The 115,343-nt window shown below is 66.5% G+C and carries 95 protein-coding genes, 4 pseudogenes and 1 riboswitch (1 of these 100 running past the window's edge); of the genes and pseudogenes, 45 read left to right on the top strand and 54 right to left on the bottom strand.

All coding sequences use genetic code 11. From position 1 onward, the window contains the following. Positions 1-737: the 5' portion of a DeoR/GlpR family DNA-binding transcription regulator gene (locus tag BM394_RS18125; protein ID WP_092980045.1), read on the bottom strand. 58 nt of this gene lie to the left of the window's left edge; only the first 737 of its 795 coding nucleotides appear in the window; it begins with the start codon at positions 735-737; the stop codon falls past the left edge of the window. A gap of 188 nt (positions 738-925) precedes the next feature. On the opposite strand from BM394_RS18125, the gene fdxA reads away from it, so the two are divergent. From fdxA to BM394_RS18105, 4 genes are all read left to right on the top strand, one after another. After that, positions 926-1,249: a ferredoxin gene (gene fdxA, locus BM394_RS18120; RefSeq protein ID WP_092980043.1), complete on the top strand. Its 324-nt coding sequence runs from the start codon at positions 926-928 to the stop codon at positions 1,247-1,249. 97 nt (positions 1,250-1,346) lie between these two features. Next, positions 1,347-3,917 carry a WS/DGAT domain-containing protein gene (locus BM394_RS18115; protein WP_245780276.1) on the top strand — a complete coding sequence of 857 codons (2,571 nt, stop codon included), beginning with the start codon at positions 1,347-1,349 and terminating at the stop codon, positions 3,915-3,917. Beyond that, positions 3,914-4,837: a DMT family transporter gene (locus tag BM394_RS18110; RefSeq protein WP_092928484.1), complete on the top strand. Its 924-nt coding sequence runs from the start codon at positions 3,914-3,916 to the stop codon at positions 4,835-4,837. The genes BM394_RS18115 and BM394_RS18110 overlap by 4 nt, the downstream gene beginning before the upstream one ends. Positions 4,838-4,925: 88 nt before the next feature. Then, positions 4,926-5,678, top strand: coding sequence for an SDR family NAD(P)-dependent oxidoreductase (locus BM394_RS18105; protein WP_092980040.1), 753 nt, complete (start codon positions 4,926-4,928; stop codon positions 5,676-5,678). Positions 5,679-5,768: 90 nt separating this feature from the next. On the opposite strand, the gene BM394_RS18100 is transcribed toward BM394_RS18105, so the two are convergent. The 10 genes and pseudogenes from BM394_RS18100 to BM394_RS18060 all read right to left on the bottom strand — a co-directional run bounded on the left by BM394_RS18100 (position 5,769) and on the right by BM394_RS18060 (position 16,335). Continuing rightward, positions 5,769-6,476, bottom strand: a complete 708-nt coding sequence (locus tag BM394_RS18100; RefSeq protein ID WP_245780275.1) for a VC0807 family protein — start codon at positions 6,474-6,476, stop codon at positions 5,769-5,771. Positions 6,477-6,654: 178 nt separating this feature from the next. After that, a complete protein-coding gene (gene hpnH, locus BM394_RS18095; RefSeq protein WP_092980037.1) occupies positions 6,655-7,656 on the bottom strand; it encodes an adenosyl-hopene transferase HpnH in 1,002 nt (333 codons plus the stop codon). A gap of 17 nt (positions 7,657-7,673) precedes the next feature. Next, positions 7,674-8,285: a phosphorylase family protein gene (locus BM394_RS18090; protein ID WP_139235259.1), complete on the bottom strand. Its 612-nt coding sequence runs from the start codon at positions 8,283-8,285 to the stop codon at positions 7,674-7,676. Between the two features lie 9 nt (positions 8,286-8,294). Further along, complete coding sequence (gene shc / locus BM394_RS18085; protein ID WP_092980176.1) at positions 8,295-10,199, bottom strand: squalene--hopene cyclase; 1,905 nt, start codon at positions 10,197-10,199, stop codon at positions 8,295-8,297. Between the two features lie 125 nt (positions 10,200-10,324). Continuing rightward, a complete protein-coding gene (locus BM394_RS18080) occupies positions 10,325-11,335 on the bottom strand; it encodes a polyprenyl synthetase family protein (protein ID WP_092980029.1) in 1,011 nt (336 codons plus the stop codon). Between the two features lie 3 nt (positions 11,336-11,338). Then, positions 11,339-12,694: a hydroxysqualene dehydroxylase HpnE gene (gene hpnE / locus BM394_RS18075; RefSeq protein ID WP_092980026.1), complete on the bottom strand. Its 1,356-nt coding sequence runs from the start codon at positions 12,692-12,694 to the stop codon at positions 11,339-11,341. After that, the gene (hpnD, locus tag BM394_RS23790) at positions 12,691-13,575 is read right to left on the bottom strand and encodes a presqualene diphosphate synthase HpnD (RefSeq protein ID WP_342752744.1); all 885 of its coding nucleotides are present in this window, start codon (positions 13,573-13,575) and stop codon (positions 12,691-12,693) included. The genes hpnE and hpnD overlap by 4 nt, the downstream gene beginning before the upstream one ends. A gap of 54 nt (positions 13,576-13,629) precedes the next feature. After that, positions 13,630-14,403, bottom strand: a pseudogene (locus BM394_RS23785) (squalene/phytoene synthase family protein); the annotation flags it as partial. A gap of 240 nt (positions 14,404-14,643) precedes the next feature. Beyond that, on the bottom strand, positions 14,644-15,462 hold the full coding sequence (locus BM394_RS18065) for a PRC-barrel domain-containing protein (RefSeq protein WP_092980172.1): 819 nt from the start codon (positions 15,460-15,462) through the stop codon (positions 14,644-14,646). 33 nt (positions 15,463-15,495) lie between these two features. Continuing rightward, positions 15,496-16,335 carry a mechanosensitive ion channel family protein gene (locus tag BM394_RS18060; protein WP_092980024.1) on the bottom strand — a complete coding sequence of 280 codons (840 nt, stop codon included), beginning with the start codon at positions 16,333-16,335 and terminating at the stop codon, positions 15,496-15,498. Between the two features lie 193 nt (positions 16,336-16,528). Between BM394_RS18060 and BM394_RS18055 the strand changes: the two genes are divergently transcribed. From BM394_RS18055 to BM394_RS18040, 4 genes are all read left to right on the top strand, one after another. Next, entirely contained in the window at positions 16,529-18,364 is a 1,836-nt protein-coding gene (locus BM394_RS18055; protein ID WP_092980170.1) for a transketolase, read from the top strand. Between the two features lie 84 nt (positions 18,365-18,448). Next, the gene (locus tag BM394_RS18050; RefSeq protein WP_092980022.1) at positions 18,449-20,908 is read left to right on the top strand and encodes a Tex family protein; all 2,460 of its coding nucleotides are present in this window, start codon (positions 18,449-18,451) and stop codon (positions 20,906-20,908) included. 241 nt (positions 20,909-21,149) lie between these two features. Next, complete coding sequence (locus BM394_RS18045; protein ID WP_092980020.1) at positions 21,150-21,707, top strand: hypothetical protein; 558 nt, start codon at positions 21,150-21,152, stop codon at positions 21,705-21,707. Between the two features lie 304 nt (positions 21,708-22,011). Then, positions 22,012-23,931 carry an ABC transporter ATP-binding protein gene (locus BM394_RS18040; RefSeq protein WP_092980017.1) on the top strand — a complete coding sequence of 640 codons (1,920 nt, stop codon included), beginning with the start codon at positions 22,012-22,014 and terminating at the stop codon, positions 23,929-23,931. Between the two features lie 74 nt (positions 23,932-24,005). Here BM394_RS18040 and BM394_RS18035 read toward each other — a convergent pair whose 3' ends face one another. The 9 genes from BM394_RS18035 to cysC form a co-directional block, all read right to left on the bottom strand. After that, positions 24,006-24,809: an IclR family transcriptional regulator domain-containing protein gene (locus tag BM394_RS18035; protein ID WP_092928494.1), complete on the bottom strand. Its 804-nt coding sequence runs from the start codon at positions 24,807-24,809 to the stop codon at positions 24,006-24,008. 22 nt (positions 24,810-24,831) lie between these two features. Further along, the gene (gene pcaDC, locus BM394_RS18030) at positions 24,832-26,010 is read right to left on the bottom strand and encodes a bifunctional 3-oxoadipate enol-lactonase/4-carboxymuconolactone decarboxylase PcaDC (RefSeq protein WP_092980168.1); all 1,179 of its coding nucleotides are present in this window, start codon (positions 26,008-26,010) and stop codon (positions 24,832-24,834) included. Continuing rightward, positions 25,994-27,385, bottom strand: a complete 1,392-nt coding sequence (pcaB, locus tag BM394_RS18025; RefSeq protein ID WP_092980015.1) for a 3-carboxy-cis,cis-muconate cycloisomerase — start codon at positions 27,383-27,385, stop codon at positions 25,994-25,996. The genes pcaDC and pcaB overlap by 17 nt, the downstream gene beginning before the upstream one ends. Continuing rightward, entirely contained in the window at positions 27,357-27,953 is a 597-nt protein-coding gene (gene pcaG, locus BM394_RS18020; protein ID WP_092980013.1) for a protocatechuate 3,4-dioxygenase subunit alpha, read from the bottom strand. The genes pcaB and pcaG overlap by 29 nt, the downstream gene beginning before the upstream one ends. Next, on the bottom strand, positions 27,943-28,698 hold the full coding sequence (pcaH, locus tag BM394_RS18015) for a protocatechuate 3,4-dioxygenase subunit beta (RefSeq protein ID WP_092980009.1): 756 nt from the start codon (positions 28,696-28,698) through the stop codon (positions 27,943-27,945). The genes pcaG and pcaH overlap by 11 nt, the downstream gene beginning before the upstream one ends. Before the next feature lie 23 nt (positions 28,699-28,721). After that, positions 28,722-29,903, bottom strand: a complete 1,182-nt coding sequence (locus BM394_RS18010; protein ID WP_092980005.1) for a thiolase family protein — start codon at positions 29,901-29,903, stop codon at positions 28,722-28,724. Further along, complete coding sequence (locus tag BM394_RS18005) at positions 29,900-30,700, bottom strand: CoA-transferase subunit beta (protein ID WP_092980003.1); 801 nt, start codon at positions 30,698-30,700, stop codon at positions 29,900-29,902. Before BM394_RS18005 ends, BM394_RS18010 begins: the two co-directional genes overlap by 4 nt. Next, a complete protein-coding gene (locus tag BM394_RS18000; RefSeq protein WP_092980001.1) occupies positions 30,697-31,518 on the bottom strand; it encodes a CoA transferase subunit A in 822 nt (273 codons plus the stop codon). The genes BM394_RS18005 and BM394_RS18000 overlap by 4 nt, the downstream gene beginning before the upstream one ends. A 233-nt stretch (positions 31,519-31,751) precedes the next feature. Beyond that, entirely contained in the window at positions 31,752-32,324 is a 573-nt protein-coding gene (cysC, locus tag BM394_RS17995) for an adenylyl-sulfate kinase (RefSeq protein WP_092979999.1), read from the bottom strand. A gap of 89 nt (positions 32,325-32,413) precedes the next feature. Here cysC and BM394_RS17990 point away from each other — a divergent pair, with 89 nt between their 5' ends. Next, positions 32,414-33,634: a hypothetical protein gene (locus BM394_RS17990; protein WP_092979997.1), complete on the top strand. Its 1,221-nt coding sequence runs from the start codon at positions 32,414-32,416 to the stop codon at positions 33,632-33,634. Between the two features lie 54 nt (positions 33,635-33,688). On the opposite strand, the gene BM394_RS17985 is transcribed toward BM394_RS17990, so the two are convergent. The 3 genes from BM394_RS17985 to wrbA form a co-directional block, all read right to left on the bottom strand. After that, positions 33,689-34,312, bottom strand: coding sequence for an alpha/beta hydrolase (locus BM394_RS17985; RefSeq protein WP_092979995.1), 624 nt, complete (start codon positions 34,310-34,312; stop codon positions 33,689-33,691). Continuing rightward, positions 34,309-35,277: a ring-cleaving dioxygenase gene (locus tag BM394_RS17980; RefSeq protein ID WP_092979993.1), complete on the bottom strand. Its 969-nt coding sequence runs from the start codon at positions 35,275-35,277 to the stop codon at positions 34,309-34,311. Before BM394_RS17980 ends, BM394_RS17985 begins: the two co-directional genes overlap by 4 nt. Before the next feature lie 120 nt (positions 35,278-35,397). Continuing rightward, positions 35,398-36,012 (bottom strand): NAD(P)H:quinone oxidoreductase, encoded by a 615-nt coding sequence (gene wrbA / locus BM394_RS17975; protein ID WP_092979991.1) that lies wholly within the window; start codon positions 36,010-36,012, stop codon positions 35,398-35,400. A gap of 170 nt (positions 36,013-36,182) precedes the next feature. Between wrbA and BM394_RS17970 the strand changes: the two genes are divergently transcribed. Then, positions 36,183-36,677, top strand: a complete 495-nt coding sequence (locus BM394_RS17970) for a MarR family winged helix-turn-helix transcriptional regulator (protein WP_207227237.1) — start codon at positions 36,183-36,185, stop codon at positions 36,675-36,677. Positions 36,678-36,851: 174 nt separating this feature from the next. On the opposite strand, the pseudogene BM394_RS23555 reads toward BM394_RS17970, so the two are convergent. Both BM394_RS23555 and BM394_RS17960 read right to left on the bottom strand, forming a co-directional pair. Continuing rightward, positions 36,852-37,274, bottom strand: a pseudogene (locus BM394_RS23555) (NlpC/P60 family protein); the annotation flags it as partial. A 623-nt stretch (positions 37,275-37,897) separates the two neighbouring features. After that, a complete protein-coding gene (locus tag BM394_RS17960; protein WP_342752743.1) occupies positions 37,898-38,731 on the bottom strand; it encodes an SIR2 family NAD-dependent protein deacylase in 834 nt (277 codons plus the stop codon). 247 nt (positions 38,732-38,978) lie between these two features. On the opposite strand from BM394_RS17960, the gene BM394_RS17955 reads away from it, so the two are divergent. The 5 genes from BM394_RS17955 to BM394_RS17935 are packed head-to-tail and all read left to right on the top strand — an operon-like array spanning position 38,979 to position 46,141. Then, positions 38,979-41,072 carry a molybdopterin oxidoreductase family protein gene (locus BM394_RS17955; RefSeq protein ID WP_092979987.1) on the top strand — a complete coding sequence of 698 codons (2,094 nt, stop codon included), beginning with the start codon at positions 38,979-38,981 and terminating at the stop codon, positions 41,070-41,072. Continuing rightward, complete coding sequence (locus tag BM394_RS17950) at positions 41,069-42,526, top strand: FAD-dependent oxidoreductase (protein ID WP_092979985.1); 1,458 nt, start codon at positions 41,069-41,071, stop codon at positions 42,524-42,526. The genes BM394_RS17955 and BM394_RS17950 overlap by 4 nt, the downstream gene beginning before the upstream one ends. Beyond that, positions 42,523-45,066, top strand: a complete 2,544-nt coding sequence (nirB, locus tag BM394_RS17945; RefSeq protein ID WP_217643576.1) for a nitrite reductase large subunit NirB — start codon at positions 42,523-42,525, stop codon at positions 45,064-45,066. Before BM394_RS17950 ends, nirB begins: the two co-directional genes overlap by 4 nt. Next, a complete protein-coding gene (gene nirD, locus BM394_RS17940; RefSeq protein WP_092979978.1) occupies positions 45,063-45,386 on the top strand; it encodes a nitrite reductase small subunit NirD in 324 nt (107 codons plus the stop codon). The genes nirB and nirD overlap by 4 nt, the downstream gene beginning before the upstream one ends. Continuing rightward, on the top strand, positions 45,383-46,141 hold the full coding sequence (locus BM394_RS17935) for a sirohydrochlorin chelatase (RefSeq protein WP_175530163.1): 759 nt from the start codon (positions 45,383-45,385) through the stop codon (positions 46,139-46,141). The genes nirD and BM394_RS17935 overlap by 4 nt, the downstream gene beginning before the upstream one ends. Before the next feature lie 334 nt (positions 46,142-46,475). Here BM394_RS17935 and BM394_RS17930 read toward each other — a convergent pair whose 3' ends face one another. From BM394_RS17930 to BM394_RS17915, 4 genes are all read right to left on the bottom strand, one after another. Beyond that, on the bottom strand, positions 46,476-47,429 hold the full coding sequence (locus BM394_RS17930) for an EamA family transporter (RefSeq protein WP_092979976.1): 954 nt from the start codon (positions 47,427-47,429) through the stop codon (positions 46,476-46,478). Positions 47,430-47,466: 37 nt separating this feature from the next. Next, complete coding sequence (locus BM394_RS17925) at positions 47,467-48,213, bottom strand: SAM-dependent methyltransferase (protein ID WP_092979974.1); 747 nt, start codon at positions 48,211-48,213, stop codon at positions 47,467-47,469. Positions 48,214-48,387: 174 nt separating this feature from the next. Next, the gene (locus BM394_RS17920; protein WP_092979972.1) at positions 48,388-48,771 is read right to left on the bottom strand and encodes a hypothetical protein; all 384 of its coding nucleotides are present in this window, start codon (positions 48,769-48,771) and stop codon (positions 48,388-48,390) included. Positions 48,772-49,048: 277 nt separating this feature from the next. Then, complete coding sequence (locus BM394_RS17915; RefSeq protein ID WP_092928570.1) at positions 49,049-50,182, bottom strand: glutathione-independent formaldehyde dehydrogenase; 1,134 nt, start codon at positions 50,180-50,182, stop codon at positions 49,049-49,051. Positions 50,183-50,473: 291 nt separating this feature from the next. Between BM394_RS17915 and BM394_RS23550 the strand changes: the two genes are divergently transcribed. The 4 genes from BM394_RS23550 (at position 50,474) to BM394_RS17900 (ending at position 54,404) form a co-directional block, all read left to right on the top strand. Beyond that, complete coding sequence (locus BM394_RS23550; protein ID WP_281246456.1) at positions 50,474-50,602, top strand: hypothetical protein; 129 nt, start codon at positions 50,474-50,476, stop codon at positions 50,600-50,602. 275 nt (positions 50,603-50,877) lie between these two features. Further along, on the top strand, positions 50,878-53,685 hold the full coding sequence (gene acnA, locus BM394_RS17910) for an aconitate hydratase AcnA (RefSeq protein ID WP_092980160.1): 2,808 nt from the start codon (positions 50,878-50,880) through the stop codon (positions 53,683-53,685). 204 nt (positions 53,686-53,889) lie between these two features. Next, complete coding sequence (locus tag BM394_RS17905; RefSeq protein ID WP_092631697.1) at positions 53,890-54,111, top strand: HC3 family zinc finger protein; 222 nt, start codon at positions 53,890-53,892, stop codon at positions 54,109-54,111. Beyond that, complete coding sequence (locus tag BM394_RS17900; RefSeq protein ID WP_092979970.1) at positions 54,108-54,404, top strand: hypothetical protein; 297 nt, start codon at positions 54,108-54,110, stop codon at positions 54,402-54,404. The genes BM394_RS17905 and BM394_RS17900 overlap by 4 nt, the downstream gene beginning before the upstream one ends. A 51-nt stretch (positions 54,405-54,455) precedes the next feature. On the opposite strand, the gene egtD is transcribed toward BM394_RS17900, so the two are convergent. From egtD to egtA, 4 genes are read right to left on the bottom strand one after another with little or no spacing between them, the layout of a single operon-like run. Continuing rightward, on the bottom strand, positions 54,456-55,427 hold the full coding sequence (egtD, locus tag BM394_RS17895) for an L-histidine N(alpha)-methyltransferase (protein ID WP_092979968.1): 972 nt from the start codon (positions 55,425-55,427) through the stop codon (positions 54,456-54,458). Positions 55,428-55,431: 4 nt separating this feature from the next. Continuing rightward, positions 55,432-56,256, bottom strand: a complete 825-nt coding sequence (gene egtC, locus BM394_RS17890) for an ergothioneine biosynthesis protein EgtC (protein ID WP_092979966.1) — start codon at positions 56,254-56,256, stop codon at positions 55,432-55,434. A gap of 12 nt (positions 56,257-56,268) precedes the next feature. Then, positions 56,269-57,615: an ergothioneine biosynthesis protein EgtB gene (gene egtB / locus BM394_RS17885; RefSeq protein WP_092979964.1), complete on the bottom strand. Its 1,347-nt coding sequence runs from the start codon at positions 57,613-57,615 to the stop codon at positions 56,269-56,271. Continuing rightward, positions 57,587-58,885: an ergothioneine biosynthesis glutamate--cysteine ligase EgtA gene (gene egtA / locus BM394_RS17880; RefSeq protein WP_139235258.1), complete on the bottom strand. Its 1,299-nt coding sequence runs from the start codon at positions 58,883-58,885 to the stop codon at positions 57,587-57,589. The genes egtB and egtA overlap by 29 nt, the downstream gene beginning before the upstream one ends. Positions 58,886-59,074: 189 nt before the next feature. Between egtA and BM394_RS17875 the strand changes: the two genes are divergently transcribed. From BM394_RS17875 to BM394_RS17865, 3 genes are all read left to right on the top strand, one after another. Next, positions 59,075-59,671, top strand: coding sequence for a TetR/AcrR family transcriptional regulator (locus BM394_RS17875; RefSeq protein WP_092979962.1), 597 nt, complete (start codon positions 59,075-59,077; stop codon positions 59,669-59,671). A gap of 138 nt (positions 59,672-59,809) precedes the next feature. Further along, the gene (locus tag BM394_RS17870; RefSeq protein WP_092979960.1) at positions 59,810-61,921 is read left to right on the top strand and encodes an FUSC family protein; all 2,112 of its coding nucleotides are present in this window, start codon (positions 59,810-59,812) and stop codon (positions 61,919-61,921) included. Between the two features lie 70 nt (positions 61,922-61,991). After that, positions 61,992-63,059, top strand: a complete 1,068-nt coding sequence (locus BM394_RS17865; RefSeq protein WP_092980158.1) for a DUF3616 domain-containing protein — start codon at positions 61,992-61,994, stop codon at positions 63,057-63,059. A 163-nt stretch (positions 63,060-63,222) separates the two neighbouring features. Here BM394_RS17865 and BM394_RS17860 read toward each other — a convergent pair whose 3' ends face one another. Next, the gene (locus tag BM394_RS17860) at positions 63,223-64,698 is read right to left on the bottom strand and encodes a peptide MFS transporter (protein ID WP_281246455.1); all 1,476 of its coding nucleotides are present in this window, start codon (positions 64,696-64,698) and stop codon (positions 63,223-63,225) included. A 445-nt stretch (positions 64,699-65,143) separates the two neighbouring features. Here BM394_RS17860 and BM394_RS17855 point away from each other — a divergent pair, with 445 nt between their 5' ends. The 3 genes from BM394_RS17855 (at position 65,144) to BM394_RS17845 (ending at position 68,416) form a co-directional block, all read left to right on the top strand. Further along, positions 65,144-65,704, top strand: a complete 561-nt coding sequence (locus BM394_RS17855) for a TIGR03086 family metal-binding protein (protein ID WP_092979954.1) — start codon at positions 65,144-65,146, stop codon at positions 65,702-65,704. A gap of 307 nt (positions 65,705-66,011) precedes the next feature. After that, positions 66,012-67,379, top strand: coding sequence for a hemolysin family protein (locus tag BM394_RS17850; RefSeq protein WP_092980156.1), 1,368 nt, complete (start codon positions 66,012-66,014; stop codon positions 67,377-67,379). Then, complete coding sequence (locus tag BM394_RS17845) at positions 67,376-68,416, top strand: hemolysin family protein (protein WP_092979952.1); 1,041 nt, start codon at positions 67,376-67,378, stop codon at positions 68,414-68,416. The genes BM394_RS17850 and BM394_RS17845 overlap by 4 nt, the downstream gene beginning before the upstream one ends. A 1,317-nt stretch (positions 68,417-69,733) precedes the next feature. Here BM394_RS17845 and BM394_RS23780 read toward each other — a convergent pair. After that, positions 69,734-69,880 (bottom strand): annotated as a pseudogene (locus tag BM394_RS23780) (helix-turn-helix domain-containing protein); the annotation flags it as partial. Between the two features lie 156 nt (positions 69,881-70,036). Here BM394_RS23780 and BM394_RS17835 point away from each other — a divergent pair. Together BM394_RS17835 and BM394_RS23775 are read left to right on the top strand one after the other, a co-directional pair. After that, positions 70,037-70,285 (top strand): hypothetical protein, encoded by a 249-nt coding sequence (locus BM394_RS17835; protein WP_092979948.1) that lies wholly within the window; start codon positions 70,037-70,039, stop codon positions 70,283-70,285. A gap of 500 nt (positions 70,286-70,785) precedes the next feature. Then, a pseudogene (locus tag BM394_RS23775) lies at positions 70,786-70,932 on the top strand (3-methyladenine DNA glycosylase); the annotation flags it as partial. Between the two features lie 385 nt (positions 70,933-71,317). Here the strand turns inward: BM394_RS23775 and BM394_RS17825 are convergent. Both BM394_RS17825 and BM394_RS17820 read right to left on the bottom strand, forming a co-directional pair. Continuing rightward, positions 71,318-71,500: a DUF397 domain-containing protein gene (locus BM394_RS17825; RefSeq protein ID WP_092979944.1), complete on the bottom strand. Its 183-nt coding sequence runs from the start codon at positions 71,498-71,500 to the stop codon at positions 71,318-71,320. Then, positions 71,497-72,336 (bottom strand): helix-turn-helix domain-containing protein, encoded by an 840-nt coding sequence (locus BM394_RS17820; protein WP_092979942.1) that lies wholly within the window; start codon positions 72,334-72,336, stop codon positions 71,497-71,499. Before BM394_RS17820 ends, BM394_RS17825 begins: the two co-directional genes overlap by 4 nt. A gap of 142 nt (positions 72,337-72,478) precedes the next feature. Here BM394_RS17820 and BM394_RS22900 point away from each other — a divergent pair, with 142 nt between their 5' ends. The 7 genes from BM394_RS22900 to BM394_RS17790 all read left to right on the top strand — a co-directional run bounded on the left by BM394_RS22900 (position 72,479) and on the right by BM394_RS17790 (position 78,036). Further along, positions 72,479-73,030, top strand: coding sequence for a hypothetical protein (locus BM394_RS22900; protein WP_175530161.1), 552 nt, complete (start codon positions 72,479-72,481; stop codon positions 73,028-73,030). Positions 73,031-73,179: 149 nt separating this feature from the next. Next, positions 73,180-73,515, top strand: coding sequence for a hypothetical protein (locus tag BM394_RS22525; RefSeq protein WP_139235257.1), 336 nt, complete (start codon positions 73,180-73,182; stop codon positions 73,513-73,515). 252 nt (positions 73,516-73,767) lie between these two features. After that, complete coding sequence (locus tag BM394_RS17810; RefSeq protein ID WP_092979939.1) at positions 73,768-74,091, top strand: hypothetical protein; 324 nt, start codon at positions 73,768-73,770, stop codon at positions 74,089-74,091. A 227-nt stretch (positions 74,092-74,318) separates the two neighbouring features. Next, positions 74,319-75,062 carry a cytidylate kinase family protein gene (locus BM394_RS22520; protein WP_139235256.1) on the top strand — a complete coding sequence of 248 codons (744 nt, stop codon included), beginning with the start codon at positions 74,319-74,321 and terminating at the stop codon, positions 75,060-75,062. Beyond that, complete coding sequence (locus BM394_RS17800; RefSeq protein WP_092979931.1) at positions 75,059-76,369, top strand: B12-binding domain-containing radical SAM protein; 1,311 nt, start codon at positions 75,059-75,061, stop codon at positions 76,367-76,369. The genes BM394_RS22520 and BM394_RS17800 overlap by 4 nt, the downstream gene beginning before the upstream one ends. Positions 76,370-76,416: 47 nt before the next feature. Then, positions 76,417-77,607 carry a DNA glycosylase AlkZ-like family protein gene (locus BM394_RS17795; RefSeq protein ID WP_092979929.1) on the top strand — a complete coding sequence of 397 codons (1,191 nt, stop codon included), beginning with the start codon at positions 76,417-76,419 and terminating at the stop codon, positions 77,605-77,607. A gap of 72 nt (positions 77,608-77,679) precedes the next feature. After that, positions 77,680-78,036: a MazG nucleotide pyrophosphohydrolase domain-containing protein gene (locus BM394_RS17790; protein ID WP_092980154.1), complete on the top strand. Its 357-nt coding sequence runs from the start codon at positions 77,680-77,682 to the stop codon at positions 78,034-78,036. A gap of 67 nt (positions 78,037-78,103) precedes the next feature. On the opposite strand, the gene BM394_RS24010 is transcribed toward BM394_RS17790, so the two are convergent. Next, complete coding sequence (locus BM394_RS24010; RefSeq protein ID WP_483860535.1) at positions 78,104-78,295, bottom strand: phosphatase domain-containing protein; 192 nt, start codon at positions 78,293-78,295, stop codon at positions 78,104-78,106. A gap of 266 nt (positions 78,296-78,561) precedes the next feature. Between BM394_RS24010 and BM394_RS23770 the strand changes: the two genes are divergently transcribed. Beyond that, positions 78,562-78,780, top strand: a complete 219-nt coding sequence (locus tag BM394_RS23770) for a tyrosine-type recombinase/integrase (RefSeq protein WP_342752737.1) — start codon at positions 78,562-78,564, stop codon at positions 78,778-78,780. 146 nt (positions 78,781-78,926) lie between these two features. Continuing rightward, the gene (locus BM394_RS17780; protein ID WP_245780269.1) at positions 78,927-79,739 is read left to right on the top strand and encodes a 3-methyladenine DNA glycosylase; all 813 of its coding nucleotides are present in this window, start codon (positions 78,927-78,929) and stop codon (positions 79,737-79,739) included. Positions 79,740-79,781: 42 nt separating this feature from the next. Here BM394_RS17780 and BM394_RS17775 read toward each other — a convergent pair whose 3' ends face one another. The 6 genes from BM394_RS17775 to clsA all read right to left on the bottom strand — a co-directional run bounded on the left by BM394_RS17775 (position 79,782) and on the right by clsA (position 86,499). Next, on the bottom strand, positions 79,782-80,066 hold the full coding sequence (locus BM394_RS17775) for a HesB/YadR/YfhF-family protein (protein WP_092979924.1): 285 nt from the start codon (positions 80,064-80,066) through the stop codon (positions 79,782-79,784). 73 nt (positions 80,067-80,139) lie between these two features. Beyond that, positions 80,140-83,034, bottom strand: coding sequence for an aminomethyl-transferring glycine dehydrogenase (gene gcvP / locus BM394_RS17770; protein WP_092979923.1), 2,895 nt, complete (start codon positions 83,032-83,034; stop codon positions 80,140-80,142). A gap of 180 nt (positions 83,035-83,214) precedes the next feature. After that, positions 83,215-83,314: riboswitch (glycine riboswitch) on the bottom strand. A 146-nt stretch (positions 83,315-83,460) separates the two neighbouring features. Beyond that, positions 83,461-84,027: a MerR family transcriptional regulator gene (locus tag BM394_RS17765; protein WP_092979921.1), complete on the bottom strand. Its 567-nt coding sequence runs from the start codon at positions 84,025-84,027 to the stop codon at positions 83,461-83,463. Positions 84,028-84,329: 302 nt separating this feature from the next. Beyond that, positions 84,330-84,806, bottom strand: coding sequence for a bifunctional nuclease family protein (locus BM394_RS17760; RefSeq protein WP_026152307.1), 477 nt, complete (start codon positions 84,804-84,806; stop codon positions 84,330-84,332). 347 nt (positions 84,807-85,153) lie between these two features. Further along, complete coding sequence (gene garA, locus BM394_RS17755) at positions 85,154-85,618, bottom strand: glycogen accumulation regulator GarA (protein ID WP_092631654.1); 465 nt, start codon at positions 85,616-85,618, stop codon at positions 85,154-85,156. 206 nt (positions 85,619-85,824) lie between these two features. Then, complete coding sequence (clsA, locus tag BM394_RS17750) at positions 85,825-86,499, bottom strand: cardiolipin synthase ClsA (RefSeq protein ID WP_092928533.1); 675 nt, start codon at positions 86,497-86,499, stop codon at positions 85,825-85,827. Between the two features lie 1,561 nt (positions 86,500-88,060). Here clsA and BM394_RS17735 point away from each other — a divergent pair. Further along, the gene (locus tag BM394_RS17735; protein ID WP_092980148.1) at positions 88,061-89,734 is read left to right on the top strand and encodes a high affinity choline transporter 1; all 1,674 of its coding nucleotides are present in this window, start codon (positions 88,061-88,063) and stop codon (positions 89,732-89,734) included. A 186-nt stretch (positions 89,735-89,920) separates the two neighbouring features. Continuing rightward, positions 89,921-91,564, top strand: a complete 1,644-nt coding sequence (locus BM394_RS17730) for a beta-N-acetylhexosaminidase (RefSeq protein ID WP_092979913.1) — start codon at positions 89,921-89,923, stop codon at positions 91,562-91,564. A 140-nt stretch (positions 91,565-91,704) separates the two neighbouring features. On the opposite strand, the gene BM394_RS17725 is transcribed toward BM394_RS17730, so the two are convergent. From BM394_RS17725 to BM394_RS17715, 3 genes are all read right to left on the bottom strand, one after another. Further along, entirely contained in the window at positions 91,705-93,177 is a 1,473-nt protein-coding gene (locus tag BM394_RS17725) for an acyl-CoA synthetase (RefSeq protein WP_092979910.1), read from the bottom strand. A 203-nt stretch (positions 93,178-93,380) separates the two neighbouring features. Further along, entirely contained in the window at positions 93,381-94,832 is a 1,452-nt protein-coding gene (locus BM394_RS17720; protein WP_217643572.1) for an MFS transporter, read from the bottom strand. 131 nt (positions 94,833-94,963) lie between these two features. Then, positions 94,964-95,527, bottom strand: a complete 564-nt coding sequence (locus BM394_RS17715; protein WP_245780267.1) for a BCCT family transporter — start codon at positions 95,525-95,527, stop codon at positions 94,964-94,966. Positions 95,528-95,602: 75 nt separating this feature from the next. On the opposite strand from BM394_RS17715, the gene BM394_RS17710 reads away from it, so the two are divergent. Further along, positions 95,603-96,379 carry an enoyl-CoA hydratase-related protein gene (locus BM394_RS17710; RefSeq protein ID WP_092979905.1) on the top strand — a complete coding sequence of 259 codons (777 nt, stop codon included), beginning with the start codon at positions 95,603-95,605 and terminating at the stop codon, positions 96,377-96,379. Between the two features lie 154 nt (positions 96,380-96,533). Continuing rightward, positions 96,534-96,716: a hypothetical protein gene (locus tag BM394_RS17705; RefSeq protein ID WP_092979903.1), complete on the top strand. Its 183-nt coding sequence runs from the start codon at positions 96,534-96,536 to the stop codon at positions 96,714-96,716. Between the two features lie 105 nt (positions 96,717-96,821). Here BM394_RS17705 and BM394_RS17700 read toward each other — a convergent pair whose 3' ends face one another. After that, positions 96,822-97,757: an NAD-dependent epimerase/dehydratase family protein gene (locus tag BM394_RS17700; RefSeq protein ID WP_092979901.1), complete on the bottom strand. Its 936-nt coding sequence runs from the start codon at positions 97,755-97,757 to the stop codon at positions 96,822-96,824. A gap of 317 nt (positions 97,758-98,074) precedes the next feature. On the opposite strand from BM394_RS17700, the gene BM394_RS17695 reads away from it, so the two are divergent. From BM394_RS17695 to BM394_RS17675, 5 genes are all read left to right on the top strand, one after another. Beyond that, the gene (locus tag BM394_RS17695; RefSeq protein ID WP_092979899.1) at positions 98,075-98,950 is read left to right on the top strand and encodes a hypothetical protein; all 876 of its coding nucleotides are present in this window, start codon (positions 98,075-98,077) and stop codon (positions 98,948-98,950) included. Next, complete coding sequence (locus BM394_RS17690) at positions 98,947-100,572, top strand: amidohydrolase (RefSeq protein WP_092979897.1); 1,626 nt, start codon at positions 98,947-98,949, stop codon at positions 100,570-100,572. Before BM394_RS17695 ends, BM394_RS17690 begins: the two co-directional genes overlap by 4 nt. 495 nt (positions 100,573-101,067) lie before the next feature. Continuing rightward, on the top strand, positions 101,068-102,546 hold the full coding sequence (locus BM394_RS17685) for an aldehyde dehydrogenase family protein (protein ID WP_342752742.1): 1,479 nt from the start codon (positions 101,068-101,070) through the stop codon (positions 102,544-102,546). Positions 102,547-102,657: 111 nt separating this feature from the next. Beyond that, entirely contained in the window at positions 102,658-103,575 is a 918-nt protein-coding gene (locus BM394_RS17680) for a LysR family transcriptional regulator (RefSeq protein WP_092979895.1), read from the top strand. 58 nt (positions 103,576-103,633) lie between these two features. After that, entirely contained in the window at positions 103,634-105,853 is a 2,220-nt protein-coding gene (locus tag BM394_RS17675; protein WP_092980140.1) for a thiamine pyrophosphate-dependent enzyme, read from the top strand. Positions 105,854-106,040: 187 nt separating this feature from the next. On the opposite strand, the gene BM394_RS17670 is transcribed toward BM394_RS17675, so the two are convergent. The 6 genes from BM394_RS17670 to BM394_RS17645 form a co-directional block, all read right to left on the bottom strand. After that, the gene (locus tag BM394_RS17670) at positions 106,041-107,390 is read right to left on the bottom strand and encodes an alkaline phosphatase PhoX (RefSeq protein ID WP_092979891.1); all 1,350 of its coding nucleotides are present in this window, start codon (positions 107,388-107,390) and stop codon (positions 106,041-106,043) included. 268 nt (positions 107,391-107,658) lie between these two features. After that, complete coding sequence (locus BM394_RS17665; protein WP_092979888.1) at positions 107,659-108,552, bottom strand: methylenetetrahydrofolate reductase; 894 nt, start codon at positions 108,550-108,552, stop codon at positions 107,659-107,661. A gap of 162 nt (positions 108,553-108,714) precedes the next feature. After that, positions 108,715-110,178 carry an adenosylhomocysteinase gene (gene ahcY / locus BM394_RS17660; protein ID WP_092979885.1) on the bottom strand — a complete coding sequence of 488 codons (1,464 nt, stop codon included), beginning with the start codon at positions 110,176-110,178 and terminating at the stop codon, positions 108,715-108,717. A 61-nt stretch (positions 110,179-110,239) separates the two neighbouring features. Beyond that, entirely contained in the window at positions 110,240-113,845 is a 3,606-nt protein-coding gene (gene metH, locus BM394_RS17655) for a methionine synthase (protein WP_092979883.1), read from the bottom strand. Positions 113,846-113,866: 21 nt separating this feature from the next. Then, the gene (locus BM394_RS17650) at positions 113,867-114,841 is read right to left on the bottom strand and encodes a carbohydrate kinase family protein (protein ID WP_092979878.1); all 975 of its coding nucleotides are present in this window, start codon (positions 114,839-114,841) and stop codon (positions 113,867-113,869) included. Positions 114,842-114,987: 146 nt separating this feature from the next. Continuing rightward, on the bottom strand, positions 114,988-115,343 hold a 356-nt coding region (locus BM394_RS17645; RefSeq protein ID WP_175530159.1), incomplete at its 5' end, for a methionine adenosyltransferase domain-containing protein.

Below are 115,343 nucleotides of genomic sequence, written 5' to 3'. Positions count from 1 at the left end.
AGTTCGGGGTCGACCCCGTCGTCGACGACGAGCTTGTCGTAGTCCCCAAGCGGAGCCATGCGGTGCAGCGCCTTGCGCGGCATCTTGCTCGAATCCATCAGCAACACGCTGGTGGCCGCCGCGTCGAGCATGGCTCGTTTGACCTGCACCAGCTCGTGCTCCTGGTGGAAGGTCATCGTCGCGTTCATCGCCGAGGTGGACACGAAAGCCATGTCCACCGACAACGCTCCCACCGCCTCGATACAGGGCAGCCCCAGAAAGGAATCGTGGGTGGCCGAGTAGTTGCCACCGAGACAGATCAGGTGCACATCGGGCAACGACTTGAGCTCCTGGATTACGGGCAGGTAGTTGGTGGCGACCGTGAGCGGCCCCACGCCCCCCAACAGTCCGGCCAGCGTCAGTGCGGTGGTGGAGTCGTCGAGCAGGATGGAGGCACCGGGTTCGACCAGCCGCAGCGCCGTCCTCGCGATCGCGTCCTTGAGTTCCCGGTTGGCTCCCATCCGGTACTCCGAACTGCCCTCGAAGACGGTGGAGGGTTGTGCGGAGACCCCACCGTGAAACTTGCGCAGCAGCCCACGCCTGGCCAGTTCGTCGAGATCACGGTGCACGGTCATCAGACTCACGCCCACGAGATCGGCGAGTTCGGCCGCGCTCGCGGAACCACGTTCCAGCACGTAGTCGACGATCTGCTGCTGACGCTGCTCCCGCGAACGCGCCCCTTTGGATGTCCTGCTCATTCCTCACGCTCACTCGAGGGCACCGCGAAGGTTGTTCGACCGCGGAGGTGCCCGGGATCCCGCCCCGAACAACGTATCAATCGCTACCACCGATCCCGGTGGTCGATCTCCGATCTGCATCGAACACGCCATCACTGGGTACGTCCAGCGGGCGAAATCACTTCCCCTCTGCCCCGGGAGATCTCCTCGTGACCTACGTAATTACTCAGCCGTGCGTGGACGTACTCGACAGGTCCTGCATCGACGAATGTCCGGTGGACTGCATCTACGAGGGAGAGCGGATGCTCTACATCCATCCCGACGAGTGCATCGACTGCGCAGCGTGCGAGCCGGTGTGCCCGGTGGAAGCCATCTACTACGAGGACGACGTGCCGGACGAATGGGCCGAATACACCACGTTCAACACCGAGTTCTTCGAGATTACCGGCCTCGGTTCCCCCGGCGGAGCCGCCAAGGTCGGCAGAGCGGGACGCGACGTGACGTCCGTGGCGGAATTACCGCCGCGGGACTGATCCGTTGCCGGACGGAGCGGTGAAACTTTCGCGACTCACTGCGACCGCCTGATCGCCAAACGTGTCCGAGGGCGATACGGTCTTGCGGAGAAGGACGGTGCGTGCTTCCGGCGAGCCGACCAGCGACAGCGCCGTTGCCCCGCTACGAGACACCGAGAGCACGGAAGGACTTTGGCCGGTGACCTCCCATCACCCGAACGGTCGCTCCCCGGAACGAATACTGCTGGTCAGTGCCGATATCGGTGAGGGGCACAACGCGACGGCCCGGGCCATCGAGGAAGCGGCGCGACGGCTCTGGCCCGAATGCGAAACGGCACGTCTGGACACGTTGCGGATGATGGGTCCGGGAGTCGGACCACTGTTCCGATGGATCTACGTCCGCAACGTGGAATCCACCCCGTGGTTGTACGACCTGTTCTACGACGCGCTGTGGCGGTGGCACTGGTTCGCCACCGCTTCTCGACGTTTCGTGGGAGCTTGGGTCGGACCACCGCTTCGCCGTCGAATCCGACGGTGGGAACCGGATCTGGTGATCTCGACCTACCCGATGGCCACTGCCGGGCTGGATCGGCTGCGTCGCCGTGGCGAGCTGGAAAAACCGGTTTCGGCCGTGGTTTCGGACTTCTGCCCGCACCCGTTCTGGGTGTACCCGGAGATCGACCTGCACTACGTGATGAGCGAAGCCAGCCTGCGAGCGCTCCACCGTGCGCAGCCCGACGCCACGGCGGCAGTGAGCGTACCTCCCGTTTCCGCGGCGTTCCGTCCTCGCGACAGGGAGGAGGCCCGGCGGTCACTGGGCATGCCGACCGAGGGTTTTCAGGTCCTGATCGCGTGCGGCTCGCTGTCGTTCGGTTCGGTGGAACGCGCCGTGGACACGGCGCTGGCCGAATCCCGCGTCGACCGGGTGATCGTGGCGTGTGGCCGTAACGAGCAGCTGCGCGCGCGACTGGCGGAACGCGACACCACAGAGCGGAGCTTGTTGGCGCTGGGCTGGTGCGACGACATGCCGGGGTTGACGGCCGCGGCGGATGTGGTGATCTCCAACGCTGGAGGTGCCACCGCGTTGGAGACGATGGCCTGTGGCCGCACGGTGATCATGTTCGAACCGATCGCCGGACACGGTCGAGCCAACGCGGAACTCATGGCACGAGCGGGTCTGGCGGAACTGTGCCCGACCTCCGACTCGCTGGCGGCGACGCTGCACGAACTCACCGCCAGCCCCGAACGACTACGACGCGACGAACAGCGTGCCCTGGGACAGGCGACCGCGGGGGAGTTCACCGAGCAGGTGGCCGCACTCGCCGAACTGCCCAGGCACCGCGGCGCGCGACGGTTGCGCTCCTCCGACCGGTTCTTCGTGCACGCGGCGGACGCGGTGGTACCCCAGCAGACCGGCGCCGTGCTGCGCCTGCGAGAGGCGCCCGAGGAGAGAACCGCCGAACAGTGGGCCGGGCACCTCGCCGAGCTGATCGAACGACGTGCCCGAGCACTACCGATGCTGCGCAACACCCTGGTCCAACGAGGCGCTCGCGGCCCGCGGTGGCACACCGTTCGGCGTATCGAGCCGTGGCAACATCTGGATCATCGCACCTCCCCGGAACGCGACGAGGTGGTGCGGGAGTTCTTCACCGCCGCGGTACCCACGGATCGCCCTCCCTGGCAACTGAGGGTGCTGCGCACGGACACCGAAACGTTGATCCTCGCGAAGTTGCACCACGCGCTGGGTGACGGCATCGCGGTCACGAACACCCTGGTGCGCTTGCTGCGTGACAGCGCCGACGATCGGGAGCGGGATTCACCGCCTCCGCGCAACGAGCGAAGGGCCACGGCGTCCGCCGCGATCCGTTCCCTCGTCACTTCCCGGGGGCGCACGGCACTGACCGTGGCGCGGGGGATGTGGAAGCTGGCCACGGCGGGACCGGCGCCGCTGAGCCCGTTGGACGGGGACAGCACCTCCGGCCGGGTGTTCGACACCGCGGAGCTGCCCACCGGCGAAGTACGCGCACAGGCACGCGCCCGCGGCATCCCCAGCAGTGTGCTGCTGATCGGTTTGACCGCCGAGGCGCTGCACCGCACGCTCGCCGAACGAACCGGCACCGGTCCGGGACAGCACATGCGGGTGATGGTGCCGCGTACCACGCGTTCACCTCGGGACACACCGACGGCGGAGATGTTCGGGAACCACACGGTAGCGGTCTCGGTGGACCTCCCGGTGGGTCCCATGGACGCGGAACAGCGCCTGCGTGAAGTGGCGGAACGGCTGAACGCGGGACAGCACGACGGGCAACCGGCGGCGGCGGGCATCGCCATGGCGGCGTTGGGGATGCTTCCCACTCCGCTGCACCGGCCGCTGGTGCGGACTATCTACCAGCGTCGATTCTTCAACGCGCTGGTATCCGCCATGCCGGGTTCGCGCCGCCCGCCACGGGTCTGGGGGGCGTTGGTGGCCGAGGTGCTGCCGATCCTTCCGCTCGCTCCCGGCGTCGGAACGGCGATGGGGCTGATCAGCTGGGGCGATACGGTGGGTGTGGGGATCACCGCCGACGCTCGGCTGGAGTGGCTGCCCTCCCGGCTGTGCGAGCAGCTGCGCTCCTGCTTCCGGCAGTTGCGAGCCCGGACCGAATCCACCCCACGGCCGGGGACCACCCGTGAGGAAGCACAACGTTGACCGCGACGGGGGCCTGGTTCACGATAGCGGTTCCGGCGGCGCTGGTCGGCGCCGCGAGTTTCGGCATGGCCAGCGCGGTACAGCAGCGGGCCACCAAACAGGTGCCAAGTATCCGGACTCTCAACCCACGCCTGTTGCTGGAGTTGGTACGCAAGCCGATATGGCTGGCCAGTGTCGGCACGGTCATCGTGGGCCTGTCCCTGCAGGTAGTGGCGCTGGCCTACGGCCCCTTGATGTTGGTCCAGCCGCTGCTGGTGACCAGCGTGCTGTTCGCCGCCCTGCACGCGGCCTGGCTGGCGCACCGCAAGCTGGACCGGATCGTCGTACTGGGCGCACTCGGGTGCATGAGTGGCCTCGCCGCTTTCCTGCTGCTGGCGCGTCCGGTGGGCGGCGACGAGACCATAGAGCCACAGGCGATCCCGCTCGCGGTACTGCTCGGAGTGATCACGGTGGTGTGTCTGTTGGCCGCTTCGCGTTTCCCCGGCGAGATCCGGGTGATCGCGCTGGCGTTGGCGACCGGGGTGATCTACGGGGTGACCGCGGGGCTGATGAAGGTGGTGGCGAGTCAATTCCGCGCGGGTGGCTTCGTCGAACCGTTCCAGCACTGGGTGCTCTACGCGGTGTGCCTCGTCGGCCCGTGTGGTTTCCTGTTGAGCCAGAATGCCTTTCAACAGGGAAAACTGATCTCCCCCGCTCTCGCGGTGATCACCACCGTGGACCCGCTGGTGGGGGTGGCGATCGGAATCGGCTGGTTCGGCGAGGAGGTGGTCTCCACTCCGGCGGTGTTGGGGGGCCAGGCAGTGGCCGCCGTGGCGATCGTCGGCGGAATCGTGTTGCTCACGCATCGGGGTGAGTCGCTGCGGAGGGAAATCGAGAACAACGACTCCCTCGGTGATGGTGGAACAGTGACCTGGGGGTAGCCACTCCCCCGACCGAGGACGATACCCGCGGGATCGGTTCTCTCTCACCCACGGGGATGGGGTTGCCGAAGGAAAGGCAGGTGAACGAATGCGGTTCGGTCTCGACGGGCGAACGGTGCTGCTGACCGGTGGATCCTCCGGGATCGGCGCGGCCACCGCGAGGTCGCTGGCGCGGCGGGGGTGCGAACTGATCCTGGTCGGTCGCCACGAACGCGGGCTGCGGCACGTCGCGGAGATGACCGGAGCTCGGACTGTGACGGCCGATCTCACCCGGTCCGAAGAACTCCCCCGGGTCGCCGACGTGGCGGCCGGGGCGGACATCCTGATCAACAACGCCGGAATCGGTTGGGCCGGGGAGTTCACCACCATGCCGAGCGAGCACGTCCACCGATTGCTCGCCGTGAATCTGGCGGCGCCGCTGGAGCTGACCCGCCTGCTGTTGCCCGACATGCGGCAGCGTGGCGGTGGACACGTCGTTTTCGTCTCGTCGATCGCCGCCGTAGGAGTGCGCGACGAGGCCGTCTACTCGGCGACCAAGGCGGGACTACGTGCCTTCGCGACCGGGTTGCGACACGAGATCGACGATACCGGCATCGGAGTCACGACCGTACTGCCCGGCGCGGTACGCACTCCGTTCTTCCGGCGACGCGGCAGGGCCTACGAACGCGGGTTTCCCCGGCAGGTCTCGGCCGAGCTGGTGGCTTCCCGGATCGTGAGAGCGATCGAACAGGGCAGCCGGGAGAGTTTCGTACCCCGCTGGCTGGGCGCGGCGTCCCGGCTGCAGGGGGGCATGCCCGGCACCTTCAACCGGCTCAACGGACTTTTCGGTCGTGACCACTGACCGATCGTGCGCTCCCGGTCCCCACAACAGCGAGAGTTCGGTCGGTCCCAGTGGCAGGAGTGCTGTTGTGGGGTTCGGAGCATGCCAAGATCAACGCGCACCGCTACCGAGCGGGTTCCAGATCGGCCGTAGCACGTTGGACAACAGACCGGGAGTCCCGTTCCCGATCCGCAGCCGGATTCCGTGGCCACGCAGCTCCCTACGGAACCACAACAACGAGACGAGAGCGGCCGAAGCCACGAGTCCGTAGGACCCGATGGTGCTCACCAGCAGGAACTGCCCCACCGTGTGCTCGGCGAGCATCCAGAGCGCGGCGACCCCGTTGGCGATGAACACGGCGGCCCACAGCAACGACACTCGGCGGAAGAACCGTCGCAGTACGGCGTGGCCCATCAGGGCGGGCGGAAAGACGCAGAAGTCGTCGGCCAACCGTGCGAGGAAGGTTCGTTCGAACGGCAGCGTGGCCAGCAGCGCGGCCGCTATCAGGAAGTTCTGCAGGCTCGGCTGCAGAAAGTACAGGAAAGCGCTCTGCGAGAGCAGGCCGACAACGGTACGTACCGCCAACAGTGCCGTGGTCAACAGCAGCACCGCGGGGATCCGCGCACGCAACACCAGTCGGCACACCACCGCCGCCAGCGCCCATCCCAGCGCCGCCAGCAGCCCTCCCGTCAGATCGGTCAGCTGTAGCAGCAGGTAGAACAACCCCAAGGGCGCGAGGGTGGTCTCCAGCAGCTTCTTGCCCGCGTGTGAAAGATGAGTCCGGAGCCCGTCCAGCTGGACGGTCGTCGGATTGTGCATGTTGACCTCACGCGGCGCGTGCGGGATCGGGGCACCCCGCACCGACGCCGTGGACGGTTACATCGCGCTGTTGAGCATGCGACGAGCCGCGCGATGGACTTCGTGTCGAGTTCCATTATAGCCCGAGGTCACGGCACTACACCGCAGCCGGTGACCACGGACACACCGTGCAGGCGGCTCAGCCGCGCATCGCCCGCAGCGACTCCCGTAGCGACCCCATCGTCGCCATCACCGCGGTGGGTTCGTAGCCGCAGTGTGCCATGCAATTGGCGCAACGGGAATCTCTTCCCCTTCCGTAGGACTCCCAGTCGGTCTCCTCGATCAGCTCGCGGTAGGACTGTGCGTATCCGTCCGCCATGAGGTAGCAGGGGCGCTGCCAGCCGTACAACGAGTACGAGGGGATCGCCCAGGCCGTACAGGCGAAATCGCGCTTGCCCTCGAGAAAGTCGAGGAACAGCGGTGAGTGGTTCAACCGCCACTTCTTGCGCCTCCCGTCGGCGAAAGCCTTCTTGAAAAGCTCCCTGGTCTCCTCGACCCCCAGGAAGTGATCCTGGTCGGGTGCCTTGTCGTAGGCATACGCGGGGGACAGCATCATCTGGTCGACGTTGAGTTCGTCGTTGAGGTAGTCCAGCACGTCGATGACCGTCTTGGGCGTGTCGGTGCTGAAGAAGGTGCTGTTGGTGGTCACGCGGAAACCGCGACGTTGAGCGTCCTTGATGTTGTCCACCGCCTGGGCGAACACTCCCTGCTTGCTCACCGAGGCGTCGTGACGCTCCTCCAACCCGTCGATGTGCACTGCCCACGAGAAATAAGGGGAGGGCTCGATCTCGTCGATCTTGCGCGGCATGAGCAGCGCGTTGGTGCACAGGTAGACGAACTTCTTGCGTTTGACGAGTTCGTGGACGAGCGTCTCGATCTCGGGATGCATCAGCGGTTCACCGCCCGCGATGGAGACCACCGGAGCTCCGCACTCCTCGACCGCGGACAATGCCTGTTCCACCGGCATCCGCTGTTTGAGCACGTTGGCCGGGTGCTGGATCTTGCCACAGCCAGCGCACGCCAGGTTGCACGCGAACAACGGCTCCAGCTCGAGGGTCAACGCGAATTTCTTACGCCGCAGAATCTTTTGTTTGACCAGGTAGGCACCAACCTTGGCGGCCTGGCGGATCGGGATACCCATTGCGGCACCTCTTTGCTTCAGCGAGAACGGACAGTATCCAGCGAACCGGGTCCCGCCACAGCCTCGGCCCAGCGAAGCAGCGGCAGGCCGGTAGCGCGTAACCGCCGCAGCGCCCCGGACAGCCGAGCCGGCGAGCCGGGACCCAGCAGCGGTTGTCGGTGGGTGTCGAGTACGACACGCACGATCACAACGGGACGGTCTGCTGCCGCTGTCGCCAACACCTCCGATTCCATGTCCGCGACCAGCGCGCCGCCCCGTGCCAGGGCGACGCGCTCCGCACCGAGAACCAACCGCTCGCTGGTCAGTACCGGACCGAGCCACACGCGCAGCCCGAGGCCACGCAGCCGGTGGGCCAACAGCTCGGGACGGTCGGAGTGCCGGCACGCGCCGTTCCCCGACCCGACGACCTCGGTTCCCACCACCACGTCACCGCTGCGCAGTCCTGGGTCGAGCCCTCCTGCCAGGCCGGCCACGGCCAACGCACCGAATTCGCGCGCGGTGAGTTCGGCCGCTGACCGAGCACTGCGTCGCTTGCCGTACCCGGTTCGCAACACTCGGTTCCCGCCCAGTCGGCGCAACGCGCGGGCCTCCACTCGCAGCGGGGCGCATACGAGCAGGTCCGATGTCATGGCGAGCACCTATTCGGCGTGGACGGCTTGTCGGTATCGCCCGAGAGCGGTCACCGGGAAGATCTGTCGGTAGAGGTGGTAATTGATGTAGAAGTCACCCGGGAACCCCGTTCCGGTGAACTGCGGTTCCGCCCAGCTGCCGTCCGCCTGTTGCGTGTCCGCCAGAAAGGCGATTCCGCGTCGCACCGGATCGGTGTCGTGACGTCCCAGAGCCAGCAGTGCCAGCAGGGCCCAGGCGGTTTGCGAAGCGGTCGAGTCCCCTACACCGATCCAGGCCGGATCGGTGTAGGAACGCAGGTCCTCGCCCCAACCGCCGTCCGGGTTCTGCCGCTGCTCCAGCCAACGGGCCGCACGGGTGAGCGCGCAGTGCCGTACCGATATCCCTGCCTCGACCAGGGCGGGAACCACGGCCCCGGTACCGTAGATGTGGTTGGCTCCCCAACGGCCGTACCAGGAACCGTCGTTCTCCTGCTGTTCGAGCAGCCACCTTATGCCGTCGCGGACGACGCGGTCGTTGGCGTCCCCGAGCTGGGCCAAGGCCTCCACCACGTGCGCGGTGACATCAGCGGAGGGCGGGTCGATGACCGCCCCGAAGTCGCAGAAGGGCAGCTTGTTCACCAGCCAACGCGTGTTGTCGGCGTCGAAGGCTCCCCAGCCGCCACCGCGGGACTGCATACCGCGTAGCCAGCGTCTTCCCCGGTCGGCGGCCGCGGCGATGCGGTCCTGTTCGACATAGCCGGTACGGGTGAAAGCCAGCAGTACTTCCGCGGTGTCGTCGATGTCGGGGTAACCGTCGTTCTCGAATTCGAAGGCCCACCCTCCCCCGCCGGGTAGCTCGGGACGTCGTACCGCCCAGTCCCCTCGAACGGTGATCTCCTCGGAGCGGACGAACTCGACGGCGTCACGAATCGCCGGGTCACTGTCCGGTACCCCGGCATCGTGCAGCGCCTGGATGCTCAGCACGGTGTCCCAGACCGGCGACTGGCAGGCCTCCAGTCTGCGGAGGCTGCCCTGTTCCGACTCCTGTCTGACCAGGAAGCCCTCCAGCCCCCGAATACCCGCACGCATCACCGGGTGGTCGAGTTGATAGCCGAGCAGGTTCAGCGCGAGCAGGGAGTAAACCCAGGGCGGCTGGATACCTCCCCAGGAACCGTCGGCTTCCTGCCTCGCCACGATCCATTCGGCCGCCCGCCGCATGGCCTGCTCGCGCAATGGCCGGATCGGGTGTCGTTGATAGACGTGCAACGCCCGGTCGAGCCCGTTGAACACGGACTCCCAACGGGAGGTTCCGGCGTTCTCGCGTACCCGCCCCACCGGGTGTGTGCCGGTGCGCAGCTCGGCGGTGTCGACTCCCAGTTCACGCCGGGGACGCAGGGTGCTGACTATGGTCAGCGGAACGATGGTCTGCCGCGCCCAGCAGCCCCAGTCGGCCAGGTTCAGCGGTACCCAGCTCGGCAGCATGACGATCTCCGGCGGCATGGCGGGCAGCTCGTCCCACGACCACTGGCCGAACATCGCCAGCCAGATGCGGGTGAACACACGGGTGCGTTCGATGCCCCCGCGGCGTCGGATCCAACGCCGCGCGGTGACCATGTGCTCGTCGTCCACCTCGTCGCCCGCGAGTTTCAGGGCGATGTAGGCTTCCACGGTCGCGGACAGCTCGCCGGGACCACCGTGGAAGGCCGCCCAGGTACCGTCCGCGCGCTGCTGGGAGCGAATCCAACGTGCCGCGGCGGCGGTCTCCGCCGAGGTCCGTATCCCGAGGAACTGACGCAACATCAGATCCTCGGCGTCCATGGTCACGTTGGTCTGCAGCTCTCCCTTCCACCATCCTCCCTCGTGCTGCAGCCCCAACAAGTGATCGCTGCCGGCTCGGAGCGCCTCCTCCCAGGAAAACCCCTGCCCCGGCGGCATCGAGGCCCGCTCGGAATCGACGTCCGCCGCGGACGGCTGTGGCGGGGCCATCGTCTCGGTGACGGGGCCGTCGGCTCGGGGTTGGTCGGCTCGACGGATGTCGCCGTTCTGGCGCAGCGATCCGGTCACTGGTTCCTCCGGAGAACGAAATCGGCGAGTTCGGTCAGTTCTTCGGTCGTTCCCTGACACCCGGCGTCACGAAGTTGCCGGTGAGCGGCCGTCAACCTGCGTTCCGTCTCGGCCCTGGTCCATTCCTCCGAGCCCGCCGAACGCAGCAGTTCCGCCCCTCGGAGCACTTGGGCCTCGGTGGGTTCCTCCGGTTGGCGGTACAGCTCACGCAGCCGCATACCGGCGTCGGTGTCCGAATTGAGCGCGTGCACGACCGGCATCGACTTCTTGCGGGAACGCAGGTCGGAAAGCACCGGTTTTCCGGTCTCCTCCGGATCTCCCCAGATTCCGAGCAGATCGTCGACGAGCTGGAACGCCATTCCGAGTTCGAATCCGAAACCGCGCAGTCGTCGGACGGTGTGTTCGGAAGCTCCCGACAGCAGGGCGCCGAGGGAGCAGGAGCACGCGATCAGCGCGGCGGTCTTGCCCGCCACCATGCGCAGGCACTCGTCGAATCCGACCTCGGTGCGCTGCTCGAAGTCCAGATCCGCCGCTTGTCCCGCGATGAGTTCGCGAACGGTGCCCGACAGTTCACGAGCCGCCCACAACGCCCGCTGCGAATCGGCTTCGAGTAACACGCCGTTGGCGAGTCCGAGCAGCGCGTCCCCCGCCAGCAGCGCGGCGGACCGCCCGAACACGGTCCAGGCGGTGGGACGGTGTCTGCGGGAGATGTCACCGTCCATCAGATCGTCGTGCAGCAACGAGAAGTTGTGCACCAGTTCAACGGCCACCGCCCCGCTGCAGGCACTGCGTTCGTCGCCGTTGGCGGCCCGCGCCGACAACAGCACAAGTGCCGGACGCAGCGCCTTTCCCGGCCGGTTGTCCTCGGCACCCTCGGCATCGATCCAGCCGAAATGGTATTCGCTGACCCTGCGGGTGTCCGGATCCAATCCGGCGACAGTGTGACGCAACCGCGAGTCGATGGATTCCCGGGCGCTGGACAGCGCGGAGGGCATTGTCACTGTCATGCGTCACCTCCACGCCACATCGCTGTGGCGGTCGACGGTCCCGCTGACGACACTGGCCGCGGTGTTTCCGCTCCGTACAGCCCCTTCGAGGGTGTCCGGCCAACCGGTGTCGGTCCACGCGCCCGCCAGCACGAGTCCCCGTTCGGCCGTGCGCGCGGCCGGACGCGACGACCTCGCGCCGGGGACGGGCCGAAACGTGGCCGCGGGCTCTCTCGTGACGAAGAAATCCAGCAGTCGCGCTTCTCGAGCCGCGGGAAACAACCTTCGCAACTCCGGTAGGTACTGCTCACGCAGCCGTGCGGAGCGCGCCTTCACCTCCTCGTGGGCCGCGGACAACGAAATCGCCAGATACTGGCCGCGTGGCGCGTCGGCGGCTTCCGTCCGGTCGAACAACCACTGCACCGGGGAGTCCAGGGCGGCGGCCATGGACAGGTCGGTGACCCTGCGGTCGAAATGGGCGTGCACGTTCACGATGGGCGCGCGCGACAACTCGGTGAGGTCGACTCCGACGGGTGAGGTTCGGTCCGCCAGCAGTTTGGCGGCGGCCGGGTGCGGAACGGCGAGGACAACCGCGTCCGCGGTCAGTTCGTACTCTTGCTCGGCGCTCACCCGCACGCGGTATTCGCACGGTTCGCCGGATATCTCCAACGCCTTGTGCCGGGTCAGCGGCAGCACGCCCGCCTCGGACAGTTTCCGCTGGGCGGGATCACCGTGCACTTCGCTCAGCGGACGACGGATCACCCCGATGTCGCCCCCGGTGGTGGTGTCCAACATTCCGGTACGGAACACTTTGACCGCCTGGGCCAGCGATGCCTCGTCGGGCTGGGAATTCAACGCCGCGACGCAGAACAGTCCCCACAGCGTCGCCACGGAGCGGTCCGATTCGCCGCGAGAGCGCAGCCAACTCCCGAAGTCGGTGCGGTCCAGGGCCGGATCGTCCGGGTCCAGTCCGCGCAGTGCCAGCGCCGTCCGCGCCGCGGTGAGCCGTTGCCGTGGGGACAGCGCACGATGTCCCCACAGTGCGGGCAGCAGGTGTCCCGGCGCGGGCAGCTCGGCACGCCGCAATGTCCAGCCGGGACCGTGCGGGGTGATCACCGGGACACGGAATCTCGGTTGGATCCGCACCCTGTCGAGGGTGCCGAGACGTCGTAGCAGTGCGAGGTACTCGGTGTAGCAGCGCAGAAAGACGTGTTGTCCGGTGTCCACGGTGAGCTCGCCCCGGGAGAACGAGTAAGTGGCTCCTCCCAGCCGGGAGCGCGCCTCCAACAGGGTCACGTCGAAACCGGCGTCGCGACAGCCGAACGCGGCGGAAACACCGGCCAGACCACCACCGATGACCACTACCCGCCCACGGGTCATGATTTCATCCCCGCCAGTGAACGAGCCGCTACGATCATTTTCTGCCTGCCCGGCAGTGTGATCCTGCCACGAGTCACCGCGGCGGGATCATCCGCGATGTGCCGCAGCAGCTCGTGGTATATCCCCGCCATCGCCGCGCAACAGGCGCGGCTGCGGTGATCGAGCAGGGGAAGCAGCCGCAAACCCTCGGAGTACCACCCTTCGATTCGACGGGCCTGGAAACGCACGAGCTCGTTCAGGGCATCGGGCGGGTCGGTGAACATCCCCCGCGAGTCCAGTTCGAGTGAGACACCGAAACGACGCAGGTCCTCGGTCGGCAGGTAGACACGGCCGCCGCGGCGATCCTCCAGCAGGTCGCGCAGGATATTGGTCAGTTGCAACGCCACTCCGAGGGAATCGGCACGCTGGGCGGCAGGTCCGGTGACCTCGTGACCGAACACCCCCAGCGAGAGGCGGCCCACCGATCCGGCGACACAACGGCAGTAGTGCGTGAGTTGTTCGAAGGTGTCGTAGCGAGTGCCGCGTACGTCGGCCTCGCACCCGTCGATGAGTTCGTGGAACACCTCCAGCGGTACGGGCAACCTGCGGGCGGTGTCGGCCAGTGCCACCAGTACGGGGTCCTTGGCGTCCGGGCCGACATCGTCGATATCCTGTCGTGCCTGTTGCAGGCGTAGCAGCTTCTGCTCGCTCGACAACGAACCGTCTCCGATGTCGTCCACCCTGCGGGCGAAGGAGTACACGGCGGAGAGCGCGCCACGTTTGACCGGAGGCAGCAGCCGTATTCCGTAGAAGAAGTTGCGTGCCTGGGTTCGAGTGATCCGTTCGCAGTACCGGTAGGCGTCGCGGACGCGGTCGTGTTCGAGCCCCGCCGAGGACGACATCGAGAGGCGGACCCATTCGGAGAGGATCCTCCTCCGATCGGGACGCACCTCCACCGCCAGTGGGTCGTAGCCGGCCGGTTCGAAGGCCCGTGCCGTGGCCACCCCACCTGCCACGTAGCCCGCGACCGCCATCCGGGCCAGTCCGGACAGCCGCCCTATCAACGGTTGGCCGGATCGCAGCAGTTCCAGCGCGCGATCCACTTCGAACCACACGGCCCCGCGCAGTTCGGCGGATGCGGTTGGGGCCGCTAGCTCCGATTCCGCACACCCGAAGTCCCGCAGGTCGTTGAGCGGCATGTAGATTCTGCCCTGGCCAAAGTCCTCGCCGATGTCCTGGCAGTGTTCCAGGATCTGCAAGGCTGAACAGATACGGTCGGAAAGTCGGATCAACTCCGGCTCGGCCCGGCCGAAGATGTAGAGGACCAGTTCCCCGATCGGGTTGGCGGCGTAGTAGCAGTAATCGAGCAGTTCCTCGAAAGTGGAATAACGACGTACGTGCTGGTCCCGCCGATTCGCCTCGATCAACCGGGAGGGGACCGCACGGGGAATACCGCAGGCACGCACGGTCGGTGCGAACGCGCGCAGCAACGGAAGTCGTGGTGTGCCGTCGTAGGCACGTCCCAGATCCGCCTCGAGCAGTTCCAGCAACCCCTCACGGGGGCCGCACGCCTCGTCCCCGGCGTAATCCACCAGTCGGGCGAAGCCGTACACGGCCATGAGGTGTTGTCGGATCCGGTACGGCAGTACTCGGGCGGCGACGGTGAAGTTCTCCGACTGGGCCCGCGCCAGCACCTCGCCCACCTCCGGCAGCTGGCCGGGTAGCACCATCTCGAACGATCGCGCCGACTGCCGAGCAGGGCGGGCACGGTCCGGTATCGCAGCCATGACCACCTCCTACCCCGCACAGCTGATGAGGGCGTTCATTGTGGTCAGCGTAGATCGCTGAGCGACACAGCGCAGGCTTACTGACCTCGTCCGATTGAGTGACTTAGTGAATACTTCATGTCACTGAAAGTGCAACCCCCAGTGCAGTCGCTCCCAGCTCGGTCGCTCCGCATCGGGTGGTGTTCAGTCCCTGACGGACCGCACTGTCAGTCGGCCGAATGCCGTGGCGGCAACCGCCACCACCAGCGCGCCCACCGCGAAGAAGAATCCGAGCTGTGCCGCCACCCACATTCCCGGTGAACCGAGCGGGGCACCGATCGGAGTCGCGACGCCTTCCGTACCCCACAGCCTGCTCAGACTGGGACCGATGACCAGCCAAACTCCGCCCGCCATCGCCAGCACACTGGCCACACTCGCCAGAAACCGATTCCCGGTGGGAACCAACAACAAACCGCCGAACAGGATGGCCAGCGCGGGCAGCACGCACAGCCACAGCCGGTCGATGGTGAAGCTCCACGGCTGCGTGCTACCGAAACCGTAACCGAAGTAGGGGCCGACGAACGGGATCAGACCGGTCCAGGCTCCCAACAGGACGAGCAGCACTCCGCTGAGCATTCCCCGGCTGCGCCGCACGCTCGACACCGAGCCACGGGTGGTGTTCGGTGCTCCCGCGTAGTGCTCGGCCAGCCTTCCCTCGAACTCGGGGCGCAACTCGGCGTCCGCGGCGGCCGTGGGAGCGGATCGCACCTGGCGTTTGCTGGCCGTGATGCGTACCGCTCCCTGGCCGGGGTCGGCGTCGTGCAGCGGAACGAAACGTTGTTTGCCACCCGCGCGCACCACTCCCCACGTGGGTGAGCCGCTTCGGGGTCCGAGGTAGACCTGCTCCAGCTTGCCCAACCGTGAACCGTCACGGTCCACCACGGTCCTGCCCGACAGGTCCGGCTCCGATTCCGCTCCGGTGTGTTCGGGACCGGGTTCGGGGTCGTGGTGTGGTGTGGACACCGTGACCACCTCGCATTCTCAGGTCGCCCGGTATCAGGTCGTCCGGTAGGAGCCACCGCTGTCGCCGCCCCGCTCGGTCTCGGCGGGTGCTCCGCTCGGTTCCGGAGCGGTTCCCGCACCACGCACCGTCCAGTTCTGGGACTGTTCGGCGGTTTCCGCACCCTGTGGGGAGGCGGCCTGTTCGGCGCCGGTGAAGTTGCGACGGTAACTCGAATTGATCATCTCCGCGGCGGCCTCCCTGCCACCGAGACCGAAGGCCAGTGCCGAACCCAGAGCTATCGCCCCGACCAGGGCCACATAAGTCACGGTGACGATCACCGGAGCGATACGAAGCTGCGTGAGAATCATGAACACACCGATCGCCATCACCAGCGCCGGGGCCGCGGTACGTGCCATGCGACCAGCGGGTGTGTCCCCCAGCGTGCGTCCGGCCAACGTACCCACGGCTCCCGCGACGGCCGCGGCGACGAGGAAAATCGCCAGCGCGGCGATCACGCGCGGGAGATAACCGAGCACCACGTTCATGAAGCCGGTCAGCGCGGGGATACCCAGCGTTCCGATCGCCGAGGACAGCACGAAGAGCATGATCACGGCGAACACGACGGTACCTATCAACCTCGAGGGGCTGCCTCGGGGACTGAGACGCTCCACATAACGGGCTCCCTGGCCGGCGCGGGACATCCGGTCGTCCAGATGGAGACGACGCAGCAGCCGCGTGACGAGTGCCCGAAGGATCCTCGCGACGATGTAACCGATCACCAGCACCAGAAGCGCGCCGATCAGCTGCGGCAGATAGCTGACCAGCTGTGTGAACCCGCTCTGCAGGCTGTCGAGGACGTTGAACCCGGTTCCTTGCGCTAGGACCATATCCATGGCACGCCTCCTACTGCAGGCATCGTGTGGGATCCGATTGCAAACCCGCACGGACCGGCGCGCAAATCCGGACGAACTCCTCCCCCGGATTTCCCCAGCGGTTCGCCGGAGGTGTTCGCTCCGGCACGACTTCCAGCTCCCCGGCCGGGGTTTGTGGCTTCGACCACCCGGGAATCCGCGTGGAGTGGAACGGATGAAATTCAGGCACGAACTGGCACAACAGCTGCGAGTGGACTCGATCAGAGCCGCCGATGCGGCGGGCTCGGGTCATCCCACCTCGTCGATGTCCGCGGCCGATCTGATGGCGGCATTGCTGGACGGTCATCTGAGACTGGATTTCGACCAACCGGAAGACCCGCGGAACGATCACCTGGTCTTCTCGAAGGGGCACGCCTCTCCGCTGTTGTACTCCTGTTTCAAGGCCGCCGGAGCGATCGACGACGCGGAGCTACTGACGTTCCGCGAGTTCGGCAGCAGGCTGGAAGGCCACCCAACCCCCGCCCTGCCCTGGGTGGACGTGGCCACCGGTTCACTCGGGCAGGGACTGCCGGTAGGAGTGGGGCTGGCGCTGACCGCCGCGAAACTGGACACGTTGGGCAACCGGGTGTGGGTGCTGTGCGGCGACAGCGAAATGGCGGAGGGATCGATCTGGGAGGCGTTCGAACACGCCGCTCACTACCGGCTGGACAACATTGTCGCACTCGTGGACGTCAACCGTCTCGGCCAAACCGGCGAGACCATGCACGGTTGGGACCTGAAAGCCTACTCGGATCGTGCCCGCGCCATCGGTTGGCACACCGTGGAGGTGGACGACGGACACGATCCGGAACGGATCGAGGCCGCGCTGAACGAGGCGGAAGCGACGCGGGGACGTCCGACAGCCGTCGTGGCTCGCACCAGAAAGGGCAAGGGAGTCAGCGAGGTCGAGGACCTGCCGGGTAAACACGGCAAACCACTGCAGGACCCGACCGCGGCCATCGAGGAACTCGGCGGAACGCGCGAGCTGCGCGTCAAGGTGAACCCGCCCGAGACGGTGGGCGACCCCCGCACCTTCGCTACGGCCTACGAACCACCCCCCGTTTTCGAAGTCGGAGACGCCGCGGCCACCCGCAAGGCTTACGGACAGGGGTTGCGAGCACTGGGATCCCGACGTGGCGAGGTGGTCGCGCTGGACGGTGAGGTGTCCAACTCCACGCATTCGGAGCAGTTCCGCGAAGCGCATCCGCAACGGTACTTCGAAATGTACATAGCCGAACAGCAGATGCTGGCCACAACGGTGGGGATGCAGGCACGGGGGTGGATACCGTTCGCCTCCACCTTCGCGGCGTTCCTGAGTCGTGCCTACGACTTCATCCGGATGGCCGCGGTCAGCCGTGCCGCGCTGAATCTGATGGGCTCACACGCCGGAGTCGCGATCGGCGAGGACGGCCCCTCCCAAATGGCGCTGGAGGACCTGGCCGCCATGCGTGCGGTGCACGGCAGTACCGTGCTGTACCCCTGTGACGCGAATCAGACGGTCGGTCTCCTCGAACCGATGGCCGACCGGGAGGGCATCTGTTACCTGCGGGCGAGCCGTGGTGCCACTCCGGTGATCTACGGGCCCGACGAGGACTTCCCCATCGGCGGTGCCAAAACTGTGCGGCAGGGTGAGCACGTGACCCTCGTGGCAGCGGGTGTGACCCTGCACGAGGCACTGGATGCCGCGGAGCGGTTGGCCGATGAGGGTATCCGGGCACGGGTGGTCGACCTGTACTCGATCAAACCGATCGACATCGAAACCCTGCGCCTGGCGGCCGAGGAGACCGACGGGTTGGTGACGGTGGAGGACCACTGGCCCGAGGGTGGACTCGGCGACGCGGTGCTCGCCGCGCTCGCCGAAGCGGGAGCCAGTGTGCCCGTGACGAAGTTGGCGGTCACCGAGATGCCCGGTTCCGGTAAACCAGCCGAACTGCTCGCGCAGGCCGGAATCGACTCGGCGGCCATCACCCGCGCCGCTCGGGAGCTGGTACCCAGCTCCGGTACTCGCTGACACATTCCCGGTTCCGGTGGCGTACCGCCCTTCCGGGTGATACGCCACGCCGGGAAAGCCCTGGCCGGTACCCATCGGGTACGGATGGGCGAGAATGCTCATCACAACAAGGGATCAAGGCCGGTCGAAGGGCTGAACAGGATCGTGACGACGTCGATTCACCAAAGGATCGCCGACGAACTCGGCGTGGGCGCCGAGCAGGTCGAAGCCGCCGTGCGGCTACTGGACGACGGGGCGACGGTGCCGTTCGTCGCCCGCTACCGCAAGGAGGCAACCGGAGCGCTCGACGACGAGCAGCTGCGTACGCTGGAACAGCGGCTACGCTACCTGCGCGAGATGGAACAGCGGCGCAACACGATCCTCGAAGAGATCCGCAAGCAGGAAAAGCTCGACGACGAGCTCCACAGCCGGATCATGGCCGCCGATTCCAAGGCCCGGCTGGAGGATCTGTACCTGCCGTTCAAACCCAAGCGCCGAACCAAGGCGCAGACAGCCCGCGAAGCGGGACTGGAACCACTCGCGACCGGGCTGCTGGACGACCCGGGACAGGACCCCGAGACCTCGGCAGCCGCGTACGTGGACGCCGACAACGGTGTGCCCGACACCGCGGGCGCACTGGCCGGGGCACGTTCCATCCTGGTGGAGCGTTTCGCGGAGGACGGCGATCTCATCGGGCAACTGCGCGAACTGGCCTGGCAACGGGGCCGGTTGTCCTCGAACGCTCGCTCCGGTGCTGCCGAGAACGATTCGAAGTTCACCGACTACTTCGACTTCGCGGAGTCGTTGGGGGCGCTGCCCTCGCACCGGGTGCTCGCGCTGTTCCGCGGCGAGAAGGAAGAAGTCCTCGAACTCACCCTCGATTTCGATCCCGACAGCTCTGACGGGCAGGGATCGGCCGACGGGCGGGCACCGAGTGACTACGAACGACGTATCGCCGCCAGGTTCGGCGTCGAGGACCGCGGCCGGGCCGCCGACGCGTGGTTGCGCGAAACCGTGCGCTGGGCGTGGCGCACCCGGATCATGGTTCACCTGGACATCGACCTGCGCAACAGGCTGCGGCAGCGGGCCGAGGACGAGGCCGTGCGGGTGTTCGCGGGAAACCTTCGCGATCTGCTGCTGGCCGCCCCAGCCGGACCACGTGCCACGATCGGTCTCGATCCGGGCTACCGGACAGGAGTGAAGGTGGCCGTTGTGGACGCCACCGGCAGGCTCGCCGAAACCGCCACCATCTATCCACACGAGCCGCAGCGGCGTTGGGAGGAGGCGCTCGCCACCCTCCAGCGGTTGGTCGACCGACACGGGGCGCGACTGCTCGCGGTCGGCAACGGAACGGCCTCCAGGGAGACCGACAAACTGGCGGCGCGACTGGCCGAGTCCCGCGACGGCCTGATCAGAGTCTCGGTCTCGGAGGCGGGAGCCTCGGTCTATTCCGCCTCGTCCTACGCGTCGCGGGAGCTCCCCGAAGTGGACGTGTCGCTGCGCGGGGCCGTCTCGATCGCCCGGCGGTTGCAGGACCCACTCGCGGAACTCGTCAAGATCGACCCGAAGTCGATCGGAGTCGGGCAGTATCAGCACGATGTTTCCGAGTCGAAGCTCTCGCACTCGCTGGACGCGGTGGTCGAGGACTGCGTCAACGCCGTGGGCGTGGACGTGAACACCGCCTCGGCGCCGCTGTTGAGCCGCGTTTCCGGTATCAACGCCGGGCTGGCCGAGAACATCGTGGGCCACCGCGAGACGAACGGGCGCTTCCTGTCCAGGAAGGCGCTTCGGGAGGTCTCCCGGCTGGGGCCGAAAGCGTTCGAGCAGTGCGCCGGATTCCTGCGGATCACCGACGGCGACGACCCGTTGGACTCCTCCAGCGTCCACCCGGAGAGCTATCCGGTGGTGCACCGGATCGTCGAGTCGACCAACAGCTCGTTGGACGGCATCATCGGTAATCGCGGTCTGCTGCGCGAACTGCGGGCCGCGGACTTCGCCGACGATTCCTTCGGCCTCCCCACCGTGACCGACATCATCTCCGAACTGGAAAAACCCGGACGCGATCCCCGTCCGGAGTTCCGCACCGCCAACTTCGCCGAGGACGTCCACTCGTTGAACGACCTGGCACCCGGCATGGTGCTGGAAGGGGTGGTCACCAACGTCGCCGCGTTCGGTGCGTTCGTCGACGTCGGGGTGCATCAGGACGGGCTGGTACACGTCTCCGCGATGTCCAAGTCGTTCGTCAACGATCCGAGGGAGGTCGTCAAACCGGGCGAGGTCGTACGGGTCAAGGTTCGTGAGGTGGACGTGAACCGCAAACGCATCTCGCTGACACTTCGGCTGGACGACGACGTCACTCCCGCCGGAAGTGGTTCCGGAACGGAGTCCGGTGACTCCGGCAAGCGGGCTCGCGGTTCCGCGGCCAACGGCAGGGCCGGAGCGAAGCGCGGCAGCGGCGCCAACCAACGGCAGGGCAAGCAACAGGGCAAACAGCAGGACAAGCGCGGCGCGGGCAGCGGGGCCATGGCTGACGCCCTGCGACGCGCGGGTTACCGCGAGGACTAGCCGGTACGGCTCGTGCGGTGGGCAGGAGGCGCGGCCGTCCCGCCGCACGAGTTCCGGGAAGCCTTCGGGCCCGACTTGGCGCGTTGTCCGCCTCGGCCGGTATCGCACCCGGAGACGTACGGCAATGAGAGCTTCCGCGTGGATTGACTCGCCTCCGGGCCACACCAGCCGTGTGCGGAAATCCACTTCGTACCGATGGTTCGGGACCAGTGCGCTGCTCGCCGCCGCATAGGATGCACGTATGCCGAGTACGTCAGACCGCGAGCACGAAATTGAGGAGCTCAAGAGCCGGTTCGCCGCCTATCAGAACTCCGTTGTAGCCGATGGGCGGGCGGTGCGCTTCCGGATACTGTACGCGGCCCTGGGCAGCGTGCTGTTGGCGTTGTCCGGTGGACCGTGGTTGCACTCGGATGAGTACCCCACCTACGAGAGGACTGTCGGGCTTTTCCGGTTGTTCGAGCTGGTGAATCCGGATTCCGGCGCCGTGATCAGCGAGGGCTACAGTCCCGTGACCGGCGTGGTGCCTGTGGTGCTCGTGGCGCTGGCCGTGGCCTGTCTGGGCACGTGCGCTCCGACCTCGGCCAGTATGCCTGCGCATGCGAGCCTGGCCGCCCTCGCGGGTGTCGCCGCTGTGCTGTTCGGGGTGTTTGTGGGCACCACGGGCGGAGACGAATCAGCTGGGGCGTCGGCTTGGCTCGCCCTCGTGATCGCCATAAGCATCGCCGCTCTGGCCGCCGGGCGAACCGTGTCCCTGAGACAGGTCGACGGGCACGCGTACCGAACCGACCCGCCGGCGTAACGGTTGAGCCCCCGATCGATCTCAGGTCACTCGATCGCAAGAACTCACCAGTCCGAAAACCACGCTGTCCCCGCAGCGGCGGACGACAAGGCGGCCAGGTGTAACGAAGTCTCGTTCGCCGCGCGGTGGAACGAAGTCCTCGGCTCGACACACCACCTGTGCGGCGGGAAGCATCACGGCCGGGGCGACACGACCAACCCGGAACGGGTTCCTCCGGCGTTCGCTCCCGTGGAACATTGACTTCGAGCGAACTCGAATTCGCAGGATTCCGGCGGAGCGTCTTCGACAGCACGGAAGGTCTCGCATGGACAACAGCGGAGTGAGTTGGGCGACGATGCGTTCACTCACCAGGGACAGCTCGGTGACCAGACAGCGTCTCCCACCGGGACTGGCGAAACGCATCCTCGGCTACGCGCGTCCCTACACGCGGATCATCGTTCCGTTTCTGCTCGTGGTCGCGGCCACAGCCGTGCTGGGAGTCGTCACCCCGCTGCTGTTCAAAGCGATCATCGATCGCGGCATCGTGCCGGGGAGACTGAACGTGGTCGTCTGGCTGTCGGTGGGGGTTGCCGGGATCGCGCTGCTGGAAGCGGTGCTCACGCTGCTGCAACGCTGGTTTTCCTCCCGCCTGGGGGAAGGGCTCATCTACGACCTGCGCCGGGACGTGTTCGACCACGTGCAGCGGATGCCGCTGGCGTTCTTCGTGCGTGCACAGACCGGAGCGCTCACCAGCAGGCTCAACAGCGACGTCATCGGGGCGCAACGCGCGTTGACCAGCACGCTGTCGGCGGTGGTGTCGAACGTACTGAGCCTGGTGCTGGTACTGGCGGCGATGTTCGCGCTGTCCTGGCAGATCACGCTGATCGCGCTGGCCCTGCTGCCGCTGTTCCTGTTCCCGGTGCGGTGGATAGGCAAGCGTCTGCAACGCGTCACTCGGGAACAGATGGCCGTGGACGCCGAGATGAGTTCCCTGATGACGGAGCGGTTCGGGGTCGGCGGGGCGATGCTGACCAAGCTCTACGGCAGGGCCGACGAGGAAACCGAGCAGTTCGCCCGCAAGGCCGAACGGGTCCGAGACCTCGGAGTGCTCTCGGCCATGTACAGCAGGGTGTTCTTCGTCGGACTCACGCTGGTGGCCGCGCTGGCGACGGCGGTGACCTACGGACTCGGCGGAACGCTGGTGATCGGTGGTTCGCTGCAGCTGGGAACCCTGGTGGCGCTGACGACGCTGCTCACCCGGCTCTACGGTCCACTGACATCACTGTCCAACGTGCACGTCGACGTGATGACCGCGCTGGTCAGTTTCCACCGGGTCTTCGAAGTGTTGGATCTGCCGCCGATGATCCGCGAACGGGAGAACGCGATCGAGCTGCCACGCGACTCAACGAGTCTCGAATTCGACTCGGTCTCGTTCCACTATCCCGGTCCCGAGGAAGTCTCCCTGGCCTCGCTGGAATCGGTGGCCCGTACGGAGAGCGGTCCGGCACAGCAGGTGCTGCACGACGTCACGTTCCGGGCCGAACCGGGCGAGATGATCGCGCTGGTCGGGCATTCCGGGGCGGGCAAAACCACGATCGGCCATCTGGCCGGACGGTTGTACGAGGTGGACTCCGGCGGTGTTCGGGTCGGCGGGCACGACATCCGGAACGTCACGCTGTCCTCGCTGTACTCGACCATCGGTATGGTCACGCAGGAAGCCCACCTGTTCCACGACACCATCCGGGCGAACCTCGCCTACGCCGCGCCCGGTGCCACCGACACGGAGTTGTACCGGGTGCTGCGGACCGCGCAGCTCGAAGAACTGCTGGACGAACTGCCCGAAGGGCTGGACACCGTCGTCGGGGACCGCGGCTACCGGCTCTCCGGCGGCGAGAAGCAGCGACTGGCGATCGCCAGGTTGCTGCTCAAACAACCGCCGATCGTCGTTCTCGACGAGGCGACCGCCCATCTGGACTCCCGTTCGGAGGAGGCCGTGCAACAGGCGCTGCTTACGGCGCTTACGGGACGTACATCAGTGGTGATCGCCCACCGACTGGCCACCATCCGCCGCGCTGACCGCATTCTGGTGATAGCCGAGGGAAGAGTGGCCGAGCAGGGCACCCACGAACAGCTGCTGGAACGGGGCGGCCACTACGCCGAGCTTTACCGGACCCAGTTCGACGAGCAGGGTTCCCGAGGCCGGGAAACACCCCGGGACACCGCCACACACCTCCGAGGGGCGTGATGACGAACGGAGTGGCTCCCGATCCCGGAGCCCTGTTCGACAACCGGGCTCGACGACCGGGCGGGCCGGAACCGTCACCTGGCTGTTCTGCCCGCCTGGGGAGCCACCCGTAGATCCGCCTCGATCTTGGCGGCCGTCTCCAGCAGCGGCGGCAGCAGCTCGTTTCGGGCGTCCTCCGCACTCGTCCTGCTCGCGTGGGAGGAGACGTTGACCGCGGCGACGACACTGTCGGTGCGATCTCGGATGGGGGCCGCCAGCGAACGCAGCCCGGCTTCGAGTTCCTGATCGACCACGGCCCATCCCTGTGCCCGGATACGTTCCAGCTCCCGCCTGAGCGGACCCACGCTGGTCAGGGTCTGCGGCGCCAACGGTTCGGGACGCACCCGGCGCAGGTACTCGGTGAGCTCCTGCTCGCCCAGGTTCGCCAACAACACCCGCCCCATCGAGGTGGCATAAGCGGGGAAGCGGGTGCCGATGTTGATCGCCACGGTCATGATCCGGGAGGTGGGGACGCGCCCCACGTAGACGATGTCGTCCCCGTCCAGGACCGACACCGAGACCGACTCGTGGACCTGGGCGGCCAGCCGTTCGAGGTGCGGCTGCGCTATCTCCGGCAACGACAGGCTGGACAGGTAGGAGAATCCCAGCTCCAGCACGCGGGGGGTCAGCGCGAACAGCCGACCGTCGGTCCAGACGTAGCCCAACCGCACGAGCGTGTGCAGGAACCTACGAGTCGCCGCACGTGAGAGCCCCGTGACACGGGCGACCTCACTCAGCGTCATCTCCGGCCTGGTCTCGTCGAAGGCGCGGATCACCATCAGCCCACGCGTCAGGGACTGCACCGGCCCCACGACTCCGGAATCGGCCTCGGACTCCATAGCCACCCCCGCCTCGGTTCTGTCAAGCACCGTTCTCGTCGGCTTCCGCGTCGAGAATCCGGTCCGCAAGCGCGAAAGCACTGTTGGCTTTGGGAACACCGGCGTAAACGGCCACGTGCATCAGTACTTCTCTGATGGTCGAAGGTTCGACGCCGTTGCGGCGTGCCGCTCGAACGTGCATCGCGAGCTCGTCGTGGCACCCGGTAGCGGCCAGAATCGCCAGGGTCACACAACTACGGGTCGGACGATCCATTCCTTCCGAGGCCCAGAGTTCTCCCCACGCGTAGCGGGTTATGAAGTCCTGGAACGGCTCGGTGAACTCGGTTTTTCGTTCGATCGCCCTGTCGACGTGTTCGTCGCCGAGCACCTGCCTGCGCACCGCCATGCCGGTGCCGGTGCCCTCGGGGGAAACGGGTTCGCCGGACGTGGTGGACATCCCCTCGCCCTCCGGTGTGAAGTGTTCGACGAGCAGGCGATTGACCCGCTCGGCCTGTTCGACATTGGCCAGATGCGCGGCGCGTTCCAGCAAGGACAACCGAGCGCCCGGGACGCCGGCGACGATGCGTTCGGCGTGTTTCGGTGGTGTCGCCGGATCATCATATCCCGCCACCACGAGTGTAGGGGCGGTGATTCCGCCGAGCCGATCCCGCAGGTTCATCCCCGCGATGGCCTCACAGCAACCGGCGTACCCCTCGTCGTCACTCGCCGCGATCATTCCACCGTACTTGGTGACGACATCCGGTCTGGAGGCGAACTCCGCGGTGAACCACCGATCGAGGGTGGAGTCGACCATCTCCCGAGTGCCGTTGGCACGCACGAACGCCGCCCGTTCGCGCCAGTTCTCGGGTGGTCCGAGCTCCGCCGAGGTGCACAGCAGAGCGAGTCCGCCGATTCGTTCCGGGGCGTTGACCGCCAACCACATGCCGGTCATACCGCCGAGGGAAACGCCCGCGAAGTGCGCTTCGGAGATATCGAGGTGATCGAGCAGGTCGAGCACGTCCCGCCCGAGAGTTTCCAGATCGTACGGTCCGGGAGTGGCGGGGGTCTTGCCGTGTCCACGCTGGTCGTAACGCAGTACGCGGAAGTGGCCCGACAGCTCGGGCAATTGCTCGTCCCACATCGTCCGGTCGGTACCCAACGAATTGGACAGCACCAACACGGGAGCCTGGGGCGGACCGGTCAGCTCATAGTCCGGGATCACCGGCACTCGTCTCCTTCCAGCGTGTGTGGGCGGCCAGGGCGCGGTCGATGAATTCGTCCGCCGAACCGAGGTAGTCGCCGGGCTCGGTCAAGTCCAACACATCTCGTTCGGACAGCACCGCGCGTACGGTTTCGTCCGCCAACAGCTCAGCGCGCAGGGTACTGCCGTCACGACTCACCCGCCGGGAGAGTTCCCCGACAAGCTCACTCGCCCCGACAGGTCCGAGCTCCGCGGCGAGTGCCGTGGAGATCCGCTCTGCCAACAGGACTCCACCGGACAACTCCAGGTTGGAGCGCATCCTGTCCGCGTCGACCTTGAGCTCGCCCAGCATCTCGCCGGTTACCGCCGCCGCCGAACCTGTCAACCGCAACAGCTCGTTGAACGGCTCCCACTCCGCCTGCCAGGCACCCGCCGCGCGTTCGTGTTCCTGCGGCACGGCGCTCAACAGGGTCGCCACGAGACCCGGTGCCCGGCGAGCTGCCGCGTTGACCCGGACGGCACGAACCGGGTTGCGCTTGTGCGGCATCGCCGAGGATCCCCCGGAGCGGCCTTCGGCGAGCTCGCCGACCTCGGTCTGGGCGGCCAGTTCGACGTCCAGCGCGATGTTGCCCAGAGCACCGGCCACGGTCCCCAACGAGGTCGCCAGGTCGACAACACGGGTCCGGTCGGTGTGCCACGGCAGAACGGGTTCGACCAGCCCGAGTCGTTCGGCCAACGCGGTGGTCACCCGCACACCGTCCGAGCCGAACGTCGCCAGCGTGCCCACCGGGCCTCCGAACTGCACCGCCAACCTGTGTCGCCATATCCCGGCAAGCCCCTCGGACGCTTCGATCACCGCGACGAGCCAGCCGGCGGCCTTGCGCCCGAAAGTGGTCGGCAGGGCGTGCTGCAGCAGAGTACGGCCGGTGATCAGGGTGTGGCGATGCTCCTCGGCCAACCGAGCACACTCGTCGGCGACCACGCGCAGCTCACGCAACGACGCGCGAACGGCTTCCCGTGCCACCAGCATCGCGGCGGTGTCCACCACGTCCTGGCTGGTGGCACCGCGGTGCACGTACGCGGCTGCTTCCGCGCTCACCCCGGCGGTGAGGTCCTTGACCAGCGGTATGACCGGAGTCGCCGAGTCCGCCGCACGCCGGGCTGTCGAGTCGACGTCGAAATCGTCGCCCCGGCGGCACCGATCGGCGATCTCCTCGGCCACCGCGGTGGGCACCAGGCCAACGTCCGCCTGGGCGAGGGCCAACGCACCCTCGAAGTCGAGCATGGCCCGCAACCAGGCGGCAGGCGCGGTGAGTTCGTCGAACCCGTCGGTGACGAACGTGGGAGTGAACAGTCCAGTGGCGGTCTCAGACCGCGAAGAAGATGGTCTCGTCATCACCCTGCAACCGGATATCGAATCGGAAGCCGTCGGCCGTCGCCGTCGCGACCAGGGTATCCCTTCGGGCGGGATCGACACCGGACAACACGGGATCGACGGCGTTGGCCGCGGGTTCGTCCGGGAAGTAGATCCGGGTCACGACACGGTCCAGCAACCCGCGGGCCAGTACCGTGACGTTGATGTGCGGAGCCTCCGTCTCCCCTGCCGGAGTGGGCAACGCGGCCGGCTTGACGGTGCGGAACCAGAACTCCCCGTCCGGCCCGGTGGCACACCGCCCGAAACCGGGGAAGGCCGTGGTCTGTTGCCGGGGATCGTCCGGATGCGCGAACCCGCCCCGCTCGTCCGCCTGCCAGATCTCGATCAACCCGTCGGGAATCGGCTCCCCCGCACCGTCCGACAACCGGCCACGCAGCATCACCGCCTCGGGGGCTTCCGGAGGGAGGAGTTCGGGCCCGTCCGGCCACGGCAGACCTCCCGGCAGCGCGAAGAACGGTCCCACCGTCTGCGACGGGGTGGTGGCCGGCCGGGAAACGTGAGTCACCTCAACGGATCGCTCAGTCGTCATCGTCGTCCTCGTCCTCTTCGAAGGGGGTGGCGTGACTGCCACGCAGCACGATGTCGAAGTGGTACGACAGCGCCCACTCCGGAATCGTGCTGTCCAGGTCGAACTCACAGATCATCCGCTCGCGTGCTTTCGGGTCACGCACAGACTGGAAGATCGGGTCCTGGTAGAACAACGGATCGCCCGGGAAGTACATCTGGGTGACCAGGCGCTGGGTGAAGGCACGCCCGAACAGCGAGAAATGTATGTGGGCGGGACGCCAGGCGTTGTCGTGGTTGCGCCACGGATAGGCACCCGGTTTGATGGTGACGAATCGGTAGTGACCGTTCTCGTCGGTCATGCACCGGCCCGTGCCGGAGAAATTGGGGTCCAGCGGAGCCGGGTGGCGATCACCAGCGTGGCGGTAGCGGCCGGAGGCGTTCGCCTGCCAGATCTCGACGAGAGCGTGTGGCACCGGTTTGCCGTCCGAGTCCATGACCCTGCCGCTGACCACGATTCGCTCTCCCAGCGGCTCGCCCTCGTGCTGCACGGTCAGGTCGTGGTCGGTCTCACCGACTCGCTCGTGCCCGAGTACCGGACCAGTGATCTCGGTGAGATTCTGTGGCAGCAACTGCAGTGGACGAAGCGGGCTGCGCAGCGACGTCGAAAAGTACTCCGTGGTGTCCAGCGCGGGATGGCTGGCATCGTCGCGCTCGTACTTGGGCAGGATCAATCGATCCGACGGTTTGCCGATCGAGTCGGTGGACATGCTCGCTCCTGATGATTACCGGTTCATGCGTGCAGGACGACCGCGAGGCCTTGACCGACGCCGATGCAGATGGCGGCCAGTCCCCAGCCACCTCCCGCCCGACGCAGCTGATGCGCGAGGCTGGTCAGGATCCGCGCCCCGGAAGCGCCCAGCGGGTGTCCGAGAGCGATCGCACCACCACGTTGATTGACTATCTCCGGGTCCAGTTCCGGCCACTCGGCCAGACAGGCGAGCGACTGGGAGGCGAACGCCTCGTTGAGCTCGACAGCGGTGAGATCGCCCCAACCGATCCCCGCGCGTCGCAGCGCGGTACGCGCGGCACGCACGGGACCGATCCCGAATACGTCGGGGTCCACCGCCGCCACCCCGCGGCTGACGACCCGTGCCAGCGGTTCCGCACCGACCTCGTCAGCGGCCGCACGGCTTCCGAGCAGTACAGCGGCGGATCCGTCGTTGAGCGGGGACGAGTTACCCGCCGTAACAGTGCCATCGGGCCGGAAGGCGGGGTTGAGCTTGCCGAGCGCTTCCTCCGAGGTGTCGGCACGCACCCCCTCGTCCCTGGTGAGGTCCGTACCCGGCACCGGCACGACCTCGTCCTCGAAAAGCCCCTGCTCCCAGGCGGCCGCAGCCCGCTGGTGGCTGCGTACGGCGAAGGCGTCCTGCTCGGCGCGACCGATACCGTACTTGTCGGCCAACAGCTCGGCACTCTCCCCGAGTGAAATGGTCCATTCGGGGGGCATCTCGGGATTGACCATCCGCCAGCCGAGTGTGGTGGAGTGCAGCGTCTCGTGTCCCCGTGGATAGGCGCGCCCCGGCTTCGGCAGTACCCAGGGGGCGCGACTCATGGACTCGACGCCGCCCGCCAGCACCAGATCCCCGTCACCGGTCTGCACGATTCGACTGGCCTCGATCACCGCTTCCAGGCCGGAGCCGCACAGCCGGTTGACCGTCGCCCCCGCGACGCTCGTCGGGAGCCCGGCCAGCAGGGTCGCCATGCGGGCCACGTTGCGGTTGTCCTCGCCCGCACCGTTGGCGTCACCGAACAGCACGTCGTGTATCCGTGCCGGGTCCAGTCCGGGAACCCTGTCGAGCAGAGCCCTGATCGTGTGGGCGGCCAGATCGTCGGGACGCACCTCGGCCAGTCCCTTGCCATAACGCCCCACGGGGGTGCGAACCGCTTCGAGTACGTACACCTCGTCACTCAAGAGGACTCTCCATTCCCGACAGTAGCTTTGAGTTCCCGCAGGATCCGCAGTTCCCGATCGGTGGGGGGATGCTGCACGCCGAGTTCCTCGGCGACGCGAAGCGGCCAACCGGTAGCCGCGCGGACCTGTTCCACCTCGACCCCGGGAGCCAGTCCGGTCAGTGTCAGTTCGTTCGTTCCCTCGTCGGGTCGCAGCACACCGAGGTCCGTGATGACCTTGACCGGACCGCGCCCCGGCAGTCCCAACCGCGCTCGGGCCGCGCCGTCCCTTCCGTACCCCACGGAGGTGATGAAGTCCACGTCGGGAACGAAGGCACGCGGGCTGTGCCGCATCACGATGAGCACTTCGCCGCAGGAGGTGGCTATCTCCGGCGCTCCGCCGGCACCCGGCAACCGAACCTTGGGGTCTTCGTAGTCGTCACCGATCACGGTGGTGTTGATGTTGCCGTACCGGTCCACCTGAGCACCGCCCAGGAATCCGACGTCCACCCGTCCCGGCTGCAACCAGTAGTTGAAGATCTCGGGAACACCGACCACCGAATCGGCCGTCTCGGCGAGCACTCCGTCTCCGATGGACAGCGGCAGCCGCTGCGGTTTGGTACCCAACGTCCCGGACTCGTAGATCAGAACCAGCTCGGGCGCGTGTGTGCGGCGCGCGAGGTTGGCAGCCGTGCTCGGCAATCCGATCCCCACGAAACACACCGACTCGTCGTGCAGCGACCGTGAAGCGGCCACGGTCATCATCTCGTCCGAGGTGAATTCCGAGGTTGTCGGTGTCTCTGACAGCTCCCCGGTCATCGGGCGCTCCTCTCCGGCTCGTGGATCTCGCTGTCCAACCACTCGCGGAACCGATCGCGGTCCCTGCTGATCGCGTCCCAGTCCTGGTAGTAGGCGTTGTCCCGTTCGGAGTAGCCCTGGGCGTAGGAAGGGTGTGCACCACCGGGAACCTCGGCCACGGCGGTGACCGCCCAGCTCGGCAGCACCACGGCACCGGGCTGTTCCGGCAATTCGTCGACCATCTCCTCCACGGTCACCAGCGAACGTGCCGAGGCCAACACGGTTTCCTTCTGCACTCCGGTGATACCCCAGAACTGCACGTTGCCCGCACGGTCGGCACGCTGCGCGTGGACGATGCCGACATCGGGGTTGAGCGCGGCCACAGCCGCCAGTTCCTCACCGGTGAACGGGCAGCGCACCGAGCTGATCGTGTCGGTGTGCTCCGGCAGGTCGGTCCCCGCGTACCCCCGCAGCACGGCGAACGGCAGACCGGAGGCACCGGCGACATAGCGGTTGGCCATCCCGGCGTGACTGTGCTCCTCGATCTCCAACGGCACGGGCCAGGAGTGCTGGATCGCGTCCCGGAAGCGGTGCAGCGAACCGACGCCGGGGTTTCCACCCCAGGAGAACACGAGCTTACGTGCGCAGCCTGCGCCGATCAGCTGATCGTAGATGACATCGGGCGTCATCCTGCACAGCGTGAGATCACGTCGGCCCGCACGAATGATCTCGTGCCCCGCCGTCATCGGGATGAGATGCGTAAAACCTTCCAACGCGACGGTGTCACCGTCGTTGACCAGCTCGGCCACGGCCGTGTCGAGCTGCAGTATGCGTGCCACTGGTCACCCCGTTCAGCGGTTTCGCTTGGTGTCCGAACTCACAACGACACCCACGGTTTGTTCGCAAAGAGAACGTTCGTGCTTCCTGCGAACATAATTGAGCGACAGCGCGCGGGTCAATATCGCGTCGGAAACGAGGTCCCGAGCGGGCAGCGTGGCCACGCACGCCCGGACACGAAAAACTCCCGGTGGTCAGCGGACCACCGGGAGTTCACTCAGCGCACCCGGACGGATCAGTACTCGCCCACTGTCTCCAAACCGGGAAGCGGAAGTCCCACCCTGCGCGACAACATCCCGAGCACGGCGTCCCGAGCAGCGGTGATGTCGGTGGTACTGGTGTCCAACCACAGATCAGGTTCCACCGGATCCTGATACGTCGCGTCGTAACCGGTCAGGCCGGACAGCTCACCAGCGGCGGCTCGTCCGTAGAGGCCCTTCGGGTCACGCCGCATGCACTCGGTGACCGGAGTGGCGACGTGCACTTCGAAATAGGGGCATCCCAGGCTGTCGTGCTGGGCACGCACATCGTCCCTCGCGGTGCTGTAAGGGGCGATAACCGGGACCAGCACTGTGACACCGTGCGTGGCCAGCAATTGAGCCACGAATCCGGTCCGGCGCACGTGCGTGTTCCGGTCTGCCTGAGTGAATCCCAGATCGGCCGATAGGTTGGTCCGTAACTGATCCCCGTCGAGAACCTGGACCCTTCCACCGCGCCGCCTCAAGTACTCGGCCACCGCCTGCGCGATGGTCGACTTGCCGGCACCGGGCAGCCCGGTCAACCAGAGCGTGGCTCCCAAGGATCCCATAGCGCATCTCCCTACTGGCCTAGGTCGGGGCCTTACCGAATATGCCGGTGGGTGTTCCACAATTCCGGAATCGCATGAAAGATGATCACATGAGCGACACCGACGCCAACCGAGTCTACGTACACATCGGTTCCCCCAAGACCGGAACCACCTACCTGCAGGAGATCCTCTGGAACAACAGGGAAGCCCTCCGGGAGGCGGGCGTTCACTATCCGGGCACTCGCCCCGACGCGCACTTTCACGCTGCCATGGATCTGCAGAACACGCAGTTCCAGGTGGACTGGTTCGACGACAACGTCCCGAACGCCTGGGAAAACCTGGTCAAGCAGGCTGCCGACGGGCCGGCGACCGTAGTCATTTCGCACGAGCTGTTCTGCACGGCCACCCCGGAACAGATCGAACGCGCGATGGCCGATCTTTCCTTCGCCGAGGTTCATCTGGTCTGCACGGTGCGGGACCTGCAGCGCCAGCTACCCGCCGTGTGGCAGGAGGACGTCAAAAACCGGCACACGATATCGTTCGAGGACTTCGTGGCCGGAGTACGGGGTACGGTCGCCGAACCGGACATGCTCAGCGAGCTGTTCTGGCACCGGCAGGACGTCCCCGAGATCCTGGCCAAATGGGGCCGGTCGATTCCCCCCGAACGGGTCCACGTGGTTACGGTGCCTCCCGCCGGCAGTTCCACCGACCTCGTATGGCACCGCTTCGCCGAACTCCTGGGACTGCGCCCCGAGGAGTACGACACCCGGGTACAGCAGCGGAACCGCTCACTGGGCGTGGCCGAGACGGAACTCATCCGTCGCCTGAACCAACGGCTCAACGGCAACATCGACTGGCCCACGCACGACCGACGTGTGAAGCGGAACCTGGCGGAAGAGATCCTGGGAAGCCGCAAGGCCCGCAATCCGCTCGAAGTACCCGAACAACACCGGGAATGGCTGCGACAACAGTCCGAGCGGATTACCGAGGCACTGGCGGAAAGGAGTTATGAGGTGATCGGTGACCTCGATGAACTCCGCCCCGCCGTAACCGACGGCCCCGAGGTGGTCCCGGATCACCCCGATACGGCCGAACTGGCCGAAGTGGCGATCGAGGCGCTGGCGGAGGTGATCGGACGCGAGACGGCGCGACAACGAGCGCAGCCGGAACCGAAAGCTCCCCCGACACCGGAAGCGCCAAAAGCCCCGGGATTGCGGGAGAGCCTGGTGCTGTCCAGCGATCGGCACCCGACGCTGCGGATCGCGCTGGGAGCGTACCGCCGGATCAAGCGGATCTCGCTTCGGGCGGCGGCCCACCGCGGGAAGCAGTGATCCCGCGTAAGCGCACCACGACGAGCTCAGCGCACTGACAGCCCGAAAACCGGTTCAGTGACGCTGACGCAACCAATCGGCTGCCTCCCGCAGTGCTTCCGCCGTGATGTCGTGTCCGCCGGGATGGCGGTGCGTGGTCACCTCGGCCCCACGGTCACGCAGCGTGTCGACGAGTCGGTTCACCGAGGCCATCGGCGCCATGGGGTCGTGTTCGCCATTGGACATCCACACCCGGGTGTCGGTCAGGGAGTGGCGCGGCGTGTCGACGATCGGCGACATCGCGGCGAACAGCACGGCTTCGGTGAGCACGTCCGGGCGCAGCAGCGTCAGCGCCGCGGCGATGTTGGCGCCGTTGGAGAATCCGACGGCGACCAACCCTCGATCGGCTATGCCGTAGTGGTCGCGAGCCCGTTCGACGAACTCGGCCAGTTCCCCGGCCCTGCGGAGGACGTCCTGTTCGTCGAACACTCCCTCCTCGTACCGCTGGAACCACCGGGCCACCCCGTTCTCCGAAACACTGCCGGCAGGGGACAGCAGCGCCGCTTCGGAATCGATCCGGTATCCGAGCGGGGCCATGTCACGCGGCGTGCCACCTGTCCCGTGCAGCATCAGCAGTACCGGTGAACGCGGGTCACCTTCGGTGAACTCGTGGCGGAGCGGCAGTTCGGAAGTGCTCATGAGACCGGCCTTTCCGGATTGTTCTCGCTCGGCAGGTCCAGTCGGGGCAGTGCTGCCTCGATCTGTTCCCTGCTGGGTTCCAGCCATGGAGGGAGCTTGAGTGCCCGTCCCAGTTCGAGCAGGGGTTCGTCGGCGGTGAAGCCGGGTTCGTCGGTTGCGATCTCCAACAGTGCTCCGCCCGGCTCGCGGAAGTACACCGATCGGAAGTACTGCCGATCCAACACGGACGTGACCGAGACACCGCTCTCGACCAGTTCCGAACGCCAGGCCGCCTGCGTCGACTCGTCGGGCGCTCGCCAGGCCACGTGGTGCACGGTACCGGCGGCGACCAGACCTCGCTCGGCACCGGGACGCACCAGCACGTCGACGTAGGTCCCGGGGCCGCCGTCGCCCGCCGCGAAGCGGAAACGATCGCCCTGCCGCTCGGTCAACGAGAGCCCCATTCCGGTCAGCATCCCGGCGGTGGCGTCCGCGTCGTCGACGGAGAGCGAGACCGAGTGCAACCCGCGAATGCCGTGTTCGGGGGGAACGATGCCGTTGTCCCAGGGGGCACGGGGGTCCGGCTGCCGGTGCGCGACCAGCGACAGGGCAAGCCCGTCCGGATCCCGGAAGGTCAACGTTTCCTCGTCGTCGCGGGACTGTACCGGGCCGACCTCAACCCCGGCGGCGGTTAGGTGGCGCTGCCACCAGCCCATGGATCGTTCCGGCACGGAGAAGGCGGTGGCGGTGGCCTGACCGTTGCCGTGCTTACCGGGTGGAGCTCCGTGGAACGGGAAGAACGTCATCAACGTGCCGGGCCGGCCGGACTCGTCACCGTAGTAGAGGTGGTAGGTGCCCGGATCGTCGAAGTTGACGGTGGTCTTGACCATCCGAAGCCCCAGAGTACGCAGGTAGAAGTCCGCGTTGCGCTGCGGATTCCCCGCGATGGCGGTCACGTGGTGCAGCCCACTGGTGGCGATACCCATTTCAGCCCTCCGAACGAGGAAGCGATTGGTGCTCGGCGCGGAATCGCCCGCCGGGGCACGGGGCGGAGCCCGATCTCAACACCGACCCCGCGGATCCCGGCGGGTCTCACGAACGGGGACTCAGGCCGAGCCGTCCCGCAGGGCTCGGGCGACGTTGACGACTCGACGAGCCTGCACTGACGCCGCTTGCCTGGTCTCACCGTCGACCTTGAACTGTCCCTGACCGTCGACGTGGCTGGTTCCGTAGGGATTGCCGTCGACGAACTTCGAGCCATCGGTGTAACCGGGGCTGACCAGGATTCCGCCGAAGTGGTGCACGCTGTTGTACAACGCGAGCAGCGTGGACTCCTGACCACCGTGCTTGGTCGAGGTCGAGGTGAACCCGCTGTAGACCTTGTCCGCGAGCAACCCCTGTTGCCACTGCGGTCCCAGCGAGTCGATGAACTGCTTGAGCTGGGCCGCCACGTTGCCGTAGCGCGTGGGGCTACCGAAGATCACGGCATCGGCCCAGACCAGGTCGTCGGGGGTAACCTCGGCGACAGCCCTGGTGGCTTCGAGATTCGCGCGCCACGCGGGATTGGCGTCCACGGCCTCGTCCGGAGCGAGTTCGGCGACCCGCCGCAACCGGACCTCGGCACCGGCGGCTTCGGCTTCGGAGACCAACGCGTTGGCTATTTCGGCGACGACGCCGGTGGCCGAGTAGTAAACGACCGCGAGCTTGACCGGACCGCTCATCAGTACGACTCCTTCGAGTACCGGGCGTCGCCCATGTGGTCGACGCCTTCTTACGCACAAGAAGAATACTATCATGAATTATCTTCTTCGCAAGAAGCTTTTAGGGAAAGCTCTACCCGGTGGCCGTTAGACTACGGAGACGAAACAGCCATACGAAGGAAGGCAGCCAGGTGGGAACCGAGGACATCACCGCCGTCGACCCCGGCACGGCGAGCCAGGAAGCGGAAGACGACGAGATCGTCACCTGGTGGGGACTCGTGATCGAGGGGTATCACGTGACGCAGGAACGGCTCATGTCCGAAATCAACGAGCGGTTCGGACTCACGCCGGGCGCTTTCGACATCCTCGTCAGGTTGGTGCGCTCTCCGGAATGCCGTATGCCGATGACCAAGCTGGCGAGGGAAGCGGCACTGAGCAGCGGAGGATTCACCAAGGTGGCGGACCGGCTCGTGGCAGCGGATCTGATCCGCAGGGAGCCCTGCGACACCGACCGCCGCGTCACCTACGTGACACTGACCGACCACGGTCGGGTGACAGCCGAAACGGCGAAGAGTGCCTGTGCGGAGATCCTGCGTCGCACGGTCCTGGGGCCCCTGGGTCCCGAGACGTCCGAGCAACTGGCCATGGCCATGCGCACGCTGCGTACTGCCAACGCGGATGAGTGACACGGGAACTCGATCACCGCTCGGGGGTCCACCGACTCGCCGCCCGGCGCGGCGAGTTCCCGTGTCCGAACGGCGGCACGGTCGTCGTCCCCGCTGATTCCGGGTGGCCGACCTCGAACGCGGCTGTGGGGTTCGCGGGCGGTCCCCCGGCGCCGGTGGTCGGCCCCGTTCACATCAGAGCAGTCGTACCGCGTAGGGAGCGATCCCGGCGTACCTCACCTCGGTCACCCGCACCCGAGCTCCCGAGTAGGGGGCCTCGACCATTCGTCCGTCCAGGTACAGCGCCACGTGGTGCACACCGCCACCGTCGTTCCAGAACAGCATGTCCCCGCGTTGCTTGCGGGCGAGCGGCACTCGCTTGCCCGCACGGTACTGATAACCGCTGTAGTGCGGCAGCCGTATGCCGATGCCCGCGAATGCGTAGACCATGAGCCCGGAGCAGTCGAATCCGATCCTGCGGTAGTCCCCGTGCGCGTCGGCGACGCCGCCGTCGCGTATGCCTCGCGTGGCACCGTCGGCATCACCACCACCCCACGCATAGGTGACCCCTCGTTGGGAGAGCGCTCTCGCGACCACGGTTTCCACCGCGGCTGAGGCGACACCACCGGTTTCGGTACGGTCCGGAGAACGAGAGTCCCCGGCGGGAACGGGGTTCGAGGCTCGTCGCGGTTGGCCTCCAGCCAGCGGCGATGCCTGTCCCGCCGAGCCAGCAGCGTCTCCACCTCGGCACGTTCCTCCCTGATCCGCTGCCGATCGGGATTCGGCGGTTGAGTGGGCGCCGCGAACGCGGTGCCCGGAATCCCCGTGGTCAGCACGACGACGAACAACAGCACGAGAGCACGAGATGATCCCGCGACACCCCCGTACCGCGGCCGACGGCGCTGCCGGGCGGTACCGGCTCCCGCGGGACGGTAACCACAGCGGGAGCGCGGCATGACCGTTATCTCCCGAAAAGCCGAGGGCATCCGTTGGACCGATGCGGCTCACCGCACCGGGCGACATTTCGATCACGGAATGTGCCATAAAAACTCGTATCGGGGACGAGACGAGCCACGCCGACCCGCCCACTTTCACTCAAACGTGAGGCATCGTTGCGAAGGCCCACCACAGCTGAGCCCCGGGAGGAGCGGGAGTTCCCTGGACGGGAACCGGCGTGAGGTTCCGCCGGGACTTCCCCGGACCGCACCGAACGGAACATCCGAGGGAAGTCCCCGAACCGCTCACCAGGTGCTGGGATCTCCCCAGGTACGCAGCGGGCTGGAGTTCGGCACCGTGGGCACGGAGAGCAACCGGGGAAGAACTTCGTCGAGGTTACCGCGCAACACGGCGGCGGCCTGGTCGTCGTAGGGGGTGGGCTCCGCGTTGCAGACGATCAGATCGGCACCGGCCCGTACTGCCAACTCGGCGAAACCGGCTGCGGGATGCACCGTCAGCGAGGTACCCGCGGTCAAGAACAACTCGCAGTCCATCGCGGCTCGTTGCCCGGAACGAACCACTTCGGGGTCCAGCGCCTGACCGAAGGAGACGGTCGCCGATTTGAGGATGCCCCCACAGCGCTCGCACGACGGATCGGGATCACCCTCCGCCACGCGCCGCAGCGCGGCACGCATGGTCCCGGTCTCACCACATTCCAGGCACACGGTACCGAACATGGAACCGTGCAACTCCAGCACGAGCTCCGGATCGAGCCCGGCGCGCTGGTGCAGCTCGTCTATGTTCTGCGTCAGCAGCGCACGGAGCCTTCCGGAGTTCGCCAGCTCGGTGAGAGCCCGATGAGCGGGGCCGGGTTCGGCCTCCCACGCGGGGTGCCGCGCCCGACTGCGCCAAGCCGCGCGGCGCACCTCGGGATCGGCCAGGTAGCTGTCGATATCACTGAGGCGCTGTGCCCGCGGATCACGTGTCCAGACACCGTTCGGCCCCCGGAAGTCGGGGATCCCCGCCCCGGTCGAGATACCCGCGCCGGTCAACACCGTGATCCTGCGGGCGGCCGCGACCAGTTCACAGGCCCGTTGCCAACCCGCCGCGTCTTCCTCGTCGCACTCGCCCACGTCCACCACGGTCGCACGCCGGTTCCGGGCAACGCCCGGGAGGTGAACCGAGCTGTACCACGACGAGGATCGAACGCACACGGCCGCGAGCACCCCGTGAAATTCGAGTAACCCTCCTTTTCCGAAGTGCAACACGAGACACTGGGCCGCGAAACACGATCACCCTAGAGTTTCCAACGAATCCGTCGGTTACGACGGAAGAGCCGAATCGCGGCGCCGACGGCGACCGTGTGCGGATCTCGGGAGGCGACGAATGGCGCGACACCAAGTTGCTACCCACTGCCCCTACTGCGCGTTGCAGTGCGGTACGGAGCTGACCGACCGCGAGGGCGCGGTATCGGTTTCGCCGTCGTCGTTTCCGGTCAACCGCGGTGGGCTGTGCCGCAAGGGGTGGACCGCCCCCGAGGTCTTGGGAAGCGCCGACCGCCTGTACGAGCCGCAGCTGCGTATCGGGCGGGGTGAGCTCGCTCCGGTGGGTTGGGAGGAAGTACTGGACCGGATCGCGACCAACCTCGAGGAGATCATCGCCGAGTCCGGCCCGGACGCCGTAGGGATTTTCGGCGGCGGCGGTTTGACCAACGAAAAGGCCTACGCACTGGGAAAGTTCGCCCGGGTGGCGCTGGGAAGCAGCCGTATCGACTACAACGGGCGATTCTGCATGGCCGCCGCGGCGACCGCGGGCAACGCGGCCTTCGGGGTGGACCGCGGCCTGCCGTTTCCCGTCACTGACCTCGGCGAGGCCGAGGTGATCCTGCTCGCGGGTGGCAACCCGGCCGAGACGATGCCGCCACTGATGCAGCACCTCGAAGGGGCCCGGCTGGTGGTCGTCGATCCACGCCGCAGCGCCACGGCGGAACGTGCCGAACTGCATCTGCGGCCGCGCCCCGGCACCGACCTGGCGCTCGCGCTGGGACTGCTGCACATCGCGGTGACCGAGGGGTGGCACGACTCGGAGTACACGGCACGACGCACCACCGGATTCGAGCGGACCTGGGCCCGAGCGGTGACCTGGTGGCCGGAACGTGTCGAGCGGGTTACGGGAGTGCCCGTCTCGGCACAGCGGCAAGCGGTGCGGATGCTGGCCCGAGCACGGAGTTCCTACGTGCTCACCGGCAGGGGCGCCGAACAGCACGGTGACGGCGCCGACACCGTGTCCGGGTTCATCAACCTGGCCCTCGCACTGGGTCTCCCCGGCACGAGGGGCAGCGGGTACGGCTGCCTGACCGGGCAAGGAAACGGCCAGGGCGGCCGGGAGCACGGGCAGAAGGCCGACCAGCTGCCCGGCTACCGTTCCATAACCGACCCGGCCGCACGTGCACATGTCGCCGAGGTGTGGGGGGTCGCCGAGAAAGCCCTGCCGGGTCCCGGCCTGCCGGCCACTCGGTTGCTGGAGTCGGCGGGAACCCCGGAAGGTATCCGGGCGCTGCTCGTGTTCGGCGCCAATCCGGTGCTGTCGGCCCCCCACGCCGGGCTGGCACGGGCGCAGTTGTCGAAACTGGACCTGCTGGTGGTCGCCGACTTCCTTCCCTCCGAGACCACGCGGATGGCCGATGTGGTGCTGCCGGTCACGCAGTGGGCCGAGGAAGAGGGCACCATGACCAACCTGGAGGGGAGGGTGCTGCGCCGACGGGCGTTGCTGCCGCCCCCGGGGAGTACCAGGTCCGATTTGGACGTACTGCGGGGACTGGCGACTCGCCTGGGGCAACCGGAGAGCCGGTTCCCGACACGACCGAGCACGGTCTTCGACGAACTGGCACACGCCTCGGCCGGTGGTCCCGCGGACTACTCGGGGATCGACTACGAGCGTCTCGACTCCGGGCAGGCACTGCACTGGCCGTGCCCGAAGACGCCGGACGAGCAGGTTCCGACCCCGCATCCGGGAACTCCTCGCCTGTTCCTGGAGTCGTTCGCCCACCCCGACGGCAGAGCCCGCTTCGCGGCGGTCGATTGGCACGGCCCAGCTGAGGACACGAATCACGAGTACCCGCTGGTGGCCACTACCGGCAGGATCTCGGGGCACTACCAGACGGGTGAGCAGACCCGGCGCGTCGACGAACTCGCCACGGCCGAACCGGAATCGTTCGTACGGCTGCACCCGGACACCGCGGCACGCAGGGGCGTGCACGACGGGCAGCTGGCACGGGTGAGTTCCGCCCGTGGCGCGACGCTCGCACGGGCGAGGCTCGACGACTCGATCCGGCCGGACACGCTCTTCCTTCCGATCCACTACGCCGGGGCCGGCTGCGCGAATCTGCTCACCAACCCCGTGCTCGATCCCCGCAGTGGGATTCCCGAGTTCAAGGTCGCGGCCGTCTCGATCTCGAGCGCCGAGGAGCCGAGCGCATGACACGACTCGTGATCATCGGGCACTGTCCCGCCGCACACCGGTTGGTCGAACGATTGACGGAACAGGGATACCCGGGAAGCGTCACCGTGCTCGACGCCGCCGAGCGGGGCCCCCACAATCCCGCGCTGCTGCCCACCGTCCTGGCCAACGGGCTCGCCCCGGAGCTCGCGGCACTACCGGAACACCCCTCCCCCGTGCGGGTTCACCGGAACACTCGGATCGCGAGTATCGACCGGGCCCGGAGACGGGTACGTACCGAACACGGTGAGACGTACGGCTACGACGTCCTGGTGCTGGCCACCGGAACTCGCACCGTCGTGCCGAACCTGCCGGGAGTCTCGGACAACGGCTCACCGGCGGAGGGGACCTGGCCGCTGCGCCATCCGAACGAGTGCGGTCGTATGCGCGGTCAGCTGGCGGCCGACGCCTCTGTCACCGTGCTCGGCGGCGGGTTGGACGGGGTTGAGACAGCACACGCGCTGGCCACGGCCGGATACGAGGTCTCGCTGCTGCACCGTGGTGCGCGGCTGATGCCGCGACTGCTGGATCGGACCGCGGCAGACATCGTCGCCGGGACACTGCTCGACAACGGAGTGACCGTCCTGTCGAACGAGACCGCGACCGAGCTGCTGCCGGGCAAACTGGTGCTGTCGTCGGGCGCCGCGGTTTCCACCGACGCGCTGGTACTGCGCGCGGGAACGCTGCCTGACGCGGCACTGGCAGGCGATACCGGACTGCGACTCTCCCGGGGTGTCGCGGTCGACGGTGAGCTGCGAAGCAGTGACCCACATATTCACGCGCTGGGAGGGTGCGCCGTGCCCCCGGCTGGATTCGACGATTCGCTGAGCGACTCGTGGGAACAGGCCGAGACGCTGGCGGCAACCCTGCTGTCGGGTAGCAGCGGGGCTTCGGGAAGGCCCCGCGAATCCGGCGGGATCGTGCGTGCTCGGGGGGCAGGACTCGAACTCGCCTCGATCGGTCCTCCGGAAGTGCTCACCGGAAAGAGCCACGAGGTCGAACACGTCACGTTCAACGATCCGAAACGACGGCGTTACGCGCGACTGGCACTGCGCGAGGACCGACTGGTGGCGGCCACGCTGCTCGGTCTGCCGGAAGCGATCGCCACGCTCAGCCAGCTGCACGACACCGGCATGCCGGTCCCCTCCGACCGGCTGGCGACGCTGCTCGACCTGCCCACCGGATTCGGAACAGCGGGCGGCGTACCGGCCGATCCGGTGCTGTGCCACTGCAACAACGTATCCCGATCGACGCTGACAGCGGCCTACCACGACGGAGCGCGTGATGTGGCCGCTCTCGCCGCGGCCACGCGTGCCACCACCGGATGCGGAAGCTGCATCGGCGCCGTCCGCGAACTGTGCGGCTCACTGGTCGCGTCGACCACCGAACGCGTCCCGAGCGGAATCGACTCCCCGGAACAGGAGGGTGCGGCGTGAACAAGACACTCGTCATCATCGGACACGGCATGGTCGGAAACCGGCTGGTCGAGGAGATCCGCGAACGTGACTCGGCGGAGAACTGGCGAATCGTGGTGCTCGGTGAGGAGCCGTACGCCGCCTACGACCGGGTGGGCCTGTCCTCTTACATGACCGAGTCCACCGCCGAGGAACTGAGCCTGCTCACCTCCGGGACTCGGGAGGATCCACGGGTGGAGCTGCGCACCGGAGTGGGAGCCACCGACATCGACCGCGTCACCCGAACGGTCTCCACCACGAACGGTGAGACGCTGCACTACGACGCGCTGGTGCTGGCGACCGGATCACGCCCGTTCGTACCACCGGTTCCGGGCGCCGAGCTCGAGGGCTGCCACGTGTACCGCACGCTGGAGGATCTCGACGGCATCCGCTCGGCGGCTGTCCCCGGCACCGACGGCGTGGTGGTCGGAGGCGGGCTGCTCGGGCTGGAGGCCGCCGACGCCCTCCGGGTTCTCGGGATGCGTGCCCATGTGGTCGAGGTGGCGCCACGGCTCATGCCGGTGCAGGTCGACGAGGGCGGTGGAGCCGTGCTGGCACGCCTCGTCGGCGACCTGGGACTCGAAGTACACACCGGGGTGGCCACCGCCGGTGCCCACGCCGGAGAGCACGGTGGACTCGGCTCGGTGACGCTGACCGACGGAACCGAGATCGAGACGGGGCTGCTGGTGTTCTCGGCCGGAATCCGACCTCGTGACGAGCTCGCCGAACCAGCGGAACTGCCGCGCGGGGAGCGCGGGGGTTTTCTGGTCGACGGCAACTGCCGAACCGAGGATCCGCGTGTCTGGGCGATCGGCGAGTGCGCGGCGGTACGGGGACAGTGCCACGGCTTGGTCGCTCCCGGTTACCGAATGGCCGCGGCGGTGGCCGACCAACTCACCGAACGCGGCAACGCCGAGTTCCCGGGCGCCGACGGCGCGACCAAGCTGAAACTCGTCGGGGTCGATGTGGCCAGCTTCGGTGACGCGCACGGCACTTCCGAGGGGGCCCTGGAAGTCGTCTACGCCAACAACGCCGAAGGCACCTACGCCAAGCTCGTGCTGGACGACGACGCGAGCACGCTGCTCGGCGGTGTGCTGGTCGGCGACGCGAGTGCCTACGACACGCTGCGGCCGTTGACGGGAACCGCACTGCCAGGCCCGCCCGAACAGCTGCTGTTACCCGCGACGCAGGCCGGTGGCCCGAGTACCGGGGTGCTTCCGGACGAGGCGACGGTGTGCTCCTGCCACAACGTGCGCAAGACGGACATCACCCAGGTCATAGCGTCGGGAGCGGCCGAGGACGTGGCCGGTGTCAAGTCGTGCACCAAGGCGGGCACCGGCTGCGGATCCTGTGTTCCGATGCTGAAGAACCTGTTGGACGAAGCGGGAGTGGCTACTTCGGACGCGCTGTGCGAACACTTCTCGCAGTCCAGGTCGGAACTGTTCGAGATCGTACGAGCGACCGGCATCACGACGTTCTCCCGTTTGATAGCCGAGTACGGCGCCGGGCGGGGGTGTGACATCTGCAAACCGGCGGTGGCCTCCGTTCTCGCTAGCTCGGTGAATTCGCACATCCTCGACGACGAGCAGGCGGGACTGCAGGACACCAACGACCGATTCCTCGCCAACATGCAGCGCAACGGCACGTATTCCGTGGTGCCCCGCGTGCCGGGCGGCGAGATCACACCGGACAAGCTCATCACGCTGGGGCAGGTGGCCACCGAGTTCGGCCTCTACACCAAGATCACCGGTGGTCAGCGTATCGACATGTTCGGGGCGAGGGTGGAGCACCTTCCCGAGATATGGCGCAGACTGGTGGACGCCGGTTTCGAATCGGGCCATGCCTACGGCAAGGCCCTGCGAACCGTCAAATCCTGCGTGGGCACCGACTGGTGTCGTTACGGCGTGCAGGACTCGGTGACCATGGCGATCCGGTTGGAGACGCGCTACCGGGGGCTACGAGCTCCCCACAAGATCAAGGCCGGGGTGTCCGGTTGTGCGCGGGAGTGCGCCGAGGCCAGGTCGAAGGACTTCGGGGTCATCGCCACGGAACGCGGCTGGAACCTCTACGTGGGCGGTAACGGTGGTTTCAGTCCGAGGCACGCCGAGCTGCTGGCCTCGGACCTGACCGACGAGGAACTGATCCGCCTGATCGACCGGTTCCTGATGTTCTACATCCGCACGGCCGAACGTCTGCAGCGGACGGCGGGCTGGATCGAGTCGTTCGACAACGGGCTGGAGCACGTACGCGAGGTGGTGGTCGAGGACAGCCTGGGCATCGCCGCCGAGCTCGAGGCGGCCATGTCCCGTCACACCGAGAACTACACCGACGAGTGGCGGGCGGTGCTCGACGACTCCGAGAAGCTCTCGCGATTCGTGTCCTTCGTCAACGCACCGGACTCGCCCGACCCCACTATCAGTTTCACCGAGGAACGCGGCCAGATCCGCCCCGAACCGATCGATCTTCCGATGCCGGTCGCCCAACCCGGACAGGACCAAGTTACCGAGGAGGTTTCGGCATGAGGTGGCATGCTGTCTGTCGAGAACCCGACGTTCCCACCGATTTCGGAGTGGCGGCACTCGTGCGGGGACACACCGTGGCGCTGTTCCGCACCGGGGACGACGAACTTTTCGCACTGGGCAACGTGGATCCCTTCAGCGGTGCCGGTGTGATCAGCCGCGGCATCGTCGGGGACCGCCATGGGGAACCGACCGTGTCCTCCCCGATGCACAAACAGGTCTTCTCGCTGCGCAGTGGGAAGTGTCTCGACGATCCGGAAACCAGGTTGCCGATCTACCCCGTGCGTTGCCGCGCCGGTGTCGTCGAGGTGGGCACCAGTTGACCGGCCCGTGCGAGTTCCCGGAAGCCGGAAACGGCACCTCGGAGAGCAGCGCCACCCTGTTGCTGGTGGCCCACGGCACCCGAGACCCGCGGGGTGGGCGGGTGATCCGACAGCTGGCCCACACCGCCGGGGGTCGGCTGGGCGTGCCGGTACGCACCGCCAATGTGGACGTGGTCGGCCCCACGGTGGCCGAAGCACTGCGGGGAGTCAGCGGACGGGTCGTGGCCGTTCCCGCCTTTCTGGCCTCCGGTTATCACGTGCGTACCGATCTTCCCGGCCAGCTCGCCGACAGCGGGCACGACGCCGAGGTGCGGGTGACCGAGCCGGTGGGCCCGGCACCGGAGTTGGCGCGGGTGATGCTGCACAGATTGCGGGAGGCCGGTTGGCGCCCCGGCGAGCCGGTGGTGTTCGCCGCGGCGGGTTCCTCCGACCAGCACGCGCTCGGCGATGTGGATCGTGCCGCGGGCCTGCTCGGAGAGCTGGTTCGGCCCGGCGGCGAACCACTACCGGCGACCTACATCACCTCGGCACGACCACGCACCTCCGAGGTCTGCGCGCGCGGAGGCGGCGGGGAGTTCGTCGCGCCCTATCTGCTGGCTCCCGGACTGTTCCACCGCTGGCTGCGGGAGATGCCCTCGAAGGCAGTGGCCGAACCGCTGGGAGGCCACTCCGAGGTGGCAGGACTGATCGTCCGTCGTTACCTCGACGCGTGTCGTGGTGACCCGGCACGCTCCGCGGTGGCGCCCACGGCGTGACGGAAGGTGGCGCCCAGTACCGGGGAGGCTCGGCACTCGGCGACACCGCGGCGGGAACCGGTCGGAGGACAGCTGTCAGTTCCGGTGGATCCCGAACTCCTTGAGGGAGTATCCGTAAGGTGCGGGAGAACCCCAACGGGCCGAGTGTGGTGTCGGTTGAAACATCAACACGGCCGACAACGGTCCGATCGTAGACGGTGACGACTTCACCGTCTACGGACTGTTCACCGAGCGCTACTTCACCTCGTCCGGGCGCCGGATCTCGCTCGGGGACTGTCACACCGCTTTCGAACCGCTCTACTGGGTGCGAGCGCGCGACCGTTCCCGGAACCGTTCACCTCCGCCCGCCCGACAGGGTCCCCTCCGCCGTCGCACCGACGGAGTCCACGGGGCTACGAGGTGCGCCCCACTGCGCCAGGAACGCTCCGAGCAGCACCAGCACACCGCCGAACAGCTGGACGGGCAGCAGGGTCTCGTGCAGCAACCACCAGGCGAGCACCGTGGCCACCACCGGTTCCAGATAGGCCACTCCACCCGCGATCGGCGCGGACAGTCCCCGCACCGCCACGATGCCGGTGAGGTAGGCGAACACCGTGCTGACGAGCACGATCCAAACCACCGCGAACGCCGCGGGCAGCTCGTGCCCGGCCAGCTCGACCCGCGAGGCCAACACCGACCAGTCCATGCGCCACGGCCGGGCCGGCACGGTCATGACGAGAGCGCCGACGAGGAGCCCGCACGCCGCCAGCGCGCTGGGTCTTACCGAGGCGGTGCTCTCGGAGAGCAGGAAATACGCGGCCTGGCACGCCGCTGCCCCCAGTCCCAGCAGCAATCCGACGGGATGCAGCGCGACACCCGCCCAGACGCGCACCACGAACGCCAATCCCGTCACTGCCAGCACCACGCCGATCACCGCCATCGGAGTGACGGGGCGCCGCAGCACGAAACGAGCCCACACCAGCACCAGGACGGGGCCGAGGAATTCGATCAGCAGTGCCACCCCCACCGGGATGGTGGCGATGGCTCCGAAGTAGCAGGCCTGCACACCGGCTACCGCGAACAGTCCGTAGCCCGCGACCGCCACGGGAGCGGAACGTACCGCCGAGCGGTACCGGAACAGCAGCGGCGACATCAAAAGCGCCGCTCCCGCGAGTCGCAACCACGTGACCTGAAGCGAACCGAGTCCCGCGACCAGCAACGGTTTCGCGAACGGCCCCGAACCGCCGAAGAACAACGCCGAAGCGACCGCGAAGGCGAGGCCGAGGCCACGTAACCGTCTCGCGTTCATCGCCGCACTCGCGGTGCTGCCGCGCACTCGCCCCGCATCAGCACCAGCCGACCGCCGCGTAGCCGTTGGCGTGGGCCGCGGAGTGGCGCGGTGGACTCTCGTCGTTGGAGCGCCAGTCGGGCAGCAGGACCAGCCCGGGGTCGGCGAGCCGGTATCCGGTCAGCAGCCCACCGATAGCTTCCTGGTCACGAAGGGTGACCGGAGTGGGGGTGGCCTCGAGCAGTTCGCGCACGGCCTGTTGCTCGTCGGACGTGAACGCCGTCCCGGAGAGATGGGACACGGCCACGGCGCTGCCCGTGCAGCAGGCCTCACGGTAGGCTGCGAGCATGGCTCCGGGCTCGTCGTGGTCGGGAATGGCGTGCAGCAACGCCACCGCGAGCACCGCCACCGGACGGTCGAAGTCGAGCAGCCCGGCGACCCCGGGCGCATGCAGCACGGTAGCGGTGTCACGCGCGTCCGCCCTGGTGATCGTGACGTTGGGCGAGTCACGCAGCAGTCGTCGGGCATGCGCCACGGCAACCGGCTCGTGATCCACGTAGGCCACTCGTGCCCACGGCGCCCGCTCGTGCGCTATCTCGTGGACATTGCCGGCCGTGGGAACGCCGGATCCCAGATCGAGGAACTGGTCGATCCCGGCGTCGAGCAGATAGCGCACCACTCGTCGCAGGAAAGCCCGGTTCTCGACGGCGAAGGTCACCGAGGCGGGCGCGCGTTCGGCTGCCTGGTCGGCGACCTGCCGGTCGATCTCGAAATTGGCTGAGCCACCGAGAAAGTAGTCGTACATCCGTGCCAGGTTCGGCCTGGACAGATCGGGGTCGTCGCCGATGTCGCTCTCGGGGTGCTGCCCGTCGATGATGTCCTCCCAAGCGGCTCGTGCCGGTTCGGACAGAGATCCTATCGAGCTTCTCGAGCGGGATGCCGAGACCGCTGTCTCCTCCCGACAACGGGAAGCGAGGTGCTACCGGCACGTGAGACGACACTCGCTGCTGTCGACCGCCTCGACGTGCAGCCGCAGCCGATCGGTCTCACGCGGCACCTCGGTGTAGAGCGAATGGCCGTGGCAGAGCACTTCCAGGTCTCGCTCGAGGTCACGACTGAGCTGGTCCTCGTCCGCGAGTTCGGCCCAGGCGCGTTCACCGAGCAACCGTATTCGGCGCCGCTGAGCGTGTTCGCGGGTCATCTCGGCCAGCCACTCGGCGGCGTCGTCGGGGGTGTGCAGCACGCGATCCGGACTGCGTGACAACCGCTTCGTCCGATCGCTGCGCTCAGCGGAGGAACCGTCCGCTTCGACGTAGGCGTGCCAGTGTAGCCGGCCCTCGGTCCAGTCACCGATGTTGTCCAACGTGGATTCTCCTGGTGTCGCCTTACCGACGGGAACGCTCCCCTACCGCGCCCCCGTCGAATTCTCGCGAAATCGCCACGAGGTGTGGTGCCAAACGCGGTTTTCGACACGATTTCGCGGTAGGAATCATCGGTGTCGGCGCCGTCAGGACGCCCCGGCCGCCCACGGGAGGCCGGGCGGGCGAGGTCCACGCGAACTCGTCGAAGACTCACCTCTCGGACATGAAGCGGACCCGTGCCGAGCGCGGTGGCCCGACACGGGTCGCGGCGAGCGTCACTCAGGGGTGCAGCACGACCTTGGTGTACCCCTCGACGCGCTGGTCGAACTTGGTGTAGGCGCCGGGAGCCTCCCAGAGCGACAGCTCGTGGGAGACCACGAAGCTGGGCTTCGCCCGCTCGGCGATGATCAGGTCCCGCAACTGACGGTTGTAACGTTTGACGTTGCACTGCCCGGTCCCCATGACCTGTCCCTTCTCGAACATGCGACCTATCTCGACCGAGAGCATGCCGTGCCTGGCGTTCTCGGTCGGGCCACCGGGATCGGACGGAACGTAGAGGCCGGGGACACCGAGCCGCCCCGTCGGACGGACGCTCTCGATCAACGAGTTGAGCACCGTCGCGGGCTCCTCCCTGGAGGCGTCGGCGACCTGTGCCTGATAGCCGACGGCGTCCACTCCCTTGTCGGCTCCGGCCCCCTCGGTCTGGTCCTTGATCAGTTCGACCGGATCACCGCGGCTGAAGTCCACCGGTATCGCACCGATCTCGGTGGCCTTGGTGAGCCGTTCGGGAACGCGGTCGACCACGAACACGCGGGAAGCGCCGCGCAGCAGGGCCGAGTAGGCAGCCATCAGCCCCACGGGTCCCGCACCGTAGACCGCCACGCTGTCCCCGGGACTGACCTGTGCCAGTTCGCAGCCGTGATAACCGGTCGGGAAGATGTCGGCCAACAGCACGAAGTCGGTCTCGTGTTCCCCGTTGGCGGGCAGTTTCAGACAGTTGAAGTCGGCGAACGGGACGCGCAGGTACTCGGCCTGCCCGCCGGTGTAGGGCCCCATCGCCACGTAGCCGTAGGCGCCGCCGGCGAAACCGGGGTTGACCGTGAGGCAGAACGCCGTGTTGCCCTCCATGCAGTTTCGGCAGAATCCGCAGGCGACGTTGAACGGCATGACCACGCGGTCACCACGCAGCAGGGAGGTGACGCCGCTACCGATGTCCTCGATGATTCCCATGTTCTCGTGACCGAACACGATGCCCGGTTCGGCCGCGGTGCGGCCCTCGTACATGTGCAGGTCCGAACCGCAGATAGCGGTGGAGGTCACTCTTACGAGCACGTCATTGGGGTGTTCGATGCGGGGATCAGCCACCTCGGATATCTCCACCGAGAAGGGTTCCTGATAAACGACCGCCTTCATTGTCGACCCACCTTCCGTCATCGAGAGGTCGATGCCGTCACGGATCACCACGGCGTCGGACGAACGCGGCACGCTCGGGAGGAACACTGTTGGCCGTCCCGTGGCCGACCGGCCGGCAAAGATCCTTCGTACGACACCGCATCCATGAGTATTCGCACGTCAGGTGTCTACCCACCAGTCCGCGCCGGTAACCTCGACCCGGCACTACGTGTACGTAACGTCAGAAGGACAGCTGCGGCACACCGCCACAAGAGTGAAAGCAGACACGAAACGAATCGAAATAGTGACCATATGAATTCACCCCACGGTGTCGACCACTACGACGCGACGTTCGCCCGGGACCTGGAGTGGTCCCGCAGGTTGCGCGCCCAGCTCGCGGAACTGCCCAGCACCGAGGACGAGAAGGAGGACGACTCCTGAGGCCGAACGCCCTCGCGGTGGACGCGAACGTGCCGGACATCTCGAAGGGACTCGCCGACCGCACCACTCGCCCGGGCAAAAACCGCGGGATTACGCGCACGGGCATATTTCGGGCTCGATTTCGCCTGACCCTGCCTTGAGCACGAATACAGGACAAGCGTACTGTTTAAGCTGAAGCAAGGGTCCGCGCGCACGGAACACCGAAGTGCGCGAGACTTCCCCGGACCCGTGCCGTTCCCGAACTTGCGCACGCCCGTCACGAGATGGAGTGGAACGTGACCGCACCTGCGAGCAAGGACAGCTTCGGCGCCCGTGACACGTTGCGTGTCGGCGACTCCTCGTACGAGGTGTTCCGACTCGACGCGGTCGACGGCGCGCAGCGGCTGCCGTACAGCCTCAAGATCCTGCTGGAGAACCTGCTGCGTACCGAGGACGGTGTCAACATCACCGCCGAGCACGTACGCGCACTCGGCAACTGGGACCCCACCGCCGAACCGGACACCGAGATCCAGTTCACCCCCGGCAGGGTGATCATGCAGGACTTCACCGGAGTCCCCTGCGTGGTCGACCTCGCCACCATGCGTGAGGCCGTCGTGGAGCTGGGCGGCCAGGCGTCCGCGGTGAATCCACTCGCTCCCGCCGAGCTGGTCATCGACCACTCCGTGGTCATCGACGTCTTCGGCAAGCCGGACGCTTTCGAACGCAACGTCGAGTTCGAATACGGCCGGAACAAGGAGCGCTACCAGTTCCTGCGCTGGGGACAGAACGCCTTCGACGAGTTCAAGGTCGTTCCCCCCGGAACCGGCATCGTGCACCAGGTCAACATCGAGCACCTGGCGCGCGGTGTCATGGCCCGCAACGGCCAGGCCTACCCGGACACCTGCGTGGGCACCGACTCGCACACGACGATGGTCAACGGTCTGGGTGTGCTCGGCTGGGGCGTCGGCGGCATCGAGGCCGAGGCGGCGATGCTGGGACAGCCGGTGTCGATGCTCATCCCCAAGGTGGTCGGCTTCAAGCTCACCGGCGACATCCCGCCGGGCGCCACCGCCACCGACGTGGTGCTGACGATCACCGAGATGCTGCGTAAGCACGGTGTGGTCGGCAAGTTCGTCGAGTTCTACGGCTCCGGGGTCGCCTCCGTCCCGCTGGCCAACCGCGCCACGATCGGCAACATGAGCCCCGAGTTCGGCTCCACCGCGGCGATCTTCCCGATCGACGAGGAGACGCTGCGCTACCTCAAGCTCACCGGCCGTCCGCAGGACCAGCTGGACCTGGTGGAAAGCTACGCCAAGGAGCAGGGACTGTGGCACGACCCGAACCACGAGCCCGAGTACTCCGAGTACCTGGAACTCGACCTTTCCACCGTGGTTCCCTCGATCGCCGGTCCGAAGCGCCCGCAGGACCGGATCGCGATCTCCGAGTCCAAGAGCTCCTTCCGCGGCTCGCTCCGTGACTACGTGCAGGTCAGCTCGGACGACACCGCACTGGACGAGGCCGGCGAGGAGTCCTTCCCCGCCAGCGACTCCCCCGCCGTGACCCACCACGACGAGGGCGACAAGCCCAAGCTGTTCTCGGCCGCCGACGGCTCCGACGGCCGGGTCTCCAACCCCGTCAAGGTCACCTCGGAGGAGAAGGGCGAGTTCGAGCTCGACCACGGCGCCGTGGTGATCGCCTCCATCACCTCCTGCACCAACACCTCCAACCCATCGGTGATGCTGGGCGCGGCGCTGCTCGCCCGCAACGCGGTGGACAAGGGGCTGCAGACCAAGCCGTGGGTCAAGACCTCGATGGCCCCCGGCTCCCAGGTGGTCACCGACTACTACGAGAAGGCCGGCCTGTGGCCCTACCTGGAGAAGCTGGGCTACCACCTGGTGGGCTACGGCTGCACCACCTGTATCGGCAACTCCGGGCCGCTGCCCACCGAGATCTCGCAGGCGGTGCAGGACAACGACCTCTCGGTGGTCTCGGTGCTGTCCGGCAACCGCAACTTCGAGGGCCGGATCAACCCGGACGTCAAGATGAACTACCTGGCCTCGCCGCCGCTGGTGATCGCCTACGCGCTCGCGGGCTCGATGGACTTCGACTTCGCCAACGATCCGCTGGGGCACGACACCGCGGGCGAGCCGGTCTACCTGAACGACATCTGGCCCAGCCCGCAGGAGATTCAGAGCACCATCGACTCGGCGATCACGCAGGAGATGTTCACCAACGACTACTCCGACGTGTTCGCGGGCGACCAGCGCTGGCGGGAGCTGCCCACCCCCGAGGGCGAGACCTTCGAGTGGGACCAGGAATCCACCTACGTGCGCAAGCCCCCCTACTTCGAGGGCATGGGTGCTGAGCCGGAACCGGTCACCGACATCTCCGGTGCGAGGGTGCTGGCCCTGCTCGGCGACTCGGTCACCACCGACCACATCTCGCCGGCGGGCGCCATCAAGCCCGACTCCCCGGCCGGGCAGTACCTGCGCGAGCACGGCATCGAGCGCAAGGACTTCAACTCCTACGGTTCCCGCAGGGGCAACCACGAGGTGATGATCCGGGGCACGTTCGCCAACATCCGGCTGCGCAACCTGCTGCTCGACGACGTGCAGGGCGGCTACACGCGCGACTTCACCCAGCCCGGCGCTCCGCAGGCGTTCATCTACGACGCGGCGCAGAACTACGCCGCCGAGAACACGCCGCTGGTGGTCCTGGCGGGCAAGGAGTACGGCTCCGGCTCGTCACGGGACTGGGCCGCGAAGGGCACCGCGCTGCTCGGTGTGCGCGCGGTGATCGCCGAATCGTTCGAACGCATCCACCGTTCGAACCTGATCGGCATGGGAGTAGTCCCACTGCAGTTCCCGGCGGGAAGCACCGCCAGGTCCCTGGGACTGGACGGAACGGAGCACTACGACATCAACGGGATCACCGCCTTCAACAACGGTGAGATCCCGTCCACGGTGAAGGTGACCGCCACCAAGGAGGACGGCTCCACCGTGGAGTTCGACGCGGACGTTCGCATCGACACTCCGGGTGAGGCCGACTACTACCGGAACGGCGGTATTCTGCAGTACGTCCTGCGGAACATGGTCAATTCCTGACAGGTCGCGGAGTTCGTCCTCGGCGCCGTGGTCCCGTTCGGACGGGACCACGGCGCCGAGCTCTTTCGAGAAGGATTAGGATCACACGGGGAGTTTCCGTCTTCGGAATCCCGACTCATTCCGACGGGTGAAAACGGTCACAGAATACGTCCGCGCGCATCACCGTCAACGGGCTCGTGCGTCTCCCGTCATGGAGGTGTGATCATGACAAGTGAACTCAAACATCACTGGCAACCCGCCGAGAAACAACGGCACGCCATCGCCGGCCCGCTCCCCGGGGGTAAGCAGCACGACGAGGGGGAAAGGCTCGACACGTTGTGCGGAAAGCGGGTCGTGGCGGCTGCCTCGAACGAGCTCAACTGGCTGTGGCCCACCTGCGACGCGTGCATGGACGTGGCCAAGGAACGCGTCGGAGCGACCGCATGAGCAGAACGATAGCCGTCCGGTACCGGGCGGGGCTCGTTGGTGAATCGCAGCGACAGGTCCATCTCTGCACCCTCGACGACGATGAAGCGACGGGGCACGGCGAGCTCCCGGAGCACTGGGCAACCCACTGTGGACTGCGCATCCCGGACACGGTGGCCGAGACGGCGGACCGACCGGCGGGCATGCCATGTCTGCCGTGCCTGATGCTCACCGCGTCACCGCGGGAAGCCGCGACGAGTATCGTTCCCGGTCTGTCACACGATTCCGACGCACCGGACCGACCGGCCGAGTGAAATCGTGCTCGACCACGATACGAGGGCATGGGCACCGCGAGGACGACGTCCTCAACGGACACGGGCCAACGACACCGCGAAGTCCCCGGCCCGATCGGTCCACCACTCGACCGGTTCGAACCCCGCTTCGGCCAGTTCGGAGTCGACACGTTCCCTCCGGAACTTCGCCGAGATCTCGGTCTCGATCACTTCACCGGCGGCCAGCTCGATCGTGGAATCCAGTTCGGCCAGCCGCACCCGCATGGGGCGGGGAGCGCGCAGTCCGATCTCGATCCGTTCCCGTTCCTCGTTCCAGTCGGCGAGGTGCTCGAACTCGTTCACCGGGAAGTCCGCGTCGAGCTCACGATTGAGCACGCGCAACACGTTGCGGTTGAACTCGGCGGTGATTCCGGCGCTGTCGTCGTAGGCACGCCGCAACCGTGCGGGGTCCTTGACGAGATCGGTGCCGAGCAACAGCCACTCCCCCGTCGACAACGCCTCCCGAACGGTGCGCAGGAATCGCACCCGCTGGTGGTGACGCATGTTGCCGATCGTCCCGCCGAGCAACGCCACCAACCGCGTCCCCTCCTCGGGCAGTGCGGCCAGTGCGGTGTCGAAGTCCCCCACGATCCCGTACAGCGCCGGTTCCGGGTAGTCCGCCGCGATGGCTTCGAGCGCGCCACGCAGGGCGGCGGCCGACACGTCGAGTGGAACGAAGCGACGCAGTGTCTCGTTCTTGCGCATCGCGTCGAGCAGCAGTCTGGTCTTGTAGGAGGATCCGGAACCGAGCTCGACGAGCGTGTCCAAGCCCGTACGCTCCACGATGTCCAGTGCGTGTGTCTCGAGAATCTCGTACTCGGCCCTGGTCTGGTAGTACTCGGGAAGTTCGGTGATGCGCTCGAAGAGCTCACTGCCGTGGGCGTCGTAGAACCACTTGGGTGGCAGGCGTTTCGGCTCGGCGGTGAGTCCGTCCCTGGCGTCGGCGCGTAGTTCACGCGCCACGTCGGCCTCGGAACGGTGGTTGATCAGTTCGACGGCGTTCATCCGGTTACCTGCTCTCGGTGGTCGGGCTGTCTCGTAGTTCGATGTCCGGCAACGGGGTCAGACTGGTCTCCTCGCGGTCGGCGACGACGAGGTGGCCGTCCGGCACGGCGTGCCACGGCGAGTCCGCCGTGGCCGAACCATCGCGGTGCCCCCGTGCGGCGGCTGGTAGTTCGAAGGGTTCGGACGCGATGACCACAGCGCTGTCGGTCCGGCACACCGACAGCGAGTGCGTCCAGGTGGTGGCGATCAACAGATTCCCGTCGGACAACAGCATGTTCATCCGTGCGTCGGGAACGGCACGGACCACTTCGACCAGCGTGTCGCGCACCGCGTCGGCGGGGGCTTGCCCATCGGAGAGCCGTTGCGACAACAGCGCCCAGACGGCCGCGGAGTCCACCGGTGCTTCCGAGGCCAGCAACCGCACCGGGTCGAGCTTTTCGGCCAGTTCGGCCAGCGAGTCCGGCCAGCCGGGCACGGATCCGTTGTGGCTGAACAGCCAACGCCCCGATTGGAACGGGGCGCAGGCCGTCCGCTCGGCCGAAGTCGATCTGGTGGCGGAACGAATCGCGCCGACGAGGGAGTCCGCCGACACCTCGGGGGCCAGCGCGGCGAAGTTCTCGTCCGCCCACATCGGCCCGGCCGCACGGTATCTGCTGGGCTCGACGCGTTCGGCGCCGTACCAGCCGACACCGAAACCGTCCACGTTGATCGTCCCACCCCGGCGCATGTCGTTCGGCGCCCAGGTTTGTTCGAGCAGGCCGTGGGACGGACGCAGCAGCAGCTCGTCCAACCGCACCGGCGGCCCCAGATAACCGACATGTCTGCACATGGCCACGTCCGCTCAGTCGAGTTCGTCCCGCGAGGGGGTGCGTGCACAGCGAAATCCGGCGAAGATCTGCCGACGAACCGGGAAGTCCCAGTTGCGGAAGGTGGCCCTGCAGGCCGCGGCGTCGGTGCCGAACGATCCGCCCCGCAGCACCTTCTGCGAGGTACCGAAGAAGACTTCCGAGTACTCGCGGTAGGGAAAGGCCTCGAAACCCGGGTAAGCGGCGAAATCGGAGGACGTCCACTCCCAGACGTCACCGATCAGCTGTCCGACGCCGCACGGCGACCGCCCGGCGGCATAGGCACCGGCCGGAGCGGGACGCAGGTGCCGCTGGCCGAGGTTGGCCCGTTCGGGAGTGGGTTCGCGGTCGCCCCACGGATAGCGCGTGGAGTTCCCCGTGGCGGGGTCGAACCGCGCCGCCTTCTCCCATTCCGCTTCGGTGGGAAGACGTTTGCCCGCCCAGTTCGCGTAGGCCTGCGCCTCGTGAAAGCTGACGTGCACCACGGGTTCCTCGGGGGGAACCGGTTCTATCCTGCCGAACCTGCGGCGCCACCAGGTGTCCCCGCTGCGCCGCCAGAACAGCGGGGCGCTCAGTCGTGCGTGTTCACGGTGTCGCCACCCCTCCTCGCTCCACCAGCGGGGGTGCTGGTACCCGCCGCTTTCGATGAAGCGGAAGAAGTCCGCGTTGGTGACCGGGTGGGCGTCGATGTGGAAGTCGGGCACGTGCACGGGGTGAGCGGGGCGTTCGTTGTCCAGTGCCCAGGGCTCGCTGGATGTTCCCATCGTGAAGGTGCCCGCCGGGACGAACACTTCCGTCGACGGCAGCGGGGTTTCGGCCACCGAGGGTGGATCCGGAGCGTGCAGCACGGGATCGCCGCGTCGCAACTGGTGAGTGGCCAGCATGGTCTCGTCGTGCTGCTGCTCGTGCTGCACGATCATTCCGAACGCGAAGGCCCGCTCCACCAGAGGCCTGCCGTCCAGCCGCACCCGGTGCAGCACGTCCTGGGCCTTGTCACGGACGGTGGCGATGTAGTCGCGTGACTCGTCGGGACCGAGCAGTGGCAGTTCGGGGCGGTCACACCGCGAGTGCTGGAAGGCGTCGTAGAGATCGTCGATGTCCGGTCGCAGTGCGGCGCGGCCACCTACGTCCCGCACCAGCCAGAGCTCCTCCTGGCTGCCGACGTGGGCCAGGTCCCAGACCAGTGGCGACATCAGCGGGGAGTGCTGTGCGACGAGATCGTCGTCGTCGACCGCGTCGGTGAGGGCGATGCTGCGCTGTCTGGTTCGCTCCAGCTCAACGGCGACGCGGTTCTTGAGGTCGTCCGGGGTAAGTTCAGCCGATTCGGGGCCGATGGTGCTCACGTCGTCCTCCTGTGGTGGATGGCTCGTTCGCCGCACGGGCTGTTTCGAGGCGCCGTCGTACGGTTTCGGCCACCCGCTCGGCCAGTCCGGCGGGACTGTCGGGAAGAGCTTCCAAACAACGACAGGCCAGGTCGAAAACGGCCTCGGCCGCCCGGGCGAGTTCGGGATCGGCGAGTCCGTGGCGCGCGGCGTCCACCCAGCTGTCAGCGACCGCGGCGGTCTCCTCGATAACCTTGTCCACGGCGGTCTCGCTGCGGAACAGGGCGATCAGAGCAGCGGCGGGCAGCATCCACTCGTCCCCCTCCTGCGCGTCGATGTAGCGCACCTCGAAGTAGCCGCGGGGACGTATGGGGGAGAACATGGTGGTCAGGTGATAGTCGAGGTCGTCACGTGTGGGAGCCTCTTCGAGTGAACCACCGATCCATTCGGCGAAGCTGATCCCGTTCGGAGCTGTCCAGTCGCCGTTGTCGCGTCGCAGGCACACCACCGGAACGTCCAACACGTGCCGTGCCCAGTCCGCGGCCGGATCCGCTGTGATCGGCGCGGGGCGCGTGCGGGGTGGATCGGTGTGCAGCAGGGACCGTGCCCGGGCCGAGGCCCATCCGGTGTCGCCTCCCAGCACGGTGGACGAATTGGCGAACGTCGCGGTCAGGACCGGGCCGAGGGCGTGCAGCGCCGCCCAGCGCGTTCCGAGGCGATCCCGCTCGCCGATGTCCAGGCACACCTGAATGCCGGCTGTGCTGCACATCATCCGCTTGCCGCCACTTCCGATGCGGTCGAACGCGTGCTCCATGGCCGCGTAACGCGCCACCGGGAGCAGTCGACGCGGTGGGCGCCAGGGATCGATACCGCGAGCGCCGAGCACCAGGCCGGCGCGGGCGCACAGTTCGCGGACGTAGGCGATGTCGCCTGTCAGTGATTCCAGCAGTGCGCTCATCGATTCGTGCGCGGCACTGGAGATTTCGATCTGGCCGCCCGGTTCGAGAGTCAGTGCCGATCCGTTCGGCAGTCCGTCGTTCGGGCTTTCCGGGGCCAGTGAACTGGGAGTGTGGGATCCGAGTGCCTGTCTGAGGCGTTCGGGTTCCAGAGGCTTTCGGGGATTTTCGGCATGGTGGACAGTCCATTCGAGTTCGATGCCGAGCAAGCGGGGTGGGCCGTGTTTGAAACACACCGAGGCAACGTAGGCCTCCGCGTCAGCACGGCTCCGCAAGCGCGACTTTGGTACCTCGTGGACCGCCGGGTCGACGGGTTCATCCCGATCGATGGGCATGGCCACGTTCCATCACCACCTGTGTTCTGGTGTTCACGTTGACATTACCGTCGTTCGAGGGGATACGCACCACTTGCGGTCCGCGAGCGGCGACTGCTATGAAACCCCGCGTTCCGCCGCGTGGGGAGGCGAGTTCACAAAACGTACGTACGGATTGCGAGAACACCGGCGAGCTGCGACGATCAGTCCATGCCCCGCGTGAGCTCGGACCACCTGCAGGCGCGACGCCGTCAGATTCTGGACGGCGCCCGTGCCTGTTTCGCCAGGTACGGCTACGAAGGTGCGACCGTGCGCAGACTCGAAGAAGCCACCGGGCTCTCCCGCGGCGCGATCTTTCACCACTTCAAGGACAAGGAGTCGCTGTTCCTGGCGCTGGCCGAGGACGACGCGGGCCGGATGGCCGACGTCGTGGCCGAGCAGGGGCTGGTGCAAGTGATGCGCGACCTGCTTTCCGATCCGCACGGCAGCGGAAGTGTTCCCGGGGCGGACTGGCTGGGCACCCGGCTGGAGGTGTCCCGCAGGCTGCGGACCGACGAGGAGTTCCGCGGCAGGTGGGCACGACGCTCCGAACAGCTCACCGCCGCGACCAGGGAACGACTCAACCGGCAGCACCGCTCGGGCAATCTGCGCGACGACGTCGATGTGGACGTGCTCACCGCGTACCTGGAGCTGGTTCTGGAAGGACTCGTCTCGCACCTGGCCATGGGGTTTCCCGCTGACGACATGGACCCGGTGCTTGATCTGGTGGAGGAGAGCGTACGTCGCCACCGCGGCGGCGGGGTGTGATCCGGCGCTCCCCTGCCCGGGCCGGCACGGCGTGTGCGATGCCCCGAACCGCCCGCGGGCGTAATCTCGCCCCCGGCCCGATCGACAACCGCGAGCCGACGGGAAGAAGTCGGTCAGTGACGGCAGCCGGAGGCACGCATGTGGAGCGAGTGGTGGAATCGCTTCGTCGCCTCGGACCCCGCACTGCGCAGGTTCCGGACCGCCGTTCGGGTGGTCTCCTCGGTCGCCCTGACACTGCTGGTCATGCTGCCCACGCTCGCGTGGCTGGGGCTGGCGCTGCCCAGCGCGCTGATCGGTGCGATCGTGGCCATCCAGTCCTCGGTGGCGGTCAACGATCCCACCGAGCGGGGCAGACTGATCACCACGCTGTTGATGCCGATCCCGGCCACGATCAGCCTGGGCATCGCCACCGTCAGTCGGCACGTCCCGTTCCTGACGGTGCTGATCTTTCTGGTGGTCATCTTCGCGGCCACCTATGTCCGCCGCTTCGGCGTGCGGTACTTCGCACTGGGCTTCGTGGGGTTCTTCGGCTACTTCTTCGCGATGTTCCTGCGGCCGACCCTCTCCCAGATCCCGGCGATGGGGCTGGCCGCGGTTTGCGGTGCGCTGGCGGCCTGCCTGTTGCGCTTCGTAGTGCTGCGTGACGATCCGCAGGGAGTTCTCGAACGGGGTAGGCGAACCATGCGGGCGCAGGTACACGCTCTGCTGCACACGGTGCGCGATCTGGCCGAACACCCCGACTCGACGAAACGGCGCCGCGAGCTGCAGAACCGCTCGACCCGGCTGAACGAAACCGCGCTGATGCTCGAGGGCACGGTGGAGCAGCTGAACGGTATCGACGAGGTGGGCAGAAACCGGCTTCGACAACGCCTGCTCAATGTCGAGCTGGCCGCGGAGAACCTGCTCACACCACTGACCAGAGCGATCGATCACCCTTCCGGAGCCGTTCCGGCACTGACGCCGTTGCTGCACGTGCTGCGCACGGACCCCACCGAGTTCCGGAAAGCGGCCAAGCGTGTCGCCGAGGAGCTGGAACGGCAGGGGTCGGCCGAACTGGCCATGACGGTGCGCAGACTCGGATCGGCGATGGCCGAACTGGCCGAGGCGACCTCCGAGCTCGGCAGCGACTACACCGCGGACGAGTCGACCTCCGAACAGCCCGAGGGCGCCGAGACCGAACGGGACACCGACGAGCAGGACGAACCGTCGGACTCCGAGACCGGACTCCGACGCCCCGAGGTGCGGACGGCGGTTCAGGTGACCACGGCAGCGGCGCTGGCCATCGTCGGGGGGCAGCTGGTGTCGCCGAACCGCTGGTACTGGGCCGTGATAACGGCGTTCGTGGTGTTCATCAGCGTCAACAGCCGCGGTGAGCTGCTGGTACGTGCCTGGCAACGCACCGCGGGCACGCTGTTGGGGGTGCTGGCCGGGATTCTGGTGGCCTCGCAGGTGACGGGATATCTGGCCACCGAACTGGTGCTGATCCTGCTGTGTCTTTTCCTCGCGTTCTACTTCATCGGATACTCCTACGCCGCCCTGACGTTCTTCATCACGACCGCACTCGGTCTCCTCTACGGAATCCTGGGCAGCTTCTCCGTGGCTGTGCTGGAGACCCGACTGGTGGAAACGGCGGTGGGGGCCGCCGCGGGAGTCCTCGCCGCCGTGCTGGTGCTGCCGACGAGCACCCGCTCGGTGGTGCGTTCGCGTTCGGAGGACTTCCTGTTGCGGCTGCGGGACCTGCTTCGCCGGGCAGCGGGGGACGTCGAGGCCGAGGGGACCGTCTCCGGGCTGCGCGAGGACGTGCGGGAACTGGACGACCGGTTCCACCGACTGCGTGACAGCGCGCGGCCGCTGACGGGGCTGCGGATGCGTTCCCAGGGCAGCCGCCTGGAGCGCGAGCTGACCATGGCATCCGGTTGTGCCTACTACGTCCGCAACCTCACCGTGGTGCTGGGCAACAGCGTCGAGATGATCGACGCGGACACCCGGAGCAGGCTGGTCGAACTGCTCCGGTGCATGGCGGAAGCCGCGGCGGCGCTGACCGGTCGAGGAACGCGGAACTTCGACGAGATCGTCGAGGACATGCGGGAACGAGCGGAGGAGCTGCACGACATCGCGGAGACCCTGCCGTCCGGGCCCACCTCGCTGCACCGCACGGTCTACCTGCTCGACCGGGTCGGCCGGATCCTGCACGACCTCGGACGGGAGTTCGGATTCGTCGAACGCCGGGAAACCGAACCGGCCCGGTGAGGCGTGTCCTCGCGGACGAACGCCTCCCACTGCCGGAGCGGAACACCGGGAGGGCCGCATAATGCGGACCATGCACCACGAAATCGAACGACGTATGGCGCTGCGGTTCCACGAGGGGTCGGTGGACGCGGAAACGCATGTCAACATCTCCGCGATCCGGGGTGACGACGGGTGTCTGTGGTTGGCCGGTGACGAGACCGCGACCGTGGAACGAATGCGGCTCGCGGAGGGGGAGCACCCGGACTCCTACGGTGAGCAGCGAACCTTCCGGCTCGCCGATCTCGTGCCGCTGCCCGGTCCCGCCGAGGAGGAGGCCGACATCGAAGGACTCGGTCTGAACGGGGACTGGCTCTGGGCGGTGGGCTCGCACAGCCTGGTGCGCAAGAAGATCAAACCCAAACACGACGACACCAAGGCCGCCAAACGACTGGCCAAGGTGCGGGACGAGATGAACCGGCACGTCGTGGCCAGGCTGGCCGTGGAACGTGACGGCGACGGGCCGCCACGACTGGTGCGGGAGGCATCGGACGGCAGGCGCTCCGCGGTGCTCGGCGCGCGCCGCAAGGACAGCCTGACCGAAGCGCTGGCGGAGGATCCGCACCTGAGCCCGTTCCTGCGGATACCCGCCAAGGACAACGGGTTCGATGTCGAGGGGGTCGCCGTGAAGGGCGACGGGTTGTTCCTCGGGCTGCGGGGACCGGTGCTTCGGGGCTGGGCCGTGCTGCTGGAGATCGCGCCGAGCGAGGGCTCGGAGGCCGGTGAGCTCACCCTGGGTCGCTTCGGCGGCTCCCGCTATCGCAAGCACTTCCTCGACCTCGACGGGCTGGGGATCCGAGACCTGTGCCCGCACGGTGACGACCTGCTCGTGCTGGCGGGGCCGTCCATGGACCTCGACGGACCGATCCGGGTGCATCGCTGGCACGAGGCGGCGAAGAGCGAGGCTCCCGAGGTGGTGCGTTCCGAGCAACTGCCGGTGGAACTGGAACTGCCCCACGGGGTCGGTCACGATCACGCCGAGGGGATCTCGGTCGTCTCGGAGTCGGACGGCGAGAAACTGTTCGTGGTCTACGACAGTCCGGCCGAACACCGGTTGACCGCCGAGCACACCGTGCTGGGCGACGTATTCGACTTGCCCTGACCCGGTCGGGGCGGACGGGACGGAGTGCGGTCGATCCCACCGGTCGGTGGAACGGAACGGCCCCGCGAAGGAAACCACCCGCGCGTGACGAGAACCGCGCCGCGCACCCCTTCCGAGGAGGTGCGCGGCGCGGGAAGCACCGGGGTGTGGCAGCGAGGGCCGGTCAGTTCACCCCGTGCATGTAGCGCTTGACACGCGGAGACAACAGCGCGAGCAACACCGCCAGAGCGAATGTGGCCAGGGCCACACCGCCGAAGTACATGTCCTGGTGCTGTTCCGAGTAGAGCTTCGCGATCTGCGCCGCTACTCCCTGCCCCAGCGCAGGAGCCAGAAAGTACAGCCCCATGGTCTGTGAGGAGAACGCGTCCGGAGCCAGTTTGGTGGTGGCCGACAGACCCACGGGAGAGAGCATGAGCTCACCGACGGTGAACAGCACGAACACGAAGGCGATCATCAACGGGTTCAACAGGCCCTGTTCGTCGCGGAACAGCCCGGCGAAGACCACCCAGAGGAAACCGAGTGCGACGAAGAAGAGTCCGCCGGTGAACTTGATCGGCGTGCTCGGTTGGCGACTGCCCAGTCTGGTCCACATCCATGCGAACAGCGGTGCCAGCACGATGATGGCCAACGGATTGATCGACTGGAACCAACCCACTGGGAAGTCGAAGCCGAACAGCGTGGTGTCCGTCTGCTGGTCGGTCACGATGACCAGCGTTGCCGCCTGTTGTTCGAAGAGCAAAAAGAAGATCGCCGTGGCAATGAACAACGGGATGTAGGAAAGCAACCGGTCCCGTTCCATCTTGGTCACCTGCTTGCTGCGGAACATCACCAGGAAGTAGGCGACGGGAAGCAGGATCGAGACCAGGGTGATGGTGTTGATGAGGCCGGTCACGCCGAACAGGGCCAACGCGCCGCCTAGCAGTAACAGCGCGGCGACCGCGATGAGCGCCACTCGGCCGAGAACCTGGTTGCGACGGTGTGCCGGAAGCGGGTTGACCGGCTGACTTCCCACGCCGGCGAGACGGCCCCGACCGAGTACGTACTGGGCCAGGCCGAGTGCCATTCCGACGGCTGCCGCGCCGAAGCCCCAGTGGAACCCGGGCCCAGCGGCCAGAGCCGGAGTGATCAGTTGGCTGGCGAAGGCCCCGATGTTGATTCCGGTGTAGAAGATGGAGAAGCCCGCGTCCCGTCGCGCGTCGTCCTTGGAGTAGAGACCACCGACGACGTTGGAGACGTTGGGCTTGAGCAGACCGGTGCCGAGAACGATCAGCGCGAGCCCCGCACCGAGGGTGTAGTAACCGCCCGGGAAGGCCATGCAGATGTGGCCGAGCATGATGAGCACGCCGCCGTAGAAGATGGCACGCTGCGCGCCGAGAACGCGGTCCGCGAGCCAACCACCGGCGACGCCGGTCAGATAGACCGAAGAACCGTACGTCAACACCAACGACGCGGCGATCGACTCGGCCATGCCGAGGCCGCCCTGGGTGACCGCCGTATAGAGGTAGAGAGCGAGTATGGCGCGCATCCCGTAGTAGGAAAAGCGCTCCCACATCTCGACGAAGAACAATGTGGACAAACCGGGGGGCTGTCCGAAGAACCCTTTCCCGTGCGACTCGCTCGTAACCGTGGAGGTGTTCACGATCACGTCCTCTCGTACGCGTGGCGAGGCGGCTGTGGCCACCTGACAACTTGCGGCAGGATACGCACTTCTTCGCAGGCCACGAGTACCGGGTCCATCAAAGGTGTGACGTCTGGATGAGCAGATGTTTCACAGGTGGACAATCCCGGGAAACCGGGATCCACCCCTGTTCGTGCGAGGGATGTGGCACGTTCCGGGAGCCGCACTCTCGGTACCGACCGTGACTGCCACGCAACGGATATACTCACGCTATGTGACCGAACTCACCGGGGCTCTCGACGACCGCCGCGGGACGCGGCGGCCCGCGGTCCCGCGCGCGGGAGACACGGAACGCCGGGCCCCGGTCGACCCACGCTGTCCCGACTTCGCACCCCGAGGACCATTGTGCGAGCCTTCGAATCGCATATCAGCGGCACCCTGGACGACGCAGAGCCATGGAGCGGAGATGGAACTGTTGCCCGCGCACCGGGCGGCGATGCGCGAATTCGACAACCGTGTTCGTCGCACCGGAATCGATCAACTGGACAACGCGACCCCGTGCGGCGAATGGCGAGTACGCGATCTGCTCAACCATCTGGTCAGCGAGCAGCTGTGGGCGCCCTGGCTGCTGGAGGGACACACGCTGGAACAGGTCGGCGACCGGTTCGACGGTGACCTGGTGGGCGAGGACCCGCAAGCGGCATGGGACAGGGCCAGTTCCGCGGCACGAGCGGCCTGGGACAACGCGAAGCTGTCCGGCCGGGTACACGTCACCGGCGGAAAGATCCCCGTCGAGGACTACGGCTGGCAGATGACGATGGACCTCGCGGTACACGCCTGGGACCTCGCGAAGGGCATCGGAGCCGACACCGGGCTCGACCCGGAACTGGTCGAAGCCGTGCGCACGGTGTTCGAACCGCACTTGGCGGCGCTCGCCGATTCCGGACTCTTCGCACCGGCGAAACCCGTGAGCGTCTCGGCGGCCCCGCAGAGCCGTCTGTTGGCGATGCTGGGCAGGCAACCCTGAGAGTCCGCGGCTGATGCCACACCGGAAACGGTGGGAACGGGCCCCGGTTGGGATATCCGCGCCACAGTGGAAGCCATCACGGCTTCCCGCACGGTAGGATGTACGCACCGAAACCGGGAGCACCGCCTCCGCTGGGAGAACGCGGCCCCGGTAGTCGACGATCACGACACGACGCAAAAGGAGTGACAGCGTCAGTGCCCGAGGCACACTCGACCGACGGCAGTACCGGGCCGGGTCGAAGACCCGGCTGCTTTGCTACTCACCATCGGCTGCGGCGCCGTAACAGCCAGTCGCGGGGCGGTGGATGATGGACGTTTTACTCGCGATCCTGGGGCTGTTGTTCGTCGGGATGCTCACGTTGGGCACGGCGCTGGCCGTGGCCGCCGAGTTCTCGCTGACCACCCTGGAACGCAGCACCATCGACACCCATGTCGCCGAGGTCGGCGATCGGCGTTCCAGATCGGTACGCCGTGCGCACAGCACACTCTCGTTCCAGCTTTCCGGCGCACAGGTGGCGATCACGCTGACCACCCTGGTGACCGGTTATGTGGCAGAGCCACTGATCGGTGACCTGCTACGCCCGGTCATCACCGCGATCGGGATACCGATGGGTGTGGCCGTTCCCCTGGCCCTCGTGCTCGCGATCTTTCTGGCGACCACGCTGTCGATGGTTTTCGGCGAGATGGTTCCGAAGAACCTCGCGATCGCACGACCACTGCCCACCGCCCGGGCGGTCTCGGGTTACCACGCCACGTTCTCCCGGGTGTTCAGCCTGTTGATCAACAGTATGAACAACAGCGCCAACTGGGTGATCCGGAAGTTCGGCGTCGAGCCGCAGGAGGAACTGCGTTCGGCCCGCTCCCCCGACGAACTCGGTTCGATCGTGCGCTCCAGCGCCGAGCACGGCACGCTCGACGAGGCCACTGCCGAGCTGATGGACCGCTCGCTGCGGTTCGGGGAACGTACGGCCCAGGAACTGATGACCCCTCGGGTGCGGGTCGAGTCACTGGAGGCGCGGGACAGCGTGCTCGAACTGATCGACACCGCACGACGAACCGGCTTCTCCCGGTTTCCGGTACACGGCGACGACCTCGACGAGGTACACGGTGTCGTACACGTCAAACAGGCTTTCGGGGTGCCGCTGGAAGAGCGCGCCGGAACCTCGGTGGGTTCGCTGACACGACCGGTGCCCACGGTGCCGGAGAGCCTGGACGGTGACGCGCTGCTGGAGCGGCTGCGCGGTTCCGGATTGCAGATGGCGCTGGTGGTCGACGAGTACGGCGGCACGGCGGGAATCGTGAGCCTGGAGGACGTCGTCGAGGAGATCATCGGTGACGTACGCGACGAGCACGACCGACGTGAAGTGTCCGCCGTGCGACGCACCGGAGGTTCCAGTTGGAACATCTCCGGACTGCTGCGGTCGGACGAACTCGAAGAGGCCACCGGCTTCACCATGCCGGAAGGTGACTACGAGACGGTGGCGGGTTTCGTGCTGTACCGGCTGGGCCGCATCCCCACACCGGGCGACCGGATCCAGCAGGACGACTGGACCCTGACGGTCACCGGCATGGACCGGCACCGCATCGCCGAACTGCGGCTGCAGCATCGTTCCCCTGACCTCGGCTCCAGACAGCCGTCCTCGAACGCAGAACCGCAACGGGAGGTGTCACGATGAGCGACGGCACGGCCATCGGACTCACCGTGCTGCTCCTGCTGCTCAACGCGCTGTTCGTGGGAGCGGAGTTCTCCCTGCTCTCCTCGCGCAGGGACCGCTTGGAAGCACTTCGCGAGCAGGGAATACAACGGGCGAACACCGTCATCAGAGCCAGCCAGGAAGGCTCGCTGATGTTGACCAGCGCCCAGCTCGGCATCACGCTCTGCTCGCTGGGACTGGGCAGGTTGGGCGAGCCGGCCGTGGCACACCAGCTCGACCGGCTGCTGGGCCCGATTCCGGTGCCCTCGGTGCTGATACACGCGGTCTCCTTCGCGATCGCGCTCGCGCTCGTGGTCGTGCTGCACGTGCTGGTCGGCGAGATGGTTCCGAAGAACCTCGCGATCGCCGATCCGGAACGGTTGGCGCTGTGGCTGGTTCCCGCCCTGGTGGGCTTCGTCAAGGTTGCCCGGCCGTTGATCGCGCTGTTCAACATGCTGGCCAACCTGGTGCTGCGTGTGCTTCGGATACAGCCCAAGGAAGACCTGGAGACCGCCTACACCTCCTCCGAGCTGGCGGAGCTGTTGGTGGAGTCCCGACGCGAGGGGCTGCTGGACCAGTCCGAGCACCGCAGGCTGGCCCAAACGCTCTCCTCGGTGGAAAGCACCGTCGGTGACGTCCTCGTTCCGCTGCACGACCTGACCACGCTGCCCGGCGACCCCACGCTGACGGACGTGGAGAACGCCGTCTCGTCCACGGGCTTCTCCCGTTTCCCCGTTCGCGGCGAGCGCGGCAAGCTCGTGGGGTACCTGCACGTCAAGGACGTGCTGGACCAGGCGGGAAGTTCTCCGCGCACCTTGGTCCCGAGCTCGCGGATCCGCACGCTGCCCACCGTGCGGGCACGGGCGAGGCTGGACGACGCGCTGACGGCGCTGCGCCGAACCGGCAGTCATCTGGCCACCGCCATCGACGACGGCGGGAAACCGCTCGGCGTGGTGGCGCTGGAGGACCTCGTCGAGGAGTACGTCGGCACCGTCCGCGACGGCACCCACGTGGCCTGACCAGGCTCCGGGCGCTTTCCTCGGGGAGCGCCCGGAGACCCGTGGGCGATTCGTGGGAGCAGGGCCAGAGCACGGAACGGGTCCAGAACACCCGGTGATGGAATCCGGGTTCGTACACCCCGCGCTCGTTCGTGTCGCTCGGTTCGGCCTTACTTTGAACGGCAACCCCCGACAGCCTTTGGTGACCCCGGTGCCGGGTCGCCGTCCGTTTTCGCCGTGAGGTTTTGAAGCCACCGGGACCGCGGGTCGGTTTTGGCGGGGGCTCGGGTACCGCGTGGACCCGTAAGGCTGCGAGCCCCCCCTGATCCGGGTACGTCGCGTGTTCGACACAGTTCTCCCGGATCGAGGGGGAGGTGAAGCTTCTCGGTATACCGGAATTGTGACTTCGGAGCTTCACCCCGCGCGGGGTGTTACACCCGCGCCGAGCCGGGGGTTACGGGCAGAGCCACGGTGATGGGCGGAGTGCCCGAGCATGAGCGTCAGGGCTTACCAAGTACACGGCCGGGTTCGCCTAGATCGTGCGTTGCCTGACGCGCGGACTTCACCCCATCTAACGGGGATACTCGGCGCTGTGAACGTCGGCCCGGTCTCTGTCCGTACCTCACAGCTTGCCGGGGCGGCTGGAGCGGGAGTGACTTCCTGGCGTACACTCAGCCCTGCTAATTTCATCCTTGGCAGTTTGGAATGTAGCACGGTCAACCCCCGGTTTCGGCCGGGGGTTGATTCGTATCCACCGAAGGTTCAAATCGGCCGTCTGTGGCTAACTCGTAGCTCTTCGAGAGCTGTTGCAAGAATTCAGCGGCCTACCACCGGGGCAAGGTGCCGCAGCATGTACGAACCGCACCAACGACTCTCTGTGTCCTTCGGGTCCACGGCTTCCTTCGCTGCCTTCCGCGCGAGCTTCCTCGGATCCGGGTGCGACGGAAGGTCATCGGCTACCCGTAGAGCTGTCTTCCAATCCACCTGAGTCAACCGGGAAATGTCCGAGGCGAGGCACAACCGCCGAACCTTCGGGTCCTCTTCGAGTACCTGAACGACCAATTCCGCGTTATCACGACCGGGAAGCTTGGCCAACACGCTGAGGGAGTTCGTCCGCAGCGTTGCCGTCTCGCCTTCGGTCATCCACTGACGGAACTGCCGGATACCGTCAGGGTCCATCCGGGTTCCGACCGCTACATCCGTGGCGTGAGCCGTAGGGCGCTTGCTGAATACGTCCGGACTACCCGAACGAATCGACTGAACGAGAGCGGAAAGCCGCTGTTCTCCCTTGATCCTGGCTAGTCCTGGGTGAGTGATCTCCTTACGCCACATACCGGCCCCTAACACGCGCTCATAGGCGTCTACTACGTCCATCGTTGCCGTACGTGCCCCGGTCTCGACTTGCCCGAGGTAGGGCTTCGAGAAGTGCGTCAGCTCAGCCATCCGGGACAGGGATAGGCCAGCATCCAGCCTAGCCGTTCGCATGAGCGGCCCTACGTCCTCAATTGCAGACACGTGCAGACACCTAACCGCTTCACATAGTGATCAGTACTGACGACGATAGCGGTAGGGCACTTCGTCGGGTAACCCCCGAATTCGGTGGAGTACCCACCTGATCGAGGCAATAAGGGAGAGAAATCGATGGAAACCACCGAGCGACAGCACTACTGGCTGCCCGTACCGGATCGAACCGGGTTCAAATGGCACCGGCACGCCTTCCGGGGCAAACACTGGGACGGCCGACCGGCCGATACGTCGGTGTGCGGGTTTCAGTACCCGATGGCGAAACCCAGCGAGCTGGACTGGTTCCAGTCCCCTACCTGTTCGGACTGCACGGAACTCCTGATCGCCGAGCAGTCGAGCGCCGGGAGCACTGCGGAGGAAGAATGACCGGGCGGAACCGTGAGTCCGTATCGACCACGCGGGCACATTCCGGCCTTCTCCGGCGACTTGAACGAATCCAGAAGGGTTCACAACAGCACTTGGACAGATCCGGCAGCCCATCGCAATTGCGACCGTTTTCGCACGAATCGGTACGCGAGGGCGTAACCTCTAGCGGTTCGAGATGAAATCGGGAAACGGAACCAAACGTCGATCGCCGTTGTCCTCAACAACGAACTCACGGAAATCCCCTGCCTACTGCGGCTCTCAGCGGGAGTTGGGCTGAGACACTCGGTGCCAGCTCCTGGGGATTTCTCGTACTGGTGGCCGGAACGATGGCCGACGACAGGTTCGAGAGCACCCCGCACGCGCCGCGAACAGGCCGGGCACGAACGCCGCACAGGGCGACGAGCGCGGCCCGGTTTCACCGACCGAACGATCCTGAACGGCTTCACTTCCGTGTCCCCGCCCCCCGGGGCGATGTCGCGCACGTGGCCTATCCTTCCCACGTGCCACCCGAAGTACTGTCCGAACGAACGTGGCGTGCCAGGGAACAGGCTCACCTGGAACGGATGCGGCACTGGACGCTGCCGCACCGCGAACGGCAGCGGCGCGGCGAGAAGCACCCGGTGATGGACTTCCTCTTCACCTATTACAGACTGGACCAAAACCAGCTTCTCACAGAAGCCCTAGCCCTAGTAACTGAAGTCAAACCCGCAGCGCAATATGTGACACCTTGTTATGACATACCCAGTCTGTCATAGCGGGTTCCCGTCGTTACTAGGGATTGTGCTGATTCAGCACTCATGAAGCGGACACAAAACAGCGTCCCCGGACGACGGGGGCGCTGCATCCCGCTACTCAGCAGCTGGCTCGCAGCCCGCTTCTTCCGACACCACTGAGAGACGCAAGGGCTTCACCAAACCAAGAAAACGTCCCGACACCGCGCCTGAGCGGCATCGAGACGTTTTGCTGTGCTCTATGCTCAGTTATGGACCATCGGACGCGGTTACCAAGACTAACCGCGTCCGGTGGTCTCCGTCAGTAGCTACGCTTCACGTCGTCGATGAAGCGCTGCCACTGCGCCTCCGGAAAAGCTAATATTCCGTGGTCGCGGTCTTTGGTGTCCCGCACACCAACCAGGTTGGTAGCGAACCCGACTTCGATGCAGTTGCCGGAAGCGCTGCTGCGGCTACTCTTCCGCCATGCGGTGAACTCGATCATGATAGGCCCTCGTGGTATCGAACGTACTCGCTCAACAGCTTCATTGAATCAGCAGCAGACAGTGCTGATTCCTCGACCTTGGTGAGCATACTTTCGTAGGGTTGCACATCCTCATGCTCAGACAGCAGCACGCCTGCATTGGGTGCCTCGATGTGCACGGTGGAACTGCCATTCGGCATGGCGATGATCGAAAACATGCCGTCGAGCCCCACATGAACACCAACGGTCAGCGGCAGAACCCTGATCAAAACGTTGTCACGTTCGTTGACTTTGGTGAGGTAACGAAGCTGCTCTGCTGCGGTGTCTCGACTCCCGGTTGGCCGTTGTAGGACTGACTCATCCATGTACGTGACCAGCTCAGTGGGTGATGACCGTTCGATGATGCCTTGGCGATGTTGCCGCACCGCTACCGCATCGTCGATTTCCTGGTCGGCAAAGCCAGCAGCTTCATACACAGCTCTGCTGTAGGCGCGTGTCTGTAGCAGCCCCGGCACGAGGGTTGGTGTTACGTACGTGATGCGGAGCGCACGCTGTTCAGCGTCGATCAGTGATGCCAGCTGTGAGTTCACTCCCTTGTGAACTTCCCACCAGGCAGGCTCGTTCAAATCCCGAGTCATCTTGATCAGCCGATCACGGTCATGAGACGCCAGCCGTAGATAGCCCAGCAGCGTACTGACATCCTCAACCGTAATCCCCTGCTTGGCATTTTCGATCCTGCTCACACGCGCGTGACTCCAACCCAGCCTGTCCGCCAGAGCACGAACGGTCAGCCCTCGTTCCGTCCTGGCTTGCTTGAGTTCCTTCGAGAGCGCCTGAGCGCGCGGGGATGTCGGCATAGTTCTCAGGATATGAGCTGAGACATCTCACGTGATTCCCCCAAACGGGGTATTGGAACATCTCACATGACCATGAGACATTACAGATCACGACAGTGAAGATTCACTCAGTCATGGACTGTAACAAGTTTAGGTGAACCTAATGAGAGTCTCTGAGTCTCTTGATGACACTGAACGCCCCGCACCTCATCCCCGGTTCGTAACCGGCAAGGACTCGTGGACGATTCATGCCACCGCGCCCTACAAGGGCGAGGCCAGCGCGAAGGCGGGGCGCGGGAAGGTGGCGTGCTTCTGCGGCGAAACGATCGAACTCGCCCCGCACCCGCCGGAGCGGGTGGTGGGCAACCGGCACCACTACTGCCCAGTGTGTTTCCAACATCTGATCGCGGGCAGCGACCGCCCACCGAGCCCGCTCAACTCCTACGAATCCTGGCTCCTCGAACTCGCCTCCCTGGAGGCTCCGAGTCCTACGGCCAGCACGTCGGAATGGTTCATCGTGCCGTGCCGCCAGCAGCGTCACGGCCGAGCGGAACTGCGGCTGAAACCCACCGCTCAGGGCATCGCGATCCTGGCTCCCGCCCCGGCTGTGGCCTCACTGTTGAGCCTCGCCGAAGCGCGGCAGCTCCGCGATGCGTTGGACGGAGCCATCGCTACGAGGGAAACGGAGGACGAGTCGTGCTCTTGCCCTTCTTAGTGGCAATCCTGCGACTGGTGCTCGGGAGGTGTGGTGTCAGAGTCCGAGATCGCGATCCTACTAGTGGTACTGCTCGCCCTAGTGCTGGCACGGCTGGCGTGGGGACCGACCCGCTGAGCAAGCCCGGCCGCCACGGGTGGTTTGCCAGCGTGTTCGAGTCGAAATGGCACGCCTGCCCCGCCAACACCGAAGCCCGAGAGGGACTGCGAGCACTGTGCGGGCACCTGGCCCGGCATGGTCCGTTCCGCAGTCGGGCGAGTAGCGGCCCTCCCGATGACGACGAACGCTCGGTCTGCGACGCCTGCCTGCACGTCATCGGGTATCTACCGCCCCGCTTACCGCGGCTGCGGCCGGTGCGTGTCGAAGACAGCGATTCCGATCCGGCCTGGCCCGCCACCGATCCCGACAACCCCAGCGGACACGAAGCCCCCGGTAGCTCTCACCTACCGGGGACCGGCCACCACGATACCCGACCTGCCGCGTGACCAGACCACGAACGCGCGCCGCCGAACTCCAGAGACCTCCGGCGCGTGTTCGTCGCGGCCCCCTTCACAACGACGTGTCGGGGGCCACCCCAGCCGGTGCCGTGCCGGGAGTTCTCCCTTCCCCACTCCGCGTACGGCACCACCCCGGCCGGGTGGCCCAGATCGCTCCTGTTGCCACTCGGCCTGGGCTACTTCCACAGAAGTCCGGCACGCAGCCAGCCCTCGCAACCGCCTCATGAGGAGCGAATCACGATGAGTCGCCGTTCCCCGGTCACCACCATCCTGCTGCGCGAATGCGTCGGAACCGGCCTCGCGGTATCGGCCTTCGCCTACAGCGGCTGGATCACCACAGTCACCATCGCCGACCTCCTGTCACATCTCACCCACCCCGAAGAAATCCGGTTCAAGCTCCACGCTTTCCTCGCCGCCCTGGACTGCCTCACCTGGTGGGCAGGCGTGGGCGGACTGCGCCTGGCCGGATGGCGACCGACATGGCCCGTAGCTATCGGTCTGGCACTCATCGCCATCTCCACGATCAAGATGATCGCCGTGGGGGTGATAGGCCACTACGCCTAATAGGAAAACCGCCCGGAATGCCACCGTCGGAACCGGCTGCATTCCATCCACACCGAACACCGAATTCGCACCGAAGCTCGGTGTCACGTCGTCATGTTTAAAATGTCGAAATTCGATGATTATTTCATCGTTGACGACACCCAAATAGAGGATGCACGTCATCGATCACCTCTGGTCTCCTAATGAAGAGAGATCGGAAACACAGCGACGATTGCCAACACGGAGAGGTGAGTTATCTGCTGTCTTCTAACCCGAACACCAAAAGCGAATTTTCGTTCAAGAGGTATCCAAATGTAGCTATTTCGGGATTAACCGCCGCAGGAAAAACGACCCACGCCATCCTGCTGGCACAGTCCTTGGGGTATCGATATGTATCCGCCACAGAAGTACTTCTGGAGCTGACTGGGGTGTCTTCTACCAGAGATCGGGCGTGGTTCGATGAGCACGAGCGTCTTCAGGAAGCACGGGAGAGTGGCGAAGTAGATGATGAGTTGGATAGGCGGCTGGTTCAACTTGCCGCCGAGAACGAAGGACTGGTGATTGATAGTTGGGGAATAGCGTGGACATGTCAGGCTCCTATGGTGCGCGTGTGGCTGGATTCGGATGCCACCTCGCGGACCTGGAAATGCTACGTCTCCCAAGGAAACCCCCCGCAGTATGACCTTTATGGGTGCGCTGAACTCGTTTCAGGCAAGGACATTTCTACAAGAAATATGTTCCTAAAGCGGCATGGTTTCGATATTTTCGGCAGCAGAGACATCTTCGATGTGATCCTGGATAATACGCATCTGATCCGGGAGCCAACGCAACAATCCGCAAACCAAGGCATCAAGGAATTCGAGCCGGTCATGTTTTCTGCGGTTTCGTCGCTGCTGAATGAACAGCCGGACATACTCACCTCCGCCGCATACCACTGGAATCCGCAGCAACGTCATTGCATCAGTCACATCAGTCGGAGTGATCTTTCATGAAGGTTATTCTTCTTTACCCGGAAGTCGCGGACATGGCCCGATTCAAGGAGAACCGGAAAGAGTTCCCTCCGTTCGGGGTGCTATATCTTGCCGCGGTGCTCGAACAAACCGGTCATGTCACCGCCATCGAAAAAGTAACCCCTTTTTCGCAGGGAATGGATCTCTCGCACTACGATGCCGTAGGGTTCAGTCTGGCAAGCTCAGCCACCTATGGATATATGCTGCATGCCAGGGAGACCGCTACGATCCGGGACGACGCACTGATCATGGTGGGAGGAGTGCACTGCAACTTCTACCCAAGGGAAAGCATTCGAGACTTCCAGGCACATGTCGCCACTGACGGCGAGTCCGAAGAATCGATGTTGGAGATCCTAAATCGAGCGGATACAAAACAGTTCGACGGCGTAGCCGGGGTGTGGTGGTACAAGCAGGGACGGCTGACACGGGAAACATCACGTCCATTGATCCGGGATATCGACCAACTTCCCCTTCCCGCTCGACATCTTCTTCCGCAAGAAGATTTTCTGATGTCCGATCGGTTGGCCGGCCGCGACTATCGGATGGCCCATGTCATGTTCTCCCGAGGCTGCCCGTTCCCGTGCGGTTTCTGCGCGGCCGGACAGACCCGCATTCAATACCGCAGCGGACACAGCGCCCGTCACGAACTCACACACCTCATCGACACCTACGGAATCGAAGGATTCTCCATCGTCGATGACAACTTCATCGTCAACAAGAACAAAGTCGGCGATATCTGCGACAACATCACTGACCTCAACCTGAAATGGTCAGCCCTATCCCGCGTCGATACTGTTGACGAAAAACTACTCAAAAAGATGGCCGCTTCGGGATGCATCGAAGTCAAATACGGCATGGAGTCGGGAAGCGAACCACTCCTGAAAGCCATGCGGAAAAACACCACACGCGACCAGATCAGACGCACTATCCGCGCCACAGTCGATGCTGGCATCGAAGCCAAGGTTTTTATCATCCACGGATTTCCGGGAGAGGACAACGCTACCACCGACGACACGATCACCTTGCTCGATGAACTCGGCTCAGACCTCTCCCGCGTCTCCCTATTCCGATTCGTGCCCCTCCCTGGAACTCAGGTCTACGACCAAGCTGACCTCTATACGGTCCACGGGACCCACCACCAGCCCGACTGGGACGGCGAATGGGAAAAGTTCCACATCCACCACAACGAGCGCCACTGGTGGGGCACATCCAAGCAATGGAACGAAGTCGAAGAATCATACCACCGACTCAAACAATTCATAGAGCAGCGCTGGAACAAACAAGCCTAGCGCTGGCGTTGCTACAACGGCAACAATAGCCTGATAGCATCACAATTATGGCCCGTGCCGAACCGAACGCTACGCAGGAGCGCGAACTCGGAATCATCGAGTCCGCGCTCCTGTGGAATTGGCTGCTCTCCCGTCAAGGTCTGGCCGCTAGCACCAGATTCTCTTCGGTCGTGGACATCAGCAACGCCACCCTCGGTCTACACGCTGCGCGCTTGCCGTCCCCCTACACGACCGTCGTCGCTCGGGGGAAACCCCCTCACCTCGCCACCCACCTGTTCGCCGCGGACACACGCGCACACCTAATCACCGTGCGCTGTATGCGAAAAACGCTGCATACCCTTCCTCTGAAGCTCGCGACTGCCGCGCACGCAGCGACCCGCCACTTCCGGGAACGCGATGCTCAGCGAGCGATCACCCGTGCCGGGCAGGACATGAGCACGATCAGCGCCACCATCGAGGCGATCACCACCATGCTCGGCGACGACAACCTGCACCACCGGACGATCGAGACACGTCTGGCCTCACCACACCGACCGGTAATGGTGATTCGCCTGGCACTCAAGCTGGCCTGGGAACGCGGCATCCTCACCTACATCAACGACACCGCCTGCTGGAACAAAGAACACCGCACCTTCGCGGTCACCGCCCACCGTTACCCAGAGCTGGACACCACGGTTGATCGTCATACCGCCACCCGCGAACTGATCACCACCTACTTCGATCGTTACGGTCCCGCCACGATCAACGACGCGATGTGGTGGTCCGGGCTCAGCCGTACCGCAGTCCTCACCGCGATGCACGAAGCCTCCGACGAGTGGATCCGCCTCCACACCCCGTGGAGCACTTCACCGGCCTACATGTCACAGAGCCGCTGGGAAGAATTCGCAGACGACCCACACACCGACACTGGGCGCACCGGCCTCAACTTCCTCGCCCACGAAGACGTGGCTTTCAAGGCGTACTACGAAACCCGGTCCCGCTACCTCGGTAGCCTGCCCGCAGGCCAGGCATTCAACCAGATCGGCGAAGTTCTCCCCACGATCGTGTGGGACGGCCACGTCGTCGGTACGTGGTCATGGCAACCCGACAAGACCGTGACCTACTCACTGACAGGCCAAACCACCCCGCATCAACGCAACACCATCGCGGACCACGCCACGACCATCACCGACGCTCTCCGACTGGGATGGTCCAGCACCCCGCACAGGCTGACCGACGCTCAGTTGACGCTGCTCTAGCCCCTCCCCGCCACAGCAGCACGGGCCGATACAGTGCTGCTTCATCCGGCCCCGACCCCTCGAAGGACCATGATGCGACCACTCCCGGCCGAGGCGACACTGGCCGAGATCCAGCGCTACGTCGCCGAGATGGAACTCGAACGCGGCTTCACCGACAGCACCGTGCTGGAGCAGTCCCTCAAACTCGGCGAGGAGTACGGGGAACTGTGCAAGGCCATCCGCAAGCGATCCGGCCTCGCGGTAGAGGCCGGTTCGGCGACGAGCAACGTCGGCGACGAACTCGCCGACATCTTCATCTACCTCTGTGCCATCGCCAACCGCCTCGACACCGACCTCGACCAAGCCCTACGGGCCAAGGAACGCGTCAACGAGACACGCACGTGGACCTCGGTTCCACGAGAACCCGCCACCACGGAGCACCCCGTGTAACCGCGGTGATGGATACGATCTTCTGACAGCCACTCCGCGCCCGCCAGCGGGGTGGCTGAGTCATGGGTCAGAAATTGCCTTCGGCCGCCTGTAGACAGGTCAGACCGATCGACCGCCACGCTTCTACGACGTGGGCACGATCGTCCAAGACGCAGCAAACTCGGTAGCCATCTCGGATGTGCCGGTCGAACAGCTCCAGCTTGACCATCGAGTCCTTCCGGTAGTCACCGGACTCTCGCGTGTAGAGCTCGTGCGGTATGTCGTCCCACCTCGGAAGCTCTGGCAGTCTCGGAGGACTGCGAGCGGGACGAGACGTTACGTATCCGATGGCAGGCCGGAGAAGTCATCGATGAGCACGGCAACAAGAAGGCAGGACTCGTCCCCTCGAAGCACGTGCCGAAGGAGACTACCGGGACATCCCCCTGCCTTCGTTCCTCGCGGAAGCGATGAGCGAACATACCGTGAGTACGACACTCGTACGATCGACGACACGAAGGTCTGTACTTTCCCTCTGATCTTGGCCGTGTGGTGAGCGGAAACGACTTTCAGCATGTTCGGAAGAGAGCTGTACGGGAGGGGCTGGGTCTGCCGTACAATCCGCACGCCTTGCGGCACTGGTTCGCGTCTACCGCACTCTCTGACGGTGTCTCGCTACACGAAGTCTCCCGGTGGCTCGGGCACGGTCGATCCACGTTACGGCCGACACCTACGGACACCTGGTGGAGAATGCACCGGAACGCATGAGGCAGACCATGCAGGCCGCAATCGAAGACTGGTCAGCACGCGCCGACACCGTGCTGACATCGTGCTGACTTCAAGGAGGGAGCAGGGCGGTGGTTGTCCTCACCCAAGAGGAATGGCAGGAACGCGAACGCGTATTTCAGGAGCGCATGAGGTTATACACCGAACCGCACCGCGAACGGCAGCGGCGCGGCGAGAAGCACCCGGTGATGGACTTCCTCTTCACGTATTACACCCAGCGCCCGTCGAGGCTGGAGCGCTGGCAGCCGGGTTTCGGCGTGGTGCTGGAGGGCGGCGCGAAGTTCCTCGACCGAAGCGGCTACACCGAGACGCCGGACGGCGTGATGGTGTCCCCCGAAGCGCTGACCCCGCGGCTGCTCGACACCGCCGATTTCGTGCACCGCCTGCTGAGTGCCACGGAATCACGACCGGCACAGCTGGGATGCTTCGGGCTGCACGAGTGGGCCATGGTCTACCGACTCACCCAGGACGAGTTGCGGCACTCGGAATGGCCGCTGCGCCTGGGTGTCCAGGGCACGAACGAAGTCGTGGAGTCGATGCGCATCCAGTGCAGCCACTACGACGCGTTCCGGTTCTTCAGCACGGCCGCCCGGCCGCGCAACACGTTGCAGCCCACCCAGCAGGACCGGGTGAACCTCGAACAGCCGGGCTGTCTGCACAACAACATGGACATCTTCAAGTGGTGCTACAAGCTCGACCCGCTCGTGCCCGCCGAGCTGACGGCCGACGCCTTCGAGCTCGCCGCCGAGATCCGCGAGCTGGACATGCGCGCCAGTCCCTACGATCTCGGCGAACTGGGCTACTCCCCCGTCGAGATCGAAACCACCGCGGGTCGTGCGGAGTACGTCCGCTACCAGCGGGCGTACGCCGAACGAGCGGGCGTGCTGCGGCAGCGGCTGATCGAAACGTGTCGGCAGCTGCCGGAAAAGCACGTGGGGTGACCGCGACGGCGGCCACCCCACGTCAGCACGACTGCGCTCGGATCACTCGCTGACCGTCAGACCGAGTTCCCCGTTGTCGTCCCGCTCGGCGTCCAGTGTCTTGTCGCCGAGCACAGTGGCGGCCTGTTCGTCCAGGAAGACCCGCACACCGGACTGCTCGACAATCTGGTCACTGTCCTCCGGGGCGTTGGCGACGGCCGCTTCCAGGCTCTCCGGCGAGGCCTCTCCCTCGGACGAGCTGATACGCAGACCGGCCCCTTCCGGGGACTCGCCACCGACCAAGATCAGCTTGATGACCTCGGCCGCGTTCTCGCTGATGGTGAGCATCTGCTCCTATACCCCTCTCGGAGTCGGTCACGTAACGAGCCCACGGTATTAGACGAGGTCGTGGAACGCTCGATTACCCCTCGTAAGCCGACAGGGGCGGGCAGGAGCACACCAGGTTGCGGTCCCCGCGCGCCTGGTCGATCCGCCGCACCGGGGGCCATATCTTGTTCTCCGGAGCGCCCGTCGGGTACACGGCATCCCACCGGCTGTAGGAGTGCTCCCACTCCCCCGCCAGCGAAGCGGCGGTGTGCGGAGCGTTGACCAGCGGGTTGTCCTCGGCGGACCAAGTCCCGGCCGCGACCTTGTCGATCTCGGCGCGGATCGCGATCATCGCGTCGCAGAAGCGATCCAGTTCGGCCAGGTTCTCGCTCTCGGTGGGCTCCACCATGAGCGTACCGGCGACGGGGAACGACATCGTCGGCGCGTGCAGCCCGTAGTCGGCGAGCCGCTTGGCCACGTCGTCGACGGAGACTCCGGCCCGTCCCGTGACGTCACGCAGGTCGAGGATGCACTCGTGCGCGACCAGCCCGCCGCCTCCGGTGTAGAGGACCGGGAAGTGGTCATGGAGCCGCTTGGCCACGTAGTTGGCCGAGGCGACCGCCGTCAGGGTGGCGCGGCGCAACCCGTCGGAACCCATCATGCGCACGTATGCCCAGGAGATGGGCAGGATCGAGGCGCTGCCCCACGGAGCGGAGCTGATGGGGCCGACACCGGTCTCGGGCCCCTCCTGCGGCTGCAACGGGTGGTTCGGCAGGAACGGCGAAAGGTGCTCGCGCACCCCGATGGGGCCGACACCGGGACCACCACCCCCGTGCGGGATGCAGAAGGTCTTGTGCAGGTTCAGGTGGGAGACGTCGGCACCGAACTTGCCCATCCGGGCCAACCCGATCAGCGCGTTGAGGTTGGCGCCGTCGACGTAGACCTGACCACCCGCGTCGTGCACCAGACCGCAGACGTCCTGGACCGTGTTCTCGTAGACCCCGTGCGTCGAGGGGTAGGTGATCATGATGGCGGCGAGCTCGTCCTGGTGCTTGTCCACCAGCTCGCGCAGATGATCCATCTCGATGTTGCCGGCGTCGTCGCAGCGCACGACGACGACGCGCAGCCCGGCCATGACGGCGCTGGCAGCGTTGGTGCCGTGGGCGCTGGCCGGGATCAGACACACTTCGCGCTGTTGCTGGCCACGTTGGCGGTGATAGGCGCGAATGGCCAGCAGCCCGGCGAACTCGCCCTGACTGCCGGCGTTGGGCTGCAGGCTCACCGAGTCGTAACCGGTGATCTCGGCCAGCCAGTTCTGCAGGTCCTCGACGACGCGCAGCATCCCCGCCGCGTCCTCGGCCGGAGCGAACGGGTGCAGCTCGGCGAACGCGGGCCAGGTGATCGGTTCCATCTCGGCCGTCGCGTTGAGCTTCATGGTGCAGGAGCCGAGCGGAATCATGCTCCGGTCCAGTGCGACATCGGAGTCGGAGAGCCCGCGCAGGTACCGCAGCAGCGCCGTCTCCGAGCGGTGCCGGTGGAAGACCGGGTGGGTCATGTACTCGGTGGTCCGGCGCAGCGCGGCGGGCAGCGCGTCCGACACGAGGGCGTCGAGGTCGTCCACCTGGGTGAGGTCGTCACCGGTCAGCCCGAAGGCCTCCCAGACCGAGGTCAACCGCTGCCTGGTGGTGGTCTCGTCGCAGCTGATACCGACGTGGTCGGCATCGACCCTGCGCAGGTTGACACCGTTGCGTCGTGCCGCGGCGACGATCTCGTCGGCGCGGCCGGGAACACGGGTGAGCACGGTGTCGAAGAAGTCGTCGTGGCAGACCTCCACCCCGCCGCGACGCAGCTGCTCGGCCAGCACGGTGGCCATGCGGTGCGTGCGGGTGGCGATGGCGCGCAGTCCTTCGGGGCCGTGGTAGACGGCGTACATCGAGGCGACCACGGCCAGCAGCACCTGCGCGGTGCAGATGTTGCTGGTGGCCTTTTCACGGCGGATGTGCTGTTCCCTGGTCTGCAGCGCGAGCCGGTAGGCCTGGTTGCCGTCGGCATCCACGCTGACTCCGACCAGTCGGCCGGGAAGCTGGCGCTCCACGCCCTTGCGCACGGCCATGTAGCCCGCGTGGGGACCGCCGAAGCCCATCGGAACGCCGAAGCGCTGGCTGGTTCCGACCACGACGTCGGCGCCGATCTCACCGGGGGCGCGCAGCATGGTCAACGCCAGCAGGTCGGCCGAGACCACAGCCATCCCACCGCGGCGGTGCACCTCGGAAATGACTTCCTCGTGATCGCGGACGGCGCCGGAGGCCCCCGGGTACGCCAGCAGCGCGCCGAAGAACTCCCCTTCGGGCAGCCCGGCCGCACCTCGCGAGAGGTCGGCACGGACGATCTCGATGCCGAGCGGTTCCGCGCGGGTCTCGACGACCGAGATGGTCTGGGGCAACGCATCGGTGTCGACGACGAACCGCGGGGACTTCGAACGCCCCGCGCGACGCACCAGGGTCATGCCCTCGGCGGCTGCCGTGGATTCGTCCAGCATCGAGGCGTTGGACACCGGTACGCCGGTGAGGTCGGCGACCATCGTCTGGAAGTTCAGCAGGGCTTCCAGCCGGCCCTGGGATATCTCGGGCTGGTACGGCGTGTAGGCGGTGTACCAGGCCGGGTTCTCCAGCACATTGCGCCGGATCACCGGCGGAGTGATGGTGGGGTGATAGCCGAGGCCGATCATCTCCACATGGGGATTGTTGCGGTCCGCGAGTTCGCGCAGCTCGTCCAGGGACTCGGCCTCGGTCGCCGGTTCCGGCAACGCCATCCGCATGTCGCGTTCCCGGATTCCCGCCGGGACGGCTTGTTCGCCGAGCTCTTCGAGGGAACCGACACCGATCACATCGAGCATCCGAGCCAGCTCAGCCGGCATGGGGCCAACGTGGCGGTCGGCGAACGGTGTTCCGTGTTCGAGAGCGGCCAACGGTATACGCTCGTCGGTCATCGCCAAAACCTCAATCGTCGGGCATCTCGGACAGGGCAGACAGCACTCGGCTGAGTTGCTGACCTCCCCCTCTGTCAATGCCCGCGACGCGGGCGCCTGAGAGCTTCGCCCGGTATGGCGGGCTTGCACCGTCGGCGGGGTCACCACGACGCTGTGGCGAATCCCTCTTTCCAGAGGTATCTCGCCCGTACGGTCCCAATAGCCTGAGAGGTTGTCGGGGAGGGGTTGCTCCTTCGGCGCCGTACCGAGTACTCGGCACGGTCTCTCCCGTACGGGGTCGGCGACAGGTGTGAGCGTACCTCATATCGCACCGTCCAGGGAGTGTGTGGAAAGGCGCACACTCACCGAGTGAGTCACCAAAGCTCGGCACCACGCCACTCGCCACGGAGGCCGCTCGAGGGAATCCGGTCGGTGAAACCCTGCCGGTCACCCGGTCTGGCGGTCACGACGCTTGCGGGAGAGCTCGTCCTCGTCCGGTGTCCGGACACCGCTCCCGTCGGCGCGTTCGGCCGGGAAATCGTGGATCGTGCCGGTTATCTCGCGCATCGCTCCGCTGACGGCGATCCCGAAAACTCCCTGGCCACCGCGTAACAGATCCACCACGTCTTCCGCCGAAGTGCATTCGTAGACGGTTGTCCCATCACTGAACAGAGTGACGCCGGCGAGATCACGCACGCCGCGACCACGCAGGTGGTCCACGGCGATGCGGATGTTGTGCAGTGACACGCCCGCGTCCAGCAGACGTTTCACCACCTTGAGAACCAACATGTCCTTGAACGAGTAGAGTCGCTGCGAACCCGATCCTTCCGCGAGTCTGATCGAGGGTTCGACCAGCTCGGTACGGGCCCAGTAGTCCAACTGTCGGTAGGTGATACCGGCAATCTGACAGGCCGCACGTCCTCGATAACCGACCAGCTCGTCCGGAAGCGCCGCGTCCGGGAACAACTCGGCTTGTTCTACGTCCGTATCCAGCCGTGATGCGTTTTCGACCACGCACGCCTCCCCTCGGCCGACCCACGGCGGCCATCGGATCCGGAACCGCAGTCGTCGACATGTCCGAATCCGATCTCGTCACGCCCCCATTCGCTCGATCACCGCGCGCACGCCCACCGTGTCATTCAACAGTATGCCCGCCGAAAACGGCGGTCAACACGACTCGCGGAGCGCCGTACCGGAAGTCCCGTGCCCCGCACCACGTGGTGCTCCGCACCCGCGGGGAGACGCCTCGACCCCCACACGTTCGAGACGTTCCCCGCGACCCGTCGCGCGAACAGCACAACCGCGGCTGGAACACCTCAGGTGTCGGCGCCGCGGAAATCCTCCGGCGAAACCGAGTCCAGGAATTCCTTGAACTTCTCGACCTCGTCCTCCTGCTCGTCGGGAATCAGCAGCCCCGCCTCGTCGAGCACGGACTGCTCGGCGTGGATCGGAACACCGGTGCGCAGTGCCAGCGCCACCGAATCACTCGGCCTTGCCGAGACCCGCACATCGCCGTCGAAGACGAGCTCCGCGTAGAAGGTCCCTTCCTGGAGGTCGGTCACCCGTACTTGTTCCAACTCTCGCCCGAGCGCACCGACCACGTCCTTGAGCAGATCGTGGGTGAGCGGCCGCGCCGGCCGCACTCCCTGTTGCTCCAGGGCGATCGCGGTAGCCTCGACCGAACCTATCCAGATCGGCAGATACCGCTCGCCGTCGGTCTCGCGCAACAGCAGGATCGGCTGGTTGGCCGGCAGTTCCACTCGCACGCCGACGACGCGCATCTCGCTGCTCATCGTCAAATCGCCTCCTCCAGCGCGCCGAAGCGTGACATCTCCTTCGAGGATCGCGCACCGACGCCTTCGACGCTACCCGCGATACGGCGAAGACGCCGCCCACACAGGCGCCGACCGCTTCCCTCGTCCCGTGGATCACCCGATGGGACGTACACACCGTACCCCGACCACCGGGGTGATCGGGCATGTCCCACAGCGGCGCGATCTCACCGGAGGGGACCCGGTTCGACTGCTCCCAAAGGTCCACGAGCGAGCGTGGCTCGCGGATTCGGCGGCCGTATCGGAGTACCTTGTCCTCGCCGAACGACGGCACCCCGGATGCCACCGAACACGGCACCGCCCGCTCGTTACCGGCTGCCCTGCGTTCCTTCCGCCGGACCGGTCAGGAACACCAGACGGAACTTGCCGATCTGGACCTCGTCACCGTTGGCCAACACCGAGGTGTCCACGGGTTCACGATTGACATAGGTTCCGTTGAGGCTTCCCACGTCGACGACGACGTACTCCGCGCCTTCCCGGCGAAACTCGGCATGCCTGCGTGAGACGGTCACGTCGTCCAGGAAAATGTCGCTGTCGGGGTGCCGACCGGAGCTGGTCGTCTCCCGGTCGAGCAGGAATCGCGAGCCCGCGTTGGGGCCGCGCTTGACCACCAGGAGAGCGGATCCGGCGGGCAGCGCGTCCACACCGGACGCGGTGGACTCTGCAGGCGCACTCTCTGCGTTCTCCTGCTCGGAGAGGAAGGGCTTGAAGACCGAGGTGGTCTCCGATGACTGCTCCGGCGATACGTCGCCGGGCCCGTCGTTGGTGCTCACCTGAGCTCTCCTCCTGCGGATGGATCGTGCCAGTACCACCCAACGTACCGCGCCGTACACGGCGTCGGACGGCGAGTCCCGATATTCGAACCGATTCGGCAGGTCGCCAACCGGGCGTTCCCCGGATCATCGCAGTGAAGATCACATTCGTTCAACGGTTGATCGCCCGTGCCGAACACAGCACCGGCGCATCGGAACGATGCCGTTCAACCGCGCGCACGAGCGAGGCGGACGGCTCCGAACACCTGACCGAGATAGAGCAGACCCGCCCACAGGTAAAGCGCCGCTCCCCATCCGGTGAAGGCGTAGGCGAACGGACGGGCGATCCAGTCGAACGCGAAGTCCCCCTGCACCAGCAGCAACAGCGGAAACGCGTACATCAGGCAGAACGTTGCCGCCTTGCCCAGATAATGCACGTCCGGCGGTTCGAAACCGTGGTACCGCAACACCGGCAGGCACAGGGTCAGCAACAGGTCGCGCGCGATGAGCGCGAAAGCGGCCCACCAGGGCACGACTCCACGAATCACGAAGGCGACCAGGGTCGCCACGATGTAGAGCCGATCGGCAGCCGGATCCAACAACTGGCCAACCCGGCTGTACTGATCCAGCCAGCGAGCGAGTTTCCCGTCCAGCCAATCGGTGACACCGCTGAAGACCAGCACCAACAACGCGAACAGATCCCACTGCGGCCCGAGAAGCAACCACAAGAACACCGGAACCCCGGCGAGCCGCAGCAGGCTCAGCGCGTTGGGAACCGTCCACCACGGATCGCTCCAGACACCGGCGGCGACTTCTCTGATGCGGTCGATGCCCTGCTCCGAAGGCTGACCGCCGGAGTTCCGCGCCGATCCCGTAGTGGCGCCATCGGCGTCTTGCACCACGAGACCCTCCCCTGCGAGCGGGCCGGTCCACTCGACAGGACGAGGCGGCCCGCGATCCGTGACACATCCACTCGTGGCAACGCCGGACGTGTCATCGTGCCTGTTGGTTCAGGGTGCCATATGTCCCCCTCACCCGATGACGGCACCAGTTCGGCGCGCTCCCGTGGGCGGCGGAGATTCCATACGACTCGCGCGGGGACTCCGATACGGCTCGCGCCGCGTGCCGAGCGGCGTCGCGGTCGTGGACAGCGCCGGAGCACGATGTTCGAGCACTCCGCGGGACAACCGCGTTCGTCGGTGCACTTCGCCACTTCCGGTGGGGCATCGAGCGACATCATCCGACAACACGTGCCGAACCGGCGACGCCCGACGTGGCGTGCCCGATCACGAACACCTCTGATCGGCCGACACCAGCCCGACCAGCGGCAGTCGCGATGATGAACGGCCTGGTCAGTGCACGGGAAGCGACCAGCCTCTGCGGTTGAGTTCGGCGTCGCTGAGAAACCGAGGTCTCCCCCGGTCGTCGACGCCGGCCCAGCGCGACCTCCCGCCACTCCCCTCGAGGACGAAGGGGTGACCACCGCTCCAAACCACGCTGCAGGGGGTGGTGGGGAGCCCGCCACCCCCGCATCCCGCCGCGTCGTCGGGAGCGGACTCCGATTTCGATGACGTATCGCTGCGCATCTGTCGTAGTACCTCCGCCAGAACCGTCGTCCTGACCGTCTCCAACGTTAGCCTCCGGGGTTTCGGATCCGATTGTGCGCGCCACTCGCGGGTGTGTCGCGGCACACACTCATTGTTGCGCCGGACGGTCCTCGCGGAGCGCCGAGCCGACCGTGCCGCCCCGCACGACGATCCGTCGCACGGACCGGCCGAGCGCTCCGGAACACCGCTCGGCGCAGCCGAGGACACGGCGAGCGGTTCCGAGATCCCCTCGGGCCGTTCCCTCACGCCGGAACCACCTCAGCGACTCGGTGGTCATCCGGGAAACGAGCCCTCGAAATAGCACGGAAAGAATTCGAACCGAACCCGCCGGATCCCGACGAACGATCCCCACCGAGCCGGATCGATCGAGCTCGTCCGCGACACGAAAAATCAAAAAACACTCGGTAATCGGAATGACACCATGCGTAGGAATCCGAGCGCGGACGAAACCCGGCACGTCGATCGAAAGCGAAGCGCGGGATCAACGACGATCTGTGTCACGGATCTCATCGCACCGTGAGTCGAACAACACTCGAAAACACGACACGGCGAGACCTTCTCGAGCCGCAGGCAACATCACCCGCGGAGCCACGGGACCAACAGACAGCACTTTGACCTGCATATTCGGAGCAAATAACCACTCGACAACAAGAGCGCCCACCGGAAAACAGCCAACCGCCCCGACGACGATTCGTTACTTCGACGTAACTAGTACATCTGTACATCCACGCTGTTTCTGGCTATGGTCTCGAACCGTTCTGACAGCGACACGGAAGGGAAGAACGTGCCTGCCGAAACACGCACGAACGGTGACGACAGCACCCGACCACCCATCGCCCACAAGGGCAAAAAAGGGATGGTGAAGATCGGCATTTTCGTGATCGTTCTGGCATTCGCCCTGACATATGTGGCGCTCGCGGAACCGAACGTTTCGTGGCCTGGGCTGATCGCGATGCTGGTTTTCTACGCGCTGTTCTACTGGCTGGGTGCTTTCGTGGCCGCCCGACGCGGTGGCGGGCTGGGCGACACGATGGTCGCGGGACGCAACATGCCGCTCTGGATCGGCGTGTTCACCATGACGGCGACCTGGGTCGGTGGCGGCTACATCAGCGGTACCGCCGAAAGCACCTTCAGCAGCGGTCTGGCCTGGGCGCAGGCGCCGTGGGGGTACGCGGTGAGCCTGCTCATCGGCGGACTGTTCTTCGCCAAGAAGATGCGTCGTGGCCGGTTCACCACCATGCTCGACCCGATCGACATCCGGTTCGGCAAGAAGGTCGCCGGACTCGGCGCGATACCGGCGATCCTCGGTGAGATCTTCTGGACCGGGGCGATCCTGACCGCACTGGGTACCACCTTCGGAACGATCATCGGCCTGGACTTCACCATCTCCATCATCCTGTCTGCGGTGATCGCCGTGGCCTACACCGTGGTCGGCGGTATGTGGTCGGTGGCCATCACCGACGTGGTGCAGGTCGTGGTCATCTTCATCGGTCTGATCGTGGCGGTGCCGTTCGCCGCCTCGGCGGTCGGCGGCCTGGGCGACGCGTGGGCGGCCTACCCGTCGAACTTCGACTTCGAGTCCTACGCATCGTTGTTCCCGCCGTTGACCGGCTGGGACGATCCCGCCTGGGGCCACTCCTACTGGAACTGGTGGGACGCCGGAATCGCACTCGTGCTCGGTGGCATCCCCTGGCAGGTCTACTTCCAGCGAGTGCTGTCCTCCAGCAGCCCGAAGAACGCGCGCCGACTCTCGGTGGGTGCCAGCGTGATGTGCGTGCTGGCGGCCATTCCGCCGGTGCTGATCGGTGTGGTGGCCACGGCGGCGAACTTCCAGGCGGAGGGAGCTCCCCCGCTGGAAAGCCCCTCCATGGTGCTGCCGTACGTACTGCGATACCTGCTTCCCACCGGTGCGGCGGCGCTGGGACTCGGCGTCCTGGCGGCAGCGGTGATGTCCAGCGTCGACTCCTCGGTGCTCTCCGCCTCGTCGCTGACCGGCTGGAACGTCTACCGACGCCTGGTGCGGCCGAAGGCCGGTCCGGAGCAGGTGCAGAAGGTGATCCGTAGGCTGATCGTCATCATCGGCGCCGCGGCCACCCTGATGGCACTGCAGGCCAGCAGCGTCTACGACCTGTGGTACCTGGCCAGTGACCTGATCTTCGTCATGTTGTTCCCACTGCTGGTGTGCGCGCTGTTCGTACCGTTCGCCAACCGGATCGGCGCCACGGCCGGTTTCGCCGTCGCCGTCCTGCTGCGGTTCTCCGCGGGCGAGGACACCTTCGGCCTCGCCCCGGTGCTGCCCTGGCCCTGGTACGAGGACGGCGCGGTGCTGTTCCCGTTCCGCACGGTGACGATGGTGGCGGCACTGCTCACGATCATCGTGGTCTCCGCGCTCACCCGACGCAAGAGCGAGCCGGTACCGATGGCGGCGTTGGAACCCGATACTCCGGAACGGGCGCGGTGGGGCAACGATCTCACCGAGGACTCGGAGTCCGGCCGGGATCCGAAGGACGCGGCCAAGGCGGAGGTCTGACCGTCACGGTCTCGTGACAACCACACCGCGAACCGTCGGCCCCGCCACAGCGAACCGTGGCGGGGCCGACGTGTCCACCGGCACGGCGACGGCAGTAGTAGTTCTACTCCGAACGGGCTATATGCCTCCCCCGCGACTTTGGTCTATACCTTATCCAACCGTCTCCGACGAGAGGTACAGACCAGGATGAAACGAACTCGGGAAGCACCCCGAAATTCGCGCGGACTACTCCCCGCCGCGCTGGCGCTGGCCACCAGCGCGATGCTGGCGGGCGGAACAGTGGCAGTGGCCGGTCCCCAGCAGGACGGGGCCGCACCGGACAACCAGCGGGCCTCGACGGGCAACACCGTTTCGCTGCACGACGTCATTCCCGCGCCCACCCGGGTAAGCGAGGAATCGGGTGCGAAGTTCCACATCAGGTGGAACACCGGCATCCACACTCCCGCGGACAGCCCGGAGGCCGAGGAGGTCGCGCGATACCTGCAACGACAGCTGCGCCCCTCCACCGGTTACGGATTCCTGATCAACCGTGATCAGCCGGGCCGCAACGACATCGTGCTGCGGCTGGACGGTTCGCGGGCCAAGCTGGGTGACTCCGGTTATCGGATGGACATCGACCGGGATCGGCTCACGATCCACGCGACCGATCCGGACGGGCTGTTCTACGGCGTGCAGACCCTGCGCCAGCTGCTGCCCGCCAAGGCCGAGAGCGATTTCCCCCGACACGGCCCGTGGAAGGTCCGTGGGGGCGAGATCGTGGACAAACCCCGGTTCGAACGTCGTTCGGCGATGCTGGACGTGGCGCGGCACTTCTTCGAGGTCGGTCAGGTCAAGACCTACATCGATCAGCTGGCCCAGTACAAGGTCAACTATCTGCACATGCACCTGAGCGATGACCAGGGTTGGCGCATCCAGATCGACAGCTGGCCCCGCCTGACCACGCACGGGGGCAGCACCGAGGTCGGCGGCGGCGAGGGTGGCTACTACACCAAACGCGAGTTCACCGAGATCGTGCGCTACGCCTCGGCACGCAACATCACCATCGTCCCGGAGATCGACATGCCGGGGCACACCAACGCCGCACTGTCGTCCTACGCCGAGCTCAACTGCGACGGCAAGGCACCTGATCTCTACACCGGCATCGAGGTCGGCTTCAGCTCGCTGTGCATCGACAAGGACATCACCTACGAGTTCGTCGACGACGTCATCCGGGAAGTCGCCGCGATGACGCCGGGCGAGTACCTGCACATCGGTGGCGACGAAGCCCACGCGACCACCGATGAGGACTACCGGAAGTTCATGTCCAAGGTGTTGCCGATCGTGGAGAAGCACGGCAAGACACCGCTCGGTTGGCACGAGTACGCCAAGACCGAGCCCTCCGAGTCGGCCATGGTGCAGTACTGGGGCACCACGAACTCCAACGCGATGGTCGCCGAAGCAGCGGCCCGGGGCAACGACATCCTGCTGTCACCCGCCCACAAGTCCTACGTGGATCAGAAGTACAACGAGGACACCGAACTCGGTCTGGACTGGGCAGGCCCCACCACTGTCCGGGAGGCCTACGACTGGAACCCGGGCAGCTTCATGGAATCGGTGCCCGAGAGCTCGATCGCCGGGGTGGAGGCCGCGCTCTGGAGCGAGACGGTGACGAACTCCGACGAGATCGAGTTCATGGCCTTCCCGCGGATGCCCGCCATCGCGGAACTGGGCTGGTCCTCGTCGGACAAGCTCGACTGGTCCTCGTTCCGGCAGCGGGTCGCCGACCAGGGACCTCGCTGGGAGGAGCAGGGAATCAACTTCTACCGCTCCGAACAGATTCCCTGGCCGTGATCCCCACCGTGCGCCGAACGGCGAACTGAACACCGGCACATCCCGGCAGCAGCGCCGGGATGTGCCGGCTTCGCCGTCCGATCGCTCCCCGACCGCTGCCGACCGCACGCCCTCGGCAACGATCGGACGGCCACCGGAACTCAGCCGGCGAAAACGTGCCGGGAGGCCCACTCGGTCCCCAACTTGCCCTTCTGGATCTTGCCCAGCTCGTTGCGCGGCAGTTCCCGAACGAAACGCACCTCCCTGGGACGCTTGTGGAAGCTGAGCAGCCCCGCCACGTGCTCGACGAGTTCCCGCTCGGAGATTTCCGCGCCCCCCGGCACCACCCAGGCCACGATGCGCTGCCCCAGCTCGGGGTCCTGCTCACCGGTCACCGCCGCTTCCGAAACCGCGCCGTGCTCCAGCAGCACGTTCTCGATCTCACCCGCGCCGATCCGGAAACCACCGCTACTGATCATGTCGGTGGCTCGGCGCCCGACGATGCGAACGTAGCCGTCCGGTGACCGGGTGGCCATGTCCCCGGTTCGGAACCATCCGTCGGTGAAAGCGGCCCGCGTGTCCTCCGGACGGTTGAGATACTCCCGGAACAGGTTGGGCCCACGAACCAGGATCTCGCCCACGGTCTCGTCGTCGGAGGCGATGATCCGGTTTCCCCCGTCATCGACCAGGATCAGCTCGACCCCGTCGAACGGAAGTCCCACGTAACCGGGCCTGCGGTCGCCGGAGGAGCGTACTCCACAGTTCATGATGGTCTCGCTCATCCCGTAGCGCTCCACCACCCGCTGACCGGTCAGTCGCGCGATGCGCTGGTGCTCGGTGGCGGGCAGCGCGGCCGAACCGGACACCAGCAGCCGTGCCCGCGCCAGTCCCCGCCCGATGCCGGGGTCGCGTTCCGCGTCGTCGGCCAGTCGCCGGTACATCGTGGGGACGCCGAACAGCATCGTGCCCGCTCTCGACAGCTCCTCGGCCACCCGCGCGGTGTCGAAGCGAACCAGGTGCCGCAGGCTTCCCCCGACGCGCAGTGGTCCGAGCAGCCCGAGGATCAGGCCGTGCACGTGGAACAGTGGCAGGGCGTGGACGAGAACGTCACGGTCGGTCCATTCCCAGGCCCGCGCCACCGCGTCGAGATTGCTGCGGATCGCCTCCCGGGTAAGCACCACGCCCTTGGGCATTCCGGTGGTGCCGGAGGTGTAGACGATCAGGGCATCGGAGTCCCCGGTCGGCTCCTCGGGCAGCGCACGCCCGGCCACCTCGAGGGAAACCTCGTGCACGGGCAGTCCGGACAGGGCCGGCGGTGGTGTGAACCCGGGTGCGCCGAGCACCAGCTCCGGTTGGCTGTCGGCGAGGATGTGTTCCAGCTCCCGCCGGCCCAGCTTGGGGCTGAGCGGCACGACAGCGGCTCCGGCGGACAACGCCCCCAGCAGCCCCGCGCAGGTCTCGGGAGCCGCGTCGGCCCACACCGCGACGCGGCTCGCCCGACCCACGAGAGCGGCTGTCTCGCCCGCGACCAGGGAGAGGCGCGAATAGCTCAGTGCCCTCGCCCCGAAGCGCACGGCCTCGCTCTCGTCGGGTTCGCGCAGTTTCGGCAACAACTCCGCGCGGTCAGCACACATACTCGCCCCCGAAGGCTCCGTCTAGGGTACGACCGGCCACACAACCGGATTCGACCTCCGGGGAACGTGGCCGGTTCGGCGATCACCGATCAATACCACAGGATCTCTTCCAGTGGCACAAGCCACGCGTCGAGCCGGAGAACTCCGCGTGATCGCGGACACCACTACCGTGCGCCGTGGCGGGCGATCCTGTGCCGGGACCTTCAACCGGCGGATGTTCCGCCACGACGGCGGGTGACGACGAGTTCGAGCAGACCGACCAGCATGGCGGCGGCGACGAACGAGACAGCGACAAGCAGACCGTGCGAGATGGCGGTGTCGTAGCCGCGGGGCAACGTGGCGAAGAACAGACCGGAGGCGGCGGCGGTGCCGATGGCGGTACCGATCCGCTGGCCGGTTTGCTGGATCCCGGCGGCTGTACCGCCTCTGGTGACATCGATCTCGCTGAGCGTGACGGTCTGATTCGGTGAGATCACCAGACCGCTGCCCACGCCTCCGACCAGCAGCGGTAGCGCGGTGACCAGCCCGGCGGCGCTGCCCTGATGTCGGGCCAGCAGGATCTCGGTGGTCAACACCCCGAGCAGGGCCCCGGCCAGTCCGAGCAGGACTACCTTGCGTCCGAGTCGATGCACGGCACGGCCGCTCAGAGCGGAGGAGACCGCCGAACCAAGGGCGAACGGAGTCAGTGACAGCCCGGCCTGCAGGGCGGAGTAGTCGAGCCCGCGCTGGAAGTAGACGGCCAGCACGAAGAAGATGCTGGTGAAACCGGCGAAGTACAGCATCCCCAGGGTGGAGCCGAAAGTATAGCTGCTGATGCGGAACAGTCGCAGATCCACCAGCGGGGAACCACCCCGGCGGGAGTAACGGTGTTCCCACGTGACGAACAGCGACAGCAGCACCGGCACCGCGGCCCACAGCAACCAGCTCGGACGTCCCGCGAACCCCTCCTGGTCGACCAGTGGGAGCAGCAGACACACCAGCGCCGCTCCCAGCAGTGACACCCCGAGCACATCGGCGCCGCGGAGTCGCCGATCCCCCACACCGCGCGGCATGATCCGCGCCGCGACAACCAGCGCGGCCAGCCCGATGGGCAGGTTGACGAAGAACACCCAGCGCCAGCCGTGCTGAGCACCGGCCAACTCGATGATCAAACCACCCAGCAACGGTCCCACCGCGGTGGAGATTCCCACGACCGCCCCGAACAGTCCGAAGGCCGTACCTCGTTCACGCCCGTGGAACTGCTGTTGGATGAGCCCGAGCACCTGCGGATTGAGCATCCCGCCCGCGGCACCCTGCAACAGTCGGGCCACGACCAGCCAAACGGGGTTCTGGGCGATTCCGGCCAGTCCGCTGGCAACCGTGAAAGCCGCGAGCGAGATCAAGAACATCCTGCCGCGCCCGTGGGCATCCCCGAGCTTTCCCAGCGGAACCAGCACCAGGCCGAAGGCCAGCGCGTAACCGGAGATCACCCAGGACAGTGCCACGGATGGCGCGTCGAGCCCCTGCTGGATGGACGGCAGGGCGACGTTGACGATGCTGACGTCCAGCAGGGTCATGAAACCGGCCAGCAGGCACAGCGCCAGGACGCGCCAGCGATGCGGGTACTTCCCGGTCTCTTCCGTCGTAGCGGACGATCCGGACTCGGCTCGACTCACTACCCACCTCATCATCGCCTGCTGGCCGGACCGTCCCAGCTCATCACGTCCAGGAGAGGCACGCCCGACGGGTTCGGGAAAACCAACCGCTCCGCCCCGGTGGCGAACCGATCCCGGGACGGAGCGGAGGCTCACTCGCTGGTGGTTGCCACGGGGCGATCGTCGCGCGGCTCCTCGGTCGTGGTCGGGGATTCGGACCGCGGGACGGCTTCGGAAGAGCTGTCGGAGGCGACGGCGACGCCCGCGGCACCGCCACCTCCGTGATCGGCCTTGAGCCACCGCCGCAGCGACTCCGCGACCAGCGCCAGCACGAAAATGAGCGGGAAGGCGGTGATGATCGACAGTGTTTGCAGGGCCTCGAGACCGCCCGCGTACATCAGAGCGATCGAGACCGCGGCCAGCACCACCGCCCAGAAGACCCGGTGCCAGCGGGCGGGATAGACGCCGCGGGGGAGTTCGCGGGAGGACGCGGCGGCCATGGTGTAGGCCGAGGAATCCAGCGTGGTGGCCAGGAACAACACCACCAGCAGCACGAACGCCGCGAGCACGATCGTGCCCAGCGGCAGCTGCGAAAGCGGACGAGCTTCTGGAACCCCTCCCCGACTACGCCGGACGCGCTGTCGGTTGATCCGGTCAGCAACCGGGGTGCCCGCGGCGAGCGTCTCGCTCTCCGAGAGGTGACGGCGTCGACTCACCCGACCGGAGGTAACGGACTTGTGATACTTCGCATAGCTGGGTAACTTCCAGCCAGTCCCGGCGGAGGTGATCACATGTCAGACACCGACGAGGTCCTTGCCGAACAGCACGACGCGGTACTGCTGTTGACGTTGAACCGTCCGGAACAGCTCAATGCCTGGACACCGACGATGCAACGACGTTACTACGAACTGCTCGAGCGGGCCGAGCGTGACACCTCGGTGCGGGTCGTGGTGCTCACCGGTTCCGGGAGCGGGTTCTGTGCCGGCTCCGACATCACGGCGTTGTCGAACGACGAGCACATCGGGGCCGCCGACACACATCGGCGGTTGAGCCTGAGCATGCGGCTGCGCAAACCGGTGATCTCGGCGATCAACGGGGTGGCCTCGGGGGCCGGACTCGCCGCGGCGCTGTTCACCGACGTCCGGTTCACGGTTCCGGAGGCGGGCTTCACCACGGCGTTCAGCCGGGACGGGATCGTTGCAGAACACGGCCTGGCGTGGTTGCTGCCGAAACTGGTCGGACTCGGTACAGCCATGGACCTGTTGCTGTCCGCACGGACACTCGACGGTAACCGGGCTCAACAACTGGGGCTGGCGGACCGACTCGTCACGAGCGACCGGGTGTTGTCGGAGGCGATGGAGTACGCCGCGACCCTGGCCAGGGAGTGCTCACCGGAATCGATGGCAGCCATCAAGCAGCAGGTCTACAGTGGGTTGGACACGGGGCTGGAAACGGCCGCCTCCGACGCCGGAACTCGCATGATCACGGCGTTGCGTGGCGGCAACCGCTCGTTCCGAGGCCGTGACCGGCGACAAAACCGTGATCCGCACTTCCCCCCGCTGGACTGATCCGACAGATCACGTCGGGCGTCGTGGAACTGCCGGGCGGCCCCGGCAGTCGGTCGTGGTCGGGAGTCGCCGTTCGCGACGGGGCGCCGTTTCGAGCCGCGACGGTCGGGACGTGACTGGTGAGGCGACACACCATCGGCGAGGAGTGACGTTGATGAATTTCGAGACTCCGGAATGGGACGCCGCCGAACAGGCGGAACAGTACGAGGAGGGGACCGAGGGCCCCGCGGAACCCGATGAGCCGTTCGCCGGGACGACACTGTCCGACGCCGATCCGGCCGATCTCGCCGAACAGCACATGGTGGTGCCCGAGGACGAGGAGTACGAACACGGCTGAACCACGTTCGATTTCGGAACAAGTCTCACAGAACGGTCGAACGGCCCGGCCGTACGAGAGGCTCCGCCGAGCGGGCAACCCGACAACCCGACCGGGAAACCTCAATCAGACGGGCCAGAGTCCGAAGAGGCTGGCCAGACCCTCGCGCCAGCTGGGCCAGCGGGGCCGCCACCCCGAGACCTCCCTGAAACGGAAGTTGCTGGCCCCGCGCTGTTCGCTCAGCAAGTGCACCGTCGCCCAGTCCAACTGCTGCCTGGCCTGCTCCAACGTCAGCGAGACCGGCTCGGGGCCTCCGATCACACGTGCGTAGGCGGGCAACCATTCCCCGCTTTCGGCCGGTTCGTTGTCCACCACGTTGTACGCGGCCGGTTCGACATCGTCCAAAGCCTCGAACACGGCCGCCGCCGCGTCCTCCACATGCGTGAACGACGTGATCCCCTCACCCGACTCGACGAGCGGCAGAGAACTGCCCAGCACACGTCGATGAAACTCCCCGGCTTCCGCGAACGGTGTTTCGACCCCGTAGAGCGCACCGAACCGCAGGGCCACACCCTCGACGGCCGACTGCCGCAGCAGAATCCGTTCCATCTCCTCGACGGCACGGCAGGCCACCCCCCATTCGTCCGGGGCGGTGGTGAACAGTGGGCTCTGTTCGTCCGCGACTTCGCGCCCCTGCGGGGCGTACGCCGTGGCGGAACTGCGCACCACGACGCGACGCACCCCCGCATCGATGGAAGCGTCCACCAGGTTCCGAGTCCCCTGCTCGCGCAACCTGGCAGTACGCCGCAGCGCCTCGTCGCCGTCCGTTCCGTCGAGGCCGGACAGTTGCAGCACGACATCGGGCGAAGCGGCTCGTAACGCGCGACACAGGGTCGGATAGTCGAACAGGTCACCGAGCACGACTGTCTCGGCCCCCTCACGGGGTGCTTCCTCGACTTCGTCGACCAGAGCGGTCACTCGGTGGCCGCGTCCTGCCAACATCGGCAACAGATGTCGCCCGATCACACCGGTGGCTCCGGCTACGAACACACGCAAAGGCACTGGGACCTCGCACCGCGATCGACAGCAGCACCCAGCACCTTACCGCTTCGAACATCGTCAACACGGGTGAATTCGAACGGCCATTTCGGCTACTGAGAGTCTTCGGAACAGGGGCGGGCTCGCGCTCCTCCCAGGCGACGCGTTAATCACGCCCACACCACCCGCCTGCCGGGCTGCGCACTCGAACGACCGCCCCAGGACGGAAGAACGCACTACTAGGCTTGTGTCGGAGTCGTCTCCCACCACCGCGCTCCGAGTACCAGTCGCGAAATCGCGGGAGCGGCCAAGTTCGGCCATCAGACCGGGAGGATGCAGGTATGAGCCAACCGGAACCACCGCGGGAACCCGGCGAGACCGAAGCGCCGGGGATGTTGGATCAACACGAGCAGCAGGAGATGATCCAGCGAATCGGTCGGGGAATCGTGCACGCGTTGCCGCCCGGCTGGCAGGAAGTGAGCGTGCGGTACCGCGCCGTCGGTTCGTACCGCGAGCTGGCCGCGGAATTGATCGCACCCAACGGTACGGGTATCCCGGTCGCCATGACATCCGAAGTGGGCGAGCTGTTCGCCGAGCTGCGGCACGGTATGTACCAGCCGCAGCGGGGCACGTGGGTCAGCGCCACCTACCGGCTCAGCCGTCCGGCCAGCTACAGCGTCGACTTCAACGGCGACCACAGTCCCGAATGGGAACAGGAACCCCCGTACACCGAGTTCGCCGCGGAGCTGAGCCGGTACCCACGTGCCACGCACAACATCCCCGGATGGCTCGCCGAACGGGCCGGGCTGAGCACCCCCGGGGCGGCCACGAGCCCGGAACAACTGCACAGGGCCGACGTGTTCGACGGCACCGACGCCGTCGGGCGACCGGTGACGAACCGTCAGGCGCTCACCCCCGAGGACCGGGACCGAGTTCTGGAGTACCTCGAACGCGCACCCGTCGTTCTCGCGGCACGCGGTTACGACAGCGACCGGCTCGATCCGTACGGCAAGGCCGCCGTACCCATGACGTTTCACACCGACGGGAGCTGGATCTGGCCGGGGGCCGTCGGCTACTACCTGCGCACCCACGAACTGGCTCCGCAACCGGAACTGGTGGAACACATCCGCGAACGCGAGTTCCAGCTTCCCTACGTGGACGACGAGGCCCGCGAACTGGCGGTTTCGGTGATCACGGCGGAACAGAACCGCCCATGACCACCGCCGACACCGTGTTCCTGGGTGGTCCGGTGGCGACCATGGACCGTACGCGGTCGTTCACCGACGCGGTGGCGGTGGGCGACGGGAGGATCCTCGCTCTGGGGCGCGCCGATGTCGAGGAGCTGCGCGGCGGTAGTACCGAGATCGTCGATCTGCGCGGCAGGCTGCTGTTGCCCGGCCTGCAGGACGCCCACGTGCATCCACTCTACGGGGGCCTGCAGCTGGTCAGATGCGACCTGACCGACAGCGGGGGACGCGCGGAGTGCCTGCGACGGATCTCCGAGTACGCCGACGCGAACCCCGGGGCGGGGTGGATACTCGGGGGCGGCTGGGAGATGGCGCTGTTCCCTGGCGGTTGTCCGGACCGGGAAAGCCTGGACCGGGTGACGGGCGGACGTCCGGCGCTGCTGATCAACGAGGATCAGCACGGCGGCTGGGCCAACAGCGCGGCCCTGCGTGCGGCGGGCATCGAACGGGACACCGCCGACCCTCCCGGGGGCCGCATCGAACGTGAACGGGACGGCACTCCGCAGGGAACGCTGCACGAGAGTGCGGTGGAGCTGGTCAGCCGGCACGTCCCGGAGGGCGACCGGGACGAATACCTGCGCGCGCTGCTGGCGGGACAGCGCAGGCTGCACGCGCACGGGGTGACGGCCTGGCACGACGCCATACTCGGTCGGTATCTGAACTATCCGGATCCGCTCGAGCACTATCGAGCGCTGCACGGCGAAGGCCTGTTGAGCGGCCGGGTGACCGGTTCGCTGTGGTGGGACAGGCGACGCGGAACCGAACAGATTCCCGAACTCGTCGGAAGAGCCGAGGCAGCACGCGGTGAAGGCGTGCGAACCGGTTCGGTCAAGATCATGCTGGACGGGGTGTGCGAGAACTTCACGGCCGCGATGCTGCACCCTTACCTGCACGGGCACGGCAGCGGTACCTCGTATGTCGACTCCTCCGAGCTGAACGAGGCGGTCCGCGTGCTCGACGATGTGGGATTCGCGGTGCACTTCCACGCGGTCGGGGATCGCGCCGTGCGGCAGGCGCTGGATGCCGTTGCCACGGCGCGCGGAACGAACGGCGACAGCGGGAACCGGCATCAGATCGCCCATCTGCAGGTGGTGCACCCGGATGACCTGGCGCGCTTCGCGGAACTCGGCGTAGCGGCCAACATCCAGGCCGAGTGGGCGCACAACGACGCGGCGATGACGGAGCTGACCGCTCCCTACCTCGGTCCGCTGCGGTACGCCCGGCAGTACCCGTTCGGATCGCTGCTGGCCGCGGGAACACTGCTGGCCACCGGAAGCGACTGGCCGGTTTCGACGATCGATCCCATGCGGGCGATACACGTGGCCGTCAACCGCAGCGACGTCGCGGACAGTGAACCACCACTGCTCCCCGGAGAGGCGATCACGCTGTCCGACGCCCTGGCCGCCGCGACGATCGGCAGCGCTCGGGTTCACCGGTTGGAGCGGCACACCGGATCGATCACGGTGGGCAAACGCGCCGACCTGACCGTGCTCGACGCGAATCCGTTCGAACTGCCGGCCCGAGAGATCGGTGAGGTAGGTGCGGCTATGACCGTGGTCGACGGCAGGGTGGTGCACGACGCCCGCGGGTGAATCCGAAACCGCCCCTCGCGCGGGTCTTCCCCACCGCCTCGTGCCGTTTCTTCTTTCGAATCGCTCGTTCTCGCGGAGGTCTCCGATGAACTCTTTATTTCATTTAACACTGAAATAACAGATTGAATTGTCGCTATTGTGAGTCCGTCACCGGCGACGACGGATAGCCGGGCGACGAATCAAGGGCACGCCAGCTTCACTGTTGCATCACCCCGAGGAGCACAAGCTCCGCTGTCGCTCGACACGAACAGGAATCGTGCTTGAAGTCCTCTACCTCACCGGGAACACGGTCTACGGTGGCGGTACCGGGACGTGGACACTGCTCCCTCCCGAACGTGCGGAACACACCGGCAGGAATGGGGTGCGCAGGTGGAGGCTACGACGTGCCGCTCAGTGATCGGTTCTCCCGAACAGGCAGGCGACGCCGCTGAGCACACGAGGCCGCGAGGCGAACACGGTCAATACCTTTCGCGGAACCCCGCGGAACTCGACGACGTGGTGGCGCGCGTCGAACTGGACGGCCCGGAGACGTTCCTCGCGGCCGCGAGGCGGGCGAAACGCGCACAGCGGGAATGGTCACGCGTACCCGCACCGGTCCGCGGCCGCGTTGTCGCCGGCTTCGGCAGGCTCGTGGAGTCCAACAAGCAGACCCTCGCCGGTCTGGTCACCCGCGAGATCGGCAAGCCTTACACGGAAGCGCTCGGCGAAGTGCAGGAGATCATCGACACCTGCGACTACTTCGTCGGCGAGGGGCGCAGACTGTACGGACAGACCGTCCCTTCCGAAATGCCCGACAAACAGCTGTTCACGTTCCGCGCGCCCGTAGGTGTGGCCGCCGTGGTCACGGCGGGCAACTTCCCGGTGGCGGTTCCCTCCTGGTACCTGGCTCCCGCCCTCGTCTGCGGCAACGCGGTGGTGTGGAAGCCGGCCGAATACGCGGCGGCCACCGCCCGCGCGCTGGCGGAGCTGGCATGGCGCGCCGGAGTCCCCGAAGGGGTGCTGAACCTGGTCTACGCGGAGGGACAACCGACCTACGAGGGCCTGCGGGCCGCGTTGGAGGACGGTGCGGTGGACAAGGTCGGTTTCACCGGTTCCAGTGACGTCGGTCGGGACATCGGCGAACTCTGCGGCAGGTACCTGCAGACCCCCTGCCTGGAGCTCGGTGGCAAGAACCCGATGGTGGTGGCCGCCGACGCGGAGCTGGATCTCGCGGTGGAGGGCGCGCTGTTCTCCGGGTGGGGGACAGGAGGACAACGCTGCACCTCGCTGGGCAATCTGATCGTGCACCGGGACGTACACGACGAGTTCGTCTCGCGGCTGGACGCGATGCTGCGGGAAGCCACGATCGGTAACCCGACCCAGGAAGTGCTCTACGGCCCCATGCTGGACCGGAAGTTCGCCGACAGGTTCGAGAGCTTCCTCGAGGAGATAGGGCCGCACCACCGGGTACTCGGCTCGGAAGCCACGGGGCGCATCACCGACTCCAACCCCCGGAAGGGGTTCCGCGGTGACCACTCCACGGGGTTGTACTACCACCCGGTGCTGGTCGACGGTCTGCGCGCCGAGGACACGCTGTTCCAGCGGGAAACCTTCGGCCCGATGGTCGGGGTCACCACCTTCGACACCCTGGAAGAAGCCATCGAGCTTGGCAACATGCCCGGTTACGGGCTTTCCGCAGCCGTCTACACCACCGACCCGGGGACGGCGTTCCGGTTCCGGGAGGGAATCGGAGCGGGCATGGTCAGTGCCAACAACTCCACCTCGGGCGCGGAGGCTCACCTGCCCTTCGGTGGTAACGGCAAGTCCGGAAACGGCAGCAGGCTCTCGGGCATGTGGGTCATCGACCAGTTCACCCGATGGCAGTCGCTGAACTGGGACTTCTCCGGCAAGCTGCAGAAGGCGCAGATGGACGTCGGGGCCGTGGAACCACAGCTCGACTACCGCCTGCCCACGGAGCTGCGCGGGCACCGATGAGCCCGCGGGCCGCTACTCGGGACCGGAACCGACGAGTGGGAACGGGCGGGGGTTACCGCCACCCGCACCGTCGAGCGGGCCGAGCCGACGCAGTCCTACCGAGAAGGCAACGTGCTCAATCCGATACACCTGCGGACCCTAAGAGAATGTGTACGAACCGGCTCGTTCGCCGAAGCCGGTCGAGTCCTCGGCTACACCTCCTCGGCCGTGTCACAGCAGATGGTGCTGTTGGAACGTGCTCTCGGCGCGAGCCTGTTCGAACGGACCGCGCGCAGCATCCGGTGCACTCCGTTGGCCGAGCGGCTGGCCCAGCGCAGCAAGGAAGTGCTCGGGGAGTTGGAAGCCATCGAGCGCGAGATGCGATCAGTGGCGGTGGGGGAAACCGGAAGCTTGCGGCTGGCAGGCTTCGCCACCGCCAACGCGCGGTTGCTCCCGGACGTGCTGGCTGCCGTGGTGGCCGAGCGGCCGAACGCCCGGGTCCAGCTCGACGAGGGTGAGCCGGACGAGGTCATCGGGGAGGTTCTCGACGGGAACGTGGACGCGGCCGTGGTGTTCGAATACGATCTCGATCCCCGCAGTTGGCCCGCGGAACTCCGCGTCGAGGAGCTGCTGGCCGAACCGCTCCGGCTCTGCCTACCGGCGAAACACCCGTTGGCGGGGCGGGAAGCGGTGCGCCTGGACGAACTCGCCGCGGACTCGTGGACCTGCACCCGGGACGACACCGCCGGAGCACGGGTGCTGGTCCGGCTGGCGGCCGCGGCGGGTTTCGTTCCGAACATCGTATTCCGCAGCAACGACTACAAGGTGATCCGCGATCTGGTCGCCCGTGGCCTCGGCCCCGCCCTGCTGCCCGCCATGGCGGTTGGTGACGAGGACGTCGGGGTAAAACCGATCGCCGGACGACAACCGCACCGACGGGTCCAGGTGATCTACCGGCAGCACAACACCAACCCGCTGCTGCCGTTGGCGCTGGAGCGACTGGCGAAATCCTGCGCGGCACTTGCCGAGAGGTGGGCCGCACCCGGCTGAGAAGCCGCTCGCACCGGAGTTTTCCACATCGGAGTTCACGGCGGGATCGGAAACGAACATGAATCGGCGAACACCGCGAACCGAACCGGTCGACGACAACTTCCTGCGGGAGGTGGCCGCGTGGTCGACGGAAGGACACGTTCCCCGGAGCCCCGCGGCGGAGGGCGACGTTCGGACCGGACGGGAACTGCTCGAACTCTTCGACAGTCAACTCGGCAGCAGACACCTGGATCTGGCAGCACGTGAGCTGGGAGCTCGGGGCGTGGGCTACTACAGCATCGGCTCAGCCGGGCACGAGTCCAACGCCGCGGTCGCCGCCGCGCTGCGCACGACGGATCCGGCGCTGCTGCACTACCGTTCCGGTGGGTTCTACCTGCGCCGGGCCGCCGAAGTGTCGGGGGTCGCACCGCTGTGGGACGTGCTGCTCGGGGTCGTGGCAGCCGCGTCGGAACCGATCGCCGGAGGCAGGCACAAGGTGTTCGGACGCGGCGAGCTGAGTATCGTGCCGCAGACCTCGACGATCGCCTCGCACCTGCCCCGGGCGGTGGGACTCGCCTTCAGCATCGAACGTGCCGCGAAGCTGGGACTGCGGACCGAGTGGCCACGGGACTCCGTGGTGGTGTGCAGCTTCGGGGACGCCTCGGCGAACCACTCGACCACGGCCGGAGCCCTGAACACCGCGGCGCACTGCTCCTACCAGCACATTCCCCTTCCCCTGCTGTTGGTGTGCGAGGACAACGGCATCGGGATCAGCGTGTCCACCCCGGACGGTTGGATAAGACGGTCGCTGAGCACACGCGCCGAACTGACCTGGTTCGAGATGGACGGCAGTGATCCGCTGGAGTGCCTGGCGGTGGCCGAACGCGCCGCGGACTGGGTCCGCACCCACCGCCGTCCGGCACTGCTGCACCTGCGCACGGTTCGTCTGATGGGACACGCGGGTTCCGATGTGGAAACCGGGTACCGAAGCCCCGAGGACATCACCGCCGAGTACCGGCGGGACCCGCTGCTGGGTACCGCCGAAGCACTGGTCAACCACGGTGTGCTGGACGCGCGGCAGGTGATCGACCGTTACGAGGCCAAACGCGCCGAGGTCGCCGAGACCGCGGAACGGGCTCTCGACCAGCGCAAGCTGACCAGTTCCGCCGAGGTACGCGCTTCGATCGCGTGCGACAGCCCCGAGCGGATCGCCGAACGGGTGCGGCTGGTCACCGCCGCGTCGACGGGGCGGGCAACGGTCTCCGGTATCGCTCCGTCGAAGAACGGGACTCCGTTGACGCTGGCCCAGAGCATCAACCGCGCGCTCGCCGAGGAGCTGGCGCACAACGAAGGATCGCTGGTTTTCGGCCAGGACGTCGCCCGCAAGGGCGGAGTCTACGGGGTAACCCGTGGTCTGCACCGCGAATTCGGCGGCGCACGAGTGTTCGACACCCTGCTGGACGAGCAGAGCATCCTCGGCACCGCGCTCGGGGCGGGACTGGCGGGACTGCTCCCGGTTCCGGAGATCCAGTATCTGGCCTACCTGCACAACGCCGCGGACCAGATTCGCGGCGAAGCGGCCACGACGGGATTCTTCTCCAGCGGGAGGTACCGCAATCCCATGGTGGTGCGAGTACCGGGCTATGCCTACCAGCGGGGATTCGGCGGGCACTTCCACAACGACAACAGTGTCGCCGCGCTGCTGGACATTCCCGGTGTCGTGGTTGCCTCACCGGCAAGACCGGACGACGCGGCCGCGATGCTGCGGAGCTGTCTCGCCGCGGCCGAGGTGGACGGACGGGTGTGCGTGTTCCTGGAACCGATCGCGCTCTATCACACCCGCGATCTGCACGAACCCGGCGACGGTGGCTGGACGGCCGGCTACCCCGACGGCGAGTCGGGGCACGTACCGCTCGGCTCCGCGGGTGAGTACGTGTACGGTTCGGACCTCACGCTGGTCACCTCCGGCAACGGGCTGGCGATGAGTCTGCGGGTGGCGCGGCGACTGCGGCAGCGAGGAGTGGGGATTCACGTACTGGACCTGCGCTGGTTGGCTCCGCTGCCCCGGCACCAGCTGTCGCGGGCCGCCGAGGCGACCGGCAAGGTGCTGGTGGCCGACGAGACCAGGGCCTCCGGTGGCGTCTCGGAGCGTGTGATCACCGCACTGATCGACGCCGGGTTCACCGGCACCGTCCGTCGAGTCAGCAGCGCCGACAGTTTCATCCCACTGGGTGAGGCGGCCTATCACGTGCTGCTGGACGAGGAGAGCATCGAACGAACGGCACTGGAGATGCTCTGACACCCCTTCTCGAACCGGTCGGTTGCCCCGTGGCTGGGAGGTTCTGCCGTACTGGGCCCGTGCGGACCGTCCCCACCCGATGAGGCGGCCGCATGGCTGAGGGACCGTTCCGAGGAGTTCAGCTCCTCACCGGACCCGCCGAGCGGGCCCGGTGAGGCGACCAACGGCCTGGTGCACGGCGGCTCGCTCAGAGCGCTCCGTTGCTCCACGGCCCGGTGACGGCGTAGGTCACCCCGGGGGTCTGCACGTTGAAGAACAGCACGCTGCCGTCCGGGCTGAACGTGGCCCCGGCCAGCTCGCTGGTGTTCGAGCTGTTCAACGCGGCGAGGTCGAAGATCTCGCCGCCGGGGGTAATTCCGCGCAGCATGTCGGTGCCACGACCGTCCTCACAGAGCACCAACCCACCGCTGTTCGGGGAGACACAGAGGTTGTCCGGGCTCTCCAGCAGATCCGGGTCGGTGGACTCGTAAACCAGCACGAGCTCGCCACCGGAACCATCGTCGGGACGGTACTGCCAGACCTGGCCGAGACCGGCGTCACCACCGCTGGTGGAGTTGATGAACACCGAGCCGTCGCCGAACCAGGCCCCCTCCAGTCGGGCGAACACCGCGGCACCCTGTTCCCTGCCCTGGTAGAACACCGCCAGTGAATCGTCGCTGTCCGGGTCGGGATCGGCGATGTCGACCCACTCCACGGGCAGCGCCCGCCCGGGTTGTTGTCCGTTACGGGTGTCGTAGCGCGGTTGGCCGACGATCGCCAGCATCTGCAATCGGCCGCCCGCCGCCAGGTCGGCGGGATCCTCGGGAACGAACCGGTAGAACCCGGCGCTGCCGCGGTCCTCCGTCTCGTAGACGATCCCGGTGGCCGGGTCCACGGCCACCGCCTCGTGGGTGAACCTTCCCATGGCCGGGTACGGAATCGGATCGACCGGCCCCTCGGCGTCCACGGGAACCTCGAAGACGTAACCGTGCGGATTGTGCTCACCGAGGCCGGTGAAGGTCTCCTCACAGGACAGCCAGGATCCGTTGGGGGTGGGACCACCCGCGCAGTTGCGCACCGTACCGGCCAGCGTGGCGAAGGACTCGACGAGTCGCATCTCGGCCGGATCGAAGACGAGCGTGGTGGTACCACCCGCGCCGAAGGAGTCGTAACTGGGCTGGGCGAACGCCGTGCCGCTGCTCTGTTCGTGGTTGCGGACCAGTCGGACGGTGCCGTCCTCACCGGCGAACGCCGCCATACCGTCGTGGCGCGACGGCGTGAGCAGGCCGTCCCGCATGGTGCTGCCCGTCGCGCCGAACGCGACGTAGGAGAACCCCGCGGGCAGCAGGAGGTCACCGTCGGGCGGAGCCGGTCGCAGCGCACCGTACCCACCGTTGGACGCGGCACGGATGCTCCGGTCACCCCGACCGGGGCCGGCAGCGGCGGCGGTGTTGCTCATCAGCGCCTGCAGAGCTCCGGTGGCTCCGACGAGACCGGTGGCGGCGAGGAAGCGGCGGCGGTTGAGATGGGACGTGGTTGGTTCGGACTCGCGGTTCATCGAATCCTCCCGTGTCGGTTTCCGGGAACTCATCGATGGAACAGCGAGAAGGTAACCGGGGCGTGATCACCGGCTCGACGGGAACTGTCCGCGAAGCGGCGATCACGTACGGCACACGAACGACCACGTTTCGCCACGGCGAGCGATTCCGCGACCGACGGATGAGCCTGCCGCACTCGACGAATATCCCCTGGTGGCACGAAAAGTGCCGTCGCCCCCGCGTGGGGACGACGGCACCTGGCGGAAGGAAACACCGCCGCGACACGACTCAGGCGGGTTGCAGCACTCCCTCGGCCAGCCCGAGGTTGTCCACCACCTCACGAGTGGCCTTGGCCCGGTTGAGGCTGTAGAAGTGCAGGCCGGGGACTCCTTCGGAGATCAACCGCTCGCACAGCTTGGTACTCAGTTCGATTCCCGCCGCGCGGAAGGCCTTCGGGTCGTCGACCAACGGGTCCAGCACGTTGGAGACCTCGGCGGGTACGGGAACCCCGGCGAGATGCTGGAACTTGCTCAGCACCTTCGGCGTGGTTATCGGCATCACACCCGGTAGGAGGGGGGCGTGGCAGTCGCGGGCAGCGAGCCGGTCACGCAACCGCAGGAAGTACTCCGGCTGCAGGAACAGCTGCGCCACGGCGAAGTCGGAGCCCGCCCTGATCTTGTTGACCAGATGATCGGTCTCGGTCTCGATGTCCGTCGAACGCGGGTGCATGTGCGGGAAGGCGGCTACACCGACCGAGAAGTCACCGCAGGAACGAACCAGCCGAACCAGCTCGTCGGCGTAGAGGATCCCGTCCGGATGCGGAATCCACTCCCCCATCGGATCACCGGGCGGGTCTCCCCGGATCGCCAGAATGTTTTGGATACCCTCGCTCGCCAGCGATCCGACGACGTGCCGGAGCTCGTCCTTGGAATGGTCCACACCGGTCAGGTGCGCCATCGGCAGCATGGTGGTTTCCTGGGCGATACGCCCGACCGTGCGAATCGTGCGGTCCCTGCTGGAGCCTCCCGCACCGTACGTGACGGACACGTAGGCGGGGTCCAGCGGTTCCAGCTCGCGCACGGCTTTCCAGAGGATCCGCTCTTCGTCGTCGTTGCGCGGCGGGAAGAATTCCACCGAGAACACGGTCCTGCCCGGCTGTAGCCGGTCCACGACCCGGGTCACGTTCTGGCCTCCTTGTGTTGTCCTCACCGGCTCGGAACGGCCCCCGCCGGGATTCGGGTTCGCCGACAGGCGACGAGGGCCGGTTCCACTCGGTGTGCCGGGGCGGCCACCACCTCGGGCAGTGGCCGCCCCGAACCGCAGCAGTGTGCTGGCCGAGCCGGATCAGTAGCGGTAGTGCTCCGGCTTGTACGGTCCCTCGACGTCCACACCGATGTACTCGGCCTGAGCCTTGGTCATCTTGGTGAGGTTGACGCCGAGCGCGTCCAGGTGCAGCCGGGCGACCTTCTCGTCGAGGTGCTTCGGCAGCATGTAGACGTCGCGGTCGTACTCGTCGGTCTTGTTGAACAGCTCGATCTGGGCGATCGTCTGGTTGGTGAAGGAGTTCGACATCACGAAGCTCGGGTGCCCGGTGGCGTTACCCAGGTTGAGCAGCCTGCCCTCGGAGAGCACGATCACGGCGTGGCCGTCCGGGTAGGTGAACTCGTGCACCTGCGGCTTGATCTCGGTCTTCTTGATGCCGGGGGTCTTCTCCAGACCGGCCATGTCGATCTCGTTGTCGAAGTGGCCGATGTTGCCCACGATGGCGTTGTGCTTCATCCGGCTCATGTGGTCGGCCGTGATGACGTCGAAGTTGCCCGTGGTCGTGATGAAGATGTCGGCGGTGTCGACGACCTCGTCCATCGTCTTGACCTCGTAGCCCTCCATCGCGGCCTGCAGCGCGCAGATCGGGTCGATCTCGGTGACGATGACCCGGGCGCCCTGGCCACGCAGCGACTCGGCGGATCCCTTGCCGACGTCACCGAAGCCGCAGATCACGGCGACCTTACCGCCGATGAGCACGTCGGTGGCACGGTTGATGCCGTCGACGAGGGAGTGGCGGCAGCCGTACTTGTTGTCGAACTTCGACTTGGTGACCGAGTCGTTGACGTTGATCGCCGGGAACAGCAGGTCACCGGACTTGACGAGCTCGTAGAGCTTGTGCACACCGGTGGTGGTTTCCTCGGTGACGCCCTTGATCTCCTTGGCGGCCTTGGTGAACCGCTGCTTGTCGTTGGCCAGGCTCTCGCGCAGCACCGACAGCACGACCTTGAACTCGTCCGGGTCGTCCTCGGTCGGCTGCGGCACGGCACCGGCCGTCTCGAACTCGACGCCCTTCTGGACCAGCATGGTGGCGTCGCCACCGTCGTCCAGGATCATGTTCGGGCCCTGGTTGTTGGAGAAGCCCTGGAACAGCTGGTTGGTGCACCACCAGTACTCCTCCAGCGTCTCACCCTTCCAGGCGAACACCGGGACACCGGCGGGCTTGTCCGGCGTGCCGTTGGGGCCGACAACAACGGCCGCGGCGGCCTCGTCCTGGGTGGAGAAGATGTTGCAGGACACCCAGCGTACCTCGGCGCCCAGCTCCACCAGCGTCTCGATCAGGACGGCGGTCTGCACGGTCATGTGCAGCGAACCCGCGATACGCGCACCCTTGAGCGGCTTGCTGTCCGCGTACTCCCGGCGAGTCGCCATCAGGCCGGGCATCTCGTGTTCGGCCAGCCGGATCTGGTGACGGCCGGACTCGGCCAGCTTCGGATCCGCGATGGCGAACTCGATGTCTCCTGCCTTCTGCAACTTCGGGCTCATGTTTTCCCTTCCTCGTTTTCTCTATCGGGCAGCTTTCGGCCAGTGTCGCGCCTGCCGCCTGTCAGGTGTTGAAGTACTTGGCCTCGGGGTGGACCGCGACGATGGCATCGGTGGACTGCTCCGGATGGAGCTGGTACTCCTCCGAGAGTTCCACGCCGATGTTCTCCGCGCCGAGCAGTTCGACGATCTTGGCGCGGTCCTCCAGATCGGGGCAAGCACCGTAGCCGAGCGAGAAGCGGGCACCGCGGTAGCCGAGCTTGAAGAACTCCTCGACGTTGTCCGGGTCCTCGGAGGCGACCGTCTCGCCGGAGGACCACTGCAGCTCGCGGCGGATGCGACGGTGCCAGTACTCGGCCATCGCCTCTGTCAGCTGCACACCGAGACCGTGGATCTCCAGGTAGTCCCGGTAGGCGTCGGCGGCGAACAGCTCGTTGGCGTAGTCGGCGATGGGCTGCCCCATCGTGACCAGCTGCAGCGGCAGCACGTCCACCTGGCCGGTGGCCTCGGCCTTCTCCCTCGAGCGGTAGAAGTCGGCCAGGCACAGCCTGCGGTCCCGCTTCTGCCTCGGGAAGTTGAACCGGAACCGTTCCGGAGCGTCCGGGGAGTCCTTGTCGAGCACGATCAGGTCGTTGCCCTCGGACACGCACGGGAAGTAACCGTAGACCAGCGCCGCGTGCTGCAGGATGCCCTTGGTCGCGAGCTCGTCCATCCACGCGCGCAGCCGGGGGCGGCCGTCGCTCTCGACGAGCTCCTCGTAGCTGGGTCCCTGTCCCTTCTTGGCACCGCGCAGCCCCCACTGTCCGAAGAACGTGGCACGTTCGTCGAGCAGCGCGAGGTACTCGTTGCTGGAAAGCCCCTTGACGACCTTGGAGCCCCAGAACGGCGGCGTGGGAACGGGAACGTCGGCGTCGACGTCGGAGCGGACACTGTCGTCGCGCTCGTCCGGTTCCGGCCCCTGCTCGGCCTTGCGCTTCTCCGCGATCCGGTTGGAACGCTCGCGCCTGGCCTTGCGTTCGGCCTTCTTGGCCTGCTCCGCCTCGTCCTCCTCGGGGTTCTCGCCGCGCTTGGACTGCATGATGCGGTCCATGAGCTTGAGTCCCTCGAAGGCGTCCTTGGCGTAGCGCACGTCGCCCTGGTACATCTCGTCGAGGTCGTTCTCGACGAAGGACCTGGTCAGAGCGGCACCGCCCAGCAGAACCGGGTACTTCTCCGCGATTCCCCTGGAGTTCATCTCCTCCAGGTTGTCCTTCATGATGACCGTGGACTTGACCAGCAGTCCGGACATGCCGATCGCGTCGACGTTGTTCTTCTCGGCCTCTTCGAGAATGGTGTTGATCGGCTGCTTGATGCCGATGTTGACCACATCGTAGCCGTTGTTGGACACGATGATGTCGACCAGGTTCTTGCCGATGTCGTGCACATCGCCCTTGACCGTGGCCAGCAGCAACTTGCCCTTGCCACCCGAGTCGTCCTTCTCCATGTGCGGCTCGAGGTGGGCCACCGCGGTCTTCATGATCTCGGCGGCCTGCAGCACGAAGGGCAGCTGCATCTGCCCCGCGCCGAAGAGGTCACCGACCGTCTTCATCCCCGACAGCAACGTGTCGTTGACGATCTCGAGCGGCTTCTTCTCCTGCATCGCCTCGTCGAGATCGGCGTTCAGACCGTTCTTCTCGCCGTCGACGATGCGCTGCTCCAACCGCTCGAACAGCGGCAGGGCCGCCAGCTCCTCGGCCTTGGACGAACCGGTGGTCTCGGCCGACTTGCCCTCGAACAGGGCCATCAGCTTCTGCAGCGGGTCGTAGGCGTCCTCGGTCTCGGTGGCCTCGGTCCGCCGGTCGTAGACGAGATCCAGCGCGACCTGGCGAGATTCCTCGTCGATCTTGTTCATCGGCAGGATCTTGGACGCGTGCAGGATGGCACTGTCCAGACCGGCTTCCCGGCACTCGTTGAGGAAGACCGAGTTGAGCACCTGACGGGCCGCGGCGTTGAGACCGAACGAGACGTTGGACAGACCCAGCGTGGTCTGCACCTCCGGGTGCCGCGTCTTGAGCTCCCGGATGGCGTTGATCGTCTCGATGGCGTCCTGCCGGACCTCCTCCTGACCGGTGGTGATCGGGAATACCAGGAGGTCGATGATGATCGCGGACTTGTCCAGACCCCAGTTCCCGGTCAGATCCTCGATGATCCGCTCGGCCACCCGCAGCTTCCACTCGGCGGTGCGGGCCTGGCCCTCCTCGTCGATGCAGGTGCACACCACGGTGGCACCGTGCTCGACGGCCATCTTCATGACCCGGTCGTAACGACCGCCCTCCTCGGTGCCGTCCTCGTAGTTGATCGAGTTGATCGCGCACCGACCGCCGAGGTGCTCCAGGCCGACCTCGATGACGTCGGCCTCGGTGGAGTCCACCATGACCGGCAGCGTCGAGGCGGTGGCCAGCCGGGAGGCCAGCTCGCGCATGTCGTGGGTGCCGTCGCGGCCCACGTAGTCCACGCACAGGTCGAGCATGTGGGCGCCCTCGCGGGTCTGCCCCTTCGCGATCTCGACGCAGTCCTCGTAGCGCTCCTCCAACATCGCCTCGCGGAACGCCTTGGAGCCGTTGGCGTTGGTGCGCTCGCCGACGTTGAGGATCGAGGCTTCCTGCTCGAACGGGATCGCCTGGTACATCGAGGAGATCGACGGAACGATCTCCGGCTCCCGCTCCGCCGGACTCAGCTCGGATACCGCCTCGGCGACCTGGCGAACGTGTTCGCCGGTCACACCACAGCAGCCACCGACCAGCCGAGCACCGTAGTTGTTGGCGAAGTCGACCAACGCATCGGCCAGTTCGGCGGGCTGCAGCGGGTACACCGCCCCGTTGGGGCCCAGCTCGGGCAGCCCGGCGTTGGGCATGACCGAGATCGGCACCCGCGCGTGATCGGCCAGCACCCGCAGGTGCTCGCTCATCTCGGCGGGCCCGGTCGCGCAGTTCATGCCGATCATGTCGATGCCGAGCGGCTCCAACGCCGTCAGCGCCGCACCGATCTCGGACCCGACCAGCATGGTGCCGGTCTGCTCCACGGTGACGTGGGCGATGATCGGAACCCACTTCCGCTGCGTGGCCATCGCGCGCTTGGCCGCGACGATGGACGCCTTGGTCTGCAGCAGGTCCTGCGAGGTCTCGACCAGGATCACGTCGACGCCGCCGTCGAGCATGCCCAGTACCTGCTCGTAGTAGGCGTCCCGCAGGTCGGCGTACGGGGCGTGTCCCAGAGTGGGCAGCTTGGTTCCGGGACCCATCGACCCCAGAATGAAACGCGGCTTCTCCGGCGTGGAGTACTCGTCACAGCACTCCCGGGCCAGCGCCACACCCTTCTCGGAGAGGTCCCGGATCCTGTCCTCGATCCCGTACTCACCGAGGTTCGGCAGGTTGCAGCCGAACGTGTTCGACTCGATGGCGTCCGAGCCGTTCTTCAGGAAGCCCCGGTAGACCGAGCGCACGACGTCGGGGCGCGTCTCGTTGAGGATCTCGTTGCAACCTTCGAGGTTGTTGAAGTCCTCCAGGGTCAGGTCGTGCTCCTGCAGCGCCGTACCCATGCCGCCGTCCCCGACGAGCACACGTTCGGCGATGGCCGTGAGAAACCCGCTCGGGTCGTTGTCCCGACGGCCCGATTCTTCCTGTTTCGTCATCACGCTGCCTTCCCGAACGCTTCAGCGAAGCACGGATTCGATCTCGCCCGCGGCCTGCTTGCCGTAGGCCTCGGCGAACCTCGAAACGAACGAGCCCTTCTCGACCTCGTATTCCTGCGGTCCGTCGGTTTCCAGGGATGTTGTCGCCAGGGTGCACCCGAGCTGAATGGAACGCTCGAGGCCCAGGCCGTTGGCCAGACCGGCCAGGAAGCCCGCGCGCAGCGCGTCACCCACACCGGTGGGGTCGCCGACCTGCTTGGGCTTGACCGGGGCGATCTCGACCGTCTCGGCCGACTTGGACTCGATGCGCACACCGTTCTCACCGAGCGAGGTGACCCACATGCCGACCTGGTCGAGCACCTCGGCATGCGACATGCCGGTGCTCTGCAGCAGCAGGCTGTGCTCGTACTCGTTGGTGAACAGGTACTTGGCACCCTCCACCAGCTTACGGATCTGCGGCCCGTCCATGAGGGCGAGCTGCTGGCCCGGGTCCGCGACGAACTCGAATCCGCGATCGCGGCACTCCTGGCTGTGGCGCACCATCGCTTCCGGATCGTTGGCCGAGACGATCACGAGGTCCAGGCCGCCCACCCGGTCGGAGATGGGCTTGAGCTCGATCTCGCTGGCCTCGGACATCGCGCCGGGGTAGAACGAGGCGATCTGGTTCTGGCTCTCGTCGGTGGTGCAGGTGAACCGAGCGGTGTGAGCCGTCTTGGAGGTGTGGACCGCACTGGTGTCGACACCGTGCCGGTCCAGCCACGCACGGTACTCGGCGAAGTCCTCGCCGACCGCGCCCACCAGCAGCGGTGTCACACCGAGCTGGCCGAGGCCGAAGGTGATGTTGCCCGCGACACCGCCGCGGCGCACCTCGAGCTGGTTCACGAGGAAGGAAAGCGAAACCTGGTCGAGCCGGTCGGCGATGAGCTGATCGGCGATCTTGCCCGGGAAGGACATCAGGTGGTCGGTGGCGATTGAACCGGTCACCGCAATTTGCACTGGGAAAACTCCTTCACCAGGGCCGGTGACCGTCTCGCGGCACCGGCCCGCGGTCGTGGATGAGCGAACCTGACATTGCTCGCCACGCCGCGGGGCGCGGAAGCTTCCGCGCCCCGCGGCGTCGACGAAACGTCGCTATGCGGCTGTCAGAGGCCCGCGGCGCTCTTCAGGGCCTCGACACGGTCGGTGCGTTCCCAGGGCAGGTCCACATCCGTACGCCCGAAGTGCCCGTAGGCCGCCGTCGGCGCGTAGATCGGCCGCAGCAGATCCAGATCCCGGATGATCGCCGCCGGACGCAGATCGAACACCTCGTTGATCGCGGCCTGAATCTTGACCGGATCCACGTTCTCGGTGCCGAACGTCTCCACGAACAGCCCCACCGGAGCCGCCTTACCGATCGCGTACGCCGTCTGCACCTCGATCCGGTTCGCCAAGCCCGCGGCCACCGCGTTCTTGGCCACCCACCGAGTCGCATAAGCCGCCGACCGGTCCACCTTCGACG

Origin of the sequence: Actinopolyspora lacussalsi subsp. righensis (assembly GCF_900116555.1) — a bacterium.
Taxonomy (GTDB): Bacteria; Actinomycetota; Actinomycetes; order Mycobacteriales; family Pseudonocardiaceae; genus Actinopolyspora; species Actinopolyspora lacussalsi.
The sequence above is the reverse complement of the archived record's forward strand: the minus strand, read 5'-3'. Positions and strand labels throughout refer to the sequence as shown.

Excerpts from the sequence above, each read along its gene's own strand:
- BM394_RS18105 (WP_092980040.1), top strand. The coding sequence starts at position 4,926 with ATGCGGTTCGGTCTCGACGGGCGAACGGTGCTGCTGACCGGTGGATCC.
- BM394_RS18100 (WP_245780275.1), bottom strand. The coding sequence starts at position 6,476 with ATGCACAATCCGACGACCGTCCAGCTGGACGGGCTCCGGACTCATCTT.
- hpnH (WP_092980037.1), bottom strand. The coding sequence starts at position 7,656 with ATGGGTATCCCGATCCGCCAGGCCGCCAAGGTTGGTGCCTACCTGGTC.
- BM394_RS18090 (WP_139235259.1), bottom strand. The coding sequence starts at position 8,285 with ATGACATCGGACCTGCTCGTATGCGCCCCGCTGCGAGTGGAGGCCCGC.
- shc (WP_092980176.1), bottom strand. The coding sequence starts at position 10,199 with ATGCCGCCGGGGCAGGGGTTTTCCTGGGAGGAGGCGCTCCGAGCCGGC.
- BM394_RS18080 (WP_092980029.1), bottom strand. The coding sequence starts at position 11,335 with ATGACAGTGACAATGCCCTCCGCGCTGTCCAGCGCCCGGGAATCCATC.
- hpnE (WP_092980026.1), bottom strand. The coding sequence starts at position 12,694 with ATGACCCGTGGGCGGGTAGTGGTCATCGGTGGTGGTCTGGCCGGTGTT.
- hpnD (WP_342752744.1), bottom strand. The coding sequence starts at position 13,575 with ATGTCGTCCTCGGCGGGGCTCGAACACGACCGCGTCCGCGACGCCTAC.
- BM394_RS18060 (WP_092980024.1), bottom strand. The coding sequence starts at position 16,335 with ATGGATATGGTCCTAGCGCAAGGAACCGGGTTCAACGTCCTCGACAGC.
- BM394_RS18055 (WP_092980170.1), top strand. The coding sequence starts at position 16,529 with ATGAAATTCAGGCACGAACTGGCACAACAGCTGCGAGTGGACTCGATC.
- BM394_RS18050 (WP_092980022.1), top strand. The coding sequence starts at position 18,449 with ATGGGCGAGAATGCTCATCACAACAAGGGATCAAGGCCGGTCGAAGGG.
- BM394_RS18045 (WP_092980020.1), top strand. The coding sequence starts at position 21,150 with ATGCCGAGTACGTCAGACCGCGAGCACGAAATTGAGGAGCTCAAGAGC.
- BM394_RS18040 (WP_092980017.1), top strand. The coding sequence starts at position 22,012 with ATGGACAACAGCGGAGTGAGTTGGGCGACGATGCGTTCACTCACCAGG.
- BM394_RS18035 (WP_092928494.1), bottom strand. The coding sequence starts at position 24,809 with ATGGAGTCCGAGGCCGATTCCGGAGTCGTGGGGCCGGTGCAGTCCCTG.
- pcaB (WP_092980015.1), bottom strand. The coding sequence starts at position 27,385 with ATGACGAGACCATCTTCTTCGCGGTCTGAGACCGCCACTGGACTGTTC.
- pcaG (WP_092980013.1), bottom strand. The coding sequence starts at position 27,953 with ATGACGACTGAGCGATCCGTTGAGGTGACTCACGTTTCCCGGCCGGCC.
- pcaH (WP_092980009.1), bottom strand. The coding sequence starts at position 28,698 with ATGTCCACCGACTCGATCGGCAAACCGTCGGATCGATTGATCCTGCCC.
- BM394_RS18005 (WP_092980003.1), bottom strand. The coding sequence starts at position 30,700 with ATGACCGGGGAGCTGTCAGAGACACCGACAACCTCGGAATTCACCTCG.
- cysC (WP_092979999.1), bottom strand. The coding sequence starts at position 32,324 with ATGGGATCCTTGGGAGCCACGCTCTGGTTGACCGGGCTGCCCGGTGCC.
- BM394_RS17990 (WP_092979997.1), top strand. The coding sequence starts at position 32,414 with ATGAGCGACACCGACGCCAACCGAGTCTACGTACACATCGGTTCCCCC.
- BM394_RS17985 (WP_092979995.1), bottom strand. The coding sequence starts at position 34,312 with ATGAGCACTTCCGAACTGCCGCTCCGCCACGAGTTCACCGAAGGTGAC.
- BM394_RS17980 (WP_092979993.1), bottom strand. The coding sequence starts at position 35,277 with ATGGGTATCGCCACCAGTGGGCTGCACCACGTGACCGCCATCGCGGGG.
- wrbA (WP_092979991.1), bottom strand. The coding sequence starts at position 36,012 with ATGAGCGGTCCGGTCAAGCTCGCGGTCGTTTACTACTCGGCCACCGGC.
- BM394_RS17955 (WP_092979987.1), top strand. The coding sequence starts at position 38,979 with ATGGCGCGACACCAAGTTGCTACCCACTGCCCCTACTGCGCGTTGCAG.
- BM394_RS17950 (WP_092979985.1), top strand. The coding sequence starts at position 41,069 with ATGACACGACTCGTGATCATCGGGCACTGTCCCGCCGCACACCGGTTG.
- nirD (WP_092979978.1), top strand. The coding sequence starts at position 45,063 with ATGAGGTGGCATGCTGTCTGTCGAGAACCCGACGTTCCCACCGATTTC.
- BM394_RS17930 (WP_092979976.1), bottom strand. The coding sequence starts at position 47,429 with ATGAACGCGAGACGGTTACGTGGCCTCGGCCTCGCCTTCGCGGTCGCT.
- BM394_RS17925 (WP_092979974.1), bottom strand. The coding sequence starts at position 48,213 with ATGTACGACTACTTTCTCGGTGGCTCAGCCAATTTCGAGATCGACCGG.
- BM394_RS17915 (WP_092928570.1), bottom strand. The coding sequence starts at position 50,182 with ATGAAGGCGGTCGTTTATCAGGAACCCTTCTCGGTGGAGATATCCGAG.
- BM394_RS23550 (WP_281246456.1), top strand. The coding sequence starts at position 50,474 with ATGAATTCACCCCACGGTGTCGACCACTACGACGCGACGTTCGCCCGG.
- BM394_RS17905 (WP_092631697.1), top strand. The coding sequence starts at position 53,890 with ATGACAAGTGAACTCAAACATCACTGGCAACCCGCCGAGAAACAACGG.
- BM394_RS17900 (WP_092979970.1), top strand. The coding sequence starts at position 54,108 with ATGAGCAGAACGATAGCCGTCCGGTACCGGGCGGGGCTCGTTGGTGAA.
- egtD (WP_092979968.1), bottom strand. The coding sequence starts at position 55,427 with ATGAACGCCGTCGAACTGATCAACCACCGTTCCGAGGCCGACGTGGCG.
- egtC (WP_092979966.1), bottom strand. The coding sequence starts at position 56,256 with ATGTGCAGACATGTCGGTTATCTGGGGCCGCCGGTGCGGTTGGACGAG.
- egtA (WP_139235258.1), bottom strand. The coding sequence starts at position 58,885 with ATGCCCATCGATCGGGATGAACCCGTCGACCCGGCGGTCCACGAGGTA.
- BM394_RS17875 (WP_092979962.1), top strand. The coding sequence starts at position 59,075 with ATGCCCCGCGTGAGCTCGGACCACCTGCAGGCGCGACGCCGTCAGATT.
- BM394_RS17870 (WP_092979960.1), top strand. The coding sequence starts at position 59,810 with ATGTGGAGCGAGTGGTGGAATCGCTTCGTCGCCTCGGACCCCGCACTG.
- BM394_RS17865 (WP_092980158.1), top strand. The coding sequence starts at position 61,992 with ATGCACCACGAAATCGAACGACGTATGGCGCTGCGGTTCCACGAGGGG.
- BM394_RS17855 (WP_092979954.1), top strand. The coding sequence starts at position 65,144 with ATGGAACTGTTGCCCGCGCACCGGGCGGCGATGCGCGAATTCGACAAC.
- BM394_RS17850 (WP_092980156.1), top strand. The coding sequence starts at position 66,012 with ATGGACGTTTTACTCGCGATCCTGGGGCTGTTGTTCGTCGGGATGCTC.
- BM394_RS17845 (WP_092979952.1), top strand. The coding sequence starts at position 67,376 with ATGAGCGACGGCACGGCCATCGGACTCACCGTGCTGCTCCTGCTGCTC.
- BM394_RS17835 (WP_092979948.1), top strand. The coding sequence starts at position 70,037 with ATGGAAACCACCGAGCGACAGCACTACTGGCTGCCCGTACCGGATCGA.
- BM394_RS17825 (WP_092979944.1), bottom strand. The coding sequence starts at position 71,500 with ATGATCGAGTTCACCGCATGGCGGAAGAGTAGCCGCAGCAGCGCTTCC.
- BM394_RS17820 (WP_092979942.1), bottom strand. The coding sequence starts at position 72,336 with ATGCCGACATCCCCGCGCGCTCAGGCGCTCTCGAAGGAACTCAAGCAA.
- BM394_RS22900 (WP_175530161.1), top strand. The coding sequence starts at position 72,479 with ATGAGAGTCTCTGAGTCTCTTGATGACACTGAACGCCCCGCACCTCAT.
- BM394_RS17810 (WP_092979939.1), top strand. The coding sequence starts at position 73,768 with ATGAGTCGCCGTTCCCCGGTCACCACCATCCTGCTGCGCGAATGCGTC.
- BM394_RS17800 (WP_092979931.1), top strand. The coding sequence starts at position 75,059 with ATGAAGGTTATTCTTCTTTACCCGGAAGTCGCGGACATGGCCCGATTC.
- BM394_RS17795 (WP_092979929.1), top strand. The coding sequence starts at position 76,417 with ATGGCCCGTGCCGAACCGAACGCTACGCAGGAGCGCGAACTCGGAATC.
- BM394_RS17790 (WP_092980154.1), top strand. The coding sequence starts at position 77,680 with ATGCGACCACTCCCGGCCGAGGCGACACTGGCCGAGATCCAGCGCTAC.
- BM394_RS17780 (WP_245780269.1), top strand. The coding sequence starts at position 78,927 with ATGAGGTTATACACCGAACCGCACCGCGAACGGCAGCGGCGCGGCGAG.
- BM394_RS17775 (WP_092979924.1), bottom strand. The coding sequence starts at position 80,066 with ATGCTCACCATCAGCGAGAACGCGGCCGAGGTCATCAAGCTGATCTTG.
- gcvP (WP_092979923.1), bottom strand. The coding sequence starts at position 83,034 with ATGACCGACGAGCGTATACCGTTGGCCGCTCTCGAACACGGAACACCG.
- BM394_RS17760 (WP_026152307.1), bottom strand. The coding sequence starts at position 84,806 with ATGAGCAGCGAGATGCGCGTCGTCGGCGTGCGAGTGGAACTGCCGGCC.
- BM394_RS17735 (WP_092980148.1), top strand. The coding sequence starts at position 88,061 with ATGGTGAAGATCGGCATTTTCGTGATCGTTCTGGCATTCGCCCTGACA.
- BM394_RS17730 (WP_092979913.1), top strand. The coding sequence starts at position 89,921 with ATGAAACGAACTCGGGAAGCACCCCGAAATTCGCGCGGACTACTCCCC.
- BM394_RS17725 (WP_092979910.1), bottom strand. The coding sequence starts at position 93,177 with ATGTGTGCTGACCGCGCGGAGTTGTTGCCGAAACTGCGCGAACCCGAC.
- BM394_RS17710 (WP_092979905.1), top strand. The coding sequence starts at position 95,603 with ATGTCAGACACCGACGAGGTCCTTGCCGAACAGCACGACGCGGTACTG.
- BM394_RS17705 (WP_092979903.1), top strand. The coding sequence starts at position 96,534 with ATGAATTTCGAGACTCCGGAATGGGACGCCGCCGAACAGGCGGAACAG.
- BM394_RS17695 (WP_092979899.1), top strand. The coding sequence starts at position 98,075 with ATGAGCCAACCGGAACCACCGCGGGAACCCGGCGAGACCGAAGCGCCG.
- BM394_RS17690 (WP_092979897.1), top strand. The coding sequence starts at position 98,947 with ATGACCACCGCCGACACCGTGTTCCTGGGTGGTCCGGTGGCGACCATG.
- BM394_RS17675 (WP_092980140.1), top strand. The coding sequence starts at position 103,634 with ATGAATCGGCGAACACCGCGAACCGAACCGGTCGACGACAACTTCCTG.
- BM394_RS17670 (WP_092979891.1), bottom strand. The coding sequence starts at position 107,390 with ATGAACCGCGAGTCCGAACCAACCACGTCCCATCTCAACCGCCGCCGC.
- ahcY (WP_092979885.1), bottom strand. The coding sequence starts at position 110,178 with ATGAGCCCGAAGTTGCAGAAGGCAGGAGACATCGAGTTCGCCATCGCG.
- metH (WP_092979883.1), bottom strand. The coding sequence starts at position 113,845 with ATGACGAAACAGGAAGAATCGGGCCGTCGGGACAACGACCCGAGCGGG.